Raw genomic sequence first — 84,081 nt, forward strand, 5'->3', positions numbered from 1 at the left:
CTGTTGACACGTTTTTCAGTTGGTTTGTTTGGTTTTTCAACTTTCTTAGTTGTTGGGTTGTAGTAGTTAACTACTTGAGCCGCAGTGTTTTCGATATCTACTCCGCCTTTAACATCAGCTTTCACTGTTGTTGGAATGTCGAACTTGTAGTAACGTCCGAAGGCGAATTTAGTTGTGTCAATAACTTGAGTGTTTTCTGCATCGCCAAGTGACTTAGTGAAGCCATCTTTAAGGGTTGCAGTGATCACACCGTTGTTAACAGTGATATCGAATTTAGCTGTAACATCATCACCTGTTACTGAATCGTAGGCTTTAATCTTAGTAGCGTCAAGATCCAACTTAGTTTCATCGTAGTCATCTGAGATTCCTACTGATTGGATGTTGTCCTTGTTAGCTGCGTCAAATTTAGTTGTATCCAACCATACTTGGTAAACCAACTTGTCGCCACGGTTAACAGTCTTAGTATTGATGTTTTCAGCTTCGTTGTTTGCAGTACCATCCGCATATGGGTTGGCATTTGTATCTGCGTACTTGTCAGCCAATTCAGAATCATCATCAAGAAGTTTGTTATCAGTGATTGAGAATTTCTCTGCATTCAATACATATTTCTCTGGTTGGAACTTAGGTTCTTCTGGTGGAGTCACACGGTTGTTAAATTCTTTATCCGCAATGTCGCCTACAGTCGCGATAAGAACTTTAGCTGTTCCATCGTGTTTAACTGTAACTGTTACATTCGCTTTCATTGTGTCGTATGTAACGGTTGCGTCTGAGCCTTTAACTTCTTCTACTGTGTAGTTGTGTACGCCTTCTTGGCCTTTCTTGAACTCAAGTTTAGAGAACTTAACGTTACCTGATGCATCATTGCTTACAGTTTCAAGAGTCTTACCTTCTGAATCTTTAAGCACGAAGCTGAATTCGTTAGCTTTAAGCTCACGGCCTTCCAAACGTTTAGTGAAGTTGAATTCCACTTCAACTGGTACGTTGTTAACACGTTTTTCAGTTGGTTTGTTTGGTTTTTCAACTTTCTTGCTTACTGGGTTGTAGTAGTTAACTACTTGGGCAGCAGTATTTTCGATATCTGCACCGCCAGGAACATCGTTCTTAACAGTTGCTGGAATATCAAACTTGTAGTAACGTCCAAAGGCGAATTTAGTTGTGTCGATAACTTGAGTGTTTTCTGCATCGCCAAGTGACTTAGTGAAGCCTTCTTTAAGAGTTGCAGTAATCACACCATTGTTCACAGCGATATCGAATTTAGCTGTAACATCATCACCTGTTACTGAATCGTAGGCTTTAATCTTAGTAGCGTCAAGATCCAACTTAGTTTCATCGTAGTCATCTGAGATTCCTACTGATTGGATGTTGTCCTTGTTAGCTGCGTCAAATTTAGTTGTATCCAACCATACTTGGTAAACCAACTTGTCGCCACGTTTAACAGTCTTAGTATTCAAGTTTTGAGCTTCATTGTTAGACGCATCGTCCGCATATGGGTTCGCATTTGTGTCTGCGTACTTATCTGCCAACTCTTTATCGTCATCAACGAGCTTGTCGCCTGTGATATCGAATTTCTCTTCAGAAACAACGTATTTCTCTGGTTGGAACTTAGGTTCTTCTGGAGGTGTTACACGGTTGTTGAACTCTTTATCCGCAGGGTCTGTCACGTTTGTGATCAAGGCTTTCGCTGTACCATCATGAGAAACAGTAACAGTTACAACAGCAGCCATTTCATCGTAAGTGACAGTTGCATCTGTACCCTTAACCTCTGTTACAGTGTACTTGTAAGTACCTTCTTGACCCTTCTGGTATTTAAGGGCTGTAACAGTTTTACCAGCTTTATTAGTGTACTCTACTGGAGAGAATTTAATCTTACCAGCTGCATCGTTGGTTGCAGTTGCAATCACAACATTGTCGCTATCTTTCAACTCGAATGTGAATTCGCCAGCTTTAAGGTCACGACCTTCCAATTTCTTAGTGAAGTTGAATTCTACTGAGATTGGAACACTGTTGACACGTTTTTCAGTTGGTTTTTCAGGTTTTTCAACTTTCTTAGTTGTTGGGTTGTAGTAGTTAACAACTTGAGCTGCTTTGTTTTCGATATCTGCACCAGCTACAACATCGTCTTTAACTGTTGCTGGGATATCAAATTTATAGTAGCGTCCAAATTCGAACTTAGTAGTATCAATGATTTGAGTGTTTTCAGCGTCGCCAAGTGACTTAGTGAAGCCAGCTTTAAGGTTAGCTGTAAGAACACCATTGTTATCAGCGATATCGAACTTGTTAGTAACATCTGCACCAGTTACAGAATCATAAACCTTGATTTCTGAAGCATTAACAGTCAATTTATCCTTGTCGTAGTTATCTGTGATCCCTACTGTTTGGATGTTATCTTTGTTAGCTGCATCAAATTTAGTTGTATCCAACCATACTTGGTAGTAAAGTTTAGATCCACGTTCAACTGACTTAGTATTTAAGTTTTCATCTTCGTTGTTGTTTGTATTATCAACATATGGGTTTGTATTTGTTTCACCATATTTATCTGTCAATTCAGAATCATCATCAACGAGTTTAGTACCAGTGATATCGAATTTCGCTTTAGAAACAACGTATTTCTCTGGTTGGAACTTAGGTTCTTCTGGTGGAGTTACTGTATTGTTGAACTCTTTATCAGCAGCATCTGTTACGTTGGCAACGATTGCTTTAGCTGTACCGTCGTGTGAAACAACAACTTTAACAGTGGCAACCATTGTGTCGTATTTGACAGTTGTATCTGTACCAGGAGTTTCTTCTACTGTGTAGTTGTAAGTCTTACCAAGATCATCGCGACCAAATTCAAGAGTCTTGAAGACAATCTTACCAGCAGCGTCGTTCTTCACGCGTTCAACTTCAACGCCGTCTTTCTTCAATACGAATTCGAATTCGTTAGCTTGAAGTTCACGACCTTCCAAACGTTTAGTGAAGTTCATTTCCACTGGAACTGGAACACTGTTAACACGTTTTTGTGTTGGTTTTTCAGGTTTTTCAACTGTCTTGCTTACTGGGTTGTAAACGTGAACTGTTTGGTTGGCTGTATTTTCAATATCAGCACCAGCTTTAACAGTTTCTTTAACAGTTGCTGGGATATCAAATTTATAGTAACGTCCAAAGGCGAATTTAGTAGTATCGATAACAGGGTTGTTTACTTTATCTTTGATGAATTCATCTTTAGAAGTTGCAGTGATTGTACCATTTTCAACTTTGATGTCGAATTTAGCAGTCACATCTGCACCAGTTACTGAATCGTAAGCTTTGATGTCAGCTGCATTTACGTCCAATTTTTCTGCGTCGTATGTATCAGATACACCAACGTATTGAACGTTGTTAGCTTCTGTAAATTTAGTAGTATCAAGCCATACTTGGTATACCAATTTAGAACCGCGTTTAACAGTCTTAGTATTCAAGTTTTCTGGTTCGTTGTTGGCAACACCATCAACATATGGATTGGTGTTTGTTGCTGTGTACTCATTACCAGGAACATCATCGTCATCATCAGTCAATTTATGACCAGTGATGTCATATTTCTCTTTAGAAACGACAAATTTTTCTGGTTGGAATTCAGGAGGCGTTGGAGGAGTGACTTTGTTGTTGAATTCTTTATCGGCAGTACCGTCAGTAGCATTACCGTTGGCATCAACCCCACCAGTTGAAGATACGTTTGTAACCGTAGTCAATGAATGACCGTTCTTAGCAACCTCAACTGTAACAGTAGCTTTCATCTTATCGTAAGTCATACCAAACTCTTTGTTGGCTGGGATAACTTCTTCTACTGTATAAGTATGAGTACCTACTTTAGTGTTGTCGAATGACAAGTTAGAGAATGAAACATTACCAGCAGCATCATTTTTAACTGTTTCAACTACTGCACCTGTAGAATCTTTCAATACGAAGCTGAATTCACCTGCTTTAAGTTCACGACCTGCCAATTTCTTAGTAAAGTCGAACTTAGTTACAACTGGAGCAACTACATAGTTGTTGAACTCAGTGTCTTCAGGCATTGTAACTGCAGCGTTCAAAAGACCTGTTTGAGCGTCTTTTGTGACATTGACAGTTACAACTGCGTTCATTGAATCATAATCAATGTTGGTATCTGTTCCAGCTACTTCACGTACAGTGTAAGTGTGTGTACCTTCAGTTGCATATGAGATTGAATCAAATTGGATTGAACCATCAGCCGCATTCTTCTTAGTTTGGATCACATTGCCGTTTTCAAGCAATTCGAAGGTGAAGGCATTTGCTTCAAGAGTCTTACCTTCCAAACGTTTTGTGAAGCGGAATTGTGCTTGTGTTGGAGATGAAGTGAATGTATTGTTGAATTCTTTGTCGGCTGGAAGTGTATTAACAGCTTTAAGAACATGACCATCTTTAGTAACAGTAATTGTTACTTCAGCTTTCATTGTGTCATATTGAATGCCAGCTTCAGAACCTTGAACTTCTTCAACAGTGTACTTGTGAGTACCAACTTGTGCGTTTGTGAATGTCAAATCGTCAAAGGCGATAACACCATTAGCATTGTTAGTCTTAGTTTGAAGAACAGTTCCGTTGGCATCTTTCAATACGAAGCTAAATTCACCATCTTTAAGAGCACGACCTGCAAGAGCTTTAGTGAAGTCAAAACGAGTCTTAACTGGTGCAACAGCAAAGTTATTGAACTCAGTATCAGCTGGCATTGTAACTGCAGCGTTCAAAAGACCTGTTTGAGCGTCTTTTGTGACATTTACAGTTACAACTGCATTCATATCATCGTAATCAATGTTGGTATCTGTTCCAGCTACTTCACGTACAGTGTAAGTGTGTGTACCTACAGTTGCATATGAGATTGGATCAAATTGGATTGAACCATCAGCCGCATTCTTCTTAGTTTGGATCACATTGCCGTTTTCAAGCAATTCGAAGGTGAAGGCATTTGCTTCAAGAGTCTTACCTTCCAAACGTTTTGTGAAGCGGAATTGTGCTTGTGTTGCAGCAGGTGTGAATGTATTGTTGAACTCTGTATCTGATGGAAGAGTGTTTGTCGCTTTAAGAACGTGACCTTCCTTAGTAACAGTGATTGTTACTTCAGCTTTCATTGTATCGTAAGTCATACCAGCTTCTTTATTTTCTGGGATAACTTCTTCTACAGTGTACTTGTGAGTACCAACTTGAGTATTATCAAAGGTCAAATCATCAAAGGCTACAACACCTTCTTTAGTATTTGTCTTAGTTTGAAGAACTTTACCAGTTGAATCTTTCAATACGAAGCTAAATTCACCGGCTTTCAACTCACGACCTGCGAGAGCCTTGCTAAAGTCAAACTTAGTCTTAACTGGAGCTACAACGTAGTTGTTGAAGACTTTATCATCTGCACTTGAAGCAAATCCACCAGTACCACTGTATTTAACTGAAGCTTGCAAATCACCTTTAGAGTTCTCTGTTACAGTAACTGTCATAGTAACAGTCATTGCATCGTAGTCAACGTTTGTATCAGAACCTGCAGTTTCAGTGATTGTGTATTTGTAGGTACCAACTTTATTGAAGCTTAATTTACTAAATGTAGCTTTACCATTTTTGTTAGTAACAGTTTCTTCGTAAGAAGGAAGTGATTTGTTTTCATTGACTTCTTTAATCTTGAAGCTGAATTCACCATCAACAAGTACACGTCCTTCCAATTGTTTTTCAACTTCTGGAGTAACTGTTACAGGTTCTTGTTTGACATAGTAGTAAATAGGTTGTTTGTACGGTGTCAAAGTGTTGAGCAAGTCAACGTTGGTACCGATACCTTCTACCCCACGTTCCAATTGTGAGTTAGCTGAACCGTGTCCAATTCCATCTCCTAAGAATGGCACGAATACAGTATGATATGGTGCATATCCAGAAGCTTTTTGGAAGTCAAATGTAACTTCTTTACCGTTAGGATATTGTGTAACTGCACCTGTTTTTTCATTAGTTTCAGTATATGAAATTGTTCTAAGAGGTGACTTTTTAACAACTAAGTCCTGCGAATTCCATTCACCTGGTTTAATCGGCTTAGTTTCTGCTAGCAACATATAGCCATCGGTACTTAATGAACCATCAGAACGTTTGCTTTGTTGTCTTGGATCTAGCAAGTAAACACGAATAACGACTGAACCGTCTTCTCCAACAACTTCTTTGATACGTTTGATACCGTAACGGTCCGCATCCATGAATTTCGTACCAACGGTGTAAGGACGACTTACAGTACCTGATTGATCATTTGCATCAGCCGTTTGGTAAAGTTTGTATCCATCAAATTGTCGTTCGCCAGATGCTGTGAAACGTTGTCCTTCTTCAGCTTTAAGAGTGTATCTAGCTAACTCAACTTCATTACCATTTTCTTTATAATCTTGAACAGTTACATCTGTTTTATTAGCGTTAAATGTTGGGTTGTTTTTATCAACTACTTTATAGTAAGTTGTTTTATTGATTGTTACTGGTATTTTAGCGTTTGAATCGGTAACTGTACGACCATTGTAAGCTGGTTCAACAACGTTAATAATATCAGTTGTAGTACGAGCGTTATAGACCGCAGTAAATAGAGCTTGCTCTGCAGGTGTCAGTTGGTGTCCAGCAGCTACTAAGTCTGTGATACTCTTTCCAACTTCATAACCACTTTGAATAAATGGTTCTGCTGTTTTACCACTTGGGGCAGTCCCAGCTTTATAATCTACTTGGAAAGTTAATTGGCTATTAGACGCTGCCGTAGTAGTCGTGAATTTTTGAACACCACTAGAAGCGGTAATCGTTCTAGTTTCAACTACACTACCAGTGTTTTTGTTGACCAATTCAACAGTTGTATCGGTAGAGTCATCAAATCTCTTATAGGCACGCGCATAATATTTTGTACCATAACGTTCATTGAATTTAGTAAGATCCCAAATAGCATAAGTATAGAAGTCGCCTTCTTTAGCTTGGTAACCAGCTGGTACGGTTTGAGATGCAACAGTTGCACCGTTTGGATCCGTCATTTCTGGAGTCGCTTTTTCACCATCTTTTAGGAAAGTTGTTACAGCAATTGGCTCGTTGTTATGGTCTGTAGCGGCACGACGGTTACGACTACGACTACGACCACTTGTTTCCAAAGCACCAGCATTCGTCATATCAGTTGCAGCGCGGTCAAGTGTTGCACTACGATTTGCTGCTGATCCTACAGAATAAAAACGTGAATAACCACGTGCTGTAACATTTGGCTTAACACTTGTTGCTGCCGCCGCAGTTTCAGCTGCTGCTGTTTCTTCAGCTACAGGAGCTGTTGTTGCTGCTGTACGGTTTGCCGCTGTTGCTGCTGGAGTTGCTGCAGCGGCTGTTGTTGAAGCTGTTGTTTCAACTTTACCGCTAGCTGCTGCAGTTGATGCTGCAGTAGCTGGTTTAGCTGCTTCTGATGTAGCCTTGTTTTCTGCAGGTTTAGCTGCTTCTGATGCTGGTTTAGCTGCTTCTGATTTTGCAGTTTCTGTAGCTTGTTTGTCAGTTGCCTCTGCGGTAGCCTTATCTGTTGTTGAAGCTTCTGGCGTCAAGTTAAATGTTGACGCAGTTGCCTCAGTTGAAGATACAGCTGCAGTAGGATCTGCTTGAGCTGTTGATGCTGTTGACGTCTCAACCAGGTCTGAAGAACTCTCGCCCTCAACTGATGAACCAGGGTTTGATGAAGAAGCATCAGGTGCTGTGACTTCATCAGCCTGTGCAGTATGAGCAGCAAAGAGTGCCGTTCCTAGCAAGACTGAAGCGACACCAAACGAATATTTACGCAATGAAAATCGTTGGCGTCTGTTAAAAATGTCTTTCATTTCAAGTCTCCCTCTGTATGAAATAGTTAGTTATAGGTCACGAGTATACAAGAATCCTATACTTGAACTCATGATTCTATTACATTCTAACATTCTGACAATTCATGGTCAAGTGATTAAGTCAACTTTTTTAAAAAAAATCAAGTTGTCTGACAATTCAACCAACAACTTTCGCTCGTTTTTTATTCTTACAAGTGTAAAATCCTTGATTTTATTTGCTTTATACCGTTTTCAAATTTCTATTTTATTTTCTTTTCATTCCTAACTTTCTCATGATTTTCACGGAAGATGTTAGACTTATGAGAGGAATTAACTCATTTTATTGGCTGATTTCCTCACTTTTATTCTAATTTTTACCTTCTTATTACAAACCATCCGATTCTGTAACACCCTCGATAAACCATTGATATACAATTTAATAATCCTCTTTCACGACTAAAGTCTCCCATTAGCATTTCAAAAACACTAAAAAACCCAAGTATTATAGACTTGGGTTCATAATCTTATGGGTCTCAGAGGTAAGTTCCTCTATTTTTTTCTGATATGGTTGTCATTCCAAGTCTGCAATTCTTGGTAGGACTTGACTTTCCCTTCTTCCTGAGTCGGTCTAAATGCCCTAACCGGTAACTCGTAGGCATCCTGGCCTTCAGGTGCCATCCAATGGAGTAAGGTATTGAACCAGGTTTCATTGTTAATCTTGCTTGGAATGGTGTAGATTCTAGCATGTTTGGTCTTAATCGCTTCATAAGCATCCTTATGCTCTTTGGCAAAGTTGGTACTATCCATATTGAGGCTTCTGTCTTTTTCAGAAATGTAATAAAGAGCAGGCAGACTCGCAATTGGTGTTTCTGTTGGATGATATAGATCCTTACCATTAGTTGCACCCGGCCACATTTCAAGACCAAAAGGCTCTAAAGTCTTACGCATATCAACATTGGCGTAATCCAATTCCGAGTCCAAAGTATTCGAGTTAGCTGGAATATTCATTTCCTCAATCTTTTGCGTTTTGAGATTGAGGTATTTTTTATTAGAAGCAAAATCCGCTGATGACGCACCAAAAGGCATTTGTAAGTAAGCTTGCTCATTAAGCATGAAAAGCCTTAGACTTGCCTGATTTAAATAATCTTCATCCCCAGCTTTTTTAGCCAATTTCAAGAGGTCAATTTGTTTAGGTTTTTGATTTGGTTTTTCCGTGTCATACATATAGATATTAAAGTAGTCATACTTATAAAGTGTCTCACCCTTGGCATTTTTCTTACCAGATTCATCCCCCTTGTACTCCTGAGTGACTAAGTATTGACCAGCTACCCCCACAATGTTAGACATGTTTCTATCATGACCAGGATTTGGTGTCACGAGTAAAAATTCTTTATTATCTCCGAAGGTTTTCAGGGTAATTTTGAACAAGGGGTCTTCTGCATTGCTGCCGGAATAGACAGTCGTACTCGACTTACTGGATGCAGCTAAACCTTTGGTAGCCTTACTGCTACTATTCACAGCAAAGAAGATAGCCGTCCCTGCGATTATAAAAAGCAATGCCACTAAGAGACCTATAAAAACAATTCTTGTGGACTTATCCCCCTTAGGTGTTGGTTTCTTTACAAACTTATTTTCCATAACAATCTCCATTTTTAGTATTGCTTTTAGTATAGCATAGGTGGAGACTATTGATAAGGTGCATCGGCGGTCTAAGAGGGTTGGATTTTTGATTTTCATTTGACAAAATCTCTCGGACAGCGTACAATCAAGGCAAGTAACATTCGGAGGTAAATGGAGACATGAACAACTAAGTCTATTCACAATAAACCTGCTTTATTCGATAGATTGTTTTCATGTCTTTTTTGCGCTCTTTTTCTGTAGAAAATTTATTGGTGGTATCTTCGTTTTTTTGCATCCACACCATCACTATCTCCTAGAGGGCTTTTTAGCTAGATTCAAGACGGTTCTATCTTATAAGGTAGGACTGTTTTTTGACCTTTGATATTGTTTGAAGTAAAAACCTACTTCCCATGAAACAATATCCACAAACACTCTGACCTAGGAGGTCCTATGATACAGATTCAACACCTAACCATAACACATACCAAGGATTTGCGTGAACTTGTTCATGATCTAAATCTAACGATAGCTACAGGCGAAAAAGTCGCCATCATTGGGGAGGAAGGCAATGGAAAATCTAGTCTCCTTGCCCTTCTGGTCAATCCAAAAGCACATTTTGACCATCTGTCTTACGAAGGAACTATTAACAAAACAGATAGCCCACAGCTCTATATTCCCCAACAGATTTCGGATAGCTTGCAATCTCTAACCCTTAACGACTACTTCTTTGCGGACACTTATGACCTAGACTATGCTACCCTCTATCGTCTAGCTGATGAACTTCGTTTTGATAGTGAGCGTTTTGCTAGCAGTCAGCTTATCACCACTCTATCAGGTGGTGAGAAACTCAAAATTCAACTCATCCGAGAATTAGCTCGTCCCCACGACGTCATTTTTCTTGATGAGCCCTCAAACGATATGGACTTGACTACTATGACTTGGTTAAAAGACTTTATCAAGCACTCTAATAAAACGATCGTCTATATCTCACATGACGAGGACCTATTAAGCCAGACAGCAGATACCATTATCCATCTGGAACTCCTTAAACGTCGTCGACAGGCGAGGACCAGTGTGGAGCACCTCGACTATGATAACTATAGCCAAAAACGCACTGATAGCTACCAACAACAGATTCAGCAAGCCATAACCGAGAAAAAAGCCTATGACAAAGCCATGGCCAAGCATCGCCGTATCAAACAAAATGTCCAAACCACCCTACGCAATACGCATGACAGCACGCAAGGACGATTGCTTGCTAAAAAGATGAAGGCAGTCCTCTCACAAGAAAAACGCTACGACCGCCTTGCCCAAGACATGACACAAATGCCTGAAAAAGAAGATAGCATTGAACTATTCTTCTCTCATATTGACCCTCTACCTCAAGGAAAATATCTCTTAAATCTAGATGAAAAGCAGATAAACATCGCTCCTCACCTGACTATTGACCATCTCAAACTTTCTTTGAAAGGCCAGGAAAAAATTGGTATTGTGGGAGATATCGGCTGCGGTAAATCCACTCTCTTACACTATCTCTACCAAGAACTTAGCCAGAAAACAGACCTGACTATTGGCTACATGCCCCAAGATTACGATCTTATCTTGAAAAATGATTTGTCACCGATAGCGTTTTTACATAAGACTGGCGACAAAACTGAGAAAGAAATCATAAGTTCCCATCTCGCCAACCTCAACTTTAGTCATGATGAAATGAACCATGCAATTGATAACCTATCTGGTGGTCAAAAAGGAAAGCTAATCCTACTGCACTTAGTCTTAGAAAACCCTCAGCTCCTTATCCTAGATGAACCAACCAGAAATTTTTCACCCACCTCACAACCCCAAGTCCGACAGCTCTTCGAGAACTATCCAGGTGCCATTCTGACAGTCTCACATGATGTCAACTACCTCAGACAAGTTTGCCAAAAGATATATCGCCTGGACTCACACGGTTTAAAAGAAGTTGAGATTTAGGATACAAAACACTACTTTCGTTTTTGCAAGGAATATCTCAAAAATTTTTTCTTCAGATGCAAAAGAACTCAGGTTTTGCCTGAGTTCTTTTAATCTTAATCAATTTCAAGACCACCAGTATAGAGTCGGTAGTAGGTACCACCTTGTTCCATAAGGCTGTCATGGTCACCACGTTCAATGATACGGCCATGATCCATAACCATGATAACGTCAGAGTTAACGATGGTTGAAAGACGGTGGGCGATAACAAAGACCGTGCGTCCTTCCATAAGTCGGTCCATTCCCTCTTGTACCATTTTTTCGGTACGAGAGTCAATAGAGGATGTCGCTTCATCAAGGATGAGGACAGGGGCATTGGCAAGGGCAGCACGCGCAATGGCAATCAGCTGACGTTGTCCATTAGACAAGCCTGCGCCATCATCTGTGAGGACAGTGTCGTAACCATTGTCCAAATGTTGCACAAAGGAATCCACATTAGCAATACGAGCAGCTTCAAGAATTTCCTCGCGCGTCGCATCAGCACGGCCGTAGGCAATATTTTCAGCGATAGTCCCTGTGAAGAGATGCGTATCTTGAAGTACGATACCAAGTGATCGACGAAGAGAATCTTTTTCAATCAGCTTCACATCGATACCATCATAAGTAATCACACCAGATTGGATGTCGTAGAAACGGTTAATCAAGTTAGTAATCGTCGTCTTACCTGCACCTGTCGCACCAACAAAGGCAACCTTTTGCCCCTTGTCTGCATAGAGGTTAACATCGTGAAGGATTTGTTTCTTACCATCGTAAGAAAAATCAACATCTTGGAAGACTACATTTCCGACCAATTCGACCAATTCATAGTCGCCATTTGGACGTGGGTGTTTCCAAGCCCAAAGATTGGTTTTCTTGTCTGTCACAACCATTTGACCATCTACCAATTCGTAATTGACCAAAGTGACCTTACCTTGGTCAACTTCTTCTGCTTCGTCCAAAAGGTCAAAGATACGGTCCGCACCAGCAAGTGCCATAAGGACAAAGTTAAGTTGTTGAGAAACCTGAGTAATTGGGCCGTTGAAGGAACGGTTCAATTGTAGGAAGGCCATGAGACCACCGATAGTCAAGCTACCGACACCATTTAGAGCAAATACCCCACCGACCAAGGCAGTCAAAACAAAGGAAACATTTGCTAAGTTCCCAAGAATGGGCATGAGAACATTGGCATAGCGATTGGCCAAGTATGATGATTCAAAGAGCTGTTCGTTAATCTTATCAAAGTCAGACATGCTTTCTTCTTCGTGGACAAAGGCCTTGACTACCTTTTGACCTGACATCATTTCTTCGATAAAACCATTCTCAATCCCTAGGTTCTTTTGTTGTTCACCGAAGTAACGACCTGATTTGGATGATACATTTTTGATGACCATAAACATGATGCCTACCATGATTAGAACCACGATAAAGAGGAGAGGACTAACCGTAAGCATGGTCACAGTCACACCGATAATGGTAATAGTCGTTTGTAGCAACTGTGGAATAGATTGCTCGACAGCTTGACGGAGGGCATCGATATCATTGGTGTAAATAGACATGATGTCACCGTGTTGGTGAGTATCAAAGTAGCGAACCGGAAGCTTTTGCATGCGAGCAAAAAGCTGATTACGAAGGGAACGCAGAGAATCTTGCGAAATCGTCGCCATAAGGAGTGATGACACATAGTTGGCAATCACACCGATAAGACAGAAGACAGCCACTGAAGTCAAGAAACGTAACAATGGCCCAAAGTCATGGCTACCAGATTTGAGCAAAGGTTGAACGTAAACGTCAACCAAGGACTGAATAGAAGCCGTTAAATTGACCGTTGCCAAAGAAGCAACAACAATGAGGACAAAGGCAATACTAAGCGAAAGTTTGTAGTCTTGCCACAAAAAGCGTAGAAGACGTGCTAGAGAGCTCCAATTAGCTTTTTTCTTATTCTGCATCTGCTACTCCTTTCCCTTGTGTTTGCATCTTGTATACTTCACGATAAATGGCATTATTAGCTATCAAGTCGTCATGAGTACCAATAGCATCGATACGGCCATCATTCATAACGAGGATACGGTCTGCATCTTGGATAGATGAGATACGTTGGCCGATGATAATCTTAGTTGTTTCCTTGAGACTCGACGCGAAACCACGACGAATCAAACTATCTGTCTTAGTATCAACTGCTGATGTCGAATCATCCAGAATCAAAATTTTCGGATTCATGAGAAGGGCACGTGCGATACAAAGACGTTGACGTTGTCCCCCTGAGACATTGGCTCCACCACGTTCAATCTTGGTATCATAGCCATCCTTAAACTCTTGGATAAATTCATCAGCTTGGGCAATCTTACAAGCTTCAATGATTTCCTCATCTGTTGCCTGTTTATTTCCCCAACGCATATTTTCTTTAATGGTTCCTGAGAAAAGGACATTGGTTTGAAGGACCATGGCAACTTGCTTACGTAAGCTATCCAAATCATAATCCTTAACATCATGCCCAGCAACCCTAACCTGACCTGCTTCCACATCATAAAGACGAGGAATGAGCTGAACCAAGCTTGATTTCCCAGAACCTGTTCCACCAAGGATACCAATAACCTCACCAGACTTAATATCAAGCGTAATATCTTTGAGGACATGGGTCTTATCACCATTTTCATCAGTGTATGAGAAATCCACATGATCAAAACTGATTGAACCATCTGCAACTTCTGTTAAGCCATTTTCAGGTGAAACAATGGTGGCTTCAGTGCTAAGAACTTCATCAATACGTTCAACAGATGCTGTAGAGATAGACAACATGACAAAAATCATCATGAACATCATGAGTGACATAAGGATGGTCATGGTGTAACTGAACATCGAAGTCAATTCCCCTGTAGTTAAGCTACCACCAACGATGAGATGGGCACCAAACCAGGAAATCATAAGGAAGGACGCATACATAGACAACATCATAGCTGGGTTAGACATGATAACTACACGAATGGCACGCATGAACATCTTGTAAATACGACGTGAAGCCTTCTTGAATTTGTCAGTTTCTTCCTGCTCTTTAACATAGGATTTCACCACACGCATGTTGGTGATATTTTCCTTGATACTATTGTTGAGGTTGTCATAAGCCTCAAACACTTGAGTAAAGAGAGGATATACGATTTTGGTAATAATGGCCAAAACCAGACCAAGGAAGAGTGTTACACCAACGAAAATCCAAGCCATTTCGCCATTAATCAGGAAACTTGCTGTAATGGCAAAAATCAGGTTAAGTGGTGCACGTACACAGATGCGGATAATCATCTGGTAAGAGTTCTGCACGTTGGTCACATCAGTCATCATACGTGTTACCAAACCACCAGCTGAAAACTTATCAATATTTTCAAAAGAGAAGGTTTGAACCTTTTTGAAAATGGCCTGGCGTAGATTCTTGGCAAATCCAGCAGAGGCAAAGGCCGCATAGCGTGCCGACTGCATCCCACAGAAAAGCGACAGGAAGGCGCAGACCAACATGAGGCCACCATAGAGCCAAATGTTAGACATGTTAGATTGCTGGACACCTTTATCCAAAAGATTGGCCATGACAAAGGGAATGGAAATCTCAAACATGACTTCTAACGTCATGAAGAGGGACGCTAGGATTGAGGGTTTCTTGTATTCCTTTATCTGGGCGATCAGGGTTTGAAACATAATTACCTCCGTTTTTATTCTTTTTCTTTTGATATTTTTCTTTTGATATTTTTCTTTTTTGATGCTTTCTTAAGTGATGGCGGACGTCAGCGACCGACTCAGTCGTTCCATGACTAGTTATCGAGCCAAAGTCTCGATAACTCCGCTTCCTATAACTGCTTCTGCAGTTATAGGAATATCATCACGGCGAAAGCATCGCTGTTGAGCAGAGCGAACTGTTAGTATCTTACTCTGTTTTCAGCAAGACTGAGCAGATTTAGATAACTGTTACCACGGCGAAAAATATCGTCTACTCTAGGCATAAAACTAACAGTCTTATGCTTATCATTTATCTATAAAAGAACGGTCATACCCTTTTGAGAGCATACAAAAGCCCCTGAGGGCAGACCCTAGGGATTTTTTCGTTCTCATATATATGTCATTAGTATAGGTTAAATTGAGTAAAATTGCAAGCATAATATCATTTTGCTAACATTTGTAAGTTTTTTACGATGTTTGATAAAAATATCGCTCTAAAAGCTGCTCATTTTTCACAAACTTATCATAAATGTTCGTAAATCATAGCCAAACGTAGCAGAAATTTGTTTTCTGTTCCTATTTATAATAGACTAACACTAACATTAGATGAAAAGGTGACTCTATGACTATAAATCAACTGCTTCAAAAGCTGGAGCCTACCAGCCCTATCCTTCAAGCTAACTTTGGAATTGAACGCGAAAGTCTTCGTGTCGATAGACAGGGAAAATTAGCACATACGCCTCACCCTTCTTGCCTAGGAGCTCGAAGTTTCCACCCTTATATTCAAACAGATTTTTGTGAGTTTCAAATGGAACTCATCACGCCAGTTGCTAAATCTACCACTGAGGCTCGTCGTTTTCTTGGAGCCATTACCGATGTAGCTGGACGTTCCATCAGTAAAGATGAACTTCTCTGGCCCTTGTCCATGCCACCTCGTATCAAGGCCCAAGAAATCCAAGTTGCCCAACTGGAAAATGAATTCGAACGCCATTATCGCAACTACTTGGCCGAAAAATACGGAACCAAACTTCAAGCTATCTCAGGTATCCACTATAATATGGAACTTGGGAAAGATTTGGTTGAGGCTTTATTCAAAGAAAGCGACCAGACTGATATGATTGCTTTCAAGAACGCCCTCTATCTTAAGCTGGCTCAGAACTATTTGCGCTACCGTTGGGTGATTACCTATCTCTTTGGTGCTGCACCTGTTGCTGAGCAAGGCTTCTTCGACCAAGAAGTGCCAGAACCCGTGCGTTCCTTCCGTAACAGTGACCATGGTTATGTCAATAAGGAAGAAATCCAAGTATCTTTTGCAAACCTAGAAGATTATGTCTCTGCCATCGAAAACTATATCGAACAAGGAGATTTGATTGCGGAGAAGGAATTTTACTCAGCTGTTCGTTTCCGTGGACAAAAGGTTAATCGTTCCTTCCTTGACAAGGGAATCACCTATCTGGAATTCCGTAACTTCGACCTTAACCCCTTTGAGCGTATCGGTATTAGCCAAACTACCATGGATACTGTACACCTACTCCTTCTAGCCTTCCTCTGGATGGATGCCCCTGAAAATGTCGATCAGGCTCTGGCTCAAGGTCACGCGCTGAATGAAAAAATCGCCCTCTCTCATCCTTTAGAGCCTCTACCTTCTGAAGCTGAAACTCAGAACATTACGACGGCTCTGGACCAACTGGTGCAACATTTTGGACTAGGTGACTATCATCAAGGTTTGGTTAAGCAAGTGAAAGATGCCTTTGCAGATCCTAGTCAGACACTAGCTGCTCAACTTCTACCTCATATCAAAGACAAGTCCCTTGCTGACTTTGCCCTTGACAAGGCTCTTGCCTATCATGATTACGACTGGACTGCCCACTATGCTCTTAAGGGTTACGAGGAGATGGAGCTTTCTACTCAGATGCTACTGTTTGATGCCATTCAAAAAGGGATTCATTTTGAAATCCTAGATGAGCAGGATCAGTTCCTTAAACTCTGGCATAAAGATCATGTTGAGTACGTCAAAAATGGTAACATGACCTCAAAAGACAACTATGTAGTACCTCTTGCCATGGCCAATAAAACCGTGACCAAAAAAATCCTGACTGATGCTGGTTTCCCTGTTCCCGCTGGCGACGAATTTACCAGTCTGGAACAAGGTCTAGCCTATTATCCTCTTATCAAGGACAAGCAAATTGTGGTTAAACCAAAATCAACCAACTTTGGTCTGGGCATTTCCATTTTCCAAGAGCCTGCCAGCCTTGATAACTATAAGAAAGCCCTCGAGATTGCCTTTGCAGAAGATACAGCTGTTCTTGTTGAAGAATTTATCCCAGGAACCGAATACCGTTTCTTCATTCTGGATGGGAGCTGTGAGGCTGTCCTCCTTCGTGTCGCTGCCAATGTTGTCGGTGATGGCAAACACACCATTCGTGAATTGGTCGCTCAGAAAAATGCCAATCCATTGCGAGGACGTGATCACCGCTCACCACTGGAAATCATTGCACTAGGAGACATCGAACAACTGATGTTAACGCAACAGGGTTATACCCCTGATGATATTCTCCCAGAAGGGAAAAAGGTCAATCTACGTCGTAACTCAAACATTTCTACGGGTGGTGACTCTATTGATGTCACTGGGACCATGGATTCCTCTTACCAAGAATTAGCTGCAGCTATGGCAACTAGTATGGGCGCTTGGGCTTGTGGGGTTGACCTCATTATTCCAGATGAAACCCAACCTGCTAGCAAAGAAAACCCTCATTGCACCTGCATCGAGCTCAACTTTAACCCTTCTATGTATATGCACACCTACTGTGCTGAAGGACCTGGACAGGCTATCACTTCAAAAATCTTAGACAAGCTTTTTCCAGAAGTTGCCACAAATCAAAACTAAAACCTAGAATCCTATAAACCTAAAATCACCTTTATCTCGAGATAAAGGTGATTTTGTTTTATTAACCAAACTCTCCTGCTTCTTCCTCAGGATGAGTTTCCATGTACTGGATGTGTTGTATGTAGGCATCTTGAGCCTGATTGAAGGCTTCCTGATCACTGTAAGGATAATCTATGTAAAAGAGGTCCCGCCAGCCATTAAAGGTCTGACTATTGTAGAAACCTTGAATCTTTGTGGGAAGGAACTCTTTGTTGTAGCTGATTCGCAGCTTGAGTAGGGTCTTATCCTGAAACTGAGTGATGATACTGTTGGAGGTTTCTTGACCTTCCAAACTAGTCCAAACGTTATTCAAAACAATGTCCTGACTATAGTGGTTAGCCTTGATGCGATTTTTGTCCACTGGAAGCTTCTGGGTAGCCTCTAAAAGGTAGGACAGCTCTCCTTGAAAATAAGCCTCAATGGTTAAATCCCCAAGACTGGAGCCATATAATAGGCCATCCTTAATAGCAATGTTTGATCCAAAAAGTCTTTGGCCAGCTACATCAAAGGACATCCCCTCATCCTGTCCGTAGAGCTTAATGGCATAAGCATCCCTTACTCGATAGAAATTCTTAGCGACAAGGACACTATCAAGGTTTTCAGTCTTTTTTGTCTCCACCTTGGGGCTTGTAGGTTTCTTGGTAAAAGCTGTCAAACCCATTAAGCACAAGATGAGAGCGAATATAATCAAGGTAAGCATTGTAGACCTGGAGCCGGTCTTCAGCTTTAACTTGTCTCCATGTTTCAAGGTCTTTCAAGCCTCCTTTTTTAACAATATCAGCATAGCGCCCACCGTTTAAGACATTCTTGGGATTTTTCCACTTCCTAACCATCTTGCGTCTAATCGCATTGTCAGCAGGATGACGAACGTCAAGATAGGTATGGCTATTATTGAGATAGGCTGGTAGGTCAGCATTCAATCCCTTAGACAGCCCATAATTAGCAGAATCCGTATCGGCAATGTCAGCACCGTCTTCAATCTTGTAATGCTTGGGATTGGAGTCGATGCTACCGTCTTTCCTTTTCTTGTAGACATTCCACTCAGAGACAAATCTCCCCGTATCCATATTGACAATAAACTCAATAAAACGGGAATTGCTAACTCCATAAGGTCCCATGACACTGGTCTGAGGTAGCTGAATTTTCATGTTCTGCGGATAGGTAAAGTCTCCCAAGCTTCGATTATGGTAGGAAGCACCCGTAGTGTAATCCAAATGAATCTTCTTGTCCTTGCTGTAGGCCAGAAGTTTGTCTAAATCTGTCTTGCCCTTGTAGTTGGTCCTAATATAGTCCATGGACTGCTTATCAATCCAAGACCTAAAAAGATGGAGCTTGATACCTAAGTCATCCACCCCAAGCCCTAGATCCGTCTGATAGGTCTCCATAATAGCCTCACGGAAGTAACTATAAAAAGGACTGGTTGGCTCTAGCTTCTTGGAAAATTTATAACCTGACTTCCCTAACTGGAGGAACTGGTACTTGTCCACATAAACCTGCATGTGCTCCATAACCAAATTGAGCTTGTCATGATTAGGGAGTTGAGATGCTTGGAAAAAGGCCGTATAGGTATCTGAGCCCACTTCCTTGCTTTCTTGGTCAATGTCCTGTAAAACCTTGTCTAACTGGGTCAAGGAAGTCTTTTTCATCTTGCTTCTGACCTGAGCCACATAGGCTGGCTTAATGCCCTGATCCCAGTGGTCACGAGCCATAATAGCATTTGCCTTCTGTGAAATCAAGGTCAATCGTTTTTGATAAGACTCGTCCTCCAAGGCCAGCTTCAAAGCCTTTGATGGTGTCGCTTGAACCACAGATAAATCACCGTAGATATCTGCCTTTAGGACAAGATTTACCTGCATATCATAGGAATGATTGATATGGAGAACGAGGTAAATTTTCCCGTCTTCCTTCCTAACAGACAAAGCATCGAGTTGATAAGATTGGATAACCCCAGCCTGACTAAGTGCCAGTTTATCTATATTTTCCAAAGAATCCTGATAGATATAGGAAATCTCAGGGTCTTTGACCTTCTTTACCAAAGAGTCATTTCGCTGTCGATTGAAAACCACAAGACCAAGTATGAGGATTACAGCCAGGGCACTTGCCAGATACTGTAAAATTACTTTCTTCATAGTACTTCCATTATAGCATAGGTGGACAAAATATTCTGAAAACGATTGGCAAACGTTGAAAACAAATGAAAAACAGGCCGACTAAGACCTGTTCAACTCAATTTTTTATAAATCGCTCAAGCGACGATGTTTAATACTAAAATCAAAATAAGCATTTTCCTGAAGTTTGTGGAATATGTCTCTGTAGGCTTTTTCGTCAAAGTGATCGCCACGATAGAGAATCTCAAAACTCAAACCTTCGTATTCCAAGAAGGCATTAGAAGTCTTAAAACCATTACGCTTATAGAAATCCCAACGCGCCGCACGTTGCTCAGGATTGTCGTTAGGTTCATCCAAGCGCTCTACTTCCAAGACCATAGAACGCGAGGGTCCATAAAAGTCCACCAGTTTATCAATAATCTCACTTCCGTAGCCATGACTCCGCATTTGAGGAACGATGGCAAAGAAACTCACATAAAAAACTTTGGCATTGTAGAGAACTGAGGCAAATCCAACAAAATCATCCTCGTCATAAAAGGCAAAGAAATGATAATCATCACGACCATCCAATTGTAAAAACTCACTTAATGGAATACGTTCTTCTTCTGGGAAGGCCTCGTTATTTAAGCGCTCTACCCTATCTAATTCTGGAAACTCCTTAGTAATTAATTGGCTGCATAAAGCCATGTATTGTCCCCCTTTTTGATGCTTATACCTATAGGTCATTATAACACCTTGATAAGCAAGTGCAAGTTTCAAGGGCTAAGATAGATCTGCAGATAAACTACCCTGCCATTTATAAATGCTTTTTGGCTGTCTATGACACCCCTCTTCTAAAAAAATAAAAAGACAACGACCATTTCTAGCCTTTGTCTTTTTGTGATTCATAAGCTATCGCCTATTTTTTCAATTCCCAAATTTCTTTAGCATACTCTGTAATCGTATCATCTGAAGTGAACTTATGAGATTTAGCAATATTTGCCAAGCTCATGCGTGCCCACTTGTCATGATCACGATAAAGCGCATCGATTTTCTCTTGAGCTTCTACATAAGCTTCGAAGTCTTCCAAGAGGAAGTATTCATCGTTGTGGGTGATGAGGGCTTCATAGATTTCAGTACCTTCAGCTTGAGCATCTGGAATCGTACCGTTGACAAAAGTATCAACAACACGACGAATGACAGGATTATTTTCATAAACTGCACGAGAGTAGTAATCGTGACGTGCATAGTGTTCATAAACTTCGTCCTTGTCCATACCGAAGATGACAACATTCTCATCTCCAACTTCATCCTTGATTTCAATGTTGGCACCGTCAAGTGTTGCCAAGGTGATAGCACCAGTCATCATGAATTTCATGTTTGACGTACCAGATGCTTCTTTAGAAGCCAATGAGATTTGCTCAGAGACATCAGCTGCTGGAATGATGAGTTCCGCAAGACTGACACGGTAGTTTTCTAGGAAGACAACTTTAAGTTTACCTTGAAGGCTTTCATCATTGTTAACAAGGTTGGCAACTTCGTTGATGAGTTTGATAACAGATTTAGCGAAGTGATAACCAGGCGCAGCTTTGGCACCAAAGATGAATACACGTGGTACCATGTCTTTATCTGGGTTATCTTTAAGATCCCAATAAAGTTTGATGATATGAAGAAGGTTAAGCAATTGACGTTTGTAAGCGTGAAGACGTTTCACTTGAACATCAAAGATAGCATCAGTAGACACTTCTACGCCTGTTGTTTCCTTGATGTAGTCTGCCAAACGTTGTTTAGCAGTTTTCTTAACTTGATAGAACTGGTTCAAGACTTTCTTGTCATCCAAGTAGGTTGTAAGATTTTCAAGCTCATGGATGTCTTTACGCCATCCATCACCAATCACGTCATCAATTGCTGCTGAAAGTTCAGGAGCTGCAATTTGTGTCCAACGACGTTGAACAATACCATTTGTCTTGTTATTGAATTTTTCAGGATAAATAGTATAGAAGTCGTGAAGCGTATCTTCTTTAAGAAGTTCTGTGTGAAGTTTGGCAACCCCGTTGACTGAGTGACCACCAATAATCGCCAAGTTAGCCATATGCACTTGGTTATCCTTAACGATACGAGTGCGTTCGATAACATCTGCAGCAACACCACGTCCAGCCATTTCAGCTACATAACGGTTATCGATTTCCAAGATGATTTGGTAAACACGTGGAAGAACACGTTTGAAGAGCTGTTGATCCCATTTTTCAAGAGCTTCTTGAAGGATTGTGTGGTTAGTGTAGCTCATTGTCTTAACAGTCGCATTCCAAGCATCTTCCCATGAAAGACCGTATTCATCAAGGAGGAGACGCATGAATTCAGCTGGTGCAACCGCAGGGTGAGTATCATTGATGTGAACAGATACCTTTTCGTGGATATCTTTCAATGGCAAGCCCATCTTAAGGTAAGACTTAATGATTGTTTGAAGACCTGCGCTTGTCATAAAGTACTCTTGAACCAAACGCAATTCTTTACCTTCAATCGTTGTATCATCTGGATAAAGAATGGCTGTAATATCTTTCACACGACGGCGAGCTTCCAAAGTTGGGTAGTCCAATTCATACTCTTCAGGAATTTCAACATCCCAGAGACGAAGGTTATTAATCACACCATTTTGATAACCGATTTGTGGCACATCGTAAGGCACAGCACGAAGAACTTGAGCATTCTTATAAGTTGGAACAAAACGACCATCTTCGTCACTTTCAAGGACAACATCACCAAAGAGTTTTACATAGACAATATCATGGTCTTTACGTGTTTCCCAAACATTTCCTGTTGAACCAAACCATCCATCTGGCAATTCAACTTGATAACCATCAACAATACGTTGTTTGAACAGTCCATAACGGTAACGAAGACCATTACCAAAACCTGGATAACCAGTAGTTGCAAGCGAATCCATGAAGGCAGCAGCCAAACGACCAAGACCACCGTTACCAAGTGCCATATCATGCTCAGCTTCTACCACTTCGCGGAAATCGATATCAAGTTCTGCGAAACCTTCTTTAACAAGGTCAAGAATACCAAGGTTGAGGAGGTTAGTTTCCAACATACGACCTGGAAGGAATTCAATCGAGAAGTAGTAAGCAATCTTTTCTTGATTGTCTGAAAGCGCATGGTTACGTTCAATCCATGTGTTAGTGTAATACTTACGGATCAAACCAGCCAGGGCCGTGAAAATTTCAGTTGGTGTAGCCTTAGCCACTTTAATCAACTGTTCTTGGTGGAGCGTGTCTTTAAAGTCACGGATGAATTGTTCTTTTGTTAAATTTTCGAGTTGCATAGAAATCCTTTCTTACTACTTCCTTATCTTCAATACACTTCTTACAGAGGGATCTATTCAGATAAGAGGGAATTGGAAATTTTCCTCAAACTTCCAAACCTTGCCAATCAAGATTCGAAACAGATATTTCAAAATCTTTATTTACAAAACTATCAAAACAGTCAGGTCTATTAAACACGATTAGAGTTAGTCTTCTATTCAGATTTTTAGATATCTTCTCTTTCATTGCTTTATCAGCAAGATTGAGAGATGCTATCCTGACTTTTGTCAAGATTATATAGAAGCGTTTTCAAACGCTTTACACGAAGATAACTTTTCCCTTGCGAGAAAAGTTATCTTTGCAATTATACTAATTGTTTGTACAAATCAACATATGCCAAACTTGCTGTATCCCATGAGAAGTCACGTGTCATAGCATTGTGCTGGAGTTGTTTCCAAGCATCAGCATTGTTTTCGTAAACATCGAGAGCTTTTTCAAGGGTTTGAACCATCCAGTAACCTGAGAAGTTACCAAATGAGAATCCTGTGCCTGAGCCTGTCACAGGGTTGTATGGTTCAACAGTATCACGAAGACCACCAACCTCGCTAACCACTGGCAAGGTACCATAGCGCATAGACATCATTTGAGAGAGGCCACATGGTTCAAAGGCTGAAGGCATAAGGAAAATGTCACAACCAGCATAAATTTGTTGAGCCAACTCTAGGTTGAAAGTAATGTTGGCAGACATTTTTTCTGGGTAAGCGTGACCGAACCAAGAGAAAGAATTCTCATAGTCGCTGTAACCAGTACCCAAAAGAACAATCTGAACATCATGTTGCAAGATGTTGTGAAGTTCGTTGACAACCAAATCGAAACCTTTTTGGTCAGTCAAACGTGACACAATACCAATCAATGGAACGTCTTCACGAACTGGGAGACCAACACGTTCTTGAAGAGCTGCCTTGTCTTTGGCTTTACCTGACAAATCATCCACTGAGAAGTGATAAGGAATGTGAGCATCTGTTTCTGGATCAAGGAGGTCCGTATCGATACCATTAACAATACCAGACAACTTACCAGATTCCATGCGCATGATTTGATCAAGGCCTTTACCAAATTCAGGTGTTTGAATTTCACCAGCATATGATGGTGATACTGTTGTTACACGGTCTGCGTAAAGAACGGCTGCTTTCATCCAGTTGAGGCAGTCATTCCAACGGAGAGTACCGTCTGCATAACGCTCGTAACCAACACCGAAGATTTCCCAAAGCATACCACTGTCAAATTGACCTTGGAACTCAATATTATGGATAGTGAAGACTGTTCTAATACCTTGGTAAGCTTGAATCCAATGGTATTTTTCCTTAAGAAGGAATGGAATCATGGCTGTGTGGTAGTCATGAACATGGAGAATATCTGGAATAAAGTCCACTTTTTCCATCAACTCAAGGGCAGCCATTTGGAAGAAGCCAAAACGCTCACCATCATCCCACTCACCGTATACCGTACCGCGGTTGAAATACTGCTCATTATCAATGAAGAAGAAGGTCACACCATCACGGACAATTTTCTTGATGCCGACATATTGACGACGCCAACCAACATTTGTATAGAAGAAGCCAATGTCTTCAACCTGATCGCCAAATTTAGCCGAAACCACATCATAATATGGGAGAATTACGGCAACTTCGTGACCATTTTTGACTAGAGATTTAGGAAGAGCACCGATAACGTCACCCAAACCGCCAGTTTTAGCGAAAGGTGCACCCTCTGCTGCTACAAATAAAATTTTCATCGTACAATATCCTCTGTTACAACGCTACCTTTTTTGATGACAACTGGGTTGTTTTCTGTACCGCGAACCGTAACACCTTCAGCGATTTCAACACCTTTATCCACAATAGCATATTCAACTGTTGCGCCTTTAGCAACTTTAACACGTGGGAAGATAATTGAATGGCTAACACTAGAACCTTCAGAAAAGTCAACATTACGTGAAATCATTGAGTTCTCAACTTTACCTCGAACAATCGAACCAGATGCAAATTGTGAAAGCTTAACTTCAGAAGAGTCTGCATAGTATGTTGGCTCTTCATTTTTAACTTTTGTATAAACTTTTTGGTTTGGTGCAAAAAGTTTATAGAATTTTTGTGATTCCAGCATATCCAAGTTAGCATCAAAGTACGCTTTTACTGAGTGGATATTTGAAAGGTAACCAGTGTACTCGTAAGCAAAAGCATTTTCAGCAACTGCCAAATCACGAAGTACATAACGAAGCTTACGAGGTTCTTCTTTAGCTGCTTCTTCTTCCAATTTTTCAATCAAGAATGGTGTATCCACAACAAAGATGTCTGTAGACATATTGTAAACTTCTTTATCGCCACTCTGGAAGAGCTCATGACCAAGCACTTTGTCAGAGTCATCAATTTCTAAAACGCTGTTTACATCTGAAATGAGTTCTTTAGGAAGTTTTTTGTAGACCACAGTAACTTTTGGTTTTGTTGTATTGTGAAGGTGGAAAACTTGGTTAAGATCAATGTTGACCAAAACATCACTGTTAAGAGCTACAGTCTGATCTGAGCCTGAACGTTTAAGGTAAGTCAAAATTTGACGATAGTATTCCTCATCAACAGTTGAGCTTTCAACAGGAGTATTGTAAATACCAAGGTAGTAGTGACTGAGAAGAGTAGACAAGCCCCACTCACGACCTGAACGAATATGGTCGAAGACAGAACTGATGTTTTCGTTTTGGAAGATTCCGAAGACGCTACGGATACCAGCATTAGCCAAGTTAGACAACGGGAAGTCGATGAGGCGATATTTTCCGCCAAATGGTAGGCTGGCAATAGGACGGTGCTCAGTCAAACCACCCATGTCATGGAATCCTACGGTATTTCCTAGAATTGCAGAATATTTATCAATCTTCATCTTTTGGTACCCCCACTACTTCATTGTATCCTACGACTTGCACTTCTTCTGTACCGTCAATTTCCACACCATCGGAAATGTGTGCACCTTCACCGATAATAGCTCGTTTAATTTTTGCACCTTTACCAATAATTGCACCACTCATAATCACTGAATCTTCAACGACTGCCCCTTCACGAATTTGTGCACTTGTTGAAAGCACAGAATGTTTAACAGTTCCATCAACCAAACATCCATCAACAACGAGTGAATCTTCAACATGAGCATTCTCACCAAAGAAGTTTGGTGGAGCAATCACGTTACGTGAGTAAATTTTCCATTGACGGTTACGACTATCCAAGGCATTTTCAGGAGAAATGTACTCCATATTTGCTTCCCAAAGGGATTCGATAGTACCTACGTCTTTCCAATAGCCTTCAAATTCATAAGCAAAGACGCTTTCACCTGTTTCAAGATAAGCTGGGATAACGTTCTTACCAAAGTCTGACATATCAACTGAACTCTTTTCAGCTGATACTAACATATTGCGAAGACGTTTCCAATCAAAGATGTAAATACCCATTGATGCTTTCGTAGATTTAGGGTTTTCAGGTTTTTCTTCGAACTCAACAATACGGTTATTAGCATCAGTGTTCATGATACCGAAACGGCTAGCTTCTTTAAGTGGCACATCAAGAACGGCGACAGTAAGACTTGCGTTGTTATCTTTGTGAGATTGGAGCATATCATCATAGTCCATCTTGTAAATATGGTCACCAGACAAAATCAAAACATATTCAGGATTGATGCTATCGATATACTCAATGTTTTGATAAATAGCGTGGCTGGTACCTTCAAACCAACGATTACCTTCGCTAGCTGAGTAAGGTTGAAGAATTGATACACCAGAGTTAACACCATCCAATCCCCAACTTGAACCATTACCGATATGATTGTTCAAAGCAAGTGGTTGATACTGTGTAATGACACCTACATTGTTAATTCCTGAATTGGCACAGTTTGACAAACCAAAGTCAATGATACGGTAGCGTCCACCAAACTGAACAGCTGGTTTGGCAATACTTTGGGTCAATTTTCCAAGACGAGTTCCTTGCCCACCAGCAAGGATCAAAGCCAACATTTCATTTTTCATGAATAGTCCCCCTCATGATTTTTAGTTCCATCCTCAAAAGGATGTGAGACAATCAGTCGAAACTGATTATGACAATTAAAGTAAGTTCCTCAGTGTGGCAATAGTTTGGGCATCAAACAGCTTCTTTCAACCGTAACTTCCTTGCTATCACCTCTGAAAAACAAATCGTGTACACGTTTAAGTCTACCCTTTATTTCAAGCGACGTTTAACACGCCAGATACTTGCTCCAAGAGCTGGCAATGTGAAGCTAAGGGTATTTTCATAATCCTTCCACTTCGCTTTTTGGGTACGGGTTTCAGGATTCCCTTCTTTCCAGACACCACCAAATTCTTCCATCTCAGTGTTAAGCACTTCTTGATAAATACCAGCGACTGGCAATCCAATAGTGAAGTCTTGACGTTCCACTGGAGCTAGGTTGAAGACACAGACGAGAAAGTCACCCTTATCGCCTTTGTCATCCTTACGAATGAAGGAAAGCACACTTTCAGAACGGTTATCCGCGTCAATGATTTCAATACCATCGTAAGAATCATCAATCTGCCAGAGAGATTTATGGTCCTTGTAGAAACCATTCATATGGCTAGTGAAAGCCTGCATCTTCTGGTTCATCTCATCTTCAAGATTATCCCATTCAAGTTGGTAATCAAATTTCCACTCTAAGAACTGACCAAATTCAGATCCCATGAAGAGCAATTTCTTACCTGGGTGACAGAGTTGATAAGTATAGAGGTTACGTAGGCCAGCAAACTGATTGTAGCGATCCCCCCACATCTTATGCATCATACTCTTCTTACCATGAACTACTTCATCATGTGAGAATGGCAGAACATAGTTTTCATTGAAGCAATACATGAAACTGAAAGTCATCAGATTGAAATCGTACTGACGGTAAACTGGATCTTCTTCGTAGAATTTGAGGATATCGTTCATCCAACCCATATTCCATTTGAAGTCGAAACCTAGACCACCCTCTTCAATCGGTTGTGTAATTGGTGTTGCTGCAGTTGATTCTTCCGCAACCATCATGACATCTGGATAGCGTTTTTTAATCTCACGATTGAGTTTTTGAAGGAAGCCATAGCCTTCCAAGTTACGGTTACCACCGTCCTTGTTTGGCATCCATGGACCCTCATCATAGTCCAAATAGAGCATGTTTGAAACTGCATCCACTCGGATACCATCGATATGATAATTTTCAATCCAGTAAAGAGCACTTGAAATAAGGAAAGACTGTACTTGATTTTTTCCTAAGTCAAAGTTCAACGCTCCCCAACGATAGTTATGAGCTCGATCGTGATCCTGATATTCGAAAGTTGGTGTACCATCAAAGTAGGCTAAAGCATCGTCATTCTGTGTATAGTGACCTGGGACCCAGTCTACCAAGACACCGATATTATTCTGGTGACATGCTTCAACAAAATCTTGAAAATCTTCTGGTGTACCATAGGTATGCTCAAAAGCAAAGTAACCCATGAGCTGGTAACCCCAACTCATCCCAAGAGGGTGAGCCATGAGTGGCATGAATTCCACGTGGGTATAGTTCATCTCAACCAAATATGGAATCAACTCTTCTTTCAATTCTTTGAAAGTATAAGGTTGACCATCCTCTTTTAGTTTCCAAGATGATGCATGAGCTTCATAGATATTAACCGGACGTTTTTGGAAACCAAAGCGTTTACGACGACCCATCCAAAGGCCATCCTTCCACTTCTTAGTTTTCTTCTTACGAATCACAGCTCCTGTTCCTGGACGTGGTTCCAAATAAGTAGCGAAAGGATCCATCTTTTCGACTACTTGACCTCCCTTACGTTTCACCAAGAACTTATAGAGTTGTCCTTCTTGAGGGAGGGCTGAAGTTACCTCCCAAACACCGATATGGTTTTTGGTCATATCCAGAGGTTCATCAAACCAACCTGTGAAATCTCCAATTACCTGAATCTGCTCAGCATGAGGGGCCCACACACGGAAGATAAATCCTTCTTCACCCTCCAATTCATGCACACCCAGATAATTCTGAAGGTGGAAGTTCTCACCTGTCCCAAACGTGTACATGGCTTCATCGAGATTCATACCATCACTCCTTTCTAAAACTAGCCTTGATAGATCTATCTATCAAGAAATTAAAACATTGAAATATATGTAAATACACTAGAAAACCCTTCAGATTGATAGGGCTCACAAGCGAATAAAACTGCTTGTGTAAGCGTTTCCTGTATTATAACATTTTTTGACTGCCTTGTCAGTAAATCTCCAAATCTTTTTTCATATTATTGAACACAAAAGTCTTACGCAATTTTCCAGAAATGTGCAATTCAACAATACCTGAATCGTACTCCGCTTTTGCGACATAGAGATTATCGTAAATATCTGCATATGAACGATATGACAATTCTGGTACGGTTTGCTTACGCTCAATTAATTTGGCAACTTTAGCAACCAAGTCTTTCTTAAGGGTCACTTGATTCCAATCCACCTGATTAACGGCATCAGGAGCATTGTAGCTATTCATGGCACGCTTAACATCCGCTTCCGTGTAGTTTCCGTCTTCACCTGTTGCAACCATCTTACTACGCTGGAATTCTTGTCCCAACTGCATGAAACACATCCCTTGCATACTTAGATTAAGAGCATTTGCCAAGTAGATACGTTTTTCAATATCTTCTGGCGAATCATGTGGATGCAAATGATGCATAAGGTCATTCAAATTGTAATTGTCATGAGCTTCAATATAGTTGAGAACCTGACCCGGCATGAGGTAGTTTACAAAACCACGGCTACCAAGCAGACTCTTGGCAATCTGGTCTTCCAATGGGGCTCCAGACACATAACCGTTACTGATATGTCCATAGACTTCTGCCCCTTTAACGGCGTCACGCGCATTGTCATTGAAAAATCCGATTCTAGGCATCAGGGCTGCATTATCCTTCTTGCCCTTTTGATCCACAGGAAGACCAATTCCCATATCCCATCCTTCACCATATAGAAGAATCCTAGGATCAATATCATCCATGGCCGAACGAATGGCATTCATAGTAGCAACATCATGCAAGCCCATAAGGTCAAAACGGAAACCATCCACTCCAAATTCTTCTGCCCAATAGGCCAAAGAATCAATCATATACTTACGGTACATTTCCTTTTCACTGGCTGTTTCATTTCCACAGCCTGATCCGTCTTGGAAAGACCCATTGTCATGCATACGGTAGTAATAAGCCGGCACAGAAAGTTGGAAGGGAGAGCTGTAAGAAGAGTAAGTATGATTATAAACCACATCCATGATAACCCCTATTCCTGCCTCATGGTAGGCCTGAATCATTTTCTTAAGCTCTAAAATTGGTGCCACGGGATTCTTTTGATCAGCAGCAAACTGACGATCCGGAACATTGTAATTTTCAGGATCGTACCCCCAGTTGTAGAGAAGCTTCCCACCTTTATCGTAGGTTTTATGGTGATCAAAGACCGGTTGCAGTTGGACATAGTTGTAACCCATACGTTTGAGGTAATCAAAACCAGTCACATCTCCTTGGGCATTTCTAGTCCCTTTCTGACAAGCACCTAGATAGGTTCCTCTATAGGACTTCTTAACACCAGATGTCTCTGAAATTGAGAAGTCACGGACGTGCATTTCACAGATAACGGATGAGCAAGCATTTGCCTTACGCCAGCTCGCTTTTTGCTTGGTAACCTTTTCATACCCTCTTGGAACAAGTCTCTTAGGATTGACCACCAAACTTTTTTTATTATCTAAGCTAAGAGCGATACTATAAGGGTCTCTTGTATCCTGGTAGAAGCTTTCCTCATGATACACACGAAACTGGTAGGTTACCCCATCTAAATCCTTTTTGACAGTGGCACTCCAAACACCGTGAGTATTCATCTCATGACGATCCTTATTGACACTGGTTCCTCGACTCATCTTAATGACCTTAGGATTTTTACTGCCCTTCTTAAAAAGTAAGAGCTGCACACGACGAGCTAGAGGTGACCAAAGGCGAAACTCTGTAGCCCCTTTTTCATACTTATGACCTAACCAACCTTGAAAGCCCCACTTCTGATCAAATTCCTGTCTTCGGAGAGCCATATCAAAGGCATGCTGGTCGCGACCTTCGAAACTATGGCTAGTCAAGGCTGCCTGTTTAGAATAATAAACCGTTGGATCACCTTCAACTATCCAAATAGCATTGGGAGCATCCCCTAGGAAGCGTCGGACACGATAATCATGTGTTTGCCTCGACCAGTCTTCCGTTTTGACCAAAAGATTGACAGAATCAATAAAACGATTGGAGGGAGAAGTAACCTGACCAACAAGGCCAAAATCGTCCTCACGTGAAAAATGGGCTTCTTCGCCCCAATAACCATCTAGCCACTTCCACATACTATATCGGGAATAGTCGCCATGCATACTATGAAAATGAACGGTTAATAAATTGTCCATTTTTTACTCCTTAGTTTTTATTACTCACTTTTTCTCCTATTATAGCAAAAAAAGTTCGTTTTGTAAGCGTTCTTATGGAATATTTTGCAATTTTTTGGTCTATTTTGAACATAAAAAAAGAATGAGAAAATAAATGGCAAAACACTCATTTTTCTCATTTCTTTTGTTGATTTTAATTCCTTTAGAACTAGGCTTGAGACTCTTTCCAGTCCATTATTCTTGAGTCATCAAAACCTTACGTGGTTTGGTACCTTCAGCCGGTCCGATAACGCCTGCTTCTTCCAATTCTTCCATCAAACGAGTGGCACGGTTGAAACCAACTGACAGACGGCGCTGAATCATGGAAGCACTGGCTTTTTGTGTTTCAAGGACCAAAGCCTTAGCTTCTTCAAAGAGAGGATCTCCTTCTGAGCTACCAGCATTGGCAAACGAACCTCCACCAAAATCATTCTCAGAAACTTCACCTGGGTCAAAACTCTCATCATAATCAGCTGAAGCCTGATCCTTGATAAAGGACACAATACGTTCCACGTCATCATCGGAAATGAAGGAACCTTGTAGACGAACAGGGTGGTTCTCATCAATCGGTTTGAAAAGCATATCCCCACGTCCGAGTAGCTTTTCTGCCCCATTTTCATCTAAAATGGTACGACTATCTGTTCCCGAAGACACCGCAAAGGCCACACGAGAAGGCACATTGGCCTTAATCAAGCCGGAGATAACATCAACCGATGGGCGTTGAGTTGCAAGAATCATGTGAATTCCCGCCGCACGTGCCTTTTGTCCTAGACGGATGATGGCATCTTCCACTTCCTTACTGGCCACCATCATCAAGTCGGCCAACTCATCGACGATAACCACAATTAAAGGCAAGGGAATCTGTTTCTCTTGCGACTGGGCATTCCAGTCCTCAACCTTGGCATTGTAGCCAGCAATGTTACGCACGCCAAACTTACTAAAGAGTTCGTAGCGATTTTCCATCTCATCTACCACTTTTTGAAGAGCCTTAGCGGCCTTACGTGGGTTGGTCACTACAGGGATAAGGAGATGAGGAATATCATTGTAAACCGAAAGTTCAACCATCTTCGGATCGACCATGAGGAACTTAACCTGATCTGGACGAGCCTTCATAAGAATACTAGAGATGATTCCGTTAACCGCCACCGATTTACCAGAACCTGTTGATCCAGCCACTAGCAAGTGAGGCATCCGTCCCAGGTCAAAGCTACGAGCCGAACCATCAACCGCCTTACCAAGAGGAACTTCCAAGAGTTTATTAGGATCCGTCTTGGACTGTTCCCAAAGTTCACGGAAAGAAACCGTCGCAATCTCAGAGTTAGGCACTTCGATACCAACCAAAGATTTTCCAGGAATAGGGGCCTCAATACGGACATCTTTCGCAGCTAAAGCCAGAGCCAAGTCATCAGCTAGATTTGAAATGCGGTTAACACGAACCCCAACAGCAGGCTTGACCTCGTACTTAGTCACTGATGGTCCAATTTCGGCTCGCTCAACCTTGACGTCAATATTGAAACTCTTAAAGGTATCTTCAAGGATACGTATATTCTTACGAACGATGTTCTTCTCTTTAGATTGACTCTTAGGCTTATCAGGTGCAAAGAGATCTATCTGAGGTAATTTATACTGTAAGAGCTCCTTCGGTGTGAAATCAACCTCGACAGGTGCATCATCTCCCTCAACAACCATAGATGGGGGAAACTCCTCGCTTGGCACATCCTCTGGATAAGGTGCATAATCTTCTAGAAAATCCTCATAATCCTCGGGAGGGAGATTATCATAGTAGTCCTCAGAGGCATAATCACTGATTTCAGGTTCAGGTGCAAAAATCTCAGTTTCTTGTGGTAACTCCTCTGCAGCATCATCTAAGATTTCTCCCGTCTCCTCGTCAACAGTTAAATCAGCCAGACGCTCGGCTTCGGCACGTTCTTCCGCCTCACGTTCTTTCTGAGCCTGACGTTCTGCCTTCTTTTCCTGACGTTGTGCCGTCCGTTCCAAACGCTTCTCAGCCCCTTTCTGCCAAGCTTCCTTAGTATACTCCATGATATCCAAGACATCCCAAGGGCTAAGAATGAAGGCACCCAAGAGAATGATCAATACCCCAATCATGAAGCTACCGATATTTGAAAAGAGGAAGGAAATCGGTTGGTATAGGAGAGCACCCAACATACCACCACCCGCAAAACGAGCTACTTGCACACTGACCAGTTCCTCAAAAAGCAAGTCCTTGGTACCAGGGAAAATATCCAAACCACTCATGCGTTCTAGACTAAAGAGATAGGCGTGAAACTCCAACAAGAGACCCGCGAAGATCATCCAAAATCCTGTTACGTAGTTACTATGTTTACGTAACCATTTAAAGCCAAAGAGATAAACATAGATAGCAAAAATTAAAGGGTACGCCATACTCCCCACAAATACTCGAAAGAGATTATAGAGGGTAACCCCAAAGAAACCCAATCGAAAGACTGGGAAAATTAAAACAAAGGCAAAAAAGAAGGTCCATAGCATTCGCTTAATCGCCTTCTGTCTGTCTAATTCTGCTTTTGTAAGCCGCTTCTTACTGTTCTTAGAAGTCGACCCTTTTTTCGTTTTTTTCGTTGTAGCCATAGGTGTATTATACCACGTTTTTAGACATGAAAAAAGAGAGACAAGTCTCTCCTTAGATTGAAGACAAAGTCTTCTTTTGGAACTTATCTTCTTTTGACATTATTCTTCAATTAGTGATGTTGAGTGAACCGGACGATTCTTACCATCTGGATCAATATATTGGATGGCTTGGTTGATAGCGATAGGGGCTTCACCCATTCCCACAGCAATCAAGTCAATCTTACCTTCATATTCTGCTGCATCACCAATAGCATAAACACCTTCTTGTGAGGTTTCAAACTGGGCATTGACAGTAATGCTAGAGCGTTTAAAGTCAACATTCCAGTTACGAAGGTTTTTATTGTTGGTTGAGAAGCCAAAGCTAACAATAAGGGCATCAAGTGGCAATTCCACAACCTCGTCTGACTTCACTTTTTGAACTGTCAAACTTTGGGCAAGACCATTTTTACCCTTAATTTCAAGTGGCACATAAGGCGTCATCACATTAACTGACGATTGATGAAGCAGTTCTACACTATGCTCATGGGCACGAAAGGCATCACGACGGTGAATCAAAGTCACGCTCTCAGCAATCCCATCCAAGTGATTGGCCCAGTCAACAGCTGAATCCCCACCACCAGCAATCACAACCTTCTTGCCGGCAAATTGGTCAAGGCTATGCACATTATAGAACAAGTTATTGTCCGCATAATCTTCTTCATTGTCCACACCCAAAGGACGGGGAGCGAAGGCACCATTCCCACAAGCAATGACGATAGCCTTAGACAAGTGTTGGCCCTTACTAGTGGCAATTGTGAAGATGCCTTCTTTCTTTTCAAAGGTTTGCACTTCTTCTTTCAAATGAATGCTGACACGATCTTCAAAACGCTTAAGTTGAGTCCAGAGATTTTCTGTCAATTCCGCACCTGTCGTTTGCGGAAAGGCTGGAATATCGTAGATCTTCTTCTCTGGATAGAGAACGGCAGGTTGTCCACCAAGCTCTGACAGACTCTCAATAATATTAACAGTCATACCACGTAGACCGGCGTAAAAGGCAGCCCAAAGTCCTACTGGCCCACCACCGATAATGGTAATATCGTAAATCTTTTCTTCTGACATTTTATTTCCCTTCTGCTTTTATCTCTTCTAAAATCTGACGTTCTTCATCCGTAAAGTCATAGTTTTCCAAGAGGTCTGGTCGACGCTCCCAGGTCTTACGCAAACTCTGTTCCATACGCCAACGTCGAATATTGACGTGGTGCCCTGACAAGAGAACATCTGGCACCTTCATGCCACGAAACTCAGCTGGGCGCGTGTACTGTGGAAATTCCAAAAGCCCTGATGAGAAACTATCATCCTTATGACTAGCTTCCTTACCTAAAACTTCAGGAATCAAGCGGACAGTCGCATCTACAATAGTCATTGCAGCCAACTCTCCCCCAGTTAGGACAAAATCTCCCAAGGAAATCTCATCTGTCACTAAGGTTTTGATGCGCTCATCATAACCCTCATAGTGACCGCAGATAAAGACCAATTCCTCTTCTTGCGCCAATTCTTCTGCATAGGCCTGATCAAAGGTACGACCCGCAGGATCTAAGAGAATAACGCGAGGTTTTGTGACGTCTAACTTGTCAAAAGTATCAAAAATTGGCTGGGCACGTAGCAACATACCTTGACCGCCACCGTAAGGTTCATCATCTACGTGACGAGCCTTCTCCGCATTTTCACGAAAATTGTGATAGTTGATTTCTAGAAGGCCCTTATCCTTTGCCTTACCAACAATGGAATGCTCTAAGGGAGCAAACATATCTGGAAATAGGGTCAAGATATCAATCTTCATCGTCTAATCCTTCCATGAGCTCAACCTCAACACGTCCAGCTGCAACATCAACATCGAGAACTACAGGTGGGATGTATGGCAAAAGCAAATCTTTCTTACCTTTACGTTTTACTACCCAAACATCATTAGCGCCCGGTTGGAGAATCTCTTTGACCTGACCAATCAAAGTATCACCTTCGTAAACATCAAGGCCAATGATTTCATGGTAGTAAAATTCCCCATCATCAAGGTCTGTTAAATTTTCCTCAGCAACCTTGAGGCTGCAGCCCTTATACTTCTCCACATCATTGATATGATAAAGCCCCTTAAACTTAACGATATCAAAGTTTTTATGTTTACGGTGACTCGCAATCTCAACATCCATGATGTAGTTGTCTTTGTCATCAAAAAGGGCTAGGACACTCTTCTTCTTAAAACGCTCATCCGCAAAATCTGTTACAGACAAAACACGAAGTTCCCCCTGCAAGCCCTGTGTATTCACAATCTTTCCAACGTTATAGTATGTCATTGAATTTCCTTATTATATGTTTTCTTATTCAAATGAAACCACGACTCGACCAACTGCTTAGCATCATCTGATAACCATCACAAAACAAACATTTTACATCAGGTCGAGGTCTTGTCATTTATGATTTTAAAGTGGTATAAAATGTCTGGCCTAGGCCAGTCAACCCCTCTATTTTATCAAAAAGGACACAAAAAAACCAGCTTTCTCTAGCTGGCACTTATAGTCCGTACGGGATTCGAACCCGTGTTACCGCCGTGAAAAGGCGGTGTCTTAACCCCTTGACCAACGGACCATAATCTGTGTCTCTACCCTCAGGTAGAACTGGGGTAGCTGGATTCGAACCAACGCATGAGGGAGTCAAAGTCCCTTGCCTTACCGCTTGGCTATACCCCAAAAGACTCTTATTATTCTACAGAAAAACTAGTTGGCTGTCAACACTTTTTTAAACTTTTTTCAAAAAAAGCAACCGGAAATACCGATTGCTAGGAGTTAGGAGATTTCATCATCTAAGCGAACTTAGATAGATGATATGAGGTCGCTTCAACCTCATATGAAAAAAGAAAAGTTTTAGGATAATTTCATTATATGTTTTGCTAGAAATAAAGTCAAAAGATTTGACTTGCAAAATCCGAGTAAGGGGTAAGAATTATGATAACTCTCCCTAGCCTCTAAATAACAAGGTTAGTTGATAACTTTATTCATCATCCTGTGAAACCAAATGATGTCTAAAGGCATAAACAACAGCCTGAGTACGGTCATCAACATTGAGTTTTCCTAGGATATTAGACACGTGCGTTTTAACGGTTTTCAATGAAATGAATAGCTCGTTAGCAATGGTCTGATTGTCATAACCCTTAGCCAAAAGTGCCAGGATATCACGTTCACGTGCCGTTAAGTCATCGTGTAGGTCCGGATGGCTATCGTGGTATTTAATCTTATTGTCCACCTCTGTTTCGATAGCTTCTTCACCACGGTAAACCTTACGGATACTATTGAGAATCTCTGCCGCACTGCTAGTTTTAAGCACATAACCTTTAGCACCAGCTTCAATGACTGGATAAATTTTTTCATTGTCCAAATAGCTAGTCAAAACCAAAATCTTGGCTTCTGGCCATTCTTTGAGCAATTCCAAAGTCGCTTGAACACCATCTAATTCAGGCATGACAAGGTCCATTACGACGACATCTGGACGAAGTTCCAGGGCAAGGTCAACACCTTCTCGGCCATTGCTCGCTTCTCCAACCACTTCGACATCTCCTTGGAGATTCAGGAAACTCTTAAGGCCCAAACGGACCATCTCATGGTCATCGACCAAAATCACATTTATCTTATTCGACATTGTCTTCTCCTCTTAATATCGGCACACGAACATCAATAGATGTTCCTTTACCTGTAGCAGATAGGAACTGCACAGTTCCCGCCATTTCATCGACACGCTCCTGGATATTTTTCAGTCCATAACTCATCTCGTCAGTCGACGCATTTAAATCATAACCAACACCATTATCCAACATTTTCAATTGAATTTCCTGACTATTTTGATAGAGATAAACCTCTATCTGGCTAGCCTTGGCGTGTTTAAGAGTATTAGAGATAAACTCTTGGGCAATCCTAAAGAGATTATTTTCAATACGCTTAGGCACTTTCTTAACCATATCCTTGTAGACGACATGGATATTGGATTTATCGGTTAATTCCTTAAGAATCATCTGCAAGCCTTCTTGCAAGGTCTTGTTCTCAAGCTCTGTCGGACGAAGATGCAAAAGCAAGACACGCATATCATTTTGAGCATCCGTCAGCATGGCCTCAACCGCCTGAATTTGATTATGCAAATCTTCTTTACTTAGCTGGTCCGCCATCTGAGAGACACCAGAAAGAATCATACTAGCCGCAAAAAGTTCCTGACTAACGGTATCGTGAAGGTCACGAGCAATACGTCCTCGTTCCTTCTTAATAATATCACGGCTTTGAAGAGCTTGAGCATTCTCAGTTTTCTGCAAGTCCTTAGTCAATTTACGCATCTTATGAGATAAGCGCATCATATTCTTGTCTAACTCAATATCTCCCTGACGTTTGACTGGTTGATTATTGATAATGCGGCGCAAATCCTGATTGACTGATCGCATACTGTTATCATTGGCAATGGCCCAAAGAATATAAAGCAAAATGAGCAAACTCAGAACCACAAAAAACATGTTAAAAAGAAAATGGAAGACCTGAGATAGATTACCAAAAACCAATGAAAAGTTAAGGTTAAAGCTATCCATAACCACTAGGGTAACGCCAACCAGAACAACAACTGAATAAATCAGAATCAAAAATAGGTACTGTTTCTTCATTTGCGACGTACCTCCACTGGTCCAGCTCCCACATTGAGAATCAATTTCACTGTTCGATGAGCATGTTCATACTCCGCCCCCTGCAAGGTCAATCTTTCGTAACGGAGGTCGTACTCATCTTCATTGAAGAAGGTGACAGAGCTATAAATCGCTGATATATTGAGCTTGACGGAAACATCAATTGGTACCAAGATAGTCGTCGGACCATAAAGTTTCTGCAAAATCACAACATTATCTCGCCCCGAGACGATAACCTGGGTCAAATCAATCACATCTGTTCCAAAGAAACGGATGATATTGATATCATCAAAGTCATAACGATCACTGACAGGTTCCATCCGAGTTCCAATCCACTGATTTCGCACAGCCTGAGGATCCAAGTCGTCTTCCTTGAATTGAATGAGAGCGTAGCGATTCTTTTTCTTAACCTGTGAAAAATGGTTAATCATGACATAGGCCACACCCACTAAAATCGCAAGCACCACATAGATATTCCACATGGAAACCAGAAAAAGTGAGATCAAACAGATGGTCAAGACAAAGTCACTTTTGGATTCCTTATTAAAAAAGCGAACCGCTAACAAGGTCAAAACCAGAATGAAAATAAAACTGGTAATATCATTATTAAAAATGGTAATCAGGCCCAGAGTCAAAAGCAGGGCTTCCACCACTAAGAAAAAATTAAATTTGGTCATAAGGACCTCTCAAATAAAAGTATACAGGCTTCATTCTATCAAATTTTAAGGCAATTGACAAAAAGACCCAGTTTGAGCATTGAGTAATCAAGATAGAAAAGGGGCAGAAGAAAGCAAAAAAGTGCCTCCATTACAGGAAACACAGTCTTTCATTCAAAAATCTTAACCGTCAGTATCGTCCATTTTGCTTCTTATCATTAGCACTGTACTTCTGATTTCCTCCAGTATGACACGCTGCTCTGCTAATTCTTTCTTAAGCTCGGCTAATTTTCGTTCAGTCTGACGACCTGACCGCACAAAAATATTATTAAGAGAGCTAGTTAACAACCCTAGAGTGGCAATCCCACTAAACATGAGAATAACAGCGACTGCCTTACCTACAAGCGTTTTAGGAACGATATCTCCATAACCAACCGTAGTCACCGTTGCTACAGACCACCAAATAGCATCTATAAAATTATGGTGTTCTACTCGGGCAATAACAGCACTACTGATAAGAATGATAATACTATTAACCGAAAGTAGAAAATAAAAGCCATTTCTGCGATTGATACGATTGGAAATATGCTTGAGCTTGCTGCTCAAACCAATTAAACGTGAGAGTTTGGCCAACCTGGCAAAACGTCCCACTCTTGAAAAACGAAGGAAGGTAAAGACTTCATTATAGGGAATAATAGCCAACAAGTCCAACACATGTGTTTTAACAAAGATTCGCTTACGAGGTGCTAAGGAGAAACGAATCGCATAATCAATGGCAAATATGAGCGTTATAGACTGATCTATCACTCTAAAAGGTCGCCTTCCAATTGAAATTAAGCCAACTAAATCAAAGATAACCAAGCCAATGGAAATCAGGGCCAGGACTGTTATGACAATATCGTAGGTAATGATATACCTTCTCAGTTTTCTACGGTTTCTCATAGCGTCTCTCCTATATGTGATGTCTTCATTATAAAAGAATCTCTGACCTCTGGCAAGCAGGCTTTTTAGGCTATCGACAAGATCTCTAGGTAGCAAAAAAGAGAGCTTAAATAACCTCTCTTCATTATGTCTAAGTTTTTTAATCTATTGTAGTTCTGTGTGAGTAGCCTCTGTCGAGGTTTCAGTGCTTGAAGTTGTACTGTCAGTACTTGAGCTCGTTGATGACGAATGTGTCGTACTACTTGAGCTTGACTGAAGGTTTGAACTTGCTGTTGCAACCGAAACATAGAGAATCACTGTACCATCAACACTTGTACCAGCTTGTGGATCTTGATAAAGGACCTCCGTACTGCTAGGAATCTTATCCTTATCTAACTTAGCACCAGTATTATAGTCGTGGTACTCGATGCTACTACTTGAGATATTCTTACGATTCAAGGTTTGAACTGCTGTTGAAACCGTCAAACCAGTCACATCAGGCATGGTAACTATCTTAGGCGTTGCCACACGGAACTTAATCTTAGCCTTACTATCCTTAGGATTGAAAGACTTGTTTTTCCCTGGACTTTGAGATAGGATTTCTCCCTCTTCAGCACTGTCGTCTTCGACATGCTGAATATCAATTTGGTCCTCAGAAACACCATAATTCGAAGTTAAATCCTCAATGGCATCCTTATAGTTTTTACCCTTGTAGTCTTTCAAAGCGAAACCTTTACTACCAGAAGAAACATAGACATCAATGCTTGATCCTTCTTTTCGTGTGGTTCCAGCTGTAGGATCGGTCTTGATGACCTTACCCGTATCGACAGAGTCATCTTCCACTTCTTTGACTTCTCCTACCTTAAATCCAGCACCCTCAATTTTAGTCTGAGCTGTGGACAACTCCTGACCGACCACATTAGGTACTTGGACATTATCAGGATTGGTAAAGACTAAATAAGCAAAGATGATAATACCAATAAAGACAAGTCCTAGGAAAACCTTGAGTAAGGTTGAGAAGAAGTTCTTCTTTTTCTTCTTAGCTGGTGTCGTTTTTTTCCTTGGTTGTTTACTTGGAGCAGGTGTAGGCTCTGATGGTTCAGCAGCAACGGCTTTTTTCTCAAGACTTGCTGATGGAACTGGATCAACCTTCGGCAAGGTCTTAGTATCCGTCATATCATCAAAGACTACCTTGGCATCACGTCGATGACTAGGATGCAAACTCGTTACCAAGTCACGGCTCATTTCCAAAGTACTATTGTAACGATTTTCTAGTTTTTTGGCTGTTGCTCGAATAACCACGTTTTCCAAAGCTTGGGGAACATTACGGTTCTCTGCCAAAATAGATGGGAGTGGCTTTTGGAAATGTTGGAGTGCAATGGTTACTGCACTGTCACCATCATAAGGAATATGACCTGTCAACATTTCAAAAAGCATAATACCCATAGCATAGATGTCGCTTTGGATAGTTGCTTTCGATCCACGAGCCTGCTCTGGTGAGAGGTAGTGGACAGAACCCAACATAGAGTTAGTTTGAGTTAGACTAGTCTCTGCAAAGGCAACCGCAATTCCGAAGTCTGTGACCTTGGCTGTACCGTCCTTAGTTAAAAGAACGTTTTGTGGCTTAAGGTCACGGTGGATAATGCCCTTTTGGTGGGCAAGAGTCATGGCGGAAAGAACCTCCCCCATGATACGCACAACATCTTGGTTAGAAAGTGGCGCATGGTCTTGAATATATTTCTTCAAGTCCGAACCATCCACATACTCCATCACCAAAAACTGCTGGCCGTCTTCTTCGCCAATATCTCGGATAGCAACGATATTAGGATGACTGAGTTCTGCCATGGCACGCGCTTCACGCTGGAAACGCGCCACAGCCACCTGATCCGTTTGGTAATTGGTACGTAGCACCTTAATAGCTACTCTTTCATTATCCAGAATCAGGTCGTTAGCCAGATAAACATCCGCCATACCACCACGCCCGATAGACTTAAGGATTCGATAACGTCCAGCAAACAATTTGCCAACTTGGATCATTATCCTTCCTCACTTTCTATTTTGATGAGAGCAACGGTAATATTATCATGACCACCAGCCTCATTGGCTGCAGCTACCAAACGACTCGTTTTTTCCTCGACGAAACCAGGACTGTTGACAATATGAACAATCTGTTCAATTGAAATCATATTAGTCAATCCATCTGAATTGGCCAAAATATAGTCTCCTGGTTCCAATTGTTGGACACCAAGGTCAGCCTCAATCGGAGCAGCTTGCCCAATAGATTGCGTAATGATATTACGTTGTGGGTGAACCGCTGCTTCTTCTTCGGTCAACTGACCAGCCTTGATAAGAGCATTGACCAAAGAGTGGTCATTCGTCAATTGCTTATACTCACCATTACGGATAAGGGCAATACGTGAATCCCCAACATGGGCGAAAATCACAGCATTATCAACAAAGGCAAGAACCTCGATAGTTGTTCCCATTCCCTTATATTCTTCGTTTTGGCCAAGCTCATAGATTTTACGATTTTCTGCATCAATGGCAGCAATCATCCAATCACGAATTTGACTCAACTCACGAAAATCAGTGTTAATCCAGTCACGACCAAGGTCAGTCACTGACATCTCACTGGCAATATTTCCAGCACGGTGTCCACCCATTCCATCTGCAACAACGACAAGGGTAACACCAGCTTGGTTGACAAATTTATTAACAAAATCTTGGTTATTTGACCGTTTTTGGCCAATGTCCGTTAATAATGATATTTCCATAGTTTTCTTTCTGACTTGCGTCAGCATTTCCTCCTCTGTAACCCTAAGCTTTTTTACGCAACTGTGCGATGAAAAAACCATCAGTTAGATACTGTTCGGGGGTAATTGCCAAACAGCCATTGACCACGATGTCTTTACATGGATGGTCTAAGGCAACTTGCTCAAAATCAGGATGGCTCTCAAGAAAGGCTTGAATCACCTCTTGATTTTCTTCTGCTATGATGGTGCAAGTACTATATGTTATTATACCACCTTTTCGTAGGGTTTGACAAACGCTGGATAGGATATCCAACTGCACAGCCTTAAGGGACTCAAAGTCTTGGAGATCCTTGTTATATTTGATATCGGGTTTCCGACGAATGAGCCCAATTCCCGAACAAGGTGCATCCACTAATATCTTGTCAAAACTATCAGCGGCGAAGACTTGATGTACCTGACTAGCATCCAATTTCTGAGTCTTAACCTTGTCAGCTAATCCAAGACGTTGAGCATTTTCTTCGATAAGAGCAAGTTTATGATCATAGAGGTCAAGCGCCGTCACATGTCCACTCGTCAAATATGAGGCCATATGTACCGTCTTACCACCAGGTGCCGCACAGGCATCCAGGATTTCTTCCTCACCTTGAATCCCTAAAGTTGGTGCAACCAGTTGACTGGTCTCATCCTGAATGGTCAACAAGCCCTCTTTAAAATAATCTGTCCCAGCAAAGTAACCTGAAGACTTAACAAGCCCGACTGGGGATAATACTGAACACTCAGCCCCAGTGGCCTCCGCAATCTCTTCCAAACGTGACGCATCCGTTACACGCACACTAGCCTTGTTTCTCACAAAAAGGCTTTGGAAAATAGCAAGGGCACGATCCTCTCCATACTGGTCGATAAGTTTTTTAACCAACCATACAGGTAGAGAATACTGAACAGAATAGCGTTTATTGACACGTTTGATTGTGCTTGGATCTGGCAAAGGCTGGCTAGATAGTTTACGAAGAACCGCATTGACCAGCTTCTCAGCCCCCTTTTTATTGCCACGATTTTTGGCAATAGAAACGGCATCATTAACCACCGCATGAGCTGGAATCTTATCTAAATAGGCCAACTGATAGAGACTCAAAAGTAATAAGTCATAGACCCAAGGTTCAAGCTTGTCACGGTCCTCGATGACATGGGCTAGGATCCACTCCAAAGTAATCTTACGAGCCACGGTCCCATAGACAATTTCCGTCACCAAGGCCTTGTCCTTATCTGTCAGATGCGACTTGCTCAGATGGGCATTGAGAGCAATATTTGAGTAAGCTCCTTCCTGGAAGACTTCTTCTAAGACTTCAAGTGCCTGTCCACGGGCTGTTTTTTTCCAATCATTGGCCAAATGCATCACCTACTTCAAGATTGCGTCCGACCCCATTAAGGAAATCAGCAATAGCCATACGAGGCTTTCCAGCAGGCTGAACTGTCTTAAGTGAAATGGCTCCCTGACCAGTCGCAACTACCAAACTCTTCTTGGTCTTTTCAATGATATGACCAGCCTGTCCTTGGCCTTCTACCAAGTCCGCTTCATAAATCTTGAAATGTTTGCCGTCAAGCAAGGTATGTGCCACAGGCCATGGATACATGCCACGGATTTGATTGAAGATGTCACGAGCCGGCTTGTTCCAATCAAGGCGCTCCTCTTCTGGACTAATATTTGGCGAAAACGTTACCTGACTGGCATCTTGAGGAACAGGTTTGATTTCTCCAGCAATGTAGGCAGGCAAGGTCTCGAGCAAAAGGTCACGACCCAAGACGGCCAATTTTTCAAACATGCTACCAACATTATCCTCGTCAAGAATTGGCAAGGACTTTTGGCTAACCATGTCACCAGCGTCCATCTCCTTGACCATTTCCATAATTGTCACACCTGCTTCTGCATCCCCATTGATAATGGCATAATGAATAGGTGCCCCACCACGGTATTTTGGCAAGAGAGAAGCGTGGACATTCACCGCAAAATCCATGCTATTAAGCAACTTGCTTGGTAAAAATTGTCCATAAGCTGCAGTAACAATCCCATCAGCACCAAGCGCCATCAATTGCGCCATTTCTTCTGACCCTGACAATTTTTCCGGTTGATAAATTGGCAAGTCATGCGCCAAGGCTACTTCCTTGACCGGTGTCATGCGAATTTCTTTTTTACGGCCGACAGCACGGTCTGGTTGCGTCACCACAGCGACAATATCATAACGCTCATCGGTCAAAAGTCCTTCCAGCACTGTCGCTGAAAAGGCAGGCGTTCCCATAAATACTAATTTTGTCATATTCTTCCTTTTCTAGATTAAGTAAAATTCTGAGGTTCGTGATCAATAATCAAACGCAGGTCCTTGTTTTCAGGTTCCTGGGTCATGTCAAGGACCCTATTAAGCGTTTCTTCCAAGTTATCCTCAAAACGGTATTTGATAATAATCTGATAGTGATAAAGGTTATGTGTTCGGGCAATTGGCTTAGGCGTAGGCCCTAGGAAGGTCACCTTGTCTGACAGGTGCTCTCTTAAATAAGCCATAACCTCATAGCTCTTCCGAACCACAAACTCTTCATCCTTGTGAGAAAGCGTAATTCCTACCGTATAGAAATAAGGGGGATAGGCCAACTGACGTCGAATCCCCATTTCATAGGCGTAGAAACCTTCATAATCCTGTTGCTGTGCAAACCGAATGGCATAATGACTAGGATTATAGGTTTGAATAATAACTTCCCCTTCCTTGTCAGCACGACCAGCACGACCAGCCACCTGAGTCAACAGTTGGAAGGTACGCTCAGCTGAACGAAAATCTGGTAAATTTAGCGACGTATCTGCATTCAAGACCCCTACCAAGGTAACATTTGGAAAATCCAAGCCCTTGGCAATCATCTGAGTTCCAAGCAAAATGTCAGCCTTACCACTTCCAAAGGCCTCCAAGAGTTTCTCGTGAGCCCCTTTCTTGCGTGTCGTATCAACATCCATACGAATCACTTTGGCTTCTGGCAAAAGTTCCGTCAATTGGTCATAAGCCTTCTGTGTCCCAGTCCCATAATAGCGAATCTGACGGCTCTGACAGTTAGGGCAGACATGTGGTATTGCTTTTTGAAAATCACAATAGTGGCAATTCATGGTCTTGGTATCCATATGCAAGGTTAGGGAAATATCACAGTTGGGACAATCATCCACATAGCCACAGTCACGACACATGACAAAAGAGGAATAGCCACGACGGTTCAACATTAGCACGACTTGTTCCTTACGTCCCAAGCGTTCTCGGATTTTCTCTAAGAGAGGTGGCGTAAAATCACTAGCCTCTTGACGGCCCACAAAATCCTTAAAGTCCACCACTTCCACCTGAGGAATTTTGGCATTAGGATTAGCCCTCTGAGTCAACTCAAGAAAATGGTAAACCCCTTTCTGAGCTCTCGCCCGAGTCTCAATAGACGGTGTTGCTGAACCAAGAACAAGCACGGCTCCATGACTCTTAGCCCTAAGCAAGGCCACATCTCTAGCATGGTAGCGAGGATTAGACTCCTGCTTATAAGTAGCCTCATGTTCCTCATCGATAATGATAGCTCCGATATTGTTCAAGGGAGCGAAGATCGCCGAACGTGCTCCTACCACAACCTTGGCCTGACCAGACCTAACCTTTCGCCACTCGTCAAATTTTTCACCGTCTGACAAGCCTGAATGCATAATCGCCACCAAGTCACCAAAACGTGAAATGAAACGATTGGTCATTTGGGGCGTCAGGGAAATTTCTGGCACCAAGACAATGGCAGTTTTCCCCATAGCCAAGGTCCTCTCGATAAGATGCAGATAGACCTCTGTCTTACCTGATCCCGTTACCCCTTCCAATAAGAAAGGTTTGCTACCTTGTCCAATTTGGCGCGTCATTTCTTCAACAGCATGCGCCTGTTGAACATTAAGCTCAAGAAAATCCGTCTTCTCTACCTTTTCAAAGTAGCTATCGGCACGATTGACCTCAACTTCAGTGATGACCAAGGCACCAGCTTCAATGAAAAACTTAACCACATCTCGTGAAAAAAGCTTGTGGAGGTCTGCCACCTTCCCTGGCTCGCTCTTCTCGAGCAAGAAGTCTCGTATCTCCAAACGCCTCTTAGCCCGTTGCGAAATAGCCAAAGTCTCAAGAATGCCCTTTTGAACACTATAGTGCTTCTCAGTCTTAATGTTCTGCTTATCCTTAGCAAGGTAATCAACCGTTACACGCCCAGACTGGACCAGACGAGGAATGGCTTGACGCTGCTCCTCTGACAACTGCGAGAAAAGAACATGATCCTGCCCCTGAAGAAAAGTCTGTTTATCCTCTTCACCCAGTTTATCAGTCGCCATGATAACCTTATCGTACTGAGAATTAAGGAGACCAGGTAGCATTGACTTCAAGATGGAAATCTTATAGGAAAAGACCGTATGTCGCATCTGATCAGCCAAATCCAGTTGATCCTGATTAAGGACTGGCTCATAATCTAAAAGCTCAGCAATAGGTTTTAATTCAGGAAAGTCTCCTAAATCCTCCTGCTCCTCGAAGCCAATAACAAAACCTTGAAGTAAACGATTTCCTTTACCAAAAGGCACATGAACCCGCATACCGATGGCGATTTGTTCTTGCATGGCTTCCGGTACCAGGTAACTATAAGGTCTGTCCGTCTGCATCAGAGGAACGTCGACAATAATATGTGCTACTAAAACCATAAATCTCCTCCTGTCACTTCCTTAAGACCAGTATCTTCCAAGCTCAAGAAAATATGAGCTGCCTATTATCGTCATAAAGAAGGAAGCTGAGACACTATGCCTCAGCTCCCCTCTCCTCATAAACCAAAGCAAGACTTTGATTTTAGATTTTATCGCCTTCTTCTTTTTCTTTAGCGATTTGTTCTTTGATTTTACGTTCTTCTTCCTCAGCAGCAAGACGTGCTTGAATCACTTTCAAACGTGCCAATTCACGTTTAGATTCTGGATCTGGGTGGATAGTCACATTACCAGATTCAATCTCTTCAAGGGCTTGAAGGGTTGGTTTTACTGACGTAAACTCTTGAGTTGGTTCAGCACCAGCGGCTAATTCATGGGCACGTTTGGCTTGCAAAATAACCAATGAATATTTTGAAGGCACTTTATCCAAAAGTTTGTCAATAGAGGGTTTCAACATCATAATTCTATACCTATTTCTAATTTATTTATCTGATAATTTCTTTTCTGAAATCATATTACGATAGCGACCAATCACACGGTCAACTCGGAAGTGTTCTGCTTCAATAACACGTTTGACACGCTCAGCAGCCAAAGGCACTTCGTCATTAACAATGGCATAATCGTATTCGCTCATAAGAGCAATTTCTTCACGCGCACGCTCGATACGTTGAGCAATAACTTCCTCAGAATCTGTCCCACGACCAATCAAACGTTCTTGAAGCTCGTTCAAATCCGGTGGTGTCAAAAAGATGAAGACAGCATCTGGGACCTTTTTCTTAACCTGAAGGGCACCTTGAACCTCGATTTCAAGGAAAACATCAATACCTTTATCCAAGGTTTCATTAACATAAGTCAAAGGTGTTCCGTAGTAGTTACCCACATACTCAGCATATTCCAACATTTGACCCTTACGAATAAGCTCTTCAAATTCCTCACGCGAACGGAAGAAATAATCCTTTCCATCAACTTCACCAGGACGTTGAGCACGTGTGGTCATTGATACTGAGTATTCAAATTTATGGTCAGGTGTTGAAAAAATCTCCTGACGAACAGTTCCTTTTCCGACACCAGAAGGCCCTGAAAAAACAATCAAAAGTCCACGTTCAGACATGTCTTCTCCTTAAACTAAGATTAAAAATCTTCTTATGACTCACCTTAAAAAAGAGAAAACAATCATCTCTTTTTTTGGCTTAGGGGTTGTTCAGTGATTAAGTTACAGCTCACTTTTCAGAGCATGCGTTTTTCCTTACTATTTTACCAATAAAAGCGACTTTTTTCAAGGTGAGGACACCATTAAAAAGAGTGAATTCCTTTTCTCAGTACTCACTCTTTTTTAAATACTCTTTTAAACCAAACCAGTCAAGAGACCTTGCATGAATTCTTCTGAATGGAACTCACCAATATCATCAATTTTCTCACCAAAACCAATTAACTTAACTGGAATATCCAACTCTTGGCGAATGGCTAAAACCACCCCACCCTTGGCACTACCATCCAACTTAGTCAAGACAAGACCTGTGAGAGGTGTGATTTTTGAAAATTCCTTAGCCTGACTAAGGGCATTTTGACCCGTTGAGGCATCCAAGGCCAAGAGGGTTTCATGAGGTGCTTCTGGAACCACACGTTTGATAATACGACCAATCTTTTCAAGCTCTGCCATAAGATTGTCTTTATTTTGCAAACGCCCCGCAGTATCAACCATAAGGACGTCGACTCCCTCAGCAAGGGCCTTTTCCATACCATCAAAGACCACTGAAGCTGGGTCAGCCTTCTCAGCACCAGTCACTACTGGCACATCAACACGACGTCCCCACTCAACCAACTGAGCGACAGCTCCCGCACGGAAGGTATCGGCAGCTACCAACATAACTTTTTTGCCTGCTTGTTTGTATTTATGCGCCAACTTACCGATAGACGTTGTCTTACCAACCCCGTTAACACCAACAAAAAGCATGACTGTCAAACCATCTTGGAAATTAATCTGCTCCTTGTAGACATCATCCTTCTCGTAGATATCCACAAGTTTTTCGATAATCAAGCGTTGCAAATCCTCAGTCTTTTTAACATTTTCAAGGCGGGCTTCATAGCGCAAATCTTCCGTTAATTGCGTTGCAACATTAACACCAACATCAGAAAGAATTAGCATTTCTTCCAATTCTTCGAAGAACTCCTCATCAACACGACGGAAGTTCGCAAAGAATTCATTCAAGCGAGCAGCAAAACCAGTACGCGTCTTCTTGAGGGTACGGTTATATTTTTCTTGTTCTGTTTCAGTTTTTGAAGCCTGAACTTCTTCAGGTTTTTCCTCAACTTTACGGGTTTGAACGGCTTCAAAAGTGACAGTTTCACCTTTTTCTGCAGCAGCGGCTACTTGAGCCTTCTTAGCATAGTAATCAGCCATGACATCCGCAAAGTGGTTATCCACAGCAACTTGACTTTCTTCTGACTCTGAAACGTCTTCTGCTTCGCTTGAAGCCTGATTATCAACAGAACGGTCTTCGTCAGACACTGCTTCACTTTCTTCTGTCACAGTAGAATCACTAGATTCAACAGATTCTGTGGATGAAATCTCTTCTACTTGAGTCTCTGACTCACTGAGCTGTTCTGTTTGACTCTCGCTTATCCCTTCACTTGTTGACAAGTCTTGATTATCAAGAGCCTCAGTTTCTGAAATTTCCTGATTTGCTACAGTTTCCTGTGACTGGTTTTCCTCTTGTCCAAATAATCGATCAAATAGACCCATTTGGTTCTCCTTATTTCTCTAGAATATATTTGTGGATGGCCTCAGCCACTCCAGATTCCTCATTAGTTTTTGTCGTTACTGCCTTGGCAACAGCCTTGACCTTGGGAACAGCATTCGCCATAGCCACACCAAAACCAGCCCACTCCAGCATTGTCAAGTCGTTTTCCTCGTCTCCCATAGCCATGACCTGACTTTTATCCAGAGCAAGGTAATCAGTCAAGAGTCTCAAACCTACAGCCTTATGAACACCTTTAGGCATAACCTCTAGGATAATTTCACGAGACTTAAAGACCTCAAACGCTTGGTATAAATGGTCAGGTATTTTTGGAATTTGAGCATCCAAAAACGCTTCCTCACAGACCGTAACTACTTTATTATAGACGATATTTTCAGGAATGTCATCAATACTCTCCACATCAACGAAGGTCAAGGTAGGATTAGCCTGACGATAGAGAGAATGATTGCCTTGACTTGGCACACCATAGACAATGCCATCACTGATAACATCCATCGGGAGCCCCAGAGGCTCAAAAACAGCATAAATCTGCTTTAAATCTTCTCGACTCATCTCTTTTTTTATGAGGATATCGCCGTTATTACGCTGAACCAAGCCACCATTGAAGGTCACACTATAGTGCTTATCATCCAACAAGCCCAAATCTTCCAAGATATGAGTAATAGCTGGCAGAGGGCGACCAGTCGTAATGACCACATGAACCCCCTTAGCTTCTGCCGCTTTCAGAGCAGCTCTATTTTCAGCTGTTACTTGCTTATCCTTAGTGAAGAGTGTCCCATCTAGGTCCAAGGCCAACAATTTAATCTCAGACATCTGAGTCCACCAATCCTTCCATGTAGTCAAAGACTGCACCGTCTTTATGGTGACCAATCACTTCGTCAGCTACTGCCTTAATCTCATCGCGGGCATTTTCCGTAGCAACCGCATGCCCAGCAAAGGTCAACATCTCCATATCATTGAGATTATCACCAAAGGCTACAACATCTGAAGCTTGACGCCCCAACTCTTGACAAAGATGGTAAAGACCAAAGCCCTTGTCCACACCTTTAAGGATAATATCCATAGAATCAAAGCCAGTTGTCACAGCTGTCATATCCTCAAAAATCGTGTTGAGGTAGTCACCACGTTCCATAATGGTATCCCCTTGGAACTTAGCAGTTACCTTGAAAATGTCATCTGTAACCGCTTCAAGGTCCGTTGTCATAACATTTTCATAGTAACGTTCCATGGCCTTAAGATAGGCTGGTTCTGCATCGTTTGGAGCATAGGCACCACGACGTCCCGACAAGAGAATTCCCTCGCAAGTTGGCAAGGCTAAAGTCGTGTCTGCAATTTCTAAATAATCTTTAGGTTCTAGCTTGGACTCAAATAGGACTTCACCCTTGTACTGAACCAAGGCCCCATTCTCCGCAATAATAGCAATGCGGTCCACAAAACCATCAAAAAGCTCCTCCAAGGCCAAGAGAGCTCGGCCAGAAGCTACTGTAAAAACGTAATCTTTAGCTTCACAAGCATCCAAAAGGTTATCCAAACGTGCCTTGTCATAGGCACCAAGATGGTCTAGAAAGGTACCATCCATATCTGTTGCTAAAATTTTCAAAATAATCTCCCTTCAGGTCGAATATACTTGCCCCTATTGTACCAAAAATAGGGATATAAGTTTGGGAAAAGCCAAAGAAATTAGAGAAAATATGGCATTTTACTTGCAAATTCAGTGTTTTAGTTGTATCATTACGGTAGTACAAAAATAATACTATTATACTTTTAGAAAGGAGTCTCTTATGGCTTGGACATTTGATGAAAAATCGCCAATCTATCTCCAAATCGCCTATCGCGTCAAACTGAAGATAACTTCCAAGGAATTGAGTATGGGACAACAACTCCTACCCGTTAGAGAATTTGCTCAGGAAGCTGGAGTCAATCCTAACACTGTACAAAGAGCCTTCCAAGAACTTGAAAAAGAGGGGTTGGTCTACTCTGCCCGTACCTCTGGTCGCTTTGTTACCGAAGATGAAAAACTAATTGATCAAAAACGACACGAGATTGCCCAAAGTCTCATGAAAAACTTTGTCACTGAGATGACAGCCATTGGTTTTAGCTCACCTGAAATCAAATCTATCATCACTGACTACATCGAACAAACAGGAAAGGACTTGTAGACCGATGACTGATATTGTAACTCTAACAAATCTCACCAAGACCTATAATGGTATTCCAGCCCTTAGAGATGTGACCATGTCCATCCCTTCTGGTAAAATCATTGGTCTCTTAGGACCAAACGGTAGTGGTAAAACAACCCTAATCAAAATTTTGAACGGCCTCCTTCAACCGACTTCAGGTTTAGTGACCATTAATGGATTTCAGCCGTCACCTATCACTAAGGCGCAAGTGGCTTATTTGCCTGACACAACCTATTTAGATGAAAGTAAGACAATACAGTACTACTTGGATTTCTTCCAAGATTTTTACGCTGACTTCCGCTATCCTCTTGCCTTGCAACTCTTGCAGGATCTAAAGCTCCAACCTGATTTGCGCCTTAAGGACCTTTCAAAAGGTAACAAAGAAAAAGTTCAGTTGATTTTGGTTATGAGTCGTGAAGCTAAACTCTATCTCCTCGATGAACCTATCGGTGGAGTCGATCCCGCGTCACGTGACTACATTCTTAAAACCATTATCAACCAATACTCTGAAGAAGCTTCTGTTATCATTTCAACTCATTTGATTGCAGATATTGAATCTGTCCTAGATGAAGTTGTCTTCTTAAAATACGGTCAGATTGAACTTCAAGGGGATGCTGATAATATCCGTCAAGCCCATGGCAAATCTATCGACAAACTCTTTAGAGAGATGTTCCACAACTAGGAGGTATGAGCATGTTTTGGAAATTAGTTAAGTATGAATTACAATCGGTCCGTAAGTGGTACCTTGGCATCTATGGTATTGCCATCCTACTCTCTATCCCCTTGGGCTTAATGCTTCGAAAATCTATTTTTGTAACTGAACAGAGCCACCAAGAACCTAGTCTACTCTTCTTTGCTTTCTTCACACTGATGGTTTTTGCTACCATTATTGTATGGGGAGCCATTTATATAGCAACAATAGTCCTCATTGTCAGACGATTTGCAAAGACTGTCTTTGGGAGAGAAGGTTATCTAACCAATACGCTCCCAGTTTCTGCCCACCAATTAATCTTGTCTAAACTCTTGGTAGCCTTTATTTTAGATATCATTTCATCACTCGTTATACTCCTTTCGATTGGAATTATAGCTGCTTTCTGCCTTGATATGAAAGATATCCTCCTAGCTACCAGCTACTTTGGCCAGATCCTAAAAGAGATAGGCGCTTTCTACCTCTTCATCCCTTCTACAATCTTGTCAATGATTGCTGGTATCCTTTTCTATTACCTCTGTATTAGTATCGGAAATCTCTTCAACACTAACAAAGTTCTTATGGGATTTGTCGCCTATTTCGCCATTCAGGCTATCCTATTCTTTATTGGTTTCTTCTTTGGACTCGGTGCAGCCTTGACCGGAGACGCAACACATACTGCAATTAATAACTCGTCATATATCTTTAGTCTAGTTCAGTCTCTCATTCTCATCGGAGCAAGTTACTTTGGTACCTACTACATCATGACCAAACGCTTAAATTTAAACTAAAGAAAAACCGTGTTCCTTTTGGAACACGATTTTTTTTGCATTGAAAAGACTTATTTACTTTGTTCTTTACGATAAGTCTCAATTTCGGCTTTGTTACCCCAAACGAAGTGTCCTGGACGTACTTCAACCATTTCTGGTTTATCAACCGAATAGTCGTGTTGGTTTGGATCATAAACCTTCAAGACTTTCTGACGTTCCAAGATTGGGTCTGGAATAGGAACAGCAGACAAGAGTGACTTGGTGTAAGGGTGGATAGGATTGTTGTAGAGTTCTTCTGTCTCAGCAACTTCCACGATTGTCCCCTTGTAAATAACAGCGATACGGTCAGAAATGAAACGGACCACTGACAAGTCGTGAGCGATAAAGAGGTAGGTCAATCCCAACTCTTTTTGGAATTTCTTAAGCAAGTTCAAAACTTGGGCACGAACTGACACGTCAAGGGCTGAGATGGGTTCGTCAGCGATAACCAAATCAGGTTGCATGACCAAGGAACGTGCAATCCCAATACGTTGACGTTGTCCCCCAGAAAATTCGTGAGGGTAACGTGTCAAGTGCTCCTCAAGAAGTCCCACTTCTTTGATGATTTTCTTGATTTTAGCTTTACGATCTTCCTCATCCTTATAGAGATGGAAGTTATGCAAGCCCTCAGACAAGATATAATCGACTGTTGCACGTTCATTCAAACTAGCCGCAGGGTCTTGGAAAATCATCTGGATACGACGGATAAGGTCGTTTTTCTCAGAGTGAGACAAGTGTCCATTGATTTTCTTACCGTCAAAAATAATCTCACCATTACTTGTATCATTTAGACCAATAATGGCACGCCCGATAGTAGTTTTACCACTACCAGACTCACCAACGAGGGAAAAGGTTTCACCCTTGTTGATGAAAAAATTAGCATTGTGGACAGCAACGAATTTCTTGCTTCCTTCACCGAAGGAAATCTCCACATCTTTTACTTCAACTAACTTCTCAGGCATTGCCTTCCTCCTCATCTCCTAAATGTGCAAACCCCATATTAGCACGGATTTTTTCATGTAGATTTTGGATAACCGCAGGTTTTTCAACTTTTGGTGCATCCTCATGTAAGAGCCAGGTCTTAGCCCAGTGAGTATCTGAAACTTGGAATTGTGGTGCTTTTTCCTCGAAGTCAATCTGCATAGCATAGTCTGAACGCAAGGCAAAGGCATCCCCAACAACCGGTGTATAAAGTGATGGTGGTGTCCCTGGAATTGAGAAAAGCTCACCCTTATCATCGGCCAACTGTGGCAAGCTTGAAAGCAAGCTCCACGTGTATGGATGACAAGGCTCATAGAAAATTTCCTCAACAGTTGCGTATTCAATGATTTCACCAGCATACATAACAGCAACCTTATCAGCGATACTTGCTACCACACCAAGGTCATGGGTAATGAAAATCACTGAGAAACCGTACTCCTCTTTGAGTGATTTCAAGAGGTCGATGATTTGAGCTTGAATGGTCACATCGAGGGCAGTTGTTGGTTCGTCACAGATAAGGACATCCGGATGACAAGCCAAGGCAATGGCAATAACGATACGTTGACGCATCCCACCAGAGTATTGGAAAGGATACTCATTGAAACGTTTTTCAGCATCAGGAATACCAACCTTGTCCATGTAATCAATGGCCATTTTTTTAGCTTCTTTGGCTGATTTTCCTTGGTGTTTGACAATGACTTCAACAATTTGGCTACCGATAGTCTTAATTGGGTCAAGACTGGTCATAGGATCTTGGAAGATAGTTGCAATCTTAGCCCCACGAATAGATGCCCAGTCTTGGTGACTCTTAAGCTTAGTCAAATCTTGACCGCGATAATCAATCGAACCACTAGCGACACGACCATTTTCTTCAAGCATACCTGTGAAAGTCTTAGTCAAAACTGATTTACCTGAACCAGACTCACCAACCAAGGCTAAAACTTCACCTTCAACCAAATCAAGGGAAACTCCTCGAATGGCTGTCAAAACACGGTCACGAACGTCAAATTCCACGACGATATCGCGAGCCGATAATATTACATTTTTATTTTCTGTCATATTGGACTCCTATCTATGCGTACGTGGGTCGCTGGCATCCGCCAAGTTTTGACCGACAATAAAGAGAGCAAGGGAAACGAGGATCAAGGTAGTCAATGGAATCCAGAAGAGATAAGCATTGACTGTAACGTTCTGTGCATAGTCTGAAATCAAACGACCAAGACTAGGCGTTGTAACAGGAAGCCCTAAACCAAAGTATGAAAGGAAGGCTTCGTAAGAGATAAATCCTGGCAAGAGCTGACTAGCCATAGTTACAATAACTGACACTAGTTGTGGCATGATGTTTTTAACCACAATCTTAGGAGTTGGTGTTCCCAGTGTACGAGAAGCCAAGTTATACTCCAAATCACGGTAACGCATGATTTGAATACGGATAGTATAGGCAATACCAATCCACCCTGTAACAGTCATGGCAAAGATCATATTCCAGAAACCAGCACCCAATGAGTAAGTCAAGACGATAACTACAAGGAGGGCAGGAATATTTGAGATGATGTTATAGATTTCCATCATAATCATATCGAAGGTCTTAGAAATCCCCCAAACAGCACCTACAAGCAAACCAATAACAACGTTAAGGAAGGTAGCGATAACAGCAATAAGGATAGAATTACGAGCTCCAAACCAAACACTATCGAAGAGGGACTTACCATTACTGTCCGTACCGAACCAGTATTGAGCGTTTGGATGCACATAACGTACACTAAAGTCATTAACCTTAGACACATCATTAAAGTCAAATTTTGAAAACATCGGGTAGATAAAACTCATCAAAATGATAGCAATCAAGATTCCCAACATGACAGTTGTTGACTTCTTTTTGAAGAACTGACGCATCACCGATTTCCAGTATGAATAGGCCGGCGCATCAATTGTTTCAGAGGCAAAATCATCGCGCTTTACAAATTGGAACTTACTTTTATCAATTGAAGCCATTATTTACCTCCTTTAGATGTCAATTTGATACGTGGGTCAATCATAGTCATAAGGATATCACCCACAAGCAATGAGAAGATGGTGAGGGCTGTGAAAATAAATACAAGACCCACAACCATAGCGTTATTTGAAGCACGGACAGAGTCAATCAACATTTTACCCATACCAGGGAAGGCGAAGATTGTTTCTGTCAAGGTTGCCCCTGTGATAACACTAACGATAGATGCTGGGATTCCTGAAACCAAGGAAACCATAGCGTTTTTGAAAATGTGTTTATTCGAAATTTCTTGTTCTGACAATCCTTTGGCACGTGCAAAACGAACGAAGTCTTGTGATTGCAAGTCAATCATGTAACGACGAATCCAAATCGCAAGACCTGGTGTTGACAAGAGACCGAGAATGACAGATGGCAAGACGTATGAACGCCAGTCACCCGCACCCAAGATAGGGAAGGAATCTGGAAGACCAATCTCAGAACCAATCAAACGAATGATATAAACCAAGGCGATGGTTGGTAGTGAAAGCAAGAAAGTCAAGACACCTGTTGATACACTATCAAAGAGGGTATTTTTAAAGCGTGCCATGTATGATCCCAATGGAATTGCCAAAGCATAAGACAAGACCAAACCAATCAAACCTGCAATGGCAGAACTTGTCACCATTGATGGGTATTGGTAGCGACTCTTGGTCGCTGTGTATGGGTCATTTCCATAGTAAGAACGATCTCTAGCATCAGCCTGACTTGGTGATTTATAAGTACGAGAGTAGATATCTACTGAAGATACCTTCTTACCAGTAGGGAAGTTGACCTCAGAGCTTTGTGTTTGTCCTTGACCTTGTGTAATAACATCAAGAACACCTTGCTCAGCATAAGTTGGGTAAGATGTACCAAGGTTCATCTTAACAAAGTTTTGGTGAACAAATGGGAACTGACCGTTAAAGTAAAGCAAGTATTTATGCTTAGTCCCTGAACCAACAACTGACCAACCGATAGCTGGGTCATTTTCAATACGGATATAACGCTTCAAGTTTGGATTTGTTTTATCTTTAACCCATCCAGTATTGTCAAATTCAAAGAGGTGCGTATAGAAGCCAAACACACGTTCAAGTACTGGCACATCACGTGTCGCATAGAATTGTTTACTTTGCTTGAACTGATGCAAACGCCAGCCATGTCCCAAACTATCCACATATTTTTGGTAGATAGCCTTATTTTCTTTTGTTGGCTTAGTGGTTACTGACTTATCAAGGGAGCTAGCTTTCTCCTGCAACTCCTTGGTGTCATAGTAATCAATATAACCCATACGTTCATAGATTGTATTTTCATAGTTAGCCTTAGAATCAGCTGTTTTTGCAATCTTATTGTAGTTAGGGTCCTGTCTGAAAATCAGACGCCTCGGCACCATGGTATAGATAATCGTGTAGGTCAAGGCCGTCACGACAAATATTGACAATAGAGAACGGAGGGTTCTCAATAAAATGTATTTTTTCATGTCTCTTCCTTTAATTCCAAAAGAACTTTCCCAATCTAATGAGAAAGTTCCATCGTCCTTTTATTTAACGTGTTTCTCAAGGTCTTTTTGAGCTTTTTCGTTGGACTTAGACTTTTCTTTAAGCCAGCTTTCACGGGCTTTATCATAGTTTTTCTTAGTGACAACATCTTTTTGAGGTTCAAGGTACTTGAAGTATCTATCAGAACCCTTAGGTCCTACTTGAGAGTAAGCACCTGAGAATGGTGTCAAACGAGCTACCATTGGAGCAGCACCCTTGTTAACCATAAGTGGCATGAAGAGTGAGCTATCTTCCAACCAAGCTTGTGCCTCTGCATAACGTTCATAACGTACGTTGAGGTCGCTTGTTTCTTTAGCTGCATTATCAACCAAAGCATCAAAGTCTTTAAGACCTACTTGAGCTGCTGCTGCATTGTTAGGATCGTCAAATCCCATGTAAGTTTTTGTGTTCTCACTAGCTGTTGTCTTGAAGATATCAAGGAATGTTGATGGGTCTTCGTAGTCAGGCGCCCAAGCAACTGAAATATTGATATCCCAGTCTTCTGCTGCTGCGTTAGAAGCATACAATGTGCTATTTAGAAGATCATCTTGAGACATTTGATGAACATCTACCACGACATTTTCTTTACCGAGTGTCTTTTCAACAGATTGTTTCAAAGATTGTGCACGTGCTACAGTTGGTTTAGCCGCTTGGTCAACAGGAAGGTCCAAGTGAATTGGGAATTGAACACCTTGTGCTTGAAGGGCTTCCTTAGCCTTATTAAATTCAGTCTTAGCCTTATCAGCGTTGAAGATACCATCTTGACTGTCTTTAAGGTTGACACCTGACCACTCATCACCATATGAAGCCATCTTTTCAGTTACCAAATCACCGAATGACTTGTCACCAGCATAAACAAAATCAGGTTTTACAAGAATGTTACGAACAGCAAGGGCTGCACCTTTTTCACCATTAAGTTGTGCTGAATAAGCTGTACGGTCAATAGCAAAGTTAACTGATTGACGGAAATCTTTGTTAAGAAGAGCTTTCTTAGTTGAATCTTTCTCAGCATCAGTCTTCTTAGATGTATGATTGTAAGACTGACGGTCAATATTAACACCAACCCCACCAATATCTGCAGATGGTTGTGTATAGAAGATATTATCTTTATATTGTTTTTCTACAGAATTAAAGTTTGAGCTTGTTGGATATAGACGTGCTTGGCTATAAGCGCCATCAGTGAAATTACGAACAAGCGATTCTTGGTCAGATGCATCGTAGAAAGAAAGTTTGATGCCATCAAAGTGAACATTCTTCTTATCCCAATAGTTTTCATTTTTAGTCAACTCAATAGATGATTTAGCTGTCAATGACTTAAGGATGTACGGACCATTATAAAGGATAGATGATGGATCTGTTGATTTACCAAAGCTATCCCCTTTTGACTTAAGGAACTCTTCATTTACAGGCCAGAAGAGAGAATAAGTCATCTTAGAATTCCAGTAAGGTTCTGGTTGTTTAAGAGTGTACTGAAGAGTGTAGTCATCAAGAGCTTTAACACCAACTTTAGAGAAGTCTTTATCAGTACCGTTGAAATAATCAGCAAGACCTACTACAGAATCTTTTGCTAAATAGATTGACTCTGTCTTCTTGTCAGCAGCATGTTTAAGACCTGTTACGAAGTCTTTAGCTGTTACTTCCGCATACTCTTCACCATCTGAAGTATACCATTTAACTCCCTTACGAAGTTTGTAAGTATAAGTCAAACCATCAGCTGAAACAGTCCAATCCTTGGCAATAGCAGGCACCAAGTTACCATATTTATCATTTTCCAAAAGGCCATCGACACCATTTGTCACAGCATCAGTTGTTGAACCTTTATTGGAAATAAGGTAATCCAATGTCTCAGGGTCAGCAGTATAAACATAGTTGTATGTATTGCTTGAAGTGTTTGATTTTGATGAGCAAGCCACTAAAACCCCAACACTAAGGAGGGAAACACCCGCAAGGGCCAACCATTTACTTTTTTTCATAAGCATTCTCCAAAAATTCTTTTTTAATATGCCTACATTATACCATAAAAAATAAGATGAGTACAATTTTCAGAATATTTTGTCTTATACTGACTTTCTCACAATTATACCCCTTATAAACACTAGGGATTAGCCCTTTTTTGACAAAAGAAAAAGGCAAACTGCCTTTTTCTCAAGATTATTATTTAACGTGTTTCTCAAGATCTTTTTGAGCTTTTTCGTTAGATGCTTTCTTTTCTTTAAGCCATTTTTCACGACTTTGTTCATATTCTTTCTTAGTAACTACTTTTTCTTGTGGTTTCACATATTTGAAGTAGTCTGATGAGTTCTTATCACCCACCTGCATGCTAGCACCCGTAAATGGTGTCAAACGTGAGATAACTGGTGCTGCACCGTTACCAACAGTCAATGGAATGACAAGAGAGCTATCTTCCAACCAAGCTTGAGCTTGAGCATAACGGTCGTAACGAGCGTTGAGGTCTGTTGTTTCTGAAGCTGCTGAATCAAGCAAAGCATCATAATCTTTAAGACCTACTTGGGCTGCTGCTGCATTGTTTGGATCATCATACCCCATGAAAGTCTTGGTATTTTCACTTGAAGTTGTCTTAAAGATATCAAGGTAAGTTGATGGGTCTTGATAGTCTGGACCCCAAATGACACCGTTAGAAATATCCCAGTCTTCTGCCGCTGCATTAGCCGCGTTAAGGGTTGCATTTTGTATGTCATCAGATGATAATTGGTTAACATCGATAACCACATTATCGCTACCCAATGATTGCTCAATGGTTTGTTTCAAAGATTGGGCCTGAGCAACATTGATTTTAGAACTTTGGTCAACAGGAAGGTCCAAGTGAATTGGGAATTGAACACCATCTGCTTGGAGAGCTTCCTTAGCTTTGGCAAACTCAGTCTTAGCTTTTTCAGCATTGTAGAGGCCATCTTGACCATCAGTAAAGTTTACACCTGACCATTCATCACCATAAGAGGATATTTTCTCTGTTACAAGATCTCCAAAGGTCTTATCACCTGCACTGACAAAATCAGAAGGAACAAAAAGATTACGAAGAGCTAGAGCTGCACCATCTTTACCATTCATTTGTGATTGATAAGCCGTACGATCAATTGCGAAGTTGATTGATTGACGGAAGTCTTTGTTTAGAAGAGCCTTCTTAGTTGATGTCTTTTCAGCATCCGTCTTCTTGGCTGAGAATTTATAGCTTTGGCGGTCGATATTAACACCAATGGCTGATGTAGACGCACCTGCTGCAGTGTAATAAATGTTATCTTTATATTTCTTCTCTACAGAAGAATAGTTAGAACTCGTTGGGTAGACACGAGCCAAACTATAGGCACCATCCGTGAAACCACGTTCTAGAGCCTCTTGATCCGAACCGTCATAATATGACAATTTGATGGCATCAAAGTGTACATTCTTCTTGTCCCAATAATTTTCATTCTTAGTCAACTCAATAGAGGATTTAGCTGTCAAAGATTTGAGAATGAAAGGACCATTATAGAGGATAGATGTTGGGTCTGTTGACTTACCAAAATCTTTTCCTTTGTTCTTAAGAAAGTCTTCGTTAACTGGGAAGAGCAAGCCATAAGTTGTTTTAGAGTTCCAGTATGGCTCAGGTTTTTTAAGGGTGTATTGCAATGTATAATCGTCGATTGCTTTAACGCCTACATTTGAGAAATCTTTATTGGCACCAGAGAGGTAGTCAGACAAGCCAGCAATAGAATCTTGCACCAAGTAAAGAGCTCCAGACTTGCCATCAGCCGCATGCTTAAGACCAGTCACAAAGTCCTTAGCAGTCACATCAGCATACTCTTCACCATCAGAAGTATACCATTTAACTCCCTTACGGATTTTATAAGTATAAGTCAGACCATCTTGAGACACAGACCAATCTTCAGCTACTGAAGGGACAAGATTTCCATATTTATCTGCTTCCATAAGACCATCTACACCGTTTGTCACAGCTGTCTTAGTAGGTCCTGTATTTGAAGTAATGTAATCCAATGATTCTGGGTCTGAATTATAAACATAACCATAAGTCGTTCCACTAGTACTTGACTTAGAAGAACAAGCCGCTAAGGCACCAACACTTAGAAGGGCTACACCCGCGAGGGCTAACCATTTGCTTTTTTTCATAAGATTTCTCCAAAAAATAAAATTTTACTCTTTCATTATAGCATAAATAATCAAGAAAAACAGTCACTTCCAGAATATTTTGCACAAGCAAAGTACATAATGAAACACGGCAAACTCAACAGTCCATTGTATTTCCTGGATTTCTAGCTACTTTAATCGATTTATTTTTAATCACCAGTCATGCATAAAACAAAAAGGCCTAACACCTTGGTTAAACCTCTGTTTCTAAGTTAAAATTAGCCATTAAGAGCTTGAGCAGCTGTGATAATCGCCAAATTGTAAATATCTTCAGCACTAGCACCACGAGAAAGATCGTTTACTGGTTTATTAAGACCTTGTAAGATTGGTCCGATGGCTTCGAACATTCCCAAACGTTGGGCAATCTTATAGCCGATATTACCTGCTTGCAAGCCAGGGAAGACAAAGACATTAGCATGTCCTGCTACGTCACTATCTGGAGCCTTAATAGCCGCTGTTGCTGGAACAAATGCTGCATCGAACTGCAACTCCCCATCAATAGCCAAGTCAGGACGCATTTCTTTAGCAATATTTGTTGCTTGAACAACCCTGTCAACTTTTGGTGATTTAGCAGAACCTTTTGTTGAGAAGCTAAGCATTGCCACTTTAGGATCAATACCAAAAACTTTAGCTGTTTCGGCAGTATTAATTGCAATTTCTGCCAATTCTTGAGCATTTGGTTCAATATTGATGGCACAGTCAGCAAACATCAAGCGATGATCGGTATTTTCACGGTTCATAAGGAAGACACCTGATGTACGAGAAATACCAGGTTTTGTTTTGATAATTTGAAGGGCCGGACGTACCGTATCCGCTGTTGAGTGAATAGCACCTGAAACCATCCCATCAGCAAGACCAAGTTTAACTAGCATAACACCGAAATAGTTGACATCATGAAGCAACTTTTCCGCATCTTCCATTGTCGCTTTCCCTTTACGGATTTCAACAAATTTTTCCTTCATTTCCTCGAAATCTTCATAGGTTTCAGGATTAATAATTGTATAGTTAAAGTCTGCAAAACCAAGATCGTTCAAGATTTTGTGAACCTCTGCTGGGTCTCCCAAAATAATAGGATCAACCAATCCTTCAAATTTCAAACGGGCTGCTGCACGAACCACACGGTCGTCGTTACCCTCAGGGAAAACAATCTTAACACCTTTCCCTAAAATATGTTCACGAAGTTCACCAAATAGACTACGCATAAAAAAATTCCTCAATCAATCTTTTTTAGTTTGTAAGTTCATGATAACGGTTTCAAAATCATCTGTCAAGGAAGATGCATGGACCATCTCTTTTTTGGTGAAAGGATCAACAAATGCAAGACGGTGACAATGCAAGGCCTGACGCTCAATACCATAGTCTAGAGAACCACCATAAAGATCATCTCCCAAAAGGGGAAGGCCTAAGTGGGCAAAGTGGACGCGAATCTGGTGAGTACGCCCAGTATGCAAATTGATATCAACCAGTTTAACCCTACCATAATCACCTACCAAACGATAACTAGTGTGGGCATATTTCCCCGACTTATGGACTCGACGTGTGATAATGGAATCCACATCACGCGCAATCGGTGCAATGATTTCACCCTGCTTCTCAAGTTTGGTGTCACCTTCAACCAAGGCATAGTAATGTTTCTTGATAGACTTCTGTTGTAACTGTTTATCCATACGAGCATGGGCGTAACCATGCTTAGCAAACAGCATGAGACCAGAGGTGTCCTTATCCAAACGTGTCACAATATGCACACGCTGGTTGGGATAATTATTGCTGACAAAATGATGTTTGACAAAATTAGCCATGGTATTATCGTGGTTAACACTTGGAATACTAGCATAGCCATAGGGTTTATTAATCACCAAGAAGTTATCATCCTCATAGACGATATCCAAGTCAAAAGGAATTGGCTTCAAGGTTTCATGCGGTGCCTCGTCCGGGATTTCAATGGTAACCACATCTCCTTCATGGACAGGATAAGTCGCAAACTGCTCCTCGCCATTGACCCAAATATGACCACCTTCAAACTTAATCTTGGCCAGAAGTCCTTTTGAAATATCGTGCTCCTTCAAAAAGGTCTTAACTCGACATGAACGTCCTACGGTAAATTCATATCTCATTCTTCCATGTCTCCGATAAAGGAATCACGTACGCGTTCCCAGAAACTTGTGTGACTGGCACTAGCCACAAAGGAAATCTTACGTTGGTCGATTGAAAATTCTACCTTTTTCACATTACGGTTGGTATAGGTTTTATTATCAACGGATAGAGTGTAGCTTCCCATTCGGGTAGGATAAACGGTAATCTTCTCATGCTTGGGCACAATAAGGGGACTTCCTAGAGTCCTGTACACACGATTATTAAGACTGGCAATCTCTGTCAGTTGCAAGGCTTCAATGGTAGGATGAAGGACCGCACCACCCAAGGATTTATTGTAGGCCGTTGATCCTGTAGGCGTCGACACTGACAACCCATCTCCACGGAAGCTCTCAAACAAGACATCATTAAGGCAAACATCTGCTGCCATGGTTTTCTCATTACGCTTGATGGCTGCTTCATTGAGGGCAATCGACGTAAAAGAACGACCATCAGCCAGGGTCAATTTGACATTCAAAAGAGGGTAAGAAATCTTTGCACCACTATCTTTTCGAAGCGTCTCGATTAATTGATCCACTTCACTGTCCAAATAATCCGTATAAAAGCCTAGATGACCCGTGTGAATCCCTACAAAACGCACACGCGCAAGCTCTTTTTCATACATATGAAAGGCCGATAGCAACATGCCATCACCACCAATTGAGATGACCACATCTGGATTTTTCTTGGTCAAATAAAAATCAGGATCATCTCGAAAGGCATTAAAAAGTTTCGAGGCAACACGCCTACTTTGGGGTTTGCCATTGGCAATAATAGCTACCTTCATCTCATCCGAAGAGGTCTTCATCTGTGTCATCACTATTTCCTACACTATCCTTCAAAGTTCTATTAATTGGATCAAAGAGCAACTGGGCTTCTCTAATATCATCACGTATCTTCCGCATTTCTTCGTCAAGCTCATAAGCCATGCGGGCCGTAGTTTCCAAGCGAAGTTTAATCTCCTCAGGAAAATTCCCCTGATACTTGTAATTAAGGGAATGTTCAATGGTGGCCCAAAAGTTCATGGCCAAAGTCCTAATCTGAATCTCTGCAAGAATCTCCTTACGACCATCTATGGTATCAACGGGATAAGATATAATAACATGATAAGAGCGATAACCCGAATTTTTACGGTTTCTGATATAGTCTCGCTCTGAAACAATAGTCATATCACTACGATGACGAAGCAAAGCCAAAACCTCATCCACATCATCGACAAATTGGACCATGACTCGGAGACCAGCGATATCCTGCATATCTTGAGCCAAATTTTCAATCGAAAGGCCACGAAGGGCGATTTTCTCCTCAATGGAAGCCACTGACTTCACACGTCCCGTCACAAATTCAATAGGCGAGTGACGATTTTGCTTACGAAATTGTTTACGAATGCCTCGGAGCTTGATTTTGAGCTCACCTACGGCCTGAATATAGGGGTCTAGAAATTCTTCCCAATCCATGGTCAAGATAGGACTCCTCCTTGTCAAAAGCTTTAGTTTTTTATAAAATAAATACAATCTGTTATATTATACCACATTTGAAAGCACAAGGGAGGACACACATGAACCATTTAGAGATAGAGTACAAGACTCTACTCACCAAAGACGAGTACAATCGTTTAGCGATGCTTTTCTCCCATGTGACACCTGTTACGCAAACAAACTACTACATCGACACTCCTCAGAGTGACATGAGAAATAAAAAGTTGTCTTTGCGTATTAGGACACTTCCCACTCATGGTGAGCTGACCTTGAAAATCCCTGAAAAAGTCGGGAACATGGAGTACAACGTTACCATGGATTGTGCGGATGCTAAGGCTTTGACTAAGTCGCTGGACTTTCCTGATTGTCAAATCAAATCCATTCTTTTAGAACGTGGGGTTAAACTAGAGGACCTAACCATCCTCGGACATTTGACCACAACTCGTCGCGAGTACCAGACCAACATCGGCCTCATGGCTCTTGATGTCAATGTCTATGCTGACAAGAAAGACTACGAGCTTGAACTAGAAGTTTCGGATGCTGAGAAAGGTAAAGACGACTTTGATGCCTTTCTTAAAGAAAATAATATTGACTTTAAGTATGCCAAGAGTAAGGTTGCACGCTTTGTAGCTACCCTCAAGCGAGACAAAGACTAAAATTTAGACAAGGAGCTGGCTCCTTGTTTTTTTTATTTTAAACACATGTAGCTTCAAATGCCACAAGTATTTAGAACTTCAGAGGGTAATAGATTTCTCTAAAAACGCATACAAAGGAATTTTATCTAACAAAGGTTCGGTATTTTTCACTAATATCATACTTTGATGGCTGAAATTTCTGCTTCTTTTTGCTAAAATAGAACTATCTGTAGTTTTATTACAATAGCCCTAACTGGGCTTAGCATCTTATTTTTTTAAAGGAGTCACCATCGTCATGGTACATCAAAAAGCAAACCCACAATTGAAATTGTTCTCGCTCAGCTCAAACCCAGAAATTGCTGAAAAAATTGCTGAGGCTACTGGATTGCCACTTGGTAAAGTATCTTCACGTCAATTTTCTGACGGTGAAATCATGATCAACATTGAAGAGTCTGTTCGTGGGGACGATATCTATATCATCCAATCTACTAGCAACCCTGTTAACGACCACCTTTGGGAATTGCTCATCATGATTGATGCCTGCAAACGTGCCAGTGCTAACTCTGTCAACGTTGTTATGCCTTACTTTGGTTATGCACGTCAAGACCGTATCGCTGCGTCACGTGAACCAATCACTGCTAAATTGATTGCCAATATGCTAGTTAAAGCTGGTGTCAATCGTGTCTTGACACTTGACCTTCACGCTGTCCAAGTTCAAGGATTCTTCGATATCCCAGTAGATAACCTCTTCACAATGCCTTTGTTTGCTGAATACTACAACAAAAAAGGATTCACAGGAAGTGATGTTGTCGTTGTTAGCCCTAAAAACTCGGGTGTTAAACGTGCTCGTAGCTTGGCGGACTACCTTGATGCACCAATCGCTATCATTGACTACGCCCAAGATGATTCAGAACGTGAAGAAGGCTACATCATCGGTGAGGTTGAAGGAAAAACAGCAATCTTGGTTGATGATATCCTTAACACTGGTAAAACGTTTGCTGAAGCTGCTAAAATCCTTGAACGTGGTGGCGTTAAAGACATCTATGCAGTAGCTAGTCACGGTCTCTTTGCAGGAGGTGCTGCTGAAGTCCTCAACGCTGCTCCAATTAAAGAAATCTTGGTGACAGATTCAGTTGCAACTAAAGAAAAAGTTCCTACAAACGTTAAATACATTTCAGCAAGTAAGCTAATCGCTAACGCTACTACTCGTATCTTCGAACGTCAACCACTTAGCCCACTCTTTGCTTACACTGCAAACGAGGACTAAGCTATGGTTTATTTGGACAATGCAGCAACAACTCCTTTAAATACTGCTGCTATTTCAGCTATGACACATGTCATGACTGAAACCTTTGGGAATCCATCCAGCCTCCATGCTTACGGTCGACAGGCTTCTAAGGAACTTCGTGAAGCCCGTGAAGAAATGGCCAAACACTTTGAAGTCCCTGCTCGTAAGCTTATTTTCACTTCTGGTGGGACTGAAGGAAACAATACAGCTATCAAAGGTTACGCCCTAGCCAATCAATCTAAAGGTAAGCACCTGATTACAACTGCTATTGAACACCACTCTGTCCTTCACACCATGGCCTACTTGGAAGAGCGTTTTGATTTTGAAGTAACCTATATTCAACCAGAAAATCAAGTCATTACTTCCCAACAAATCGCTGATGCCTTACGTGACGATACCATTCTGGTTTCTGTTATGTATGCCAATAATGAGACTGGCCAATTACTTCCTATTAAGGAAATTGGTGACTTGCTTGCCAATCACCAAGCTGCCTTCCACGTCGATGCCGTTCAGGTAGCAGGAAAACTTCCTATTCACCCAGAGGAACTTGGAGCAGATTTTCTCTCTATTAGTGCCCATAAATTCCACGGACCTAAAGGTGTCGGCTTGCTCTATCATAACGATTTGCATTTTGACAACCTACTCCATGGTGGTGAGCAAGAAGAAAAACGCCGTGCCAGTACTGAAAATCTGGTCGGGATTGCAGGTATGACTGCTGCTTACAAGCATGCTAGTGACCACTACCAAGACAATTACCAGCATGTTGAAAAGATTCGTCAGGCCTTTCTAGATTCCCTTACCATTCCTTATGAAATCAATGGTGGAGGACCTAGCCTACCTCACGTCATCAACATCAGTTTTCCTGATAAGGAAAACGGCCCTCTCTTAACCTTGTTAGACCTAGCAGGCTTTGCTGTCTCAACGGGTTCTGCTTGTACTGCTGGAACTGTTGACCCTAGCCACGTCATCCAGGCTCTCTATGGCAAGGATTCTGACAAGCTAAAAACAGCCATTCGCATTAGTTTATCAGAGGAAAATACCGCTGAAGAACTCCAGGCCCTAGCAGAAAAACTTAATCAAATCATAGGAGACTAACATGGCATTTGAAAAAAGCATTCATTTGACTGACTGTAAGTACCGTTACACCATCAGTCCTAATGTCAAAAAATTCACTCTACGTGATACGACTTTTGTGCAAAATAAAATCGGAAACTACGAGTTGCACCGCCTTCTCGAAAAAGTACCTAACTCAGGCGAAGGTTTCCCACTCAAAATCACTATTAACAAAGACTTGACAGGCTTCAAATTGTCTATCACAGACAAATCTGGCCTTCGTAACGTTAATATCTTTAAAAATGAAGATCACCACATCTTGCAAGAAAAATTCTACTTCTTGATGCAGAGTTTGGTTGATCGTAACGTTTTCGAGCAAGAAGAAGTCTAAATTTTTTCTTACTACATAGAAATAGCCTATCCATGTGATAGGTTTTTTATATCGCCTCATCTACTCTATTTTGTTGCAATCTTCACAAACTTTTCTTAAAATATAAGAGAATCATACTAATTAAAGAAAGGAAAGCGATCAATGACATTTGAGAAAAACATCCCAAACGCCACTGCCAAACGTCTCTCTCTCTACTATCGTATTTTCAAACGATTCCATCGTGAAAATATCGACAAAGCAAGCTCTAAACAAATTGCTGAAGCGATTGGGATTGACCCTGCTACTGTTCGTCGTGACTTCTCCTATTTTGGTGAACTAGGTCGCCGTGGTTTTGGTTATGACGTAAACAAGCTGATGACATTTTTCGCTGAACTCCTAAATGACAATGCGACTACCAAGGTACTCCTCGTAGGTGTTGGTAATGTCGGGCGTGCCCTCCTCCACTACCGTTTTCAAGAGCGTAACCGCATGCAGCTGGTCATGGCTTTTGATACAGACGATAATGAATTGGTTGGAACTCAAACTGAGGACAAGATTCCTATCTATGGGATTTCCCAGATTAAGGACAAGATTGCCCAAGAAGATATCAAAACAGCCATCCTGACAGTGCCATCAGTTAAGGCCCAGGAGGTGGCTGATCTTTTGGTTGATGCTGGAATTGAAGGCATTCTCTGTTTCTCTCCGGTCAACCTCAATCTTCCACGCCATGTGGTAGTCCAATACGTAGACTTGACTAGCGAACTACAAACCCTACTCTATTTCATGAAAGAAGAAGAAAAATCAAGGAGAAACAATGACTAAACCAATTATCGGAATCACTGCCAATGTAAGGCCTAATCCAGCCCATGAAGACATCAACTGGTCCTATGCCCCATCTGGCTTTGTAGAAGGAGTTCAAAGAGCCGGTGGCCTAGCAATCCTACTACCAGTATCCGATCCTTCGGAAGCCAAGACCTACATCTCCATGATTGATAAGCTTATCCTGATCGGTGGGCAAAACGTTGACCCTAAATTCTACAACGAAGAGAACCATGCCAGTGAAGATGACTTCTTCCTCGAACGGGATATCTTTGAAATGGCACTCATCGAGGAAGCCACTAAGCAGAAGAAACCCATCTTTTCAATCTGTCGTGGAACCCAACTCATGAACGTCGCACTAGGTGGTAGCCTCCATCAAGATATTGAAAATCACTGGCAGGACAAGCCTTCTGATTACCTCTACCATGAGATGATTGTTGATGAGAACAGTAAGTTAGCAGAAATCTACGGACGTGGAACCTCTATCAACTCCTTCCACCATCAAAGTATCAAACACTTGGCCTCTGACCTTCGTGTCATTGCGCGTGATCCTGAGGACAACACAGTCGAAGCTGTTGAGTCAAATAGTCCAGACCTTCGCTTTCTTGGTGTACAGTGGCACCCAGAGCTTCTCCTAGACAAACGTGAAGAAGACCTCAAACTCTTTGAATACGTCGTTAACGAACTTTAAAAGCAACTGAGACTGCACTCAGTTGCTTTTCTCTTGTCTTTATCACATAGGTTCAACCTAAAGATCAAAATCCTCCCTCTCCTCACGAAAAGAATAATAGGTCGATTTGCCAACAATCAGATGATCAAGCAGACAAATTCCTAAATCTTCACAGGAACGCTTAATCTTTTGTGTAAAATCAATATCATTTCGACTAGGATAGGCTTCCCCCGAAGGATGATTGTGAACCACAATCAAAGACGTTGCCATCAGATGACAGGCATAATGTAAAATCTCACGTGGCTCAGCAATCGAACGACGGACCCCACCAATAAAGACCGTCTTTTGCTGAATAATACGGTTCTGCGTATCCAAATAGATAGCCACCAGATGCTCTTGAGGCTTGTCCCCAATATCCAACATCATACGACGAGCCACCTGCTGACTGGACATAATCTGCTCAGAACGAGCCAACTCAGCCTTCTCAATCCGCTTAGCCAACTCCACCATAGCCTTGAGCTCAATAGACTTCACACGTCCAATACCAGGAATCTCCTGAAGCTCATTCAAGGACAAACGAGACAAATCCGCCAAACTCGTCATCCCTTTCAAAATACGATTGGCCATAGATAGAACCGACTCAGACTTGGTCCCTGTCCGCAGCACTATCGCCAACAACTCCTGGTCCGACAAAACCTCTGCTCCCTTCTGTAAGAGTCGCTCACGAGGCAAAAGCCCCGACTCCTCAGCTACAATACTATACATAAGAAAAAACCTCCTACTTACCTATTCGTAAGTGGGAGGGGGAAGTTAAGTAGCTGAAGATTTTTTTAAACCTAATTTCTTTAACAAGGCTTTTCGATATGCTGAAAATTTTTTCTTTAACGTCAGTGGTTCTGCTACCTGCGACATTTCAATAAGATGGAGCTTATAACGTTCTGCAAAAGATATTTTTTCAGAAGAAATAATGCGATAATCAATTCCTACATCCCAAGCTTTTCGATAGAAAAGATAAGAAAGGGTATCCTCATCAAAGTCATAGAAAGCTTGCTTATCCTTAAGAATAATTTTTTCTAGAAAATCTTTTGATAACCACATAGAACCTTGAAAAATATGAAGCGAATGATTGATCACTTTTTGACCTTCGTCAGTTAGTTTAACAGTCTGTTCTTGATTTAAGGCACCAATTGCATCTGTCCAATAGAGTTCTTTTGATAAATCAGCAAAAACCAGACCAACCTCTGGAAAATGGTCAAAGATTGATGCCACTCTCTCTTCATCTAATAACATATCCACTAAAGCAAGTCTTGTAGCTTCATCAACAAGTTTGCCTTCATTTCCAAAGTCTTCTGTGTGAAAATGCCCAACAAAGTCATACTCGCTAAGTTGAGATGCCAAGGATACTAAGGCATGGTAATGATTATCAAATCTTTGAGAGACTAGCTGAAATCTATCTTTATCAAAGCTATTTAATAAGGTGTTCTCAACGATATTTTTATCCAAATGGCTTGATAAAGTGAAATAATAAAAGGCAGATAACTTTTTATCAGAGAAAACTTTTAGTCTCTCAAGGTCACTAATATGTACATGGATAGCCGAATGATAGGCTTTCCCACTTACCGAATGAAATGAGGGTTCGATGATTTTTTCATCTAAAATGACTAAGCTATCTGGCGAATGGTAGCTGTTAAGATGGGACTTAATTAGTGCTACTGGATATGCCGATAGCTTAGTAATATAGTCTAAAAGTAGTCTTCCCTTTTTTTCATTGTCAGTAAATGCTTTTAGTTTAATGAACGGTACCTTATGTTCAAGTGTACTTATCGGTCTATAGTAAGAAAAATCAGGGTGAATTAAGTCGCCAGTTTCTTCAGAAACGGTATTAAAGACAGCATCATAACGGTAACCAGCTTCAAGAAGAACACTAGTAACCCTAGTTTCATAATTATCAATAACATCTTGAACATCGGTAAAAGTCTTTATAGAAGTCCAAAATTGTTGAAAGGTTTCTGAATCGACAACATGTTTTTTGAAAGATATAAAATAACTTTGCAGATGCTCATCGAAATATTTGGTCTTTCTAAAATTCGTCATCCCCCAAAAATCAACATTCTGGCGTTGTTCAAAACTTTCAACTAGGTCAGATATATCCCATATAGGGCCAAAGCAAGTATCATTCATGAGTGTAACCGAATCGAAGTCTATTAAATGTTCGAATCCAATATGAGCCATACCATCTCTCCAAGCTGCAAAATCAAAGCCCAGATTCTCTCTCTGGATAACTTCATCTATGCCAAGCTCTTTGAGAGTTAATGTTGCCGATTCCGTTAGTTGACTATTTGAAATCACAATAAGTTTAGAAAAAAGTGGTCGAAGTTGCTCCAATTGGTAGAGCACATGACCACTTAATTCGTCGTACTTATTATAATGAACATACAATAAGAGACGTTTCATTTATTCTTGAATCTCCCATTTTCCATTTCTCTGAACCATTCCGGTTGCAGAATCTTTAGCAGACTTATCATCATCTTCAATATCAGTTCGATTCAAGAGAATAACTGGTGAGTTATCTGAATCAGCAAAAGCAATCATCTGATCCTCTTTATCTCGAACAGAAACCTGAAGCTTAAGCTTAATGTTATTAAGATGGGCAAGACTACATTTATATGTGAGTGTTTTTCTTCCAGAACCACTCGTTTTATTGTCCATGGAATTGTCATTATAAATCCAGATACCACGGTCAATATCTGTCAATGAAAAGGCAATATAGGTCTCAATATCCTCATTGACATCATATGAAATCTCAAATGAAATATCTTGGTCAGGACTGATAATATTGTCATTCAAGAGTTTCACTTGTAAATCGGTGATTTTAGGATTTTCAACAACAACGTCGTCGTTCGAAACCTTTTGACCAGCAGCATTATCAAAACTATATTGGTTAGCAACTTCATCTGGATCACCAACCACTTTGACCAAACCATGTTCAATCAGAACTGCTTTATTGCAATATTTTTTAACCGCTGACATATCATGGGTAACTAGGATAGTTGTTTTTCCAGATTGCTTACGTTCCATGAAATAATCATTACACTTACGCTGGAAAGCTTCATCACCTACAGCTAAGACTTCATCTAGGATAAGGATATCCCCTTGAGCCTTGATAGCAACTGAGAAAGCCAAACGAACCTGCATACCACTTGAGTAGTTCTTCAACTTTTGATTCATGAAATCATGAAGTTCAGCAAAGTCTACAATGTCATCATACATGGCATCTACTTCTTCAGTTGAAAAACCAAGCATCGCACCATTCATATATACATTCTCACGACCAGTTAGTTCTGGGTTAAACCCAACCCCAAGCTCAATGAAAGATACCAACTTACCATCAATGGTAACCTTACCTTTTTCAGGAACATAAATCTCAGAAATAATTTTTAGAAGTGTTGATTTCCCAGAACCATTACGTCCAACAATTCCATAAAAATCACCTTTTTCAACTTCAAAAGAAATATCTTTCAAGACATGTTGTTCAGTATACCCTTTAATCCCTTTAAAGCGATTGACTAAAGTTGTTCTCAAACTCTGACTCGCCTCAGTTGGTAATTTAAAATACTTACTTACATGATCTACTTTTACAGCAATATTATTTGACATTATAGAATCTCCGCAAATCGTTTAGCATTTCGGTTAAAGACAAGGAAACCAATGATAAAAATCACTACAGGAATCGCATAAGGAACAAAAGCAATCAGTTTATTATTAATAATATCCCATCCTCTAGGGTTAACTGGATCAATAATAAAATGACGCATATCCTGTAAAATCTGAGCGATTGGATTCAACATCATAACCTTTGCAACAAACGTCTGGTTTCTTTGAAGAAGGTAAGTGATGGAATAGATAATTGGGCTTGCATACATACCAGCTTGAAGTACTACTTCCCAAACTGGACCAATATCACGGTATTTAACAAAGAGTGCTGATAGAATAAAAGCAACTCCCATTGCCATCAATAGCACCTCAATAAAGAGAGGAATGATAACCAAAGTATTGAAACCAATCGGAACATGGTTAATCAAGGCAAATACGAAAACAACCACTAGGTTAATCAAGAAATTAATCGCTGCTCCTAGCACAGATGAGATAACGATTGTTTGCTTTGGAAAGTTAAGCTTACGTAAGAGATCCCCTCGTGAAACAATGGAAAGCATCCCCATATTGGTAGCCTCTGTAAAGAAGCCCCAAAAGATCATAGCCAAAAGCAAGCCTACTGCATAGTGTGGTGTCCCATCATCAAATCTCAAGAAACGAACAAAGACAAGGTACATAATTGTAAACATCATCAAAGGTTTCAAAATAGACCAAAGATAACCAATGAAAGAACCTTGATAACGCAATTTAAAATCCGTTTTAATCAGTTCCTTAAGTAAAATCCTATTTTTCTGACTAAAGAAATTCATTTAGTCCTCCTTATACATGAATTTTGTCAAAATCAAACTCGTAAATACAAAGGTATGAAAAGCCCTGTTTTTACGATAACCATATGTTTTCAAACGATGATAACGCTCTCTTAACCCTTGATCCATAATAGTCACAAAGTTTTCAACCAACTCCCTACTTTTAGTATCCAGTGGCAAAGAAAGAAGGTTTTCTGCCTGACTCTGACTAGCCTTGATCAACTTCCAGTATTTATTAAATAAAGTCTGAGGTCGAATCCAATTCTGCATACGTTTCCGAAGAGTTCTAGCACCTAAAACATTATCTGCGTGCTGACGGTAAAGCTCTGTTGGCTGATCAATATAGACCAGATGACCAAATGCTGACGCAAGCAAACCTAAATACCAGTCATGCATCAAAAGCTCGTTCGTTTCCTCACCAGTCCATAATTCAGCCAGAGCATGATTGATTAAAGACACACCACCTGTAACAGTGTTTTCTGTCATTTCTTGAACCAATTCCGTATTGGCATGATCAGACTGAGTACGAATCATACTCTCATGAAGTACTTCTAAATCTTGATTCACAACCTTTAAATCCGTATATACCAAAAGTGGTTTATCAGATGGGTAGTGACTTGCTTTCTCAAGTTGAAGAGATAGTTTCTCGGGTAACCAAGTATCATCCTGGTCTGAGAAAAGGTAGTAGTCAGATTCTTGATACTTCAAAAGCGTAAAGAAACTCTTTATAACACCTAAATTTTCAGTTTGATCAGGATTGACGAAAACAATGCGATCATCTTCTGAAGCGAAACGTTTGATAATATCTCTCGTTTTATCTTTAGAACCATCATCACGAATTAACAAGGTCCAATCAGTATAAGTCTGTTGCTGAATACTCTCTATTTGCTCTGCTAAAAAGTTCTCGCCATTATAAGTAGACATGAGAATAGTTACTTTCATGATAAAAATAGCTCCTCGTATTCACCCACGATTTTTTCCCAGGTGTAATTTTCTTTCATATTTGCTTTAGCAGCATTTCCCAAGTCCTCGAATGACACTTGACCATCTACAGAATCGATAAGCTGAGACAAATTCCCGTCCTCTTTATTCCAATACAAGGCGGTCTCCTGAGCAACCTGATGGTTAAAGTCTACATTATAGATAAGGTTGAGGTCTGTTTGAGCCAAGGCCTCTAATAAGCCTGGATTCGTTCCACCTACTTCATGTCCATGAATATAAGCAAAGGCTTGGTTACGGATATACTTAAGCAAGTCCTGATCATAGACAGTCCCCACAAACTTCACACGTTTATCTTTATCAAATCCTGTTATCTGTCGTAGTTCATCAAAGTAAGCATTTCCTTCATGATTACAGATGATAACAAGATCACGCTCTGTAGAGGACTTCATAAATTCTCGAATCGCAGTTTCGTAGTTGTTTTCAGGAACAAATCGACCCAGTATCAAATAGTAATCTTTTTCTTGAGTTTGCCATTTCTGATACCAATCTTGAACAGGGGCATCCTCAGCAGTCAAAGTCGTCTTAGATAAGTCAGTTCCATAAGCGATGAAAGTCGTTCTAGACCACGGATAGGTATTTTGAATATAGGTCTCAATACCTCGGTTATCAGAAATAATCAAGTTCGCATACTTTGTCATCTCTTTTTCAGAGTATTTGAGATAGCTTTGAACAGGCTTTGACCACTTAGCACGTTTCCATTCCAAACCATCAGGATTGACTAACAAAATGCCACCAATAGACTGAATTTTCTTGGCAAAATGAACAATGAAGGCACCAATGGTATTTCCTAAAATATAGAAAATTGGAGCTTGAATTCCCTCTTTTTTAATAAGTTTCAAGCTATAATTGATAGCCATCATATCGTAAGCTATGACACGTGCAGGACCTAGCTTTGGAGGATTGACCGTAAAACAATCCGCACCCTTATAGTCAAAATGCTTACCAGTACTTTCGTCAGATAAGCAAGCCACGTGATAACGTATAGCAGGCGATACCTTGTGAAAAATCAATTTCTCAACAAACGTCTCAAAACCACCATATTGAGCAGGCAAACCTCTACTACCTATGATAAAAACATCCTTCAAAGTTTACCTCCATTCGTCACATCTCTCAAATACACAGAATTATACATAGTAGCTTTTATTATACCATTTTGGAAGGCATTTTGCATGATTGGACAGAAAGAGTAAAGCAAAAAGGCCCTTCGAAAATGGCCTTTTCATTCTTAATCATAGATAACGAGATTTTACCTTAATTCATCTTTTTAAGCTGAAATAATTTTTTTACAGCAGATTTCACACTCTTCGTTAGTGCTTTTCGGCTGTTGAGAAAATCTACATCTTTCTGATTTACTTTCTTATAACGCAATTCATCATCCTCAAGTTTTTCAGTAATATTAGCATAAACACTCTCCATAGAGTATCTCTCTTTCAAACTAGGAACAGCTTTTACTGCTTCAAGTTTCTCTTGGTCAAATCCACCAAGGACCTCTGAAATCATGCTAGTTAAGGTATCCAAGTCACCCAAAGGGTAGATATGACCTTGCTCATTCATATACTCGAAGGCTGATTTATGTCCCGCATTATCTGATAAAATCGTTGGAATACCATTTAAAACAGACTCTACATAAACCAGACCAAACGTCTCCATACTCGACGGGAAAACAGCTAAATCCTTATCAGTAATCTCTGACCAAGGATCATCTAAATATCCCATAAATGAAACATTTTTCAAATTATGCTCTACAATATAATCATCACAGATTTGTTTATAATCCTCATCCCATGCACCTAAAAATACAAGTTCAGTGCCTGCTAGATTAAGCATTTGAAAAGCTTTAATCAACTCAAGTTGATTCTTTCTCTGAGTCAAGCGACCAACTGAAACGATACGATGGTGGTCGTTGGATTCAGTTCCCAGACCTTCTTTAGGTTCAATTTGAGTATAAGGTGCAAAGGAATAAATCTTCCTATTTGGAAAATACGTTTGTAAATCCTCTGTCAACGCTCCTGTTACAGCAAAAATCTCATCAGAAAACTTGTCTATAAAGTCAAGTTTTTCTTTATAGTAACCAAATTCTCCCTCAGGAAATTCATGAATCAACCAAAAATGTTTGACCTTCTCATAAGTGGCAGCAAGTGCACCTTGAAAAACATTGACTGTATTACTAATAACAAGGTCTACCGTGTTTTCCACAATAATATTTCGAATATCTTTAACATTCTTATTATAAGACTTCACTCGCAAAAAATGATTTGCTGGCGATCCACCCGGTGCTTCTTCCCACCACCATTTAACGGCTGAAAGACCATAGGTCTCAATTCCTGCTTTCTGAAGTTCTGCTTGATACTCCTCTTGAGATGGCACCTTGTAATCAGGGAAAACGTTTAACACACGATAACCTTTTTCCACAAGAAATTTCATAAGATTGACTATCGAAATTTCGGCACCATTATCCAGGGTCCCTGTCGGAGAAATAAATAAAATTGTTTTAGTCATAAATTATGCAAATACCCCCCAGTAATGGAAAAGAATCAAATACATAGCGACCAAGAAATTAGCAATTAAAGTCAGGGTTGCTATCTTCAATTTTTTCTGTCGAGATAAATCAATCTTAGCTGTGTTGGCGACTAATGGCAACAAAAGAATGATAAATGGCGTGAAGTAACGACCTTGAGCACCAACAGATATATTAGCTCCCTGACCAAGAACAACTGGTGTCCACTGCATATACATTACTGTAACAGCAGCTAGAACCTCTAGTAGGAAGAGAATCCAGGATGCATTAGCAAAGTCTTTTGTAAAGAAATCCTTCTTACTTGATAGGAATAAAATAGTAAGAACAATGATATCAATAAATATTAACCAAAGTGGCATTTGCAAAGTAAGGTTACCAAGATAACCGAACATACCAAGCGACAAAATACCATTCAAATTGTCATTTAACTCAGGATTAAAGAGCGTATTACGCAAAACTTCGCCATAATGACGTAGACCGCCCTGATTCTTCATTAAGAATTGCAGAACCACCACGACACCTACTACAAAGAGAAGGTAGAAGACTACTTTATATTTTGAAATAAAGGTCTTAATAGCTTGCACTGGACGATTTAGAAAAGCAAGAACACCTTCAAACTCTAACGGTACAAACGGAATCAATCCCAACAATAAAACATTATTTGGCTTGGTTGCTAGAAGCAAAATCGCTAGACCTATCACCTGGATAAAATTACGATTAGTAAAACGTTTAGAATAGGCAAGATTGGTGATAAAACCAAGAGCTAACATCACTTCCAAATAGTTCATCACATCATAAGAAAGTGATGAAGCTTGCTGAACCAAAATAGGTAGCAGCGAAATAAACATTAGGGCTGTTTTCCCATACTTGAAATAACGTATTAAAAAGTAAATTCCTAGTATATAGGCCAGTGCATTAAAAATGCGTCCCATATAGATGATCATACCAACTGTTGGACTAATCCAACTTCCAATCGTCATCCCTATCAACTGTGGAATAAAGGAGATTGTTTTTAAACTCACACCAAATTGAAAAGGTTCTTTACTCATATCAATCTTTTGAGCAAAAATCTGTTTATATTCCGCTAACTTAACCTTATCATTACTTGGAATCTCATCCATCCACTTAAAAGATGTATCCGTTGGTTTATGGAAAGTTTCCCAAGTCATTCGCGCGTGGTTTGTTTCGTCTGGCACACGATTAATTGGAAATACAAACATAAATGAGAAAATAAAAATCGTCGCTAAGATGAAAAATAAATTTTCAACTTTTATTTGTTTAATTCTGTTCAAAATAAGTCACCATATCATCTTTCTTGCTTAAGGTACAGTTTTCAAGAACAGCCCGATAAGCAGCATCTGCAATTTTCTGTCTTAATTCTGGAGATAGCACCAAGGCTTCAAGCTTGTCAAACCACTGATCATCGGTAGCCAACAATCCAGTTTCACCGTCAACGATGGCATCTGAGAAAGCTCCTATCTTGCTCGCAACTGTTGGTACTTTGACCAAGGCAGCTTCAATCCATTTAATTTCAGATTTCGCACGATTAAAGATAGAATCCACAAGCGGTGCCAGGTTAATATCAACCTCGCTAATCAAGGCAGGCAGTTTGTCCCAGTCCACATAATCATGAGTTACAATTTGATTTTCAAAGGGCTTCATATCTTGTGGGATATCCAGAATCCCGACAATATGTAATTGTACATTGCTATATTTTGCAAGCAGTTGCTTAATAGCTGGTTTAATCAATTCAAAATTCTCATTATGACTAATGGAACCAGAGAAATAACCAATCTTAACAATGTCAGATGTTTGAGAGTAATCTTTGATATATCGACTACTAATAGCGATTAAATCATCAGAAGCTAAGTTGCGATTAAGTAAAACCTTACTTTGGTATTTATACAACTCCTCCTGCAACTGATTAGTCGAAGTAATGGCACCATCACAGTTTTCTAGCATATAGCCATAATTTCGAACACCTGCATCATAGTTTCCTTTTTCAACCGAATTCAACCCTTGCGTATAACTCAATTGGTCTGTATAAACCGTATCAAAGACTAAATCATCAATATCAAAGAAGACAGGTTTTCCATATTCTTTAGCTAAATGACAGAGACGCAAAAGTTCAGGTGAGATTGGTGAACGGTAGATAATGATGTGACTAGCGTTTTGAGCCATCGATAGTTGGAAATCAGATAGGTTAACAACTTTGACTGCAAAACCATGCTTACGTAATTGCTCTGCCTTGTTCAAGACACGATAACGGGTACATTGCGGAATAATATTTTCAACCCCATCAATCAATAGAATATATTGATCACGTGGAACCGCCTTAAATTTATTTACAATATCTTCCAAGATTGACACTGGGTAGTCCGTTTCTTCTGCGACAAACTCTAACAAGTCAGGGACTTCCGAATCACGGTCCAGACCTTGCCACAAGAACTGGTCTTCATCATAATTTTTCAGAGCCGTGTATTTCACCAAAGGACTACCTGCTTTGAGCATCTTAAGCGGGTGGATATACATGGCAGAATCTTCGTATTCTTGCACAACCGCATCATAACGATAACCTAAATCAGCAAAATGCTTGGTAAAACGTGTCTCATGTCGACCAATAGCTTTATCACGAGAATCTGTATCCGTCAAGTGTGTCCAGTACTCATAAAAGTCATCATCGTTTAGCATGAGTTTTTCAATAACTAGGAAATAAGATTGAAGATGCTTAGGAATGTAGCCATAAGGATTCTCCTTAGTAACATCTTCTTGCTCTTCTCCAAAAGAAATTCCCCAGAAATCTAGCTGCTGGTCAGCCATTTCCTGGAATACTTGAGACAAATCTCTCATCGGACCAATGTTAGTATCATTCACCAAGAGGAGCTGGTCGTAATCTTTAAGCTTGTCTTTACCAAAGGCAAAAATCCCTTCTCTAAAGGCCGCAGTATCATATCCCTTGTTATCACGAGTCAAAACCTTACCGTAGGCCTCAAGGGTATTAATATCATCATCGTGAAGCTGTCCATTGACAACTACAATAACATCATCTACCAATGGAGCCAAGGCTTGCAAGAAACGTAATTTGTATTCTTGAAGACGAGCTTCAGACTCAAAAATGACATAAACCAACGCTTTCTTACCATTATACGACAAGGCAGAACGTTGACTATTTCTGAGACGTCGTAACTGGCGAACCTTAAGAGGTGTCATTCGACGACGTAACTGTATCACTTTGACTTTTAAAGCTCTCAAATAATTTTTAATAGCCTTTGGATTCTTCGCAATTACTCCTGCTGTCTTTATAGGTGTAATAAGGGCGTTACCTAAACGATATGACAGTGAACTTCGGATCAGCTCCATTTCTTTATGGGCATCCTTCAATTGCTTAGATTGTGTATACTTTCTTCGTTCAAGTTGATCACGTTCTTTTTTCAAGCGATTAACATAGTCTGTCACATCATCGTGATGTTTTATCAAATCATCTATACGACTCTCCAAAATCATTAAGTTTTCACTAACCGCTTGATAGATTTCATGTGGTAACTTATCAAGATACTTCTCGAGAACTTCAAGATAGATTTCAAAATGGTAGCGTACTGAATCCCTTTTTGAAATCGAATCTTTTTCAAAGACACGATAATTTAATTTTGCATTAGGTTGGTAAACAGCCTTTGCACCATTATTAATAATAAGGTTCAAGAAAAAATCATAGTCTTCAAGTTTCTTCCCTGAAAGTGTTTCATCATAATAGGTACCCTTTAATATGGCTTTTTTTACTAAAGAACAATTTGAAATATAGTTCGATACCAGTATGCTATGTATTCCAAATTCTTGAGCTTTTAGATAGACCTCATTTTTTTCAAAATTGAATAAATCACAATAAACTATATCCGCTTGACGATTAATCGCACATTCATATAATTCTTCTACATAGGTTTCATCCAAAAAATCATCACTATCTACAAATAAAAAATAGTCCCCATTTAAAAGAATAAGTCCTTTATTACGTGTTCTTACAACACCAATATTTTCATGCGATTCAAATGTCGTCACGAAAGGTGACTCTTTCAGAACTTCCTTAATAATTTCTGAGGAGTTATCTGTCGATCCATCATCAAGAACAATCAACTCAATATTTCGATAAGTTTGTTTAAAAATACTTCGTAAACATTGTTCAATATAATTTTCATGGTTGTAACATGTTACAACTACTGATATTAAATTAGTCATTTTTCCATCCATTTTTTGTAAGAAAATATAAATTAGTAA

At 40.8% G+C, this 84,081-nt stretch carries 61 protein-coding genes and 2 tRNA genes; 11 read left to right on the top strand and 52 right to left on the bottom strand.

Going from position 1 to position 84,081, the window contains the following annotated elements; translation table 11 throughout:
- Nucleotides 1-7,814, bottom strand: a 7,814-nt coding sequence (locus H7U01_RS07785; RefSeq protein ID WP_201041393.1) for a Spy0128 family protein, incomplete at its 3' end; no start/stop codon positions are given.
- 528 nt (nucleotides 7,815-8,342) lie between these two features.
- On the bottom strand, nucleotides 8,343-9,431 hold the full coding sequence (locus H7U01_RS07790) for a hypothetical protein (RefSeq protein ID WP_201041394.1): 1,089 nt from the start codon (nucleotides 9,429-9,431) through the stop codon (nucleotides 8,343-8,345).
- A gap of 432 nt (nucleotides 9,432-9,863) precedes the next feature.
- On the opposite strand from H7U01_RS07790, the gene H7U01_RS07795 reads away from it, so the two are divergent.
- Nucleotides 9,864-11,387: an ATP-binding cassette domain-containing protein gene (locus tag H7U01_RS07795; RefSeq protein WP_201041395.1), complete on the top strand. Its 1,524-nt coding sequence runs from the start codon at nucleotides 9,864-9,866 to the stop codon at nucleotides 11,385-11,387.
- A 95-nt stretch (nucleotides 11,388-11,482) separates the two neighbouring features.
- On the opposite strand, the gene H7U01_RS07800 is transcribed toward H7U01_RS07795, so the two are convergent.
- Both H7U01_RS07800 and H7U01_RS07805 read right to left on the bottom strand, forming a co-directional pair.
- A complete protein-coding gene (locus H7U01_RS07800; RefSeq protein ID WP_195914599.1) occupies nucleotides 11,483-13,351 on the bottom strand; it encodes an ABC transporter ATP-binding protein in 1,869 nt (622 codons plus the stop codon).
- The gene (locus tag H7U01_RS07805) at nucleotides 13,341-15,086 is read right to left on the bottom strand and encodes an ABC transporter ATP-binding protein (RefSeq protein ID WP_201041396.1); all 1,746 of its coding nucleotides are present in this window, start codon (nucleotides 15,084-15,086) and stop codon (nucleotides 13,341-13,343) included. The genes H7U01_RS07800 and H7U01_RS07805 overlap by 11 nt, the downstream gene beginning before the upstream one ends.
- A 640-nt stretch (nucleotides 15,087-15,726) precedes the next feature.
- Here H7U01_RS07805 and gshAB point away from each other — a divergent pair.
- Nucleotides 15,727-17,991, top strand: coding sequence for a bifunctional glutamate--cysteine ligase GshA/glutathione synthetase GshB (gene gshAB, locus H7U01_RS07810; protein ID WP_201041397.1), 2,265 nt, complete (start codon nucleotides 15,727-15,729; stop codon nucleotides 17,989-17,991).
- Between the two features lie 61 nt (nucleotides 17,992-18,052).
- On the opposite strand, the gene H7U01_RS07815 is transcribed toward gshAB, so the two are convergent.
- The 29 genes from H7U01_RS07815 to H7U01_RS07955 all read right to left on the bottom strand — a co-directional run bounded on the left by H7U01_RS07815 (nucleotide 18,053) and on the right by H7U01_RS07955 (nucleotide 52,642).
- Nucleotides 18,053-18,649, bottom strand: coding sequence for a hypothetical protein (locus H7U01_RS07815; protein WP_201041398.1), 597 nt, complete (start codon nucleotides 18,647-18,649; stop codon nucleotides 18,053-18,055).
- A complete protein-coding gene (locus tag H7U01_RS07820) occupies nucleotides 18,630-20,159 on the bottom strand; it encodes a DUF1310 family protein (protein WP_175063012.1) in 1,530 nt (509 codons plus the stop codon). The genes H7U01_RS07815 and H7U01_RS07820 overlap by 20 nt, the downstream gene beginning before the upstream one ends.
- Before the next feature lie 105 nt (nucleotides 20,160-20,264).
- Complete coding sequence (locus tag H7U01_RS07825) at nucleotides 20,265-20,825, bottom strand: GNAT family N-acetyltransferase (RefSeq protein WP_201041424.1); 561 nt, start codon at nucleotides 20,823-20,825, stop codon at nucleotides 20,265-20,267.
- 211 nt (nucleotides 20,826-21,036) lie between these two features.
- Nucleotides 21,037-23,442, bottom strand: coding sequence for a glycogen/starch/alpha-glucan phosphorylase (locus H7U01_RS07830; RefSeq protein WP_201041399.1), 2,406 nt, complete (start codon nucleotides 23,440-23,442; stop codon nucleotides 21,037-21,039).
- 344 nt (nucleotides 23,443-23,786) lie between these two features.
- Entirely contained in the window at nucleotides 23,787-25,217 is a 1,431-nt protein-coding gene (gene glgA, locus H7U01_RS07835; protein WP_201041400.1) for a glycogen synthase GlgA, read from the bottom strand.
- Nucleotides 25,214-26,350: a glucose-1-phosphate adenylyltransferase subunit GlgD gene (glgD, locus tag H7U01_RS07840; protein ID WP_201041401.1), complete on the bottom strand. Its 1,137-nt coding sequence runs from the start codon at nucleotides 26,348-26,350 to the stop codon at nucleotides 25,214-25,216. Before glgD ends, glgA begins: the two co-directional genes overlap by 4 nt.
- Nucleotides 26,340-27,482: a glucose-1-phosphate adenylyltransferase gene (locus tag H7U01_RS07845; protein ID WP_060971508.1), complete on the bottom strand. Its 1,143-nt coding sequence runs from the start codon at nucleotides 27,480-27,482 to the stop codon at nucleotides 26,340-26,342. The genes glgD and H7U01_RS07845 overlap by 11 nt, the downstream gene beginning before the upstream one ends.
- Before the next feature lie 190 nt (nucleotides 27,483-27,672).
- Nucleotides 27,673-29,553 (bottom strand): 1,4-alpha-glucan branching protein GlgB, encoded by a 1,881-nt coding sequence (gene glgB / locus H7U01_RS07850; RefSeq protein WP_201041402.1) that lies wholly within the window; start codon nucleotides 29,551-29,553, stop codon nucleotides 27,673-27,675.
- 169 nt (nucleotides 29,554-29,722) lie between these two features.
- Nucleotides 29,723-31,918 carry a type I pullulanase gene (pulA, locus tag H7U01_RS07855; RefSeq protein ID WP_201041403.1) on the bottom strand — a complete coding sequence of 732 codons (2,196 nt, stop codon included), beginning with the start codon at nucleotides 31,916-31,918 and terminating at the stop codon, nucleotides 29,723-29,725.
- 213 nt (nucleotides 31,919-32,131) lie between these two features.
- A complete protein-coding gene (locus H7U01_RS07860; RefSeq protein ID WP_201041404.1) occupies nucleotides 32,132-34,546 on the bottom strand; it encodes a DNA translocase FtsK in 2,415 nt (804 codons plus the stop codon).
- Between the two features lie 99 nt (nucleotides 34,547-34,645).
- The gene (locus H7U01_RS07865; RefSeq protein ID WP_201041405.1) at nucleotides 34,646-35,644 is read right to left on the bottom strand and encodes an NAD(P)/FAD-dependent oxidoreductase; all 999 of its coding nucleotides are present in this window, start codon (nucleotides 35,642-35,644) and stop codon (nucleotides 34,646-34,648) included.
- 1 nt (nucleotide 35,645) lies between these two features.
- Nucleotides 35,646-36,365 carry a tRNA (guanosine(37)-N1)-methyltransferase TrmD gene (gene trmD / locus H7U01_RS07870; RefSeq protein WP_060972852.1) on the bottom strand — a complete coding sequence of 240 codons (720 nt, stop codon included), beginning with the start codon at nucleotides 36,363-36,365 and terminating at the stop codon, nucleotides 35,646-35,648.
- Nucleotides 36,355-36,873: a ribosome maturation factor RimM gene (gene rimM / locus H7U01_RS07875; protein WP_107373250.1), complete on the bottom strand. Its 519-nt coding sequence runs from the start codon at nucleotides 36,871-36,873 to the stop codon at nucleotides 36,355-36,357. The genes trmD and rimM overlap by 11 nt, the downstream gene beginning before the upstream one ends.
- Nucleotides 36,874-37,093: 220 nt before the next feature.
- Nucleotides 37,094-37,165: transfer RNA gene (locus H7U01_RS07880), tRNA-Glu, on the bottom strand.
- A gap of 29 nt (nucleotides 37,166-37,194) precedes the next feature.
- Nucleotides 37,195-37,266 (bottom strand) — tRNA-Gln (locus H7U01_RS07885).
- 301 nt (nucleotides 37,267-37,567) lie between these two features.
- Nucleotides 37,568-38,212 carry a response regulator transcription factor gene (locus tag H7U01_RS07890; protein ID WP_201041406.1) on the bottom strand — a complete coding sequence of 215 codons (645 nt, stop codon included), beginning with the start codon at nucleotides 38,210-38,212 and terminating at the stop codon, nucleotides 37,568-37,570.
- Nucleotides 38,202-39,212 (bottom strand): sensor histidine kinase, encoded by a 1,011-nt coding sequence (locus H7U01_RS07895; RefSeq protein ID WP_002891418.1) that lies wholly within the window; start codon nucleotides 39,210-39,212, stop codon nucleotides 38,202-38,204. Before H7U01_RS07895 ends, H7U01_RS07890 begins: the two co-directional genes overlap by 11 nt.
- Nucleotides 39,209-39,907 (bottom strand): cell wall-active antibiotics response protein LiaF, encoded by a 699-nt coding sequence (gene liaF / locus H7U01_RS07900; protein WP_037603001.1) that lies wholly within the window; start codon nucleotides 39,905-39,907, stop codon nucleotides 39,209-39,211. Before liaF ends, H7U01_RS07895 begins: the two co-directional genes overlap by 4 nt.
- A 162-nt stretch (nucleotides 39,908-40,069) precedes the next feature.
- A complete protein-coding gene (locus H7U01_RS07905) occupies nucleotides 40,070-40,828 on the bottom strand; it encodes a potassium channel family protein (protein ID WP_201041407.1) in 759 nt (252 codons plus the stop codon).
- Nucleotides 40,829-40,972: 144 nt separating this feature from the next.
- Nucleotides 40,973-42,844 carry a Stk1 family PASTA domain-containing Ser/Thr kinase gene (gene pknB, locus H7U01_RS07910; protein ID WP_201041408.1) on the bottom strand — a complete coding sequence of 624 codons (1,872 nt, stop codon included), beginning with the start codon at nucleotides 42,842-42,844 and terminating at the stop codon, nucleotides 40,973-40,975.
- The gene (locus H7U01_RS07915) at nucleotides 42,844-43,581 is read right to left on the bottom strand and encodes a Stp1/IreP family PP2C-type Ser/Thr phosphatase (RefSeq protein ID WP_073687922.1); all 738 of its coding nucleotides are present in this window, start codon (nucleotides 43,579-43,581) and stop codon (nucleotides 42,844-42,846) included. The genes pknB and H7U01_RS07915 overlap by 1 nt, the downstream gene beginning before the upstream one ends.
- Nucleotides 43,582-43,624: 43 nt before the next feature.
- Nucleotides 43,625-44,947 (bottom strand): 16S rRNA (cytosine(967)-C(5))-methyltransferase RsmB, encoded by a 1,323-nt coding sequence (rsmB, locus tag H7U01_RS07920; RefSeq protein WP_073685670.1) that lies wholly within the window; start codon nucleotides 44,945-44,947, stop codon nucleotides 43,625-43,627.
- Nucleotides 44,937-45,872 carry a methionyl-tRNA formyltransferase gene (gene fmt, locus H7U01_RS07925; protein WP_201041409.1) on the bottom strand — a complete coding sequence of 312 codons (936 nt, stop codon included), beginning with the start codon at nucleotides 45,870-45,872 and terminating at the stop codon, nucleotides 44,937-44,939. The genes rsmB and fmt overlap by 11 nt, the downstream gene beginning before the upstream one ends.
- A 17-nt stretch (nucleotides 45,873-45,889) precedes the next feature.
- A complete protein-coding gene (locus H7U01_RS07930) occupies nucleotides 45,890-48,286 on the bottom strand; it encodes a primosomal protein N' (RefSeq protein ID WP_201041410.1) in 2,397 nt (798 codons plus the stop codon).
- A gap of 142 nt (nucleotides 48,287-48,428) precedes the next feature.
- Complete coding sequence (gene rpoZ / locus H7U01_RS07935; protein WP_002886855.1) at nucleotides 48,429-48,743, bottom strand: DNA-directed RNA polymerase subunit omega; 315 nt, start codon at nucleotides 48,741-48,743, stop codon at nucleotides 48,429-48,431.
- Nucleotides 48,744-48,764: 21 nt separating this feature from the next.
- Nucleotides 48,765-49,394 (bottom strand): guanylate kinase, encoded by a 630-nt coding sequence (gene gmk, locus H7U01_RS07940; protein ID WP_064524112.1) that lies wholly within the window; start codon nucleotides 49,392-49,394, stop codon nucleotides 48,765-48,767.
- A gap of 234 nt (nucleotides 49,395-49,628) precedes the next feature.
- The gene (ftsY, locus tag H7U01_RS07945; protein ID WP_201041411.1) at nucleotides 49,629-51,026 is read right to left on the bottom strand and encodes a signal recognition particle-docking protein FtsY; all 1,398 of its coding nucleotides are present in this window, start codon (nucleotides 51,024-51,026) and stop codon (nucleotides 49,629-49,631) included.
- Between the two features lie 10 nt (nucleotides 51,027-51,036).
- Complete coding sequence (locus H7U01_RS07950) at nucleotides 51,037-51,855, bottom strand: Cof-type HAD-IIB family hydrolase (RefSeq protein ID WP_201041412.1); 819 nt, start codon at nucleotides 51,853-51,855, stop codon at nucleotides 51,037-51,039.
- Nucleotides 51,848-52,642: an HAD-IIB family hydrolase gene (locus H7U01_RS07955; RefSeq protein ID WP_201041413.1), complete on the bottom strand. Its 795-nt coding sequence runs from the start codon at nucleotides 52,640-52,642 to the stop codon at nucleotides 51,848-51,850. The genes H7U01_RS07950 and H7U01_RS07955 overlap by 8 nt, the downstream gene beginning before the upstream one ends.
- A gap of 181 nt (nucleotides 52,643-52,823) precedes the next feature.
- Here H7U01_RS07955 and H7U01_RS07960 point away from each other — a divergent pair, with 181 nt between their 5' ends.
- Genes H7U01_RS07960 through H7U01_RS07970 form a run of 3 tightly spaced genes read left to right on the top strand, consistent with a single transcriptional unit; the run spans nucleotide 52,824 to nucleotide 54,701 of the window.
- Nucleotides 52,824-53,201: a GntR family transcriptional regulator gene (locus H7U01_RS07960; RefSeq protein ID WP_201041414.1), complete on the top strand. Its 378-nt coding sequence runs from the start codon at nucleotides 52,824-52,826 to the stop codon at nucleotides 53,199-53,201.
- A gap of 4 nt (nucleotides 53,202-53,205) precedes the next feature.
- Complete coding sequence (locus tag H7U01_RS07965) at nucleotides 53,206-53,904, top strand: ABC transporter ATP-binding protein (protein ID WP_201041415.1); 699 nt, start codon at nucleotides 53,206-53,208, stop codon at nucleotides 53,902-53,904.
- Between the two features lie 11 nt (nucleotides 53,905-53,915).
- Entirely contained in the window at nucleotides 53,916-54,701 is a 786-nt protein-coding gene (locus tag H7U01_RS07970) for an ABC transporter permease (protein WP_201041416.1), read from the top strand.
- Between the two features lie 50 nt (nucleotides 54,702-54,751).
- On the opposite strand, the gene H7U01_RS07975 is transcribed toward H7U01_RS07970, so the two are convergent.
- From H7U01_RS07975 to H7U01_RS08020, 10 genes are all read right to left on the bottom strand, one after another.
- Nucleotides 54,752-55,681 (bottom strand): ATP-binding cassette domain-containing protein, encoded by a 930-nt coding sequence (locus H7U01_RS07975; RefSeq protein WP_049554144.1) that lies wholly within the window; start codon nucleotides 55,679-55,681, stop codon nucleotides 54,752-54,754.
- On the bottom strand, nucleotides 55,674-56,759 hold the full coding sequence (locus H7U01_RS07980; RefSeq protein ID WP_002891435.1) for an ABC transporter ATP-binding protein: 1,086 nt from the start codon (nucleotides 56,757-56,759) through the stop codon (nucleotides 55,674-55,676). Before H7U01_RS07980 ends, H7U01_RS07975 begins: the two co-directional genes overlap by 8 nt.
- Nucleotides 56,760-56,768: 9 nt before the next feature.
- A complete protein-coding gene (oppC, locus tag H7U01_RS07985; protein ID WP_107373260.1) occupies nucleotides 56,769-57,695 on the bottom strand; it encodes an oligopeptide ABC transporter permease OppC in 927 nt (308 codons plus the stop codon).
- Complete coding sequence (locus H7U01_RS07990) at nucleotides 57,695-59,188, bottom strand: ABC transporter permease (RefSeq protein ID WP_038676511.1); 1,494 nt, start codon at nucleotides 59,186-59,188, stop codon at nucleotides 57,695-57,697. The genes oppC and H7U01_RS07990 overlap by 1 nt, the downstream gene beginning before the upstream one ends.
- Nucleotides 59,189-59,248: 60 nt before the next feature.
- Nucleotides 59,249-61,219, bottom strand: coding sequence for a peptide ABC transporter substrate-binding protein (locus H7U01_RS07995; protein WP_183135799.1), 1,971 nt, complete (start codon nucleotides 61,217-61,219; stop codon nucleotides 59,249-59,251).
- Nucleotides 61,220-61,400: 181 nt separating this feature from the next.
- Nucleotides 61,401-63,371 (bottom strand): peptide ABC transporter substrate-binding protein, encoded by a 1,971-nt coding sequence (locus H7U01_RS08000; RefSeq protein WP_201041417.1) that lies wholly within the window; start codon nucleotides 63,369-63,371, stop codon nucleotides 61,401-61,403.
- A 236-nt stretch (nucleotides 63,372-63,607) separates the two neighbouring features.
- Complete coding sequence (gene pta / locus H7U01_RS08005; protein WP_073689253.1) at nucleotides 63,608-64,591, bottom strand: phosphate acetyltransferase; 984 nt, start codon at nucleotides 64,589-64,591, stop codon at nucleotides 63,608-63,610.
- Between the two features lie 15 nt (nucleotides 64,592-64,606).
- The gene (locus tag H7U01_RS08010; protein WP_201041418.1) at nucleotides 64,607-65,503 is read right to left on the bottom strand and encodes an RluA family pseudouridine synthase; all 897 of its coding nucleotides are present in this window, start codon (nucleotides 65,501-65,503) and stop codon (nucleotides 64,607-64,609) included.
- Nucleotides 65,500-66,336, bottom strand: coding sequence for an NAD kinase (locus tag H7U01_RS08015; RefSeq protein WP_002884507.1), 837 nt, complete (start codon nucleotides 66,334-66,336; stop codon nucleotides 65,500-65,502). Before H7U01_RS08015 ends, H7U01_RS08010 begins: the two co-directional genes overlap by 4 nt.
- Entirely contained in the window at nucleotides 66,308-66,982 is a 675-nt protein-coding gene (locus tag H7U01_RS08020) for a GTP pyrophosphokinase family protein (protein ID WP_014634828.1), read from the bottom strand. Before H7U01_RS08020 ends, H7U01_RS08015 begins: the two co-directional genes overlap by 29 nt.
- Before the next feature lie 95 nt (nucleotides 66,983-67,077).
- On the opposite strand from H7U01_RS08020, the gene H7U01_RS08025 reads away from it, so the two are divergent.
- From H7U01_RS08025 to H7U01_RS08050, 6 genes are all read left to right on the top strand, one after another.
- Entirely contained in the window at nucleotides 67,078-67,653 is a 576-nt protein-coding gene (locus tag H7U01_RS08025; RefSeq protein ID WP_002886838.1) for a CYTH domain-containing protein, read from the top strand.
- Nucleotides 67,654-67,927: 274 nt separating this feature from the next.
- Nucleotides 67,928-68,899, top strand: a complete 972-nt coding sequence (locus tag H7U01_RS08030; protein ID WP_002884482.1) for a ribose-phosphate diphosphokinase — start codon at nucleotides 67,928-67,930, stop codon at nucleotides 68,897-68,899.
- A 3-nt stretch (nucleotides 68,900-68,902) separates the two neighbouring features.
- Nucleotides 68,903-70,015 (top strand): cysteine desulfurase family protein, encoded by a 1,113-nt coding sequence (locus H7U01_RS08035; RefSeq protein WP_201041419.1) that lies wholly within the window; start codon nucleotides 68,903-68,905, stop codon nucleotides 70,013-70,015.
- Nucleotide 70,016: 1 nt separating this feature from the next.
- Nucleotides 70,017-70,364 carry a DUF1831 domain-containing protein gene (locus H7U01_RS08040; protein ID WP_002884733.1) on the top strand — a complete coding sequence of 116 codons (348 nt, stop codon included), beginning with the start codon at nucleotides 70,017-70,019 and terminating at the stop codon, nucleotides 70,362-70,364.
- Between the two features lie 141 nt (nucleotides 70,365-70,505).
- A complete protein-coding gene (locus H7U01_RS08045; RefSeq protein WP_002884205.1) occupies nucleotides 70,506-71,165 on the top strand; it encodes a redox-sensing transcriptional repressor Rex in 660 nt (219 codons plus the stop codon).
- Nucleotides 71,158-71,853, top strand: coding sequence for a gamma-glutamyl-gamma-aminobutyrate hydrolase family protein (locus H7U01_RS08050; protein WP_037601715.1), 696 nt, complete (start codon nucleotides 71,158-71,160; stop codon nucleotides 71,851-71,853). The genes H7U01_RS08045 and H7U01_RS08050 overlap by 8 nt, the downstream gene beginning before the upstream one ends.
- 57 nt (nucleotides 71,854-71,910) lie before the next feature.
- Here the strand turns inward: H7U01_RS08050 and radC are convergent, their stop codons facing one another.
- From radC to H7U01_RS08095, 9 genes are all read right to left on the bottom strand, one after another.
- Nucleotides 71,911-72,597, bottom strand: coding sequence for a RadC family protein (gene radC / locus H7U01_RS08055; RefSeq protein ID WP_201041420.1), 687 nt, complete (start codon nucleotides 72,595-72,597; stop codon nucleotides 71,911-71,913).
- 45 nt (nucleotides 72,598-72,642) lie between these two features.
- Nucleotides 72,643-74,286 carry a rhamnan synthesis F family protein gene (locus H7U01_RS08060; RefSeq protein WP_148512824.1) on the bottom strand — a complete coding sequence of 548 codons (1,644 nt, stop codon included), beginning with the start codon at nucleotides 74,284-74,286 and terminating at the stop codon, nucleotides 72,643-72,645.
- The gene (locus tag H7U01_RS08065; RefSeq protein WP_002886829.1) at nucleotides 74,287-75,489 is read right to left on the bottom strand and encodes a polysaccharide ABC transporter ATP-binding protein; all 1,203 of its coding nucleotides are present in this window, start codon (nucleotides 75,487-75,489) and stop codon (nucleotides 74,287-74,289) included.
- Nucleotides 75,489-76,295 (bottom strand): ABC transporter permease, encoded by an 807-nt coding sequence (locus H7U01_RS08070; protein ID WP_118189161.1) that lies wholly within the window; start codon nucleotides 76,293-76,295, stop codon nucleotides 75,489-75,491. The genes H7U01_RS08065 and H7U01_RS08070 overlap by 1 nt, the downstream gene beginning before the upstream one ends.
- On the bottom strand, nucleotides 76,296-77,234 hold the full coding sequence (locus tag H7U01_RS08075; protein ID WP_201041421.1) for a glycosyltransferase family 2 protein: 939 nt from the start codon (nucleotides 77,232-77,234) through the stop codon (nucleotides 76,296-76,298). It abuts the gene before it with no gap.
- On the bottom strand, nucleotides 77,231-78,379 hold the full coding sequence (gene cps2T, locus H7U01_RS08080; RefSeq protein WP_201041422.1) for a beta 1-4 rhamnosyltransferase Cps2T: 1,149 nt from the start codon (nucleotides 78,377-78,379) through the stop codon (nucleotides 77,231-77,233). The genes H7U01_RS08075 and cps2T overlap by 4 nt, the downstream gene beginning before the upstream one ends.
- Before the next feature lie 166 nt (nucleotides 78,380-78,545).
- Entirely contained in the window at nucleotides 78,546-79,793 is a 1,248-nt protein-coding gene (locus tag H7U01_RS08085; RefSeq protein ID WP_201041423.1) for a glycosyltransferase, read from the bottom strand.
- Nucleotides 79,794-79,796: 3 nt separating this feature from the next.
- Nucleotides 79,797-81,104, bottom strand: coding sequence for a DUF2142 domain-containing protein (locus tag H7U01_RS08090; protein ID WP_148512828.1), 1,308 nt, complete (start codon nucleotides 81,102-81,104; stop codon nucleotides 79,797-79,799).
- Nucleotides 81,091-84,042 carry a rhamnan synthesis F family protein gene (locus tag H7U01_RS08095; RefSeq protein ID WP_187359130.1) on the bottom strand — a complete coding sequence of 984 codons (2,952 nt, stop codon included), beginning with the start codon at nucleotides 84,040-84,042 and terminating at the stop codon, nucleotides 81,091-81,093. Before H7U01_RS08095 ends, H7U01_RS08090 begins: the two co-directional genes overlap by 14 nt.
- Between the last annotated feature and the right edge of the window lie 39 nt (nucleotides 84,043-84,081).

The organism is Streptococcus sp. 21.1, from assembly GCF_016648635.1.
Lineage (GTDB): Bacteria > Bacillota > Bacilli > Lactobacillales > Streptococcaceae > Streptococcus.

Excerpts from the sequence above, each read along its gene's own strand:
- H7U01_RS07790 (WP_201041394.1), bottom strand. The coding sequence starts at position 9,431 with ATGGAAAATAAGTTTGTAAAGAAACCAACACCTAAGGGGGATAAGTCC.
- H7U01_RS07795 (WP_201041395.1), top strand. The coding sequence starts at position 9,864 with ATGATACAGATTCAACACCTAACCATAACACATACCAAGGATTTGCGT.
- H7U01_RS07800 (WP_195914599.1), bottom strand. The coding sequence starts at position 13,351 with ATGCAGAATAAGAAAAAAGCTAATTGGAGCTCTCTAGCACGTCTTCTA.
- H7U01_RS07805 (WP_201041396.1), bottom strand. The coding sequence starts at position 15,086 with ATGTTTCAAACCCTGATCGCCCAGATAAAGGAATACAAGAAACCCTCA.
- gshAB (WP_201041397.1), top strand. The coding sequence starts at position 15,727 with ATGACTATAAATCAACTGCTTCAAAAGCTGGAGCCTACCAGCCCTATC.
- H7U01_RS07820 (WP_175063012.1), bottom strand. The coding sequence starts at position 20,159 with ATGAAGAAAGTAATTTTACAGTATCTGGCAAGTGCCCTGGCTGTAATC.
- H7U01_RS07825 (WP_201041424.1), bottom strand. The coding sequence starts at position 20,825 with ATGGCTTTATGCAGCCAATTAATTACTAAGGAGTTTCCAGAATTAGAT.
- H7U01_RS07830 (WP_201041399.1), bottom strand. The coding sequence starts at position 23,442 with ATGCAACTCGAAAATTTAACAAAAGAACAATTCATCCGTGACTTTAAA.
- glgA (WP_201041400.1), bottom strand. The coding sequence starts at position 25,217 with ATGAAAATTTTATTTGTAGCAGCAGAGGGTGCACCTTTCGCTAAAACT.
- glgD (WP_201041401.1), bottom strand. The coding sequence starts at position 26,350 with ATGAAGATTGATAAATATTCTGCAATTCTAGGAAATACCGTAGGATTC.
- H7U01_RS07845 (WP_060971508.1), bottom strand. The coding sequence starts at position 27,482 with ATGAAAAATGAAATGTTGGCTTTGATCCTTGCTGGTGGGCAAGGAACT.
- glgB (WP_201041402.1), bottom strand. The coding sequence starts at position 29,553 with ATGAATCTCGATGAAGCCATGTACACGTTTGGGACAGGTGAGAACTTC.
- pulA (WP_201041403.1), bottom strand. The coding sequence starts at position 31,918 with ATGGACAATTTATTAACCGTTCATTTTCATAGTATGCATGGCGACTAT.
- H7U01_RS07860 (WP_201041404.1), bottom strand. The coding sequence starts at position 34,546 with ATGGCTACAACGAAAAAAACGAAAAAAGGGTCGACTTCTAAGAACAGT.
- H7U01_RS07865 (WP_201041405.1), bottom strand. The coding sequence starts at position 35,644 with ATGTCAGAAGAAAAGATTTACGATATTACCATTATCGGTGGTGGGCCA.
- trmD (WP_060972852.1), bottom strand. The coding sequence starts at position 36,365 with ATGAAGATTGATATCTTGACCCTATTTCCAGATATGTTTGCTCCCTTA.
- rimM (WP_107373250.1), bottom strand. The coding sequence starts at position 36,873 with ATGACATACTATAACGTTGGAAAGATTGTGAATACACAGGGCTTGCAG.
- H7U01_RS07890 (WP_201041406.1), bottom strand. The coding sequence starts at position 38,212 with ATGTCGAATAAGATAAATGTGATTTTGGTCGATGACCATGAGATGGTC.
- H7U01_RS07895 (WP_002891418.1), bottom strand. The coding sequence starts at position 39,212 with ATGAAGAAACAGTACCTATTTTTGATTCTGATTTATTCAGTTGTTGTT.
- liaF (WP_037603001.1), bottom strand. The coding sequence starts at position 39,907 with ATGACCAAATTTAATTTTTTCTTAGTGGTGGAAGCCCTGCTTTTGACT.
- H7U01_RS07905 (WP_201041407.1), bottom strand. The coding sequence starts at position 40,828 with ATGAGAAACCGTAGAAAACTGAGAAGGTATATCATTACCTACGATATT.
- pknB (WP_201041408.1), bottom strand. The coding sequence starts at position 42,844 with ATGATCCAAGTTGGCAAATTGTTTGCTGGACGTTATCGAATCCTTAAG.
- H7U01_RS07915 (WP_073687922.1), bottom strand. The coding sequence starts at position 43,581 with ATGGAAATATCATTATTAACGGACATTGGCCAAAAACGGTCAAATAAC.
- fmt (WP_201041409.1), bottom strand. The coding sequence starts at position 45,872 with ATGACAAAATTAGTATTTATGGGAACGCCTGCCTTTTCAGCGACAGTG.
- H7U01_RS07930 (WP_201041410.1), bottom strand. The coding sequence starts at position 48,286 with ATGGTTTTAGTAGCACATATTATTGTCGACGTTCCTCTGATGCAGACG.
- rpoZ (WP_002886855.1), bottom strand. The coding sequence starts at position 48,743 with ATGATGTTGAAACCCTCTATTGACAAACTTTTGGATAAAGTGCCTTCA.
- gmk (WP_064524112.1), bottom strand. The coding sequence starts at position 49,394 with ATGTCTGAACGTGGACTTTTGATTGTTTTTTCAGGGCCTTCTGGTGTC.
- ftsY (WP_201041411.1), bottom strand. The coding sequence starts at position 51,026 with ATGGGTCTATTTGATCGATTATTTGGACAAGAGGAAAACCAGTCACAG.
- H7U01_RS07950 (WP_201041412.1), bottom strand. The coding sequence starts at position 51,855 with ATGTCTGAGATTAAATTGTTGGCCTTGGACCTAGATGGGACACTCTTC.
- H7U01_RS07960 (WP_201041414.1), top strand. The coding sequence starts at position 52,824 with ATGGCTTGGACATTTGATGAAAAATCGCCAATCTATCTCCAAATCGCC.
- H7U01_RS07965 (WP_201041415.1), top strand. The coding sequence starts at position 53,206 with ATGACTGATATTGTAACTCTAACAAATCTCACCAAGACCTATAATGGT.
- H7U01_RS07970 (WP_201041416.1), top strand. The coding sequence starts at position 53,916 with ATGTTTTGGAAATTAGTTAAGTATGAATTACAATCGGTCCGTAAGTGG.
- H7U01_RS07975 (WP_049554144.1), bottom strand. The coding sequence starts at position 55,681 with ATGCCTGAGAAGTTAGTTGAAGTAAAAGATGTGGAGATTTCCTTCGGT.
- H7U01_RS07980 (WP_002891435.1), bottom strand. The coding sequence starts at position 56,759 with ATGACAGAAAATAAAAATGTAATATTATCGGCTCGCGATATCGTCGTG.
- oppC (WP_107373260.1), bottom strand. The coding sequence starts at position 57,695 with ATGGCTTCAATTGATAAAAGTAAGTTCCAATTTGTAAAGCGCGATGAT.
- H7U01_RS07990 (WP_038676511.1), bottom strand. The coding sequence starts at position 59,188 with ATGAAAAAATACATTTTATTGAGAACCCTCCGTTCTCTATTGTCAATA.
- H7U01_RS07995 (WP_183135799.1), bottom strand. The coding sequence starts at position 61,219 with ATGAAAAAAAGTAAATGGTTGGCCCTTGCGGGTGTTTCCCTCCTTAGT.
- H7U01_RS08000 (WP_201041417.1), bottom strand. The coding sequence starts at position 63,371 with ATGAAAAAAAGCAAATGGTTAGCCCTCGCGGGTGTAGCCCTTCTAAGT.
- pta (WP_073689253.1), bottom strand. The coding sequence starts at position 64,591 with ATGCGTAGTCTATTTGGTGAACTTCGTGAACATATTTTAGGGAAAGGT.
- H7U01_RS08010 (WP_201041418.1), bottom strand. The coding sequence starts at position 65,503 with ATGAGATATGAATTTACCGTAGGACGTTCATGTCGAGTTAAGACCTTT.
- H7U01_RS08015 (WP_002884507.1), bottom strand. The coding sequence starts at position 66,336 with ATGACACAGATGAAGACCTCTTCGGATGAGATGAAGGTAGCTATTATT.
- H7U01_RS08025 (WP_002886838.1), top strand. The coding sequence starts at position 67,078 with ATGAACCATTTAGAGATAGAGTACAAGACTCTACTCACCAAAGACGAG.
- H7U01_RS08030 (WP_002884482.1), top strand. The coding sequence starts at position 67,928 with ATGGTACATCAAAAAGCAAACCCACAATTGAAATTGTTCTCGCTCAGC.
- H7U01_RS08035 (WP_201041419.1), top strand. The coding sequence starts at position 68,903 with ATGGTTTATTTGGACAATGCAGCAACAACTCCTTTAAATACTGCTGCT.
- H7U01_RS08040 (WP_002884733.1), top strand. The coding sequence starts at position 70,017 with ATGGCATTTGAAAAAAGCATTCATTTGACTGACTGTAAGTACCGTTAC.
- H7U01_RS08045 (WP_002884205.1), top strand. The coding sequence starts at position 70,506 with ATGACATTTGAGAAAAACATCCCAAACGCCACTGCCAAACGTCTCTCT.
- H7U01_RS08050 (WP_037601715.1), top strand. The coding sequence starts at position 71,158 with ATGACTAAACCAATTATCGGAATCACTGCCAATGTAAGGCCTAATCCA.
- radC (WP_201041420.1), bottom strand. The coding sequence starts at position 72,597 with ATGTATAGTATTGTAGCTGAGGAGTCGGGGCTTTTGCCTCGTGAGCGA.
- H7U01_RS08060 (WP_148512824.1), bottom strand. The coding sequence starts at position 74,286 with ATGAAACGTCTCTTATTGTATGTTCATTATAATAAGTACGACGAATTA.
- H7U01_RS08065 (WP_002886829.1), bottom strand. The coding sequence starts at position 75,489 with ATGTCAAATAATATTGCTGTAAAAGTAGATCATGTAAGTAAGTATTTT.
- H7U01_RS08070 (WP_118189161.1), bottom strand. The coding sequence starts at position 76,295 with ATGAATTTCTTTAGTCAGAAAAATAGGATTTTACTTAAGGAACTGATT.
- H7U01_RS08075 (WP_201041421.1), bottom strand. The coding sequence starts at position 77,234 with ATGAAAGTAACTATTCTCATGTCTACTTATAATGGCGAGAACTTTTTA.
- H7U01_RS08085 (WP_201041423.1), bottom strand. The coding sequence starts at position 79,793 with ATGACTAAAACAATTTTATTTATTTCTCCGACAGGGACCCTGGATAAT.
- H7U01_RS08095 (WP_187359130.1), bottom strand. The coding sequence starts at position 84,042 with ATGACTAATTTAATATCAGTAGTTGTAACATGTTACAACCATGAAAAT.